This is a genomic window from Vibrio pomeroyi, assembly GCF_024347595.1.
Taxonomy (GTDB): domain Bacteria; phylum Pseudomonadota; class Gammaproteobacteria; order Enterobacterales; family Vibrionaceae; genus Vibrio; species Vibrio pomeroyi.
This window is the reverse complement of sequence record NZ_AP025506.1, coordinates 230,687-346,029: the sequence shown is the minus strand read 5'-3', so window position 1 is coordinate 346,029 and position 115,343 is coordinate 230,687. Positions and strand designations below refer to the sequence as shown.

Sequence of the window (115,343 nt, the reverse complement as noted above, 5' to 3'; positions counted from 1 at the left end):
CCTGTAGGAGTAACACCCATTAGACGAGCATTCAGCTTGTCTTGCATGTAACCTTTTAGGATGCCGTTTTCGATTAACGTATTGTACTGACCGTTGACACCTTCATCATCCACGTTCAATGAGCCACGAAGATCAGTCAATGTACCGTCATCAACAATCGTACATAGGCTTGACGTAACTTGCTCGCCAACTTTACCCGAGAATACTGAAGACTCTTTACGGTTGAAGTCGCCTTCTAATCCGTGGCCTACCGCTTCGTGTAGAAGAACGCCCGGCCAACCAGAACCCAGAACGACAGGCATTGCACCAGCAGGAGCGGCAACCGCTTCAAGGTTAACTAATGCTTGGCGAATCGCTTCATCAGCAAATTGGTAAGCAACTTGAGTGCCTTTGTCATCGCTTAGGAAGAAATCGTAACCAAAACGGCCACCACCACCAGCACTACCACGCTCACGGCGATCGCCTTTCTGCGCAAGTACGCTGATTGATAGACGAACAAGCGGACGAATATCGCCAGCGTAAGTTCCATCAGTCGCAGCAACCAGCATCTGCTCATGCACACCGCTTAGGCTTACCGACACTTCAGTCACCATAGGCTCTTTAGTACGAATGTAAGCATCTAATGATTTTAGTAATTCTGTTTTCTGTTGTTTTTCCCAGCTTGCTAGCGGGTTAACTGCATCATAGTAAGTTTGGTTAGAGTTGCGTTTGAACGCTTGAACCTTGCCGTTTTGACCTTGCTTCGCGATACCACGAGCTGCAATTGCGCTCTGTTTAAGTCCATCCAATTGGATTTGGTCAGAGTAAGCAAAACCCGTCTTTTCGCCAGATACCGCGCGAACACCAACACCGCAATCGATATTGAAAGAGCCGTCTTTAATAATGCTGTCTTCTAGCACCAAAGATTCGTGCCAGCTTGACTGAAAGTAGATATCAGCATAATCAATTTGGCGGGTAGCAATGCTCGCCAATGTATCTGCGATATTTTGCTCCGTAAGCCCTGTTGGGTTCAGTAGCGCTTCTTCAATTTGATTAATGCTCATAGATGGCTCTTGTTTGTAATTAAAATTGATTGGTAAATCGAGAATGTTGCGCGATGGGCATATTTTGCCTGATTGATTCGCAACTGGACGTGTCTATCTCAACCACCATACTTTTAGGATCTTGGTCTAACTGTGCGACCACTCTTCCCCAGGGATCAACCACCATAGAGTGTCCCCATGTTTCTCTTTGACAAGGGTGTTTGCCCCCTTGCCCTACCGCGACGATCCACGATTGTGTTTCGATCGCTCGGCATCTTAATAGTGCTTCCCAATGCGCCTGTCCGGTGACTGCGGTAAACGCTGCCGGAACCACTATGATTTGCGCACCTTGCTTACGTAACTCGGAATACAAGTGCGGAAAGCGCACATCATAACAAATACTCAAACCTAAGCGACCAAAAGGCGTTTCCGCTGTCACAACTTGTTCACCCGGCGTGAAAATATCAGACTCTCGATAGCATTTATGGGCATCAGCGACATCTACATCAAACATGTGTAGCTTGTCGTAATGAGCAACCAAATAACCAAAGTCATCAATCACCAAGGTAGTAGTAGTCACACCTTTAGTTGACCTTATCGGCATACTACCAACAACAATCCAAACACGATGAAGCTTGGCTAAGTCAGACAATTTCTTTTGCAATGGGCCGTCATTTAAAGGCTCTGCATATTGGTGATAGTCTGCCTTACTGCCAAAAACCAATGCATTTTCAGGGCAAACTACCCACTTAGCCCCTAACTCTTTGCACTTAACAATCTCTTGAGCGAGATAATCGAGATTGCTCTCAGGGTTAGGGCCTGAAGTCATTTGAATCAATCCAACACAGTCCATGTGTACCGCTTCTCCATTCATTATGATTCAGAAATCTGTATTTAGCCGCATATTAGCTCACTAACATCTAACGGTTATTCGGCTAATTTCCTCAGTTTCTCTGGTAGTTGGAACTCACCAGAGCTACGAGAAAGCTCGCTCACCGTTGGTGAATCCAATGGTCCTTTCACCGAATAATTAACTTGGGTAAAGACTTCAACAACCGGCGAAATAACCGTGGTCACCGCCAATACGTACAGCGCCGTTTGAGGGGTTACCGCAAACGCCGTTAATACCGGAATTCCAGAAGTGATATCTGGAGTAAAGTTCACTTCTGCATCAACCTGACGCGTATTTAGGTTGGCGATGCCTTTGATCTTCATTTCACCGGCCACCGCATCCATGTTCAGGTCATTAGTTAGGAAGATACCGTTTTGGATCTCGCCCGTACCCGTAATGCTGTTGAATGCCATGCCTTTGTCAAACACATCAGAGAAATCGAGCTGCATCTTACGGATGATCGAATCTAGGCTAAACAAACCAAGTAGACGAGCCGCGCCGCTCACATCTGAGATAATGCCTTTACCAAACTTGGTTTTCACGTTGCCATCAAGCGTATCCATCTTAATGCCCCAAGGCGAGCCATCCCAATTCAGTTGACCTTCCAATGCAAATGGCGCTTTTTGAATACCGGAAGTAATACCGAAGCGTTCCATTAGTTCACTGTTATTTTCACCTTCAACATCAACAGATAGCGCGGAATGACTCTTGTCACCGTCCAGCTCCCACCAGCCACTGACATCCGCTTTATTGCCACCGCTTCGAACCTGAATCTTCTTCCAATCAATGCGATTATCTTGTCTAGCCATTTCAACATCGACTTTACCGACCTTGTAGCCTTGCAACCAAAAATCGTTAAGAGTCAGCGTCAAATTTGGCATCGCATCATGGATCTTTCTATCTAGTTCAGAGATCAGTGGTGCTTCTTGCGGTTTGCGTTGCAGTAATTGCTCTTGCTTGTCTCTGTCGCTCCATTCAGGAACAAACAGATGCAGACGATCCAGTGAAACCGTTAAATCGTAAGGAGGTAGATAATTAATGTCGCCTTCTAGCTCTTGGCTCGACACTTCCATCTGCCACGCTTGCTTGTTCTTACGAGCGCTAAAATCAACATCATTCCAAGAGATACCACCTAAGATCAGCTCTTTACTCTCAAAGGTAATACGGCTTGGTGCAGGAATGGTTGGCGTGTTCATTTGGCTCAGTACAGCGGTTGACGGCTGTACGGGCTCCATCACAACCGATAACCAATCATCCGCATTAAATTTGTCAGTACGAATCAGTGCATGATGGCCAACAACTGGGCTAATTTTATAGCCACCACGGCCGAGAACTAAGTTAGTCGCCGTTAACTCAGGTACATCGCCTGTAATATCGATTTCTGCTTGGTACTTGGTGTTCGGCAATTGCAGACGCGCAGTAATCGCTTCTTGGTTGCCCGACGCTTGTAGCCTTGCTGATCCACTTTCCAATGACTTTTTCGCCAGTGGATAAGGGTAATCACTTGCCAGATACTTAAGGTCAGACTGTAAATCCAGTTGGTATGTAAAACCGATATCATTGAGCTGGATATCGATCTGGCTCTGCCATTGTGCATGACCAGACAGACGACTTAGCCATTGTTCACCAATGTAAGGCTCGAGAGGTTTAACATCCCAATCGCCCAACACATCGATATCAACTGCGTAGCCAGGGCCATCATTCAGACCTTTAAAATCAATCGAGATGCCTTGCTTCAGCAAATCAGCAGCAAGGCCGTTTGCCGTCACTACATCATTATCAAATTCGATACGACCCGTGGTGTTCTCCAGCACCATCGGTGGCGCTTCAATCTCAACATGGTTTTCGTTTAGGTCAGCGTAGCCCCACGCTCTTGCTTCTTTATCCGAATCAAACGGGATATTAAGCTGGAACTCCGAAGAGACATCACCACTTACCTGAAGTGCGGTTAACGCGGCGCCGACCGACCCCACCAGCGGTGAAGACGTCATATAATCACGTACCGCATTGCCAGACGCCGTTGCCTTGGCTTCGATCTCAATATGACCGCCTTCCCCTAAGTAAGGAATGCGCCCTGTGATTCGGTCTGCCGTGACATCCATCAGCTGCGCTGAGCGAGAATCTAGATGCATCGCATCATTTTCAAATAACAGATCAAGTTGAAGATCAGTAATCAATGGCCACGCGGTATCGAAGCTGAATTTAGCGTCTTCTAATCCAACCCATACTTGGAAAATACCATCATGATTGGTGTATGGATATTGCGCCAGCTCACCATGCCACAACAGTTTTACGGTATCCGCTTTACCTGCTTGAATCGCAGTAGAAAGATAATCAGTAAGGTCTTGTCCAAGTGCTAACGTTGGTAGGTAACGCCATGTTTCGCCGACATTGTAAGCGTCCGCTTCACCGTAGAACGATAAGAATGGGCTAGCATCTTTTGGAAAATCTAAGCGAAATGCGCCTAGTACTTGTAAGTCTGGCGTGGCTGCCGTGACTTTGTCAGACCAAAGCTTCCAACCGTTTTCATCTTGCTGCCAAACAATATCAACCTGACCTTGTTTGATATTCAACGGCGCTTGGAAAACATCACCATAAGGGAATACATCGTCGATAACATGTAAGCTGGCTTTCGCTTCTGATGCAGAGCCAAACACGCTACCGGACACTTGGCTAAAGCCTGGGACGAGTTCCCATTGCTCGATAGCAAGATCAGAAAAGCTCGCTGAATAACGCAGACTCTCGATGTCTAACCCCATTGATACGCGAATATCAGAAACAGAACCGCCCGGAGCCAATACGTTAATCATTTTGGTGGATTGCTCTGAATCAGGCAGAAGCTTAATCAACGGGGTAATTGTCTCAATATTGAGTTCAGAGACATTCAGCTCCCAAGGCCCTTTGTTCCACTTAAACGCCACATCCAGTTCTGGCCAAGGCGTATCGTCCGTTCTCAAATTAAGTGAGTGACCATTAACTTGCCAACCATCATCAATCGGAGACAACTTAAATACGCCGGATTCAAGCATCAAGTCATGCTTGCCATCTTCGTTCCAAGTCAATTCCGAAGGCAAAACCTCAACATAAGCACTTACTGGCTTGCTATTGCGCAGTGTTAACCAGCTATTTAAGCTCACAGTGCCCGTTTCAATGCCGGATTCCGCCTGCATATAACGCGTGAGCCAAGGCTTTACTGAGATACTGTCTGCGCTGACATAAAACTCGCCCGTCACATCAGTCAGCGATCCGCCATCAATAAAGTTAGCGCTCACTGACAAAGAGTTAAGGTTGGCGTCTTTGATGCTCACCACACCTTCCGCAAGGTGGTGTTTGCCCGAGTTCTGCCATTTCAGGGTTTCGATATCTAACTGACGTTCTTCATCAGAAACAGCTCGATATAAAATCGTGGAATCTTTGGCGGTGACATCCACTAAAGTCTTAAGTAATAGATTATCTAGCTCTTGCATCACGCGCTTGGAGGAGCCCGAATCTTTGGGTTTCTCGGTGCCGTTTTGCGCAGCAAACAGATCAATAGTGCGAATATCGAGGTACATTTGATTCATGACCAGATCGGCCACGACAGGACGCATCTGAACAACCGATTGAATCAAGTCAAACTCGACTTCAACACGCTCAACAGAGAAAGTCACATCTTCTGCATTAGGAAGGCTGGCTTTTACACCTTGCAGAGCAATAGAGGGGTGAGTGTTACGCCAAAAACCGCCCACGTCTTGAATTGAAAAATCAAAACCGGAATGTTGGTTTACCCAAAGCTCAATTTCAGATTGATACTTGTTTAAATTGGGTAAGGCTACACGAAGTGTAGTAACGGCAATGGCTAGCGTTACTAAGAGAGTAACCACTAACCATAAACATGCACGTAGAATCAGAGTAACGCTTGAGCTCACAAAATTTCCATTACATCATAACAACGTCAAACTGCTCTTGTATGTACAGAGGTTCAGCCTGGATTTTAACTTGTTTACCAATAAACACTTCAAGCTCAGCAAGCGCATGTGATTCATCACCTTCTAACGCCTCGGCAACAGCTGCTGCCGCATAGACAACAAACTTATCGGCGTCGTAGGCACGGTTCACACGCGTGATCTCTCGAAGTATTTCATAACAAACGGTTTCGACTGTCTTCACACTGCCGCGACCTTCACAGGCAGGGCAACTAGAACACAGAATATGCTCAATGCTTTCACGAGTACGCTTACGCGTCATCTCAACCAAACCAAGCTGCGTGAAGCCATTAATATTGGTTTTCACGCGATCTTTGTCGAGCGCAGCCTCTAAAGAAGTTAGTACTCGCTTACGATGCTCCTCAGACAACATGTCGATAAAGTCGATAATGATGATGCCACCTAAGTTACGCAAACGCAGCTGACGAGCAATTGCTTGAGTCGCTTCAACGTTGGTGTTGAAAATCGTCTCTTCTAGATTACGACGACCGACGAACGCGCCAGTGTTGATATCAACTGTGGTCATCGCTTCAGTTTGGTCGATAATCAGATACCCACCAGACTTTAATTCGACTTTACGATCCAATGAACGTTGAATTTCATTCTCGGTATCGTACATATCAAAGATCGGCTTATCTCCTTCATACAGCTCAAGCTTGTCAGTCAGCTCAGGCACGTATTCAGAAGTAAACTCTTTAAGGTTTTCATATTCTAGACGAGAGTCGACCTGAATCTTACTCAGCTCAGTACCAACAAAATCACGCAAGATACGTTGGCTTAGGCAAAGCTCACCGTATAAACGAGTGCGCGCTTTGTGCTTACCACGACGCTCAAGAACCTTTAGCCAAAGTCGCTTCAAGAATGCCGCATCTTGTGCAAGCTCATTAGAATCTGCACCTTCGGCCGCAGTTCGAATGATAAAGCCACCGTGTTCATCACAGTAACGCGACACAACTTTCTTAAGGCGATTACGTTCAGACTCACTATCGATACGCTGAGAAACACCAACATGGCTAGCGCCCGGCATAAAGACGAGGTAACGAGATGGTAGAGTGATATCTGTAGTTAAGCGGGCACCTTTAGTGCCAAGCGGGTCTTTGACTACTTGAACCACAATGTCTTGTCCTTGGCGAACAAGCTCCGAAATGTCGCGAACTTGAAACTGCTTCTTTTCGTTTTCAGCCACACATTCAGTGTGCGGAACAATATCAGAGGCATGTAAAAAAGCTGCTTTCTCTAGGCCTATATCCACAAAAGCCGCCTGCATTCCTGGAAGAACACGGCTTACACGTCCTTTATAGATATTTCCTACGATACCGCGTCGAGCATCTCGTTCGACATGGATCTCTTGAAGAGCTCCCCCTTCAATCATGGCCACGCGAGTTTCACTCGGGGTCACGTTCAGCAACAATTCAGCACTCATGGTGCACCTCAGATTAGTAATTATAAGAATTCTTGCAGTAGCTGGTCCGTTTCAAATAAAGGTAAGCCGACAACGGCGTAATAACTACCTTCGATTCGGGTAACAAAGCGTCCACCCAAACCTTGGATCCCATAGCTACCGGCTTTATCGCATGGCTCCCCTGTTTGCCAGTATTGTTCTATTTCTTTTTCACTGAGGGGTTTAAACCATACGTCGGTAATAACGATTTCTGTTTTTTGTTTTTCTTCCGAAACCACAGAGACTGCCGTCATAACTTGATGACGTCCGTCCGCTAACTGAGTAAGCATACGCTTAGAGTCAGAAAAATCGGCTGGTTTCTCGAGTACTTGCCCTTGGCTTACCACTACAGTGTCAGAGCCAAGAACCACTGTTTCAGAATCAAGAGAAATAGCATCAGAACTAACAACTACAGTGTCAGAGCTAACAACTACAGTATCAGAACCACAAGCGACATGCTGCTTTTCAGAAGGATTCGTTGTTAATAAAGACAGCGCCGCTAAAGCTTTATCTAAAGATAGTCGCTTAACGTACTCTTCGGCGGTTTCTTGGGCGTGTTTACACTCTTCAACGTCGGTTACGAGAACAGAAAACTCATAACCAAGTTGAGATAGCAATTCTTTGCGGCGTGGTGAACCGGATGCCAAAACTAAATGTTTCTTTTCCATCGTCACATTACCTCACATGCCAATGGCGACGCACGCGTCTCATTAATAAAAACATCCAAGGCCAAAGTATACAGTTTATCAATGCGCTCCATAGCGATAATGGATTGAAAACGACATCTTGGATCAAATATTCACCAAAGAATATCAATACCTCAAACAACACCGTCAACGCAGCAATGATCATGGCTTGTTGCCATAAGGCCATGTTGCGGATCACAAGGAAGTTCAGCGCAATAATGTACATCACTATTGCCATCATCATGCCTCGAATACCTAACGTCGAGCCGATCAAAAGGTCCCACAACAAGCCCAGAATCAGAGCACTACCTACGTTAACACGGTGAGGCAATGCTAGAACCCAATAACAGGTAACCAGTAGTAACCAAGAAGGTCTGAATAGATCTAAACTACCAGGCCAAGGGATCGTCTGCAGAATAAGCGCGATCAAAAATGAGCAGCCAATTACGACCTTGCTTCTTAAAACGCTATTGGCCATTTTCGCCCTCTAACATTGCTTGTTCTATGCTGGATTGATCCGCTTGTTTTTGCTTATTTTCGTCTGGCCATACAAGTAACAGGTATCTGAGCTTATCAAACTCAACCACAGGCTCTGCTTTAATAACGGCGAACTCACGTTTAGGATCAGATTCAACCGCAGACACATAAGCGACTGGGTATCCCTCTGGATATACCCCGCCCAATCCTGAAGTCACCAACAGATCTTCTTCTTGAATATCAGTGCTGGTTGGAATGTGCTCTAGTTGAATTTCATCAATCATGCCATTACCAGATGCAATCACACGGATGTCATTACGAATAACTTGAACAGGAATCGCATTGTTTGCATCAGTCAGCAGCAAGACGCGGCTATTATGAGCGGCAACAAAGGTGACTTGACCGACAATACCTTTCTCGTTAATCACCGGCTGACCTTCATACACCCCATCAATCAAGCCTTTATCGATAACCACTTGATGACGGTATGGAGAAGTATCAACGGCCATAACCTCTGTAACGACTTTCTTTTCGTCACGGATAAACGGAGAGCCCAATAACTTACGTAGACGTTTGTTTTCTTCTTGATATTGCTCAAGCAGAATCAACTCGCTCTTCAGTCGCAACACTTCACGTTTAATATTATGGTTGGATTCGATCAGCCCTTTACGAGTGCTAAAGCGGTCGTAAACACCGTCGAACATAGTGCGAGGTAAGTTAGCTGCATATTGAATAGGTGCAACCATGCTGTTCAATAGATAGCGGACATTTGAGAAAGCATCTAAACGACTATCAGCCAGCATAAGGCTGGCTGATAAAATTACAGCAAAAAACAGGCGCAATTGTAGAGAGGGACCTCTACCAAAAATTGGCTTCATTCTATATTTGGTCCTAGAGCTACATTTGATCCTATAGACAAGGTCCTAGGCTCTTTACATAAAACTAGATAAGAAAAGAGCCTAACACTAGATATTATTCTTCGCTGAACAGATCGCCACCGTGCATGTCGATCATCTCTAGGGCTTTACCGCCACCTAGAGCAACACACGTTAATGGCTCTTCTGCAACAACAACAGGGATACCTGTTTCTTCTGTTAGCAGACGATCAAGGTCTTTAAGCAGTGCACCACCACCTGTTAGTACCATACCGTTTTCTGAGATATCAGAAGCTAGCTCTGGTGGACACTGTTCTAGCGCAACCATCACTGCAGATACGATGCCAGATAGAGGCTCTTGGAGTGCTTCAAGGATTTCGTTTGAGTTTAGGCTAAAGCTACGAGGCACACCTTCTGCAAGGTTACGACCACGTACTTCGATCTCTTCTACTTCATCGCCAGGGTAAGCTGAGCCGATTTCGTGTTTGATCTTCTCTGCTGTCGCTTCACCGATCAAGCTGCCGTAGTTACGACGAACGTAGTTGATGATCGCTTCATCAAAACGGTCACCACCGATGCGAACAGAAGACGAGTAAACCACACCATTCAGTGAGATAACCGCAACTTCAGTAGTACCACCACCGATATCAACAACCATTGAACCTGTTGGTTCAGATACACGTAGGCCAGCACCGATCGCTGCAGCCATTGGCTCATCGATTAGGTAAACCTCACGAGCACCAGCACCTAGCGCTGATTCACGGATAGCACGACGCTCAACTTGCGTTGAACCACAAGGTACACAAACCAAAACACGAGGGCTTGGTTTAAGCACACTGTTGTCATGCACTTGTTTGATGAAGTGCTGAAGCATTTTTTCCGTTACATAAAAGTCGGCAATTACACCGTCTTTCATTGGACGGATCGCTGAGATGTTACCAGGCGTACGACCAAGCATTTGCTTAGCAGCGTGACCAACAGCAGCGACACTCTTTGCAGAACCCGCACGATCTTGGCGAATAGCTACAACTGAAGGCTCATCAAGAACAATGCCTTGGCCTTTTACATAAATAAGGGTATTGGCTGTACCTAAATCAATCGATAGGTCGTTTGAAAACATGCCACGAAGTTTTTTAAACATATTCTTCGCTCATCCTGCAAGAATTAGAAGACAAAAATTGCACTAAATGTACCAATGCCTTGCTGTCACGGCAAGGCATTGAAGTATAAACATGGACTGAAACCCGCAATTTCTTACAGATTCCTAACTTAAGGGGCAAAAATTATATTTTTACTGACCTGTTAAACCGCTTTCACCTCGGTAAATCACACGATCGTTACCGCGATAGATACCAAATGTGACGACGGTGGAGGGATCTTGCTCTCCATTTGCCTCATCCGAAACTTTATCGCTGTCCCAATCGTATCTGAGCCATGGAATATCATCCATATTTTGCCACAACTGTACTTGTTCACGGATGCTTACACCTGTACCTTGAGAGGCCGTCAGGTTACGAGATTCTCCATCAGAGACCAGTCCGCCATTAGCGAGTGTTACTGTCGTGGTGACACTGCCGTCTTCTGACCAAATGACATCGCTGGCACTCGTAGAAGCTTCAACGTTTGTAGCATTATCATCTTCATTAAGAACAAAGCGGCTGCCATTCCAATACTCCGCTCTTAGAGGAATAGTAATTGTTGCTACTGAATTACCACCAACATCGTCTAAGACCATTCGACCAAAGCGAATATCAGGCTGCACAGTTAAGAGTTGGGGATCTCTACTCCCCTCCTTATTCAGATAAGCAACCGGGTCATCACTTACAGAACCAGTGTGAGTAATTGATATATCCGTTGGATTGCCATTAGTACCGTTGTAAGGACCATCCTCATAATTATTGGCCGTTGATAATTTTTCGAGGCATAGTTCTGAATCACAGTCAGTTGAAGGAGAAGTTTCACTTAATGTAAAAGTACCAATACTTCTATTATCAGTAGCAGTCCACACTTTATTGGGCACAGGAGAATTAAAGCGATCACCAAAGTTTGACTCAAATAATGAGAAGCCCGCCGTTAACGTGGCATCAAATGATGCATAATTTTCAACCGCGTGTCCTAGAGCATTTAGTGCCTCAACTTCAAATTCGACACCATCGAATGGTTGATTCATATAAGTAAAGTTTTGCTCACTTACTCCACTTCCTGGATAGTCCCAAATTGGAGTACCTATCGAGGTGAAATATTTTGGATAAAAGCGACCAACTAGTTCCGTATCTTCATTTAGATCCATAGTAAGGTACGTAGCACTTGTCTTAAATTGTACAGAGCCGACTTCATCCCATAAATAATTTGAAATCACAAGTTCGGAAGAGTTATCAAACGGTCCTACCACCGCTGGCATTATATTTAAATTGTCATCAACAATGTTGGGATATGCTAATTTAAAAGACACATTGATAGGGCCGGAATCCCGTGCATAGTTAGTAGTTACATCTGAGTTACACTCATCTCCACTACCAAATACAATTGGTCTATATTTGACAGAAAAGTTCTCGCCCGAAGCCATAAACCCGGGGCTTCCAGTCGTCGTTGCTGGATTTGAATTTGTTGTTACAGACGTCTCTTTTATATCACAAATCGCAATTTTCCACGGACGAACAAAGACATTAACGATACCCTCTAGTGCATCTAAATCCCCACCTTCGTTATCCTCACAATCATAGCCTGTAGGGCATTCAAAGTCGGGGTCCGATAACATAAAACTAATAGAGCCAGACTCATCATAATTGACTTTCCCATTGGGGTTCGCTTGTGCGTTTGTAAAATCAAATGTTGTTGATGAGCTGCTCCAGGTAATTCCACCATCACCAGAAACTAGTAGCCCTCCATCTTGAGCCCCCTCGTCAAGCGATGGCTTCAGTAATGTAAACTGGGAAATATTGAGATTTTTACTGCCGCTATAGCCAGAAACAGGCGTCACTGAATCGTTTTTACATGCAAGAACTTTAAGTGTGAATTCAGCGTCCTTTCCTGCAATGGCATAGACATCACTTGCTTCAAATTTGTAAAGCGATACTAAAAAATCACCGGAGTCATTTTGACTTGAGTCAGAAGCTAATTCAGCCTCAATTTTATAAGTACCAATTGAGGCCGCATCCAAGCCAAGCATTAATATTCCCGATGAATTTGTCGAATAAGAATTACCACCGTTATGGCGCCCTTCAACAACACTATCAACGGTTATGCCAGCAGGTGTCGTAATATAAACTTCAACTTGCTCCGTTGCTGGATTCCCTTGAGAATCAGTCACAGTTACCGTCACTTGTGGGGTTTCACACAATAAAGAGAAGTCTTTGTTGGGAACCAAATTCAATTGATAATCTGATGGCTGTACAGGACATAACTGAGCATCATCAATAATTTTACCATCAGGTCTTAATTCTATATTTTTAGCGGTTACACGCCCACTGATTAGCCCATTACCACCAGAAACAAGCACCTTTCCTCGACTAAAAATTAGCGCATTTAAGTTCCTTTCCACCTGAACTAACGCATTGCTACCTTTATAATTCTCAGCCCATATAGACAGTTTGAAGCTATTATTAATAACTTGCCCCCCGCCTGACAGCTCAAAACTATTCACAAAAATTTTGGCATCTTGAGACAACACTAATTTACCGCTAGCACTAATAATTAAACGCTCGATGTAATAGGTACCACCTGTCAAGTTAAGTGTGCCAGAACCTCCGGCGGATACTGTATTGTACTTACCACTAGGAAGATCAACCTCTTGCCAACCTGCATCGACGTCTCGTCCGGAGGGTAAATCTAAATCAACGATATTAGGCTCCGCTACATATAGCGATGAGTTTTCTATACACTCCTTTCCATCACATTGTGCCTTTGGGTTAACAGTTGGATTTGTAGGATCAACCCAAATCCCCACCTGACCGCTAGACTGATAAGTACCTTCAATTTGGATAGTAGCCGTATTGGACGTCCACTTTAAACGACTATTACTTCCCCAAGATTGAACCACATGTGGGGTAACGTCACAAATATCAATTGAAATATCGTCAATTTCAAAAGCAAAGTAACCAACCTCTTCAGGTATATGTGTGCGGTCTCTAAAGTCTTCATCAACAGCAAAACTAACTTGATCGTTATTGATATTACATCGACGTAACCAGCCTCCGTGCCCACCGGCTCTCTCTTGTTTATTGGCGATGATCCCATCAATATTCGTTAGAGAGGTCGTGGCGTATTTATCCTCACAACCATCGAGCATTGGGTCATTACCATTTTGACTTGGTGTATCATACCCTCTTGCAAATTGAACCTTGTAGCCATCGACTTCAAGCGTTGAACCACTGGTGGAATTTGTTGCAATAAAGCCCACCCGTTCTTCTTGGTAATTATTACCAACTCTTGACGCCGATAACTCTAAAAATAGCCTCGCTTCATTATTGTCATTGCCCCCAATAAGTTTACCGGATGTCACCCATCTACTACCATTGTTCCTTGTTTGAAGTTGATGAAGAACAACTGGAGAATTAAAGGCTTGTTGGGCTCCAAATGTAGAATATGCGACGGACTCGGCATTACCATTTGTGCCATTTTTTGATTTGTATCTATTCGTATCCAAGTAACCAGCAATAACTTCATGACCATTAAAATCAGCCACACCAGGCTCAATAGCAAGATAGCTCACCTCAGTCATTGGTTGACTAGTTAAATCTGAGCCACCTCCATTCTTCGGAGCTTTAATTTGCTCAATCGTTGCTTCCGTTTTCGTAATATTAGTCACAACTAACGTTGCAGGAGCATCTGAGTCAGGATTAGTTGGATCGATAGTCGGCATTACAAACACAAGTGGTGTATTCGTAAAAGGTCTATTCAACGGAATCTTACATTCTGAACCATTACATTGTATGACACCAAACTGGTAAAGCGCTTGCGGTGAATAACTTGGAGGGGGTTCGGTTATATCATCATCACACTTGATTTCGCTCGCCCCATCGCCAGAAACCGCAATCGCTGCAGAAAGCCCTGAAAGGTCAGCATATTGACGAGTTCCAACTTGTCGCCAAGAACTTCCTTCCCACAAATTGTAAGTTAACCATCCTGATTTATTCGTGACGCTTTCATATTCAAGCCAAACCTCATAAAACTCACCATTCGACGTTTCGTTATCATCAATTACGGGGCTTTGAACGCTACTATCATTACTCCAAATGGGGGTCGGACTACCGCCATTTCTTTTAGTCGCATATATAGTATCTTCCCCAGACGATGGAGCTAATTTAAACCATACGGAAAAATCGTCTCCAGCATGAAGTGAGCTGCATTGGGACGATGAAAAATCGGCAAAAGAAGGAAAAGAAATAAATAGTAGTATCAATATTATACTTAGATGCTTCATTCAGCCTCCTTCACCCAAAGTTCTTGATTACGCTGCACTTGGCTCACACCAGAACCACAAATAACTGACGACTCTAAAACATAGAAAACAAAGCCATCAAGCTCTCCCCGATTAGAACACTGCACTCGGTCAAGAGAACAATTTACCGAAGCTGCATCAACCATAGAGCTTGCTACCGTAAAGATCCTACCACCAGGCTGAAGATCGTTACTACTACAAACACTATCAACAGCAGAAGAAGCTTGGGGATCAGGATCCGGATAAAACTGAGTCATAACATACTCATTAACCGAATGGCTGAGTAACCAAGCTTGTGTGCCAAGTACAACTCGAGTGTTTGAATCATTATCAGACCAACTCGTTCGACTCAAACTTGTCGCTAAGAAACCAAGCACCACGATAACAAAGATGACCATGACTAGCGCACTACCTCTTTGGCTTGCTTTACGGGACATTAATCACCTGTATATCTTGCTCAAACACTGTGGACTCATTATTTTCTGCAAATTCGAGAATCAACTCAACAACACCATTACTCTGAACATCTGCAGGTTGATAACTCAGAGTGCTATTCTCACTCATAACTCGATCGCTTATTGTGACACCATTACGAGTTAGTAAATTACTATTCGCAAGGCAATACTCCACAAGGTTATTTGAGTCAAAAATGTAGTGCCTTTTACCTACAGATTCACTGACAAGAGTGTTAGCTCCGTTTGGAATAGAAAAGTATGCAGCAGATACGCTTGGAGGAACCACACTATCAAGAAGGTATACATTGTTTAGGTTGCTGATATCCGTATGTGGCCTAGTCGGATTTATAACCAATGACATAGATTGCAATGAGCTGCTTGTCGCTCCTGTATCACTAACTAGAAAGTTAATGTCTGCCCCCGATATAGCGTAAAAACCTGAATCAACAATTGGATAAAATGATACGCAACCGCTACTTACAGAAGCAGGAAACAGATTAGGTACAGCATGCCTCACTTCACGCGAAAGTTTTTCTAAGACAAATCTGGCTTCAGTTTGTAGTCGAAAGCGTTCTACAGAACCAAAATAGCCTCTCATACCGAGTTCAGTAAAATTCGCGACACCAAGCAAGACGATACTTGAGATGACAATAGATAAAATCATCTCTATAAGCGTAAACCCTTTCCCTTTCATTAATACTCCCCTTTATAAGCAACTAAAGTGATAGGAGGATTATTGCTTGCGGTAATTGTTAACGTAAATTCCTGCATCGAAGCAGTTGGGGTATCGTTGGCAACAACCAAATCCACATCTAAATTAGTATAAGTGCTGCCGAGTTCAATTGGAGTACCAGAGCTCACCGAGCCGTAATCTCGAGCTAAAAGGTCTGTCATAATGCTTTGGCCTAATGCTGAAGCTCGGTTGGAATAATTCACTTGTCCTGAAAGCGCGGATTGTGGTGCAAGAAAAGTAGAAAATGCGAGCATTGCAAAACCAAGTAGTACAATAACAATGATCGACTCGATAAGCGTAAAGCCACTATTGACGTACTTCATGGGCATACCTGATTACTTGGATAAACAAAACCTTGAGAATTGATACAAACCCAAGCTCTGTCGGAACTATTATTAGATGAGATAGTAATTTGAACACCAGATGAGGCAGTATTTTCAGGGTTACCTAAAAGGTTGAATTCGATTGGAGAAGAATGGCTAGAGGTAGGCACAGACGCGAAACTATAATCATCACTAGCGATAACATCACTTCTTGTTTCAGATAAGTTGTCACAAGCAGATTGTGAACCGATGCAATTGTTCGCAGCGACTAAACGTAAGCTTTCAGCACCTGACACAGACATATCCATGTTAGATTGCATTCTATTGAGCTGAATTTGTCGAATGACAGAAGAGGCTTGCTCTTGTAGGGCATACAACTCATAGCTTTGGCGTCCACTAAAACGGCTAATGGCTGTTACAGCAATAATAGCAAGTAAAAGAATCACCACAATCAGCTCCACTAAAGTGAAACCTTTGTTTGGCTTTATATTCATATACACCCTAAGTAACTCAATCGTAGCTCTACATTACAAGATAGAATAAAAACAATGAATATATTTGCTATGAATATTAGAGATTTATTAGTTTATTCCTAAAATAAAAAAGGCCGGCAAATGCCGACCTCTAGCTTACCGTAGCAAGCTATTTAGTTACCATTACAACCAGCACCAAGAGTTACTGTTGTAGAGGCAGCTGAGGCCGCTGTTGTGCCTGTAGCTTGTGTATAAGTAACAATACATCCAGTTGCAGTCGCTGCACTAGTGCCGGAAAAGGTCAGTGTCATAACACCATTACTAGCAGATCGACTCCAATCTGTTGTTAGGCCAACAACAGCCGCACCTATACCTGTATCATCAGCGGTAGGGTAACCAAAAGCAATATCAATACCTTCTACGTTTTGTCCTGAAGATACAGCCTCTAACCCTTCAACAGCAGCTTTACCATAAGTAATACCAGCAGCACCGTCAATTGCCCCTTTCAAGCCTTGTAGTGAAGATTCACGAGCATCATCTTGTAGATTTAGGAAACGTGGTGCCGCAGTTACAGCAAGAATACCTAGAATAACAATTACAACCACTAGTTCGATTAGGGTGAAACCGCCTTGTCTTTTCATAGTTAAGCTCTCTCTATGTTTAATTTTACGCAGACTTACTGCAAAGTTACGGTCACACGACCAGTTTTAATTTCGTAAACAAATTCATGCTCAGTACTACCTTCTAATTGAACGTAAGTACACGTTGCATCGCCAGAATTCGCTTGCGCTGAATATTTGTAATTTGAGTCACTAGCAACAACTGAAACCTCACCCACTTTAGGTGGATTTTGCAGCAAGTTTTCCATCAGTTCAGAACATGTTTTATCTGAAATATCTTGTGGCGCGGTGCCAGAATTGTTGTTCAGAGTCCAAGGGTAGCCATCTCGAAAGTCGGTATCGACGTTGCTACTGTTCTTTGATCTTGTTAACCAAAAATCAACACCATCATAATTTACAGTATTGTATGTTTCAACACCTATCTTCTCTGATGGTCTAGCTTCTGCTTCCCACTGTGCTCTAGCCGACAAAACTGCGGTCGCAAAGCCACCAGCAACGCCCTCAATGCTTGATTTTTTGGCTTCATCTGTCACATCGAGAAAGCGAGGTAAAGCAGCTACCGCCAATAAACCAACGACCACGATCACTATGACTAATTCGACAAGGGAGAAACCCTTTTGATTCTTAAGCATTTTCTACCTACTCATCTAATTATTAACGCGCATTATACATTCGCACTCGTATAAAACCATAAAAAAACTGTCAATATTTTCACAAAGCCAAAATATTGGCTTTTACACTAAACCTTTCTCTTTCGAGTAATATATCTATCTGATATTTATCACCATAATGATAACTACAATGAAACTGTATGTTATCACTTTTATCTTCAACACTTGGAGAGCTTAGCCCTAAAACACTCCCTTGGGGATATAATTGATCCAGCCAATAATTGCAGTCTCGCTCTGAGCCCTGAATCGGCATTATCCACCCTGTTCTACTGTAAACTTTTGGTGATTCTGAATCATTTTCTCGTTTAGTACCCTTTAACAAATACTGTTGTTTGAACAGATTTGCTTGCTCAAGAATTCGTTTGCTCGCTACGATAAATGCCGTATTAGTCGCTTCTTCTTCTACCGTTTCCCATGCAGAAAGTAATCCAATCACAAGAAAAAGAATAACCACAGTCCAAATAACAAAACGTGAGCGCTGTAGGTTATTTAGCATTCCTTAACCTTTGATTGCATCGAGCATTCCCCACATCGGTAAGAAAATACCCAGAGCTAAAATCAAAACCATACCCGCAACTATCGTCAACAAGATTGGTTCAATTCTGGCGGTCAAAGTCTTTAAATCGTAATCGACCTCTCGATCATAAAAATCAGCCACTTCAAGCAACAACTCATCAATTCGACCCGTCTCTTCACCCACTGAAATCATTTGTATCACCAACGGTGTGAAAATTTCGCTGTTGATCGCGGTCGATGAAACCGTACTACCGGCTTCAATGGCCGACTTCATAGCTTGAACTCGCAACTCTAGAAAGCGGTTATCTAAGGCTTCCGCCGATAATGCTAGCGACTGGTTTAGTGGCACGCCTGCTTTTAGCATCAGTGCAAAGGTACGTGAGAAACGTGACAACAGCGCTCGATTCACTACACCACCGATCACTGGCATCTTCAAACGTAATCGGTCCCACTTCTCTAATCCTTTGTCTGTCTTAACCCATGCTTTAAAAGCAAAGATAAGACCAAAGATCACTCCGAGCATTAAGCCCCAGTAATTAACAAAGAACTCCGACATACCAATCAAAATTCGAGTAGGCAGAGGCAGGTCGACACCGAAACGTGCGAACATGCTCGAGAACTGTGGAATAACCTTGATGTTAAGAATGAACATCGCAATCAAAATAAAGCTGATCACGAAGGTTGGGTAACGCATCGCGGTCTTGATTCGCTTACGAGTCTCAACTTCCTGCTCATAGTACCCAGCCAACTGCAGCAGAGCCTGATCTAAACGACCCGTGTTTTCACCAACACCAATCATCGATACAAACAATGGACTGAATACTTTGGGGTGCATCTGCATCGATGCTGCTAACCCACGACCATTGGTGAGCTCAGCGACCACTTCTTCAAGTGCTGCTTTCAGCTGTTTATTTTCGCAATTTTGAGTGAGGCCTTTCATCGACCTTAATAGTGGCACGCCCGCTTTAGTTAGACTGTATAACTGTCTACAAAACAGAACCAACACCTCAAGAGGGACATTGGGCGTAAACAGGCTAGAAACGTCCATATCCAATACAGAGCCGCCACTTTTACCCGGCTTAATGGAGGTTGGAATGATCCCCTTGCTCATCAAGCTTTCAGCAGCGAGATCTTCGTTATTCGCATCCAACTGGCCAGTAACTTGACTGCCATCAGAGCTGCGACCTACATAACGATAAGTTGGCATATCACTCTACCCCTACAGATAAATTGGGTCGATTGTACCGGACGCATCGCCTTCACCAAGGTGCATTATCTCGTCGAGACTCACAACACCTTGTAAAGCCAGTTCCATCGCAGAAGCCAAGAGCGGTTTGTAGTTTTCAGACTGTCTCGCCGTTTGAGCAAAACCAACGGCATCATTGGCTCTAAGCGCATCCATCATGTTTTGTTCTAGCTCCAACATCTCGAAAACACCAATACGGCCACGATAACCCGTTAGGTTACAGTTCTGGCAGCCACGCCCTTTCATAAATGGCACGCCTACCTGATTTGGGAAGCGAACGCTCAACCATTGCTTGCGAGGTTCATCTAGCTCATCTTCAACCTTACAGTCATTGCACACTTTACGAACCAATCGCTGAGCGACTACAGCTCGAACGGCACTGGCGACCAGATAGCCCGGAGCGCCCATATCCATCATACGTAGAGCACTGTCTACCGCATCATTGGTATGCAACGTACTTAACACTAAGTGACCCGTCAGTGCCGCTCTGAGGCCTATTTCTACGGTTTCGTGGTCACGCATCTCACCAATAAGAATGATATCGGGATCCTGACGTAGGAAGGTTCTTAAGATCGTAGAGAAATCGAGATTAATCTTAGGGTTCACCTGAACTTGGTTCACACGAGGAAGGCGGTATTCCACCGGGTCTTCTGCGGTAATGATCTTTTTACCCGGTTCGTTCAATTCACTTAACGCACCGTACAAGGTGGTTGTTTTACCCGAACCAGTAGGGCCAGTAACCAAGATCATTCCGTGCGGACGACGTAACTGCTGGCGAAGACGAACCAGAAGATCACTAGGGATACCCGACGACTCCAATTTACGTAAACCAGCAGATTGATTAAGCAGACGCATCACCACAGACTCGCCGTGCTGTACTGGCATCGTCGACATACGGATATCGACAGATTGGCCTTTCGCTCGGATATTGAAGCGGCCATCTTGAGGAAGACGCTTCTCTGAGATATCTAGGTTTGCCATCAGCTTTAAGCGCAGAACTAGAGCCGATGCGATATTGACCTCGTTTAACAAGGTTTCATGCAACACACCATCAATACGTTGACGAAGGCGCAGTACATTTGAGTCTGGCTCGATATGAATATCGGAAGCGCCAACTTGAATCGCATCTTCAAACAGTGAGTTAATCAGCTTAACAACCGTAACTTCGTCGCTGTCTTCTTCGGCAATATCAAAATCGAAAGCTTCATTAACTTGGTGTTCGGCGTGAAGCTGCTCTGCAAATGAGGCGATCTCTTTGGTTCTTCGGTAGTAACGGTCAAAACCATCAACTAACTGCCTTTCTTGAGCAACAACGAATTCGAGTGCGTAGTCGCCTAGTTGACCAAGTAAAGATTCTTGTGCAAATAAGTCCGCAGGATCACTCATAGCAACACGCAAAGTATCGCCTTGGCGTCCGATAACCAAAGCACGAAGACGACGAGCGTGTACTTCGGGTAAAAGCTGAACCGCTTCAACATCTACAACAGCGCGACTTAAATCGATAAGTGGAATAGCTAACTGCTGCGACAAGAAGCTCAGCATCTGTTGTTCTGACAGGAAGCCAAGTTCAATCAGTGCATCACCTAGCTTACGGCCTGTGCTTTTTTGAGAGGCAAGCGCTTGTTCAACTTGAGCCTCGGTAATAATGCCCTCTTCAACGAGCAAATCACCAAGCCTTTTTCTTAATCTAATTTGCATCGCTGCTCTCCTCTAAAGCATTGATTATTTTTAATCGATCTCGCACAAAGCTTTGCGATTGAGATGAGATGCCAACTCGGACTAGTGCACCTTGGTAAGATTGTTTTGCCGCGGCAAAATCGAGTTGTCGCTCTTGTTGGATAGCCAAACCTAGCCACCAGCGAGCGTTATCCGAATCAATCTCAACCAGTTTTTGATAACTCTCTAATGCAATCTCTTCTTGCTGAGATTTTTGGCTCAGCGCGGCACGCATCGCTAAATAGTCCTGAGTTGGATTAGGCGGTAAATGTATCAATGGACTCAAAGCCGCTTCAGATTGGTCTGCTTTAACCAGCAGTTTTGATAAACCTAAGCGCAGCTTTTCGCTGTTGTTGTTAAGTTTGATACCAGACTGATAAAGTTCGTAGGCTTTACGCGTATCCCCCTTACCAAAATAGAGAATTGCGAGCTTCTGACGAACATCTTCATTTCTTGGGGCATAGCGAAGCGCTTCGTTATAACCTTTCAACGCACCATCAAGATCGTTCGCATCAAGCGCTTTCTGAGCTCGACCTTGGGCATTAATAGAGAGTTGCTCAGACGTTAACTCGACCTGCTCAATCATTATTCCGCTATTTTCTGAATCACCAGACGCTTTGGAATCATTAGGGAGTGATTTGGCATCTTTATTAGCTGCACTAGCAACATAGATTGGTTTTGCAACTTCCGCTTTAGGCACGTTTTGAGACTTAGAAGTTGCTTGCGGCTTTGCCACTACCTGAATCGATGCAGCAACTGAATCGGACTTAGCAGACTGAGTTTGAGTGCTTTTAACAATCGTCGTGTTGTCAGCAGAAAGGTTCGTAGAATCTAGCGTCACTAGCTTCCTAGTTGGTGACGATACAAGTGGAGTAACTACCGTTTTCGGCTCACCTTCAGCACTATCAACAACAGAAACTTGAACGTCCCGAGTTGATATTGAACTATCAACAGCAGGACCTTGTGAAATCGCCCAACCGCCCATAGCTAAGCTGAGTGTAAAGCCCGCAGCAACCCAAACGAAAGGTGAGCGTGTTTTTACTTTCGGCACGACTGCGGCTTCAATTGAAGTCTCTGATTTTTTCTTTGCCAATTCAGACAAGGCGTTATTAATGACGCTCATAATTAATTCCAACCCCACAGTATTGGCGTTTTAAATTTAGGCTTACACACATCGTAAGTTTCGTGCATGGCGAAGAACAGGTGCTGATTATCGATACTTTTCTTATCTTCACTGAACGAGAGCAACAGAGCCTTATGACACAACTGGTTTATCAACCTTGGAATACCCAATGAAGAACGGCAAATCGCCTTTTTTTGATTCAAACTGAACAGTTCAGGATTGCCACCAGATTTAGTAATTCGATTATCAATGTAAGCTACCGTCTCATCGAGCGTCAGCGGCCTCAGTGTTGAACTGAATGTGATTCTTTGACGAAATTGTCTTAGGTGGTAAGCCTCTAATCGAGCGTCCAATTCAGGCTGCCCGAGCAACACTATTTGAAGCAATTTCTTATCTTCTGTTTCAAGGTTGCCGAACAGCCTTAAGGTTTCAAGAGCCTCATCGGATAGAGCTTGCGCCTCATCCAGTATAGCGACCACTCTCAAACCCGAGTTGTGTAAATCAATCAACTTATGTTGAATGTTATCGACTAAAGTGGCTTCATTATCGATGGTCAAATCAAGTTCTTTAGCGACAGCGTGACGTAAATCAGCGCCAGACAACACAGGATTTGGCAAATAGATTAACGCCGTACAATCCTTTAAATGATTAACCAGTATCCGACAGACCATGGTTTTCCCCGTGCCCACCTCACCGGTAACTTTAATCACGCCCTCTCCCATTTCCAACGCCGAGATGACCGTTTGAATCGCCTCAAAATGAGGCGCCAAACCATAAAAGAAATCGGTATTCGGCGTTAACGTAAATGGCAGTTGTTCAAAACCAAAGTGAGCTTGATACATACGACGACCTAGCTTAGTGAGACACTGCCACTCTATATTGAGAAAGTAAGCATTTACTCTTCATCAGGGAACCACTCTTGAAGAAGATCACGAGAGCGCTCCAACTCATTTTGCCAAGTATTCACACCCACGATCGTTGGTTTAAGCAAGATCACGAGCTCAGTTTTTTGAGTCAACTTATTGGTATTACGGAATAAATGACCTAATGCTGGGATATCACCGAGGAATGGAACTTTAGACGTCACATCACTGGTGTTAGATTTCATCAAACCACCAATCACAACCACGTCACCGTCTCGAGCTCGAATCACTGAGTCAGATTCACGAATAGAGCTTTTAGCTAAAGGTAGTTGTACCACACCCGTTGTTGAACCTAGGTTGAGCTCTTTCACTTCTTCTTCTACTTCAATAACAGCAGGGTGAACATGTAGGAACACGCTACCTTTATCATCTATCTGAGGAGTCACATCTAAAGAGATACCAGAGAAGAACGGCGTTAACTCAACCTCAGGCGCAACATTAGCATTGTCACCACTACCCACCGCACTTGATAAGTCCGTCACGTAGTATTCGTCTGTACCAACCTTGATCACCGCTTTCTGGTTGTTTGCAGCCGTTACGCGTGGGCTAGAGAGAACATTGAGATCACCTTGAGTATCCATAAAGCTCAATACCGCTTCAAAGCTACCGTCTGAAATCGTTACGTTGGTTTGTCCGCCTAACAAGGAGCTGATTGCATCCAATGGTGGCAATGTTCCACCTGGTCGGTCAATAACCACACCACCACTACCAATCGACTTAGATAAGTTCGACCAGCTAATACCTTGCTGGTAACCATCACTCAGGGTGACTTCCATGATTTTAGCTTCCAAGATAACTTGGCGTTGCAGACGTTTTTGAGAAATACCTAGGAACTCACGAACCTCACGAATTTCATCCGGGTAAGCACGTACGGTAATCACACTTGCTTGTGGGGTAACCACGACACTTTGCCCATCACCAGAACCAATCAAGTGAGCAACCGCCGCTTCAAGCTGTGGCCAAAAATCACTTTCAGATGTGGTTTCAATCTCTGTGCCACCATTCGATGTCGAGTTTGATGTATTAGAAGAGTTTGATGAATTCGACGAGTTAGAGTCAGAGCTTGAAGAGCTCGACGAACTGTTGTCCGAATTGGAGATCGTACCCGTTGTTATCGTCGTCAATGAGCGACCAGAACGCTTAACTTGTAAGTAGTCGACAGGGATCGTCACTGTGCGAAGGCCTGCAGGGTAAACCTGAATCACCTTGCCACGCTTTTCGATATCGTAGCCATACATGTCTTGAGCAACAGCCAACACTTCATCTAACGTTACGTCGGTTAGATTAAGCGTAAGGTTTCCCGACACACTTGGGTGAATAGCGGCACTGTACTCAGTGCCTTTCACTAAGCTTGCAAAGAAGGTTCTCGCTTCAACGCCTTTAGCCTGAATGCGAAAACGCTTTACCGTTTCCATTCCTGGCGATACAGAGTCCGAATCGAGTTGAGGCATAAGATCATCTTGTACTGATGAAGGAAGCTCATGAAGCGCTTTACTGTTAGCTTCATTAATTGATTCATTCAAAGACTCTTTTATTTCAACAGGATCGCGATGCCCCATCGAACAGCCGACTAAAGATGACACTAGGATTGCTACTACAAGTTTACGCATGTCTTCACTCTAACCTTAATTATTCTTAACATCTAAAGAGAACATCTCTAATTTCCACTGCTTAGAGCTTCTCTGCAGAGTGACGTATTCTGGATCTATGTTCTTAACTCGGTACCCTCTGATCGTTTCCCCTTGACCGAGAATTTGACCATTCATAATCGCATAACAAGGTGTATCCCCCTTGCAAACAATGCTCTCTAGAGACGGTAAGCGATATTGAACTGGCGCCTTTTTAGCTGGCGCTGTTTTTTGTTGAGGTGAAAGCCAACCTAATGGCGCCGTTGGATCTTGCTCAGCCCAAACTAAGGAGCTACTAAACAGCAAGGACAACAATAGAGTTCTAACCACCGATAAACTCCTGTCTGGTACCAAGTGTGTAAACCTCGAACACAAGTCGAGCTTTAGGATATTCTTCTACTGAATACTCAAACGTACGCCAGTAATAACTCACTGGAAGAGACTCAAGGGCTTGAAGGTAAGCTGAAATATCAAAGTAGCTGCCTGTTAGTTCCATTCTCACAGGGTGAAGAAAGTAGCCTGAGTACTCGCTAGTCTCTTTATTATTTGAAATCGCTTCTGGTTTTAGTGACTCCAAGGATTCCAGCTTAAGTCCATGGCCAGCATTGAGAACACTTTCCAATAACTGTGACATTTGAGAAGGCGTGATCAGTCCATCAACAATCTCTGACAGTTGAAGAGAAAGGTCTTGGCTCTCTACTAGTAGCTTCTTGTACTCAATATTAATTTCTTTGTCTGGGTCTTTGTTCAACTTTGCTTGAAGAACGAGTAGCTCACCTTGTTGCCTTTGGTTTGACTGCGTCAGACTCATCGATTTAGCGTTTTTTGCTTGTAAGTCGAGGTATGCAGGCTCAACCAATAAGGTGAATACAAGCATTGATAAACCGACAAAGCCACATACGAAAAGTAGCCATTTTTCTCTTTGGCTTAATGCAAGAAACTTATCGCTCTGCTGGTTCCACTGCTGCATTATTTACTCTCCCTGCGAGTACTTAACTCGAACGTCACCACATCTTGATCATTACGACCTATTTTGAGTTTTTCAAAAGAGCGACCAACAAGATTAAGCTCATTTTTGAATTGACCAATCCAGTTAGGGACAACATTGGCATTGCGAGCTAACCCACTCATATCTAACGTGTCATGGGTCATATAGATGTGCGAAAGAGAGATGTCATTTCGGCCTAATTGAGCTAGGGAATTCATGACGCCAGAATACCCGACTTGCTGGGATTCGTCGTATTGCCCAACGGCCTTCAACGCCTCTTTTTTTGCTTGAGTCTCACGTTTGAGACGGGCAACAGCGGCGACTTTCTCCGGAGACGGTTTATGCTCAGTTAACTTACTCTTCAACTGGTTAACTTGCTTGTTAACTTGATTGGAGTCATGTTGCAAAGCTGTTAGTTCTTTGTCCAAATTCGATATTTGGTATTGCATCACAAAGTAACCGCCAAGAAGCAGGGCACAGACAAGTCCCCAACTCGCGACAACATTCGTTAATGTGAAATATTCTTTTTTCGGCTTGAGGTGTTCAGGATAAAGATTGACGTTAAACGCATCTTTTTCAGCAGCGAGCTTAACTAACAAGCTTTCAGAGTTTTCGCGCTCACCTTCAACGAGCAAAGAAACCGTTGAGCTCAGTGTATTATTTAACGCACTTTGTAGTTCTGCCTCATCCTCTTCATCACAACAGATTTTTAGCTGATGAAGTTGAGTGCCTTTGATTTGAGAAGAAAGGTAGTCAATCGAACGCTGGAGTTCTAAAGCAAGGCCATCTAACTGCAGTGCGCTGGATGCAACACCCGTTAAAGGTGGAACCACACTGCGAATCGTTCTTTGGAAGCAGACGGTATTCTCAACAAAAGCACCCAACTTAAAGTGTGAATTTGAGCTGCGTTGTAGAAGTATAAAATTAGAGAGTTCGCCGGCACTATAGCCCCAGATTTCATCTTCAGGAGCAACACCTTTAAGCTCTACTTGCGCTGAGTTAGTAATGTTTAAAAGCTTATCTAACAGCTTTTTAGGTAAAACATACACTTGCAGTTTGTTTGATGTCGGCAGTGCGACCGCACTTGCTGTAATCTCAGTCACTCTTTCAGCGACAAGATCTTTCAATAAAAAAGGCAAGGCAACCGACCACTCACTCTCTGGAATGTCCGGTTTATCAATTTGGTAAGTTTGGTAATAGTTAGCGCAGACTATTAATTGGAGGCTACTGCTGGTAAAAGCCTCACTGTTAAGCGATTTTTTTAGTGCACTTTCCCAGTCCCCGTTTACTACAGGGATGTGAGTGACTTGAGATTCTTGCTCTGTCGATGAAATATAAACAGCATCATTGCCCAACATGACAACTTGCGAGCTGCCTTTATTATTCGTTGGCTTTATCTTGTCTAAAATCGCTTTAAAATTCATGCTTAACTACTACTCTTACGCCATCGATTTCTTCGACCAACTTTAACAACAGATTCAGCTTTCACTGTCTTTTCACCTTGGTGAGGTAAAGGAATAATTTGTTGCTCTTCGTCGAAATATCTCCCTTGATAGCCGTTAATGCCTAACTCTATCAAGGTATTCTTTTCTTGTTTTGTCTCGACCCCAACCGCGATAACTTGAGTTGGAGAGTCACCACATGCCCCAATTAAACTTCGGACAAACAGCTGGTTCTCATGTCTTTGATCGATTTTCTTAATTAAGCTCCGGTGAAGCTTAATATAATTAACCTTCAAATCCTTTATGTAGTGCGTGCTAACTATGGTTCGCCCAGCTTGACCAACAATGACTTTACACCCTAATCCTCGCAGCATCTTTGCCACCGGTCTCATATAATCAAGATGAGCAATAAGGTGACCTTCTGGAAATTCAAAAGCCAGCTGAGAGCGATGCTGAGCTGAGAGCTGTAATAACTCACTCCTAAACCACTTAAAATGCTGTTTACTCGCAAACGGAGTGACATTCAGGTTCACCGAGTAGTTAATCGATTGAGTTGATTCTTTCAAAGATTTCAACAAAACCTTCAACACGGATTGGTCCATTTGAGCTTGATAACCCACTTGCTCTACCGCAGGCATAAATCGAGACGATTTCAATAAACCCTTGTCAGGGTCCTGAATCCTAGTGAATATTTCTCTATGTAATTCATTAGCTTGACCAGATTCCGGCATAAGGTAACACCGCTGAGCAAAGATTACCAAATTTTCAGGAAGCAGGGCTTTATCGAGTAATGTTCTCCAACGGACGCTGCCTCTATCAAGCTCATTTTTATTCTGTTTAGGGTAACGGCTCCAGTTATTAATGCGTTCCAACTGAGCACTTTTTAATGCGGTTTCCGTCTCATCCATAATCTGGCTATGACGCTCACCCTCGGTATACATGGTCACGCCGATATGACACCAATTATCCGACTCTAATGGCTCCGGAGGAGTTAGCTTATCTAACTGCCTTAAACATTGAGCTGCCAAGGTCGCAATATCTTTTGCTCCTTGGTGTGGAATAAATACCGCAAAGTCGGCCTCATAATAACGAGAGAAAATAACATCAGGGTAGCGCTGAACAATATTCGATAAGACTTCACCAACCTCAATAATAAAGCCGTCGGTCACTTGCTTATCATTGGTATCACGAACTTGTTCCCACTCATCGATACGTATTAACAACACACCACCACGAGCACCACTTTCATGCAATGCCGATTCAAGCTTGTTATCAAATAGCACTCGGTTGGCTGTGCCAGTAAGTTTATCTAAAAAAGTATGAGTGCGTATAAAGGTATCGAAACGGCTACGCTCTTGGCGTGCATCTTTCAGCTCTTCAATCAACACATCGAGTGCTTCACTTGCCGTAAAGGGCCACTCTCGCTCATCGCCTTTGGCATGCGCTTCAACTTGTCCTGCAAGGATCATCCTTCCGCGCTCTTCCAACATTTCAGAGCCCATTAACTGCTCTTTCAACCATCGAACACCACGAGCCAAACAGAAAATGATCAAAGCAACCGCTAAAGTAATCGACCACATCGCTTCTATTGAGTAGTTGTAACCAATATAAGGAGGCAATGCTTTGAATTCGATTTGGTAACCTTCATTGCGCTCTAACGTGAAGCTTTTCTCATAGAGGCGATTCGGATCAATTTGTGGAGAAGTATCTTTGAAGCGGTAAACAATACCCGTCTTATTTGAGAGTTTCATCTCAACGATATTGCTGGCCTGCAACATCTTAGGCATCCAACGCTGCATTGAGTACGCAGCATCTGGATCTTCCATCTCTTTATCTACGACGTCGACTATTCCCACCAAATAATGGTCTAAATATTCCTGCCCGATGCGCTTGAACGAAAGGGTGCCACCGATAAAAAGAATGAACATCGCACTGATAACTATCACTGTGACAAATGCGACCAATCGGGTGCTCAATTTTAGCGTGGGGGTATATCTCATGAATAACGAAATCCTTTTCAACTCACATTATACCGTATTGCTACTTATACTATAAATTGACGTTGTAAATAAAGCGTTAAGAATTCTAGGTAACAAAAAGCCGCGATAAACGCGGCTTTTTCCAATTTAATACTGTCTTTATAATATATTAAAAACAGGGCTTAAAATGGGATGTCATCATCAAAATCCATCGGTGGCTCATTATATTGAGGTTGAGCCTGCTGAGGAGCTTGTTGTTGAGGTGCTTTCTGCTGTTGAGCAGGAGCACTGTATTGTTGCTGTTGTTGTGGCTGTTGTGGTTGACCCCAACCGCCTTGCTGTTGGTTGTTACCCATACCACCTTGAGCAGGAGCACCGCCTTGAGCACGGCCGCCAAGCATTTGCATTACACCGTTGAAGCCTTGAACAACCACTTCAGTTGTGTAGCGATCTTGACCGCTTTGATCTTGCCATTTACGAGTTTGAAGTTGACCTTCAATGTAAACTTGAGAACCTTTACGTAGGTACTCACCAGCAACTTCAGCTAACTTGCCAAACAGAGCAACACGGTGCCATTCTGTTTTTTCACGCTGTTCGCCAGTTGCTTTATCACGCCATGACTCTGACGTTGCAATGGTAATGTTCGCTACCGCGCCGCCATTAGGCATGTAACGAATTTCTGGGTCATTACCTAGGTTACCCACTAATATAACTTTGTTAACTCCACGGCTAGCCATGATTTGCTCCGTCTAAATTCATAGTCTCAGAAAATTTTAGCGCACAAGAATAGCATGCTTTTCTACAGTGATAAATCGCATTCCTATTCTCTCCTCACTACAAAGAATAAAAACGTAACAAATCATGATATTCAGAGCGATGTTGCTTTTTTCTCCACTTACAAACCACTCATTTACTTTGGGAATTGATATTCAACGCAAGTCACTACTATTGCACTAGAGAAGCCAAAGCGTGCATGACAACGTGAAATCTCACCCAACTTAAACACGGAGCTTCAATGAGAAAATCTCGATACGCTCGCACTTTACACTTTCTGTGCATAGACCCGAGTGACACTTACCTACATGTAAAAGGGATAGAAAAGCACTTATCCATCATTCTCTACAAAATGACTCCGGACGACTTAATGTTAGTCGACAGAAAGCAGAGTAACCGCATCCTACTTGTCGACTATAAGGAGGTACCACAACTACTTATTATCTGTCCCAACCTGACCGTGATGTGGAAAAACCATGAGATCATCTTATTCAATGTTCCACAGCAACTGCCGACTTCGGAGCTTCTAACTTATGGAGTGCTGAAAGGTCTCTTTTATAACACCGATAAAAAGGACAAGATTGCCCATGGTCTTCAAGAAGTGATTGATGGTGATAACTGGCTACCAAGAAAAGTGACCAATCAACTGCTGTTTTACTACCGTAATATGGTCAATACCAACACAACACCAACCAATGTCGACTTAACCATTCGAGAGATTCAGGTTATTCGTTGCCTTCAATCCGGCTCATCCAACACACAAATCGCCGATGACTTGTTTATTAGTGAGTTCACGGTTAAGTCCCACCTCTATCAAATATTCCGTAAGTTAGCGGTTAAAAATAGAGTCCAAGCCATCGCCTGGGCTAACCAGAACCTACTTGCATAATTGATCCGCTTCTTAAACTGACGATAATTTTGAGGGAAGCTCTAATAAACCATAGGTATTGTTGCTGAATTTTCGACATAACTTATGCTAGAGTTGCCCTCAGAAATATCAACCACTCAGGTTGAATCAATAATTATTATAGATAAAGGGTCTTATCATGATCAAAAAGTGCCTTTTCCCGGCAGCTGGCTACGGTACACGTTTTTTACCAGCAACTAAGTCAATGCCAAAAGAAATGATGCCTGTTGTAAACAAACCTCTTATTGAATATGGCGTAGAAGAAGCAATCGAAGCTGGCATGGACGGCATGTGTATTGTTACTGGCCGCGGTAAGCACTCAATCATGGATCACTTCGATAAGAACTACGAGCTTGAGCACCAGATCAGCGGCACCAATAAAGAAGACCTTCTAGTAAATATCCGTGAAACGATTGAAGCAGCAAACTTCACTTACATCCGCCAACGCGAGATGAAAGGTCTAGGTCACGCTATCCTAACGGGTCGTGAACTAGTTGGTGATGAGCCGTTCGCAGTTGTGCTTGCCGATGACCTTTGTGTGAACGAGCAACAAGGCGTGCTGGCTCAAATGGTTGCACTGTACAAGCAGTTCCGCTGTTCTATCGTTGCAGTTCAAGAAGTACCAGAAGAAGAGACACATAAATACGGTGTTATCTCTGGCGAGATGATCAAAGACGATCTTTTCCGTGTCGATGACATGGTCGAGAAACCTGAACAAGGTACAGCGCCAAGCAACCTAGCAATCATTGGTCGTTATATTCTGACTCCAGATATCTTCGAGCTGATCGAACAGACTGAACCAGGTAAAGGCGGCGAGATCCAAATTACTGATGCATTGCTTAAACAAGCGAAAGCGGGCTGTGTATTGGCTTACAAATTTAAAGGCCAACGTTTTGATTGCGGTAGTGTTGAAGGCTACATCGAAGCAACAAACTACTGCTTTGAAAACCTATACAAGAAAGACCAAAAGCAAGTTGAGCTAGGCAAACATTCAACGCAAAAAGAAGCATAACGGCTCTATAAGAAGTAACGTTTCGAATTTTAAAAGGGTGGCTCTTTGAGTCGCCCTTTTTTGTTTACTGTTTTTTTATCCAGTAAAACTTTGCACAAATCTCACTCTATGTAATACTTTAGCCACTTAAAATTACATGGTCTGTTGAGATGGATAAAATAGAAATTAGAGGCGCTCGTACGCATAACCTCAAAGACGTTAACCTTACAATTCCCCGCGATAAACTCACGGTTATCACAGGGTTATCCGGTTCAGGAAAGTCGTCACTTGCGTTTGATACTCTCTACGCAGAAGGGCAACGTCGCTATGTTGAGTCTTTGTCTGCCTACGCTCGCCAATTTCTATCTCTTATGGAAAAACCCGATGTAGACCACATCGAAGGTTTATCTCCGGCTATCTCGATAGAGCAAAAATCGACGTCTCATAACCCTCGCTCAACCGTAGGTACCATTACCGAAGTCTATGATTACCTGAGACTACTTTACGCTCGAGCGGGTGAACCTCGCTGTCCGGATCACAACATCCCCCTAGCTGCGCAAACCATCAGTCAAATGGTGGACAAGGTACTTGAGTTACCTGCAGGCTCAAAGATGATGTTACTTGCGCCGATCGTTAAAGAGCGTAAGGGCGAACACGTAAAGACACTAGAAAACTTAGCGGCTCAAGGCTTTATTCGTGCACGTATTGATGGTGAGACCTGTGACCTATCCGATCCTCCAGCACTTGAACTGCACAAGAAACACACCATTGAAGTAGTAGTTGATCGATTTAAGGTGCGCCCTAATCTACAGCAACGACTCGCTGAATCGTTTGAAACAACACTGGAGCTATCTGGCGGTATTGCAGTCGTCGGTTGGATGGACGAAACAGACCAAGAAGAGATCGTGTTCTCAGCAAACTTCGCTTGTCCAAAGTGTGGTTACAGCATGCAAGAACTTGAGCCTCGCTTGTTCTCATTCAACAACCCAGCAGGCGCATGTGGTACGTGTGATGGACTTGGTGTTCAACAATATTTTGACCCGAGCCGAGTGATTTTGGATGAAAACCTAAGCATCGCCGAAGGTGCGATTAAAGGCTGGGATCAAAAGAACTACTACTATTTTCAGATGCTAACATCACTGTCAGAGCATTATGGTTTCGATCTGTTTGCGCCGTTTAACTCTCTACCAAAGAAGACTCAAGAGATCATTCTCAAAGGTTCTGGCCGCACTGAGGTTGAATTCAAATACATCAATGACCGTGGCGATATCCGCGTTAAGCGTCACCCGTTTGAAGGTATTTTAAATACACTAGAGCGTCGCTACCGTGATACGGAATCAAGCTCAGTTCGAGAGGATCTTGCTAAATACATCTCTACGAAGTCATGCTCTAACTGTGATGGTACTCGTCTGAGACTAGAAGCTCGAAATGTATTTATCGGCGATACAACACTGCCTGAAATCGTTGAGCTTAGTATTGCTGATGCACTACAATTTTTCCAAGAGTTGAAGTTAGACGGCCAACGTGGGCAGATCGCTGATAAAGTGATGAAAGAGATCAATGACCGCCTACATTTCTTGGTTAACGTTGGTTTGAACTACCTTAACCTATCACGCAGTGCTGAAACTCTATCAGGTGGTGAGGCACAACGAATTCGTTTGGCGAGTCAGATCGGTGCGGGCTTAGTGGGTGTCATGTACGTACTAGATGAGCCATCAATTGGCCTCCACCAGCGTGATAATGAGCGTCTACTGCAAACCTTGGTACACTTGAGAGACCTAGGCAATACGGTACTTGTTGTAGAACATGATGAAGATGCTATTCGCTGTGCAGACCATGTCATCGATATTGGCCCTGGCGCTGGTGTTCACGGTGGTCACGTAGTCGCAGAAGGCACCATGCAAGACATCATCGACAACCCGAACTCTTTAACCGGCCAATATCTGAGTGGTGTGAAAGAAATTGAAGTACCAAAACAACGAACACCAATCGACAAGAAGAAAGTCGTAGAGATCGTTGGAGCGACAGGTAACAACCTAAAGAATGTCACGGCAACTATTCCAGTTGGATTATTTAGCTGTATTACGGGTGTATCGGGTTCAGGTAAATCGACATTAATTAACGACACCTTCTTCAAAGTTGCTCACACTCAACTTAATGGCGCAACCACAGCAGTACCGGCAAAACATAAAAAGATTAAAGGGTTAGAGCATTTCGATAAGGTAATCGATATTGATCAAAGCCCAATAGGACGCACACCAAGATCAAACCCTGCGACCTATACTGGTATCTTCACTCCTATTCGTGAACTTTTTGCTGGCACACAAGAGTCACGTTCACGTGGTTACAAAGCAGGAAGATTCAGCTTTAACGTACGTGGCGGGCGCTGTGAAGCGTGTCAGGGCGATGGCGTTATCAAGGTAGAAATGCACTTCTTACCTGATGTGTATGTTCCGTGTGATGTGTGTAAAGGAAAGCGCTACAACCGTGAAACACTAGAAGTTCGCTACAAGGGTAAAACCATCGACGAAGTTCTTGAGATGACTGTTGAAGATGCTCGTGAGTTCTTTAATCCAGTTCCAGTGATTGCACGTAAACTGCAAACGCTTATGGATGTGGGTCTTTCGTACATTCGCTTAGGCCAAGCGGCAACCACCTTATCTGGCGGTGAAGCACAACGTGTTAAATTGGCTCGCGAGCTGTCTAAACGAGATACAGGCAAAACCTTATACATTCTCGATGAGCCCACAACAGGTCTTCATTTCCACGATATCCAGCAGCTATTAACGGTACTGCATCGACTGCGTGATCACGGTAATACGGTTGTAGTAATTGAGCACAATCTAGATGTCGTAAAAACAGCTGACTGGATCTTAGATTTAGGCCCAGAAGGCGGACAAGGCGGTGGTGAGATTGTTGCAGAGGGTACACCTGAAGATGTGGCGTTAGTCGAAGGTTCGTACACCGCTCGCTTCCTTAAGCCTATGTTAAATTTGAACTAGGTGTAAAATAGCGCCCTGCGAGCAGACAGAAAAATGTTAAAGTAACAGAGCTTGTTTCAAAAGGAACAAGCTCTGTTTTTATAAGGTTAGGGATTTATGGCAACAATACATACTAGCGGTACCCAGCTAGAAAATCAGGTCACTCAGTTACCACTCAACAAAGCATTCCTCGCTTCATTAGCTGTTGTGTTCTTGCTCGCCATGCATTTCTTCATGCCTAATCCAGGGGGCTCAGGCCTTGCTCTATCCTTTAACCCTACCACTTGGTTAGCACTGAGCTTCACCTTAGCCATCGGCTTTTATCAACTCGCGACCAATCGAGTACTCAAGTATTCCAAGTTAACCATAGGCTTGCTGATAAGCTGCGTGATACTCACATTGCCGATTCTATACAGCAATGCTTCGCCGGAAGGAGCTTCAGGTCGATTACTTGGGTTATGGGCTGGCTTTGCCTTATTCGTGGTTCTTCAACAATTCAAATTCAGTAATAAACATAAACAGCGCATGCTGTGGTTCATCGTACTTGCTGTCGTCATACAAGCATTGTTTGGCTATGTGCAATATTTTTTGCTGGAGCCTGGTAACCTATTTGGTTACAACACTGAAGCTAATCGTCCTTATGGAATCTTCCAACAACCAAATGTGATGGCTAGTTTTTTAGCGACGGGTTTTGTCCTTTCTGCTTACCTATTAGCGAGGCAGCCAGCCAAGTACAACCATAAAATTAGCGAATCATTTTTACTCTACCTGACACCAACGTTAACGGTACCACTGCTGATCATCATCGCATCACGCACAGGTTGGTTAGCAGCACTCATTGGGTTCGTGTGTATTCTGCCTTACCTTTACAAGTTCTCGACCAAAAAACGCTTCTACGGATGGTGTGCATCCGTTGCTGTCGGTATCGTGGTTGCGTTTACGGTAATCAACCTCAGCGCTACAGATAGTATCGCTAGCAAGAAAGCGAACTTAGAAAGCCCGCGCGCTTACACCTTTCCACAAGCATTAGACATGATGATCGAAAAGCCATTTACCGGTTATGGCTACGGAAAGTTCGAATCTGAATACACACTATATACGGCTCGCCAGCATCAACTGAACTCAAATTATCATCCGGGGCTTCCCTCTATGGATCACCCGCACAATGAGTTTCTTTTTTGGGGTGTTGAAGGTGGCATAATACCAATCATAGGAATCTTGATTGCCGCGGTGTTAGTAATGTCTCGTATAGCAAGTTCAGCAAAAGGCACACGCCTGGCATTACTTGCGCTGTTTATACCGATACTCTTGCACTCTCAACTGGAGTATCCGTTTTATCATTCGGCGATTCATTGGATAACCTTCATCATTCTGATTTACTGGGTGGATCAGCGTGCCTCACGTCACTATCAGCAGCCGTTCAGTATCATCAGCAAAACACTATTCAGAGTGAACAGTTTGGTATTACCAATCCTAGTGAGCTTCTATATGTTGAGCGCGCTACACACTAACTATGTACTGACTAAATTCGAGCGATCTACACCTAAAAACCCAGATATTCTCAAACAAGTAACTAACCCAGTAGTTTGGAAAGATCGCTACGACTGGGACATCTACAGCACTTACCTTAATATTGGTCTGTATAAAGCCGACCCGAGCCTTATACAGCCTTACATCGATTGGTCACTGGAGATCATAAAGAGCAAACCAAGACCAGCTTTCTACAGCAATCTGATTCTGGCGTATCAAGGCCTAGGTGAAGAAAGTAAGGCAGAGCAAATTCGTAGCGAAGCGAACTTTTTATTCCCTAACAGAGACTTTTCAAAGGTTCAGTATAAGAAAGTATCACAGGTAGAAGATAACGTTTCGTCTGCAGAATAATGTTAAGAATTCGCAACGCAAGCTTCACTTAGTAGGCAGTAGGAGCTTGGGGTAGATACAAAAAAGCGCACGATCTCTCGTGCGCTTTTATTTTTAATTTCAGTTTATTGCAGCTATTTCAAAACATCTTTTAGCGCTTTTAAGCACAGCGCGACATTCTCTTTACGAGCACCGTAGCCCATTAGGCCGATACGCCACGCTTTGCCCGCTAGAGAACCAAGTCCGGCACCAATCTCAAGGTTATACTCTTCTAAAAGCTGAGTTCTGATTTTTGCTTCATCAATCCCTTCAGGGAAATAAAGTGCGTTAAGTTGTGGTAAGCGGCTATCTTCATCAACCACAAACTTCAGCCCTAAAGCTTCGACGCCCTCTTTCAACTCTTGATGCATTGAGTGATGGCGAGACCAGGCATTATCTAGGCCTTCATTTTTTAGTAGCACAAGAGACTCATGCAGCGCATAAAGACTGTTTACAGGTGCAGTATGATGATAGCTACGCTTACCTTCGCCACTCCAATAACCTAATACCAAGCTCTGGTCTAGGAACCAACTTTGCACTGGTGATTGACGCGCCTTCATTTTCTCAACCGCACGCTGAGAGAAAGTCACTGGAGATAAACCTGGCACACAAGATAGACATTTCTGGCTACCAGAATAAACCGCATCAAGCTGCCATTCATCAACCAGCAATGGCACACCACCTAATGATGTCACCGCATCGACAATCGTTAACGCATCAAGCTGACGAGCAATAGCCGAGATAGCTTGAGCATCCGATAGTGCTCCAGTTGATGTCTCTGCATGCACAAATGCAACGGCAACAGCATCAGGGTTTTCAGATAATGCTTTTTCTACTTTGTCGACAGAAACAGGCTTGCCCCACTCGTCATCAACAAGGATGGCTTCACCACCGCAGCGAACAACATTCTCGCGCATACGCTCACCGAAAACACCGTTACGACAAACAATGACCTTTTCACCAGGCTCAATCAGATTAACAAAACAAGTTTCCATACCTGCGCTACCCGGCGCAGAAACGGCAATCGTAAATTCATTCTCCGTTTGGAAAGCATATTTAAGAAGCTGTTTAAGCTCATCCATCATCGCAATAAACAGCGGATCTAGATGACCAATTGTCGGACGGCTTAGAGCCTGCAGTACTTGAGGTGAGATATCAGAAGGACCAGGTCCCATTAACGTTCGGTGTGGTGGATAAAAGCTATCGATAGCAGTCGTGAGTGTTAAATTAGACATGTACATCCCTTACGTTAATGTTGTGAACAATCCACCCTAAAGCAAATTGATTACCTCAGCAATTAGCCATAAGTATTGAGGTCAAACCACTGTCACATAATTGTTAAAATTATTTTTCAATTATCTCAAGTTACGGATTGACATTGCTACCACAAAAACGTTCAATGAAACGGCTATCTAGCAGAAGAGGAGCACTGCCCAGGCAGATGTTTTGTGGAACCGCATTTCCAATACAAAACATTTATGGGGAGCAGTGCCGAGATAATAAAAGGATGCAGGACCTTTATTATCGGTTGAGCGGGCTGAATCCCTTCAACTGTCGCCATTTCTATATGGTGAAGAGCTTCTGAGGTTACTATTCTAATAATTCCTCTCTTTTTGCTCTAAAACTCTCTTCGAAAAACATCGGACGTTGGATTACCCAACCGTAATTTTATTTTAGGAAGTCGTGGGAGATATATCGTGAGTGCATCTAATGTAGCTGGTTCTTTTAATGTCGCTAAGTTTGGTGGAACAAGTGTTGCCAACTTTGAAGCAATGAGCCGTTGTGCTGCCATTATTGAAAACAACTCAAATACGAAACTTGTCGTAAGCAGTGCATGTTCTGGCGTGACCAACTTGCTAGTGGAACTCGCAAATGGAGTTCAAGATAAAGCTCGCCGCCAAGAATTGATGACGCAGTTAACTGACATCCACAATGCTATTCTTGACCAACTTGCTGACCCAATCAGCATCGAAAAAGAAGTTCACAGCATTCTTGATGACATTGCGAGCGCAGCTGAAGCCGCATCATTTCAAGCAAGTACTAAGCTGACTGATCACCTTGTAGCATGTGGCGAGTTGATGTCGACACACATCCTTGCTCAAATCCTTCGCGAGCGCGGAACACCTGCGGTTCGTTTCGATATCAGAGAAGTGATGCGCACCAATGATGATTTCGGAAAAGCAGAACCACAGCTAGAAGAGATTGCTGCTTTGGCAAAAGAGAAATTGATTCCACTGTGCCAGCAACAAGTTGTCGTTACCCAAGGCTTTATCGGTGCTGATATCGAAGGTAACACCACGACTTTAGGCCGCGGTGGCAGCGATTACTCAGCAGCGCTTATTGCAGAATCTGTACAAGCGATTGGCTTAGAGATCTGGACTGATGTTCCGGGTATCTATACTACCGATCCACGTATTGCACCTAAAGCTTCTCCTATCCCAGAGATCAGCTTCAGTGAAGCATCGGAAATGGCAAACTTTGGCGCGAAGATCTTACACCCATCGACTCTCGTTCCTGCACTGCGCCATCAAATTCCAGTATTTGTCGGTTCTTCAAAAGCACCAGAATTAGGTGGAACTTGGATTCGCCAGCAAGTAGAAAGCTCTCCTCTATTCAGAGCACTTGCCCTACGCTGCAATCAAACCATGGTTACATTGCGAAGCGCTAATATGTTCCATGCTTACGGTTTCCTTGCGAAAGTGTTTGAGATCCTTGCTAAACATAAGATCTCCGTCGATCTTATCACCACATCAGAGATCAGCGTTTCACTGACACTGGATCAAACAGACACATCAGGTGGTGCTCCCGAATTACCAGAAGCAGCGCGTATTGAGCTTGAAGAACTGTGTTCTGTCGATATTGAGCATGACCTGTGCCTGGTTGCTCTTATTGGTAACAACATGAGCGAAAGCAAAGGCTATGCAAAGCAGGTGTTCGGCACTCTAGAAGACTTCAACCTGCGAATGATTTGTTACGGAGCAAGCCCTCATAACCTGTGCTTCCTGCTGAATGAGTCTGTGTCTAAGCTAGCGATTCAGAAACTTCACCAAGAATTATTTGAGTAGAAAGCCCTTTTATCATCGACAGATAGATAACTAAACCACAAATACAAAAGGGTTGCTATTAAGCAACCCTTTCTCTTTTTTACTTTACGAATCAAAGGTCGTCATAGATTCAAACTAGTTAATGTTTGGACCTAACCACTTCTCAGCTTCCAACATATCCCAGCCTTTACGATCGGCATAGCTATCCACTTGATCCTGTTGAATCTGTGCAATAGCAAAGTATCGAGCATCTGGGTGTGAAAAGTACATACCAGACACAGAAGCACCAGGCCACATCGCATAGCTCGACGTTAATGACATATCAATCGCTTTCTCGACATCCATTAACTCCCACAACGTACCTTTCTCGGTATGCTCTGGGCAAGCAGGGTAACCTGGAGCAGGACGAATGCCTTGGTATTTCTCACGAATCAAATCATCGTTCGATAAGTCTTCATCTGGCGAGTAACCCCAAATATCCTTTCTCACTTCTTTATGCAGGTACTCCGCGAACGCTTCAGCCAATCGATCAGCGACCGCTTGGATCATGATGGCATTGTAATCATCGCCATTCGCTTTGTATTCATCAGCCAATTCACGTTCACCAATACCGCCAGTTACCGCAAAACCACCAATCCAGTCCGCTTTACCGCTTTCTTTTGGAGCGATGTAATCAGACAAACAGTAGTTAAAGCCTTTTGGTTTCTCTGTCTGTTGGCGAAGGTTATGCAGAACCTTTAACACCTCAGTACGAGATTCATCGGTATACACTTCAATGTCATCACCGACACTGTTGGCAGGGAACATGGCACACATACCTCGAGCTTCAAGTAGTTTCTCTTTCTCCACACGATCTAACAGATCGTTCGCGTCTTTGAATAAACGTTTCGCTTCTTCGCCCACTTCTTCATGCTCAAGAATAGCTGGGTACTTACCAACCAATGACCACGTCATAAAGAACGGTGTCCAGTCGATGTAGTGACGTAACGTAGCCACATCGAAGTCATTGAAAATGTGCACTCCCGGCTTAGCTGGTGCTGGTGGTGTATAAGCATCCCAATCGATCGCCACTTTATTAGCCCGAGCTTTTTCAAGTGTCACAGGCTTAGTGCGAGGCTTCTTACGATTATGTTGATCACGAACGCGATCATAATCGATATCCAACTTCTCAACGAAAGCGGGTTTCAATTCATCAGAAAGTAGAGAAGTACAAACACCTACAGCACGTGAGGCATTATTTACGTAAACTACTGGCTCAGAATAGTTTTGTTCAATCTTCACCGCGGTGTGCGCTTTAGAGGTGGTCGCGCCACCAATCAATAGAGGAAGCTTAAAGCCTTGTCTTTCCATCTCTTTAGCAACGTGTACCATTTCATCAAGAGATGGCGTGATCAAACCAGATAAGCCAATAATATCGACGTTCTCTTCTTTAGCGACCTTAAGAATCTTTTCACAAGAAACCATCACACCTAAGTCGATAATTTCGTAGTTGTTACACTGCAGAACCACGCCAACGATATTTTTGCCGATATCGTGAACATCGCCTTTAACGGTCGCTAACAGAATCTTACCGTTAGTCGCACCCACTTCTTTAGACGCATTGATGAATGGCTCTAAATGGGCAACAGCCTGCTTCATTACACGTGCAGACTTAACTACCTGTGGTAAGAACATCTTACCTTCACCAAATAGGTCACCTACAACGTTCATGCCGTCCATTAGAGGACCTTCAATCACTTCAATAGGACGAGAGGCATTGACGCGAGCTTCTTCGGTATCTTCAATAATAAAGTCGGTAATACCTTTTACCAAAGAGTGCTCTAAGCGCTTCTCGACAGGCCAAGTTCGCCATTCTAAAGCTGATTTATCTTCAACCTTACCAACTGCTCGCTCTAGGTACTCGGTTGCCATATCAAGCAAGCGTTCCGTCGAATCATCACGACGGTTCAATACAACATCTTCAACAGCATCACGCAGATCTTCTGGAACGTTATCATAAATTTCTAACTGACCAGCGTTTACGATGCCCATATCCATACCATTCTTAAAACAGTGATATAGGAATACTGCATGGATTGCTTCACGAACATAATTATTGCCACGGAATGAGAACGACACGTTCGACACGCCACCAGAGATCATCGCATGAGGGAGATCGCGTTTGATATCTCCCACAGCTTCGATGAAATCGACCGCATAGTTGTTATGCTCATCGATGCCAGTCGCAACCGCGAAAATGTTCGGGTCAAAGATAATGTCTTCAGGTGGGAAGCCAACTTCATCAACAAGAATGTTATAGGCATTAGTACAGATCTCTACTTTGCGTTCTCGAGTATCAGCCTGACCAACTTCGTCAAAAGCCATCACGATGACGGCTGCACCATAACGACGAACTAACTTGGCTTGCTCTACGAACTTCTCTTTGCCTTCTTTCAGAGAGATCGAGTTAACGATACCTTTACCCTGAATACACTTAAGGCCAGCTTCGATAACTTCCCATTTTGAAGAGTCGACCATTACTGGTACTTTTGAAATCTCTGGTTCAGAAGCACATAGATTAAGGAATTTAACCATGCACGCTTCAGCGTCCAGCATCCCTTCATCCATGTTGATATCGATGATCTGAGCGCCATTTTCAACTTGTTCGCGAGCGACACTCAAGGCTTCATCGTAAAGCTCTTCTTTGATCAAGCGCTTGAAACGGGCAGAGCCAGTAACATTGGTACGTTCACCAACGTTTACAAACAGAGATTCTTTCGCGATGGTCAGAGGTTCTAAACCAGATAGACGACACGATACTGGTAGGTCGGGCAACTGACGAGGGGGAACACCTTCAACCGCTTCCGCCATTTGGCGAATATGCTCTGGCGTGGTACCACAACAGCCACCAATCAAATTCAAGAAACCACTTTCAGCCCACTCTTTAACATGTTCAGCCATATCTTCGGGTGAAAGATCATACTCACCAAATGCGTTAGGCAAACCTGCATTAGGGTGAGCAGAAACATAGCTCTCAGAGATACGAGACATCTCACCGACATACTCACGCAATTCGTCAGGGCCTAATGCACAGTTCAAACCAAACGAGATAGGTTTAACATGACGAAGGGCGTTGTAGAAAGCTTCTGTTGTTTGACCTGAAAGTGTACGACCTGATGCATCAGTAATGGTACCTGAGATCATTACAGGTAAAGTGATACCCACTTCTTCGAAAACAGATTCCACAGCAAAAGCACACGCTTTGGCGTTTAGTGTATCGAAGATAGTTTCAATAAGAATTAGATCTGAACCGCCTTTAATAAGAGCACGAGTCGATTCGGAGTATGCTTCGACCAACTCATCAAAGCTAACATTACGATAACCCGGATCATTAACATCTGGAGAGATAGAACAAGTACGGTTAGTCGGACCTAATACACCCGCTACAAAGCGAGGTTTTTCTGGGGTCTTTGCTGTCCACTCATCAGCAGCTTCACGGGCAAGCTTGGCGGCAGCAAAGTTGATTTCTTCACTAAGACTTTCCATATCATAGTCGGCCATAGCAATGGTTGTAGCGTTAAAGGTATTGGTTTCGAGGATGTCAGCCCCAGCTTCCAAATATTGTGAATGGATATCTTTGATAAGCTGAGGTTGTGTCAGCACTAAAAGGTCATTGTTACCTTTTAGGTCACTATGCCAATCAGCAAAGCGTTCACCACGATAGTCTTGCTCTTCCAATTTATAGTCCTGAATCATGGTGCCCATGCCACCATCAATCAGTAAAATTCGTTGCTTCAACAGAGCGTCAATCTTTTGCCTTACATTACTTCCCACGGTACAACCTCATTCCTTTAATTATCCTTCCATCCTATCACACATTAAAAAGGAGTCTAGACGTCTAAAAAGGAAATTGATTACCGACTCATGACAAAAAAATGTTTGCTATTTGAGCATGAGACAACGAAAATTCACACTCATACTTTGTTACATGTTGGAATCCCAATGTCGGTCTATTACACCTTATGTTTCTTATCCGCAGCGGCAATGCTCATTGCTTTCGTGAATACCAAAATTGGTAAAATGCAGACAACCATCGCCATCACTGCTGGCTCAATGATGCTGTCTCTATTGATTATCATTGCAGGACAAAACAATTGGTTCCAACTGGCTGACATCGCCTCAGAAACCGTTGCCAGTATCAACTTTGAAGACTTCCTACTCAAAGGAATACTTGGCTTCCTGCTTTTTGCTGGCGGGTTGGGGATTAAATTACCGAATCTAAAAGACCAGAAGTGGGAAATAACGGTACTCGCACTTGGCGCTACGCTGTTTTCAACATTCTTTATCGGCTTTGTGCTCTATGGATTCTGTCAGTTCATCGGTATTCAATTTGATCTGATTTATTGCTTACTCTTTGGTTCTCTAATCTCTCCTACCGATCCAATAGCAGTGTTAGCGATAGTGAAGAAACTTGACGCTCCAAGACGAATCTCAACTCAAATCGAAGGAGAGTCTCTATTTAATGATGGCTTTGGTTTAGTTATCTTCGTAACTTTGTTCACCATTGCGTTTGGTACAGAGGCGCCGACAGTAGGCAGTGTGACAATGTTATTCGTCCAAGAGGCTATTGGCGGTATCGTCTACGGATTTGCTTTAGGTTTGATATTCCATTATCTGATCAGTAACACCGATGACCACTCGATGGAATTACTGCTAACCATCGGCATCCCGACGGCCGGTTATGCCTTCGCAGAAGTTCTACATGTGTCAGGTCCATTAGCGATGGTGGTATCAGGTATTATGATTGGTAACTGGACGCGCTTTATCGGATTCTCTAAAGAAAGTGAGGATCACCTAGACCACTTCTGGGAGTTGATAGATGAGTTCTTAAATGGCGTACTATTCTTATTGATCGGTATGTCGATGCTGCTGTTCAAATTCCACCAAGAAGACTGGATTTTAATGGCATTCGCAGTTCCTCTAGTATTGAGTGCGCGCTACCTAAGTGTTTTCTTGTCCTATATCGGATTCAAACGCTTTAGAACGTACAACCCATGGTCGATTAAGATTCTAACTTGGGGCGGCTTACGCGGTGGCTTAGCACTAGCCATGGCACTCTCAATACCATCAGGTATCTGGGTGATTGAAGATAAGCTCATCGATGTAAAAGAGATCATCCTTGTCATGACCTATGCCGTCGTGGTGTTCTCGATTCTGGTTCAAGGCTCAACAATTACTCCTATGATAGAGAAAGCGAAACAAGCCGAGAAAGAGTTAGATTAACACTCCGAATTTGTGAACATAGGCCGCTTACTTAAGCGGCCTTTTTTATATCCATTTATCACCCTTCTCTCAAGTCACCATACCCGTCTTATTTTGCTTCAAAATTCTCACAGTCTTCTATTTTCTTTTGGCCAAGAAGAGCTAACTCAATTCAATCATGACTTCTCTGTATTCCCAAATCATAAACTGCGCGAGAGTACTAACTAAACAAGCTTTAAAGCAGCTAAGCTCGTTGCCTATAATTCGCTTTGATAGAACCCAAAACTAAAAAAATATAGATATTAGGGCTAATAGACTAAATGACTGTCAGCAACCTAAACCAGTAATTTCAAATTAAGTAAAAGTGGTGATAAACGAGTGAGGAGCAAATCATTTTAGAGTTAGGGGGGAGAGTAACGACAATTTAAGCTAGCTAAAGCAGGTGATACATCAAAAAAGAAGAGGTCAGCCTAATTATCCGGCTATCGACTACTCAAAGGATTAGAGTTGCATGGTGTTAATTAGATTTACTCCATTAGATCAACGCCAAGAAGCTAAGATATTCGCTTTCGAGTTTTGCTAGCTATACCGCTGTAGCTTCTGCGGTATAGCTCTAAAAAGGTTAAGGGTAATCCCAAACCATTTTGAAAAAAATACCAGATACAAAAAAGCCTCAATATTTCTGCTGAGGTTTTAGATACGGCAGGGGTGGAAGTTTAGACTCCCAATACGCGCTATTTGGGTAAGTCGGGGAATTCGCTGCTCTGAAAATGTATTAGATTCAAAAAGCAAAAAGGCTCTAGCATAAATGCTAGAGCCTTAAATATGGCAGGGGTGGAGAGATTCGAACTCCCAACACGCGGATTTGGAATCCGCTGCTCTGCCAATTGGAGCTACACCCCTAAAACTTTATCTTACTTCAGATTCGAAAAAACCTCGCACTAGGCGAGGTTATCGAATAAGTGGCGGAGTGGACGGGACTCGAACCCGCGACCCCCGGCGTGACAGGCCGGTATTCTAACCAACTGAACTACCACTCCGCAGTGGACTACTTGTCGTCGCTGACAAGTCGTTCATAATTTAAAGCCTGGCGATGTCCTACTCTCACATGGGGAAGCCCCACACTACCATCGGCGCTATTGTGTTTCACTTCTGAGTTCGGCATGGAATCAGGTGGGTCCACAATGCTATGGTCGCCAAGCAAATTTTAAAATTCGGAAAACTGTATTTAAAAGTAACTCTTCAAACTCATTCAAGGTCTGTCTTTGAGTCCACAAAACCCCTTGGGTGTTGTATGGTTAAGCCTCACGGGCAATTAGTACAGGTTAGCTCAATGCCTCGCAGCACTTACACACCCTGCCTATCAACGTTCTAGTCTTGAACAACCCTTAAGGACGCTTATAGCGTCAGGGAAAACTCATCTCAGGGCTCGCTTCCCGCTTAGATGCTTTCAGCGGTTATCGATTCCGAACTTAGCTACCGGGCAATGCCATTGGCATGACAACCCGAACACCAGAGGTTCGTCCACTCCGGTCCTCTCGTACTAGGAGCAGCCCCCTTCAATTTTCCAACGCCCACGGCAGATAGGGACCGAACTGTCTCACGACGTTCTAAACCCAGCTCGCGTACCACTTTAAATGGCGAACAGCCATACCCTTGGGACCGACTTCAGCCCCAGGATGTGATGAGCCGACATCGAGGTGCCAAACACCGCCGTCGATATGAACTCTTGGGCGGTATCAGCCTGTTATCCCCGGAGTACCTTTTATCCGTTGAGCGATGGCCCTTCCATTCAGAACCACCGGATCACTATGACCTGCTTTCGCACCTGCTCGAATTGTCATTCTCGCAGTCAAGCGGGCTTATGCCATTGCACTAACCACACGATGTCCAACCGTGTTTAGCCCACCTTCGTGCTCCTCCGTTACTCTTTGGGAGGAGACCGCCCCAGTCAAACTACCCACCAGGCACTGTCCGTAATCCCGATTCAGGGACCAACGTTAGAACATCAAAACTACAAGGGTGGTATTTCAAGGACGACTCCACCACATCTAGCGACGCGGTTTCAAAGTCTCCCACCTATCCTACACATGTAGGTTCAATGTTCAGTGCCAAGCTGTAGTAAAGGTTCACGGGGTCTTTCCGTCTAGCCGCGGGTACACTGCATCTTCACAGCGATTTCAATTTCACTGAGTCTCGGGTGGAGACAGCGTGGCCATCATTACGCCATTCGTGCAGGTCGGAACTTACCCGACAAGGAATTTCGCTACCTTAGGACCGTTATAGTTACGGCCGCCGTTTACCGGGGCTTCGATCAAGAGCTTCGACCGAAGTCTAACCCCATCAATTAACCTTCCGGCACCGGGCAGGCGTCACACCGTATACGTCATCTTACGATTTTGCACAGTGCTGTGTTTTTAATAAACAGTTGCAGCCACCTGGTATCTGCGACTCTCGTCTGCTCCATCCGCAAGGGACTTCACTGATAAGAGCGTACCTTCTCCCGAAGTTACGGTACCATTTTGCCTAGTTCCTTCACCCGAGTTCTCTCAAGCGCCTTGGTATTCTCTACCCGACCACCTGTGTCGGTTTGGGGTACGATTCCTTACAATCTGAAGCTTAGAGGCTTTTCCTGGAAGCATGGCATCAATGACTTCACTACCGTAGTAGCTCGACATCGTATCTCAGCGTTAAGAAAGTCCGGATTTACCTAAACTTTCCGCCTACGTACTTGAACCTGGACAACCGTCGCCAGGCCCACCTAGCCTTCTCCGTCCCCCCATCGCAATTGTAAGAAGTACGGGAATATTAACCCGTTTCCCATCGACTACGCCTTTCGGCCTCGCCTTAGGAGTCGACTTACCCTGCCCCGATTAACGTTGGACAGGAACCCTTGGTCTTCCGGCGAGGGAGTTTTTCACTCCCTTTATCGTTACTCATGTCAGCATTCGCACTTCTGATACCTCCAGCAGCCCTTACAGACCACCTTCAACGGCTTACAGAACGCTCCCCTACCCCACATACCCTAAGGTACGTAGCCGCAGCTTCGGTGTATAGCTTAGCCCCGTTACATCTTCCGCGCAGGCCGACTCGACCAGTGAGCTATTACGCTTTCTTTAAATGATGGCTGCTTCTAAGCCAACATCCTGGCTGTCTGAGCCTTCCCACATCGTTTCCCACTTAGCTATACTTTGGGACCTTAGCTGGCGGTCTGGGTTGTTTCCCTCTCCACGACGGACGTTAGCACCCGCCGTGTGTCTCCCGGATAGTACTTACTGGTATTCGGAGTTTGCAAAGGGTTGGTAAGTCGGGATGACCCCCTAGCCTTAACAGTGCTCTACCCCCAGTAGTATTCGTCCGAGGCGCTACCTAAATAGCTTTCGGGGAGAACCAGCTATCTCCAGGTTTGATTGGCCTTTCACCCCTAGCCACAAGTCATCCGCTAATTTTTCAACATTAGTCGGTTCGGTCCTCCAGTTGATGTTACTCAACCTTCAACCTGCCCATGGCTAGATCACCTGGTTTCGGGTCTAATCCTAGCAACTGTACGCCCAGTTAAGACTCGGTTTCCCTACGGCTCCCCTAAACGGTTAACCTTGCTACTAAAATTAAGTCGCTGACCCATTATACAAAAGGTACGCAGTCACACCACGAAGGTGCTCCTACTGCTTGTACGTACACGGTTTCAGGTTCTATTTCACTCCCCTCACAGGGGTTCTTTTCGCCTTTCCCTCACGGTACTGGTTCACTATCGGTCAGTCAGTAGTATTTAGCCTTGGAGGATGGTCCCCCCATATTCAGACAGGATATCACGTGTCCCGCCCTACTCGTTTTCACTGATGATGAGATGTCGATTACGGGGCTATCACCCTCTATTGCGGCACTTTCCAGAGCCTTCATCTGTCTCATTAAAAGCTTAAGGGCTAATCCAATTTCGCTCGCCGCTACTTTCGGAATCTCGGTTGATTTCTCTTCCTCGGGGTACTTAGATGTTTCAGTTCCCCCGGTTTGCCTCCTGTTGCTATGTATTCACAACAGGATACTTACTTATGTAAGTGGGTTTCCCCATTCAGGAATCCCAGACTTAAAGGTTATTACTACCTAATCTGGGCTTATCGCAAGTTATTACGCCTTTCATCGCCTCTGACTGCCAAGGCATCCACCGTGTACGCTTAGTCACTTAACCATACAACCCGAAAGGGTCTTAGTGTATGGCAACTAACCAAGGTTTTTGGTTGTCATTAAGAAGGGTTAATTCTCAATGACTGTTTGCCGGACTCAATGTGATTCAAACGAATTTGAATCGAATACAAGACACTTGAATGTGTTTGTTGTGTTTATCAAAAGATAAACATTGAGAACTTTTAAATTTGATTGAATTACTCGTAAGTAATCAATCAGTCAGCTTTCCAAATTGTTAAAGAGCTTGATTTCTTTCGAAACCATTTTTAAAGACTCTCTTAAGAGAATACTTAAAGATGGTGGAGCTATGCGGGATCGAACCGCAGACCTCCTGCGTGCAAGGCAGGCGCTCTCCCAGCTGAGCTATAGCCCCATCTAGGTCGATATTGGTGGGTCTGAGTGGACTTGAACCACCGACCTCCCGCTTATCAGGCGAGCGCTCTAACCAGCTGAGCTACAGACCCAATATCGTCTCTTAACTTTTCTAAACCTAATCAATCTGTGTGGACACTTATCGTGAGTATCTTCGTATAAGGAGGTGATCCAGCCCCAGGTTCCCCTAGGGCTACCTTGTTACGACTTCACCCCAGTCATGAACCACAAAGTGGTGAGCGTCCTCCCCGAAAGGTTAAACTACCCACTTCTTTTGCAGCCCACTCCCATGGTGTGACGGGCGGTGTGTACAAGGCCCGGGAACGTATTCACCGTAGCATTCTGATCTACGATTACTAGCGATTCCGACTTCATGGAGTCGAGTTGCAGACTCCAATCCGGACTACGACGCACTTTTTGGGATTCGCTTACCATCGCTGGCTTGCTGCCCTCTGTATGCGCCATTGTAGCACGTGTGTAGCCCTACTCGTAAGGGCCATGATGACTTGACGTCGTCCCCACCTTCCTCCGGTTTATCACCGGCAGTCTCCCTGGAGTTCCCGACATTACTCGCTGGCAAACAAGGATAAGGGTTGCGCTCGTTGCGGGACTTAACCCAACATTTCACAACACGAGCTGACGACAGCCATGCAGCACCTGTCTCAGAGCTCCCGAAGGCACACCTGCGTCTCCGCTGGCTTCTCTGGATGTCAAGAGTAGGTAAGGTTCTTCGCGTTGCATCGAATTAAACCACATGCTCCACCGCTTGTGCGGGCCCCCGTCAATTCATTTGAGTTTTAATCTTGCGACCGTACTCCCCAGGCGGTCTACTTAACGCGTTAGCTCCGAAAGCCACGGCTCAAGGCCACAACCTCCAAGTAGACATCGTTTACGGCGTGGACTACCAGGGTATCTAATCCTGTTTGCTCCCCACGCTTTCGCATCTGAGTGTCAGTATCTGTCCAGGGGGCCGCCTTCGCCACTGGTATTCCTTCAGATCTCTACGCATTTCACCGCTACACCTGAAATTCTACCCCCCTCTACAGTACTCTAGTTCACCAGTTTCAAATGCAGTTCCGAGGTTGAGCCCCGGGCTTTCACATCTGACTTAATGAACCACCTGCATGCGCTTTACGCCCAGTAATTCCGATTAACGCTCGCACCCTCCGTATTACCGCGGCTGCTGGCACGGAGTTAGCCGGTGCTTCTTCTGTTGCTAACGTCAAGAGATAGCGCTATTAACGCTACCCCCTTCCTCACAACTGAAAGTACTTTACAACCCGAAGGCCTTCTTCATACACGCGGCATGGCTGCATCAGGCTTTCGCCCATTGTGCAATATTCCCCACTGCTGCCTCCCGTAGGAGTCTGGACCGTGTCTCAGTTCCAGTGTGGCTGATCATCCTCTCAGACCAGCTAGGGATCGTCGCCTTGGTGAGCCATTACCTCACCAACTAGCTAATCCCACCTAGGCATATCTTGACGCGAGAGGCCCGAAGGTCCCCCTCTTTGGCCCGTAGGCATTATGCGGTATTAGCCATCGTTTCCAATGGTTATCCCCCACATCAAGGCAATTTCCTAGGCATTACTCACCCGTCCGCCGCTCGACGCCCATTAACGCACCCGAAGGATTGTTAGTGTCGTTTCCGCTCGACTTGCATGTGTTAGGCCTGCCGCCAGCGTTCAATCTGAGCCATGATCAAACTCTTCAATTTAAGATTTTGTGACTCAACGAATACTGACTTCAAAACTAATATTTACCGAAGTAAACATGTAATTCTAAAGCTATTACCATTCCAACAGAATGATAATGAATTGACTGTGCCAAATAACCGAAGTTATTTGTATTGGTCACTCAGTTCATTGAAATCATTTTGATTCCGAAGAATCTGTTTTATCTAACGATAAAACGTTTTGATATTCATCAACGAGTGCCCACACAGATTGATAGGTTTAAATTGTTAAAGAGCTTTGCTTTCAGTGCCTTAGCACTTAAGCAGGACGCGTATAATACGCTTTCTACTTTGAAAGTCAACATAAAATACTAAGAAAACTTAGAACTCTATGGTGACTTGTCTACTTTGTAGACAAAGTCGAAATTAAAGCCTGGCGATGTCCTACTCTCACATGGGGAAGCCCCACACTACCATCGGCGCTATTGTGTTTCACTTCTGAGTTCGGCATGGAATCAGGTGGGTCCACAATGCTATGGTCGCCAAGCAAATTTTAAAATTCGGAAAACTGTATTTAAAAGTAACTCTTCAAACTCATTCAAGGTCTGTCTTTGAGTCCACAAAACCCCTTGGGTGTTGTATGGTTAAGCCTCACGGGCAATTAGTACAGGTTAGCTCAATGCCTCGCAGCACTTACACACCCTGCCTATCAACGTTCTAGTCTTGAACAACCCTTAAGGACGCTTATAGCGTCAGGGAAAACTCATCTCAGGGCTCGCTTCCCGCTTAGATGCTTTCAGCGGTTATCGATTCCGAACTTAGCTACCGGGCAATGCCATTGGCATGACAACCCGAACACCAGAGGTTCGTCCACTCCGGTCCTCTCGTACTAGGAGCAGCCCCCTTCAATTTTCCAACGCCCACGGCAGATAGGGACCGAACTGTCTCACGACGTTCTAAACCCAGCTCGCGTACCACTTTAAATGGCGAACAGCCATACCCTTGGGACCGACTTCAGCCCCAGGATGTGATGAGCCGACATCGAGGTGCCAAACACCGCCGTCGATATGAACTCTTGGGCGGTATCAGCCTGTTATCCCCGGAGTACCTTTTATCCGTTGAGCGATGGCCCTTCCATTCAGAACCACCGGATCACTATGACCTGCTTTCGCACCTGCTCGAATTGTCATTCTCGCAGTCAAGCGGGCTTATGCCATTGCACTAACCACACGATGTCCAACCGTGTTTAGCCCACCTTCGTGCTCCTCCGTTACTCTTTGGGAGGAGACCGCCCCAGTCAAACTACCCACCAGGCACTGTCCGTAATCCCGATTCAGGGACCAACGTTAGAACATCAAAACTACAAGGGTGGTATTTCAAGGACGACTCCACCACATCTAGCGACGCGGTTTCAAAGTCTCCCACCTATCCTACACATGTAGGTTCAATGTTCAGTGCCAAGCTGTAGTAAAGGTTCACGGGGTCTTTCCGTCTAGCCGCGGGTACACTGCATCTTCACAGCGATTTCAATTTCACTGAGTCTCGGGTGGAGACAGCGTGGCCATCATTACGCCATTCGTGCAGGTCGGAACTTACCCGACAAGGAATTTCGCTACCTTAGGACCGTTATAGTTACGGCCGCCGTTTACCGGGGCTTCGATCAAGAGCTTCGACCGAAGTCTAACCCCATCAATTAACCTTCCGGCACCGGGCAGGCGTCACACCGTATACGTCATCTTACGATTTTGCACAGTGCTGTGTTTTTAATAAACAGTTGCAGCCACCTGGTATCTGCGACTCTCGTCTGCTCCATCCGCAAGGGACTTCACTGATAAGAGCGTACCTTCTCCCGAAGTTACGGTACCATTTTGCCTAGTTCCTTCACCCGAGTTCTCTCAAGCGCCTTGGTATTCTCTACCCGACCACCTGTGTCGGTTTGGGGTACGATTCCTTACAATCTGAAGCTTAGAGGCTTTTCCTGGAAGCATGGCATCAATGACTTCACTACCGTAGTAGCTCGACATCGTATCTCAGCGTTAAGAAAGTCCGGATTTACCTAAACTTTCCGCCTACGTACTTGAACCTGGACAACCGTCGCCAGGCCCACCTAGCCTTCTCCGTCCCCCCATCGCAATTGTAAGAAGTACGGGAATATTAACCCGTTTCCCATCGACTACGCCTTTCGGCCTCGCCTTAGGAGTCGACTTACCCTGCCCCGATTAACGTTGGACAGGAACCCTTGGTCTTCCGGCGAGGGAGTTTTTCACTCCCTTTATCGTTACTCATGTCAGCATTCGCACTTCTGATACCTCCAGCAGCCCTTACAGACCACCTTCAACGGCTTACAGAACGCTCCCCTACCCCACATACCCTAAGGTACGTAGCCGCAGCTTCGGTGTATAGCTTAGCCCCGTTACATCTTCCGCGCAGGCCGACTCGACCAGTGAGCTATTACGCTTTCTTTAAATGATGGCTGCTTCTAAGCCAACATCCTGGCTGTCTGAGCCTTCCCACATCGTTTCCCACTTAGCTATACTTTGGGACCTTAGCTGGCGGTCTGGGTTGTTTCCCTCTCCACGACGGACGTTAGCACCCGCCGTGTGTCTCCCGGATAGTACTTACTGGTATTCGGAGTTTGCAAAGGGTTGGTAAGTCGGGATGACCCCCTAGCCTTAACAGTGCTCTACCCCCAGTAGTATTCGTCCGAGGCGCTACCTAAATAGCTTTCGGGGAGAACCAGCTATCTCCAGGTTTGATTGGCCTTTCACCCCTAGCCACAAGTCATCCGCTAATTTTTCAACATTAGTCGGTTCGGTCCTCCAGTTGATGTTACTCAACCTTCAACCTGCCCATGGCTAGATCACCTGGTTTCGGGTCTAATCCTAGCAACTGTACGCCCAGTTAAGACTCGGTTTCCCTACGGCTCCCCTAAACGGTTAACCTTGCTACTAAAATTAAGTCGCTGACCCATTATACAAAAGGTACGCAGTCACACCACGAAGGTGCTCCTACTGCTTGTACGTACACGGTTTCAGGTTCTATTTCACTCCCCTCACAGGGGTTCTTTTCGCCTTTCCCTCACGGTACTGGTTCACTATCGGTCAGTCAGTAGTATTTAGCCTTGGAGGATGGTCCCCCCATATTCAGACAGGATATCACGTGTCCCGCCCTACTCGTTTTCACTGATGATGAGATGTCGATTACGGGGCTATCACCCTCTATTGCGGCACTTTCCAGAGCCTTCATCTGTCTCATTAAAAGCTTAAGGGCTAATCCAATTTCGCTCGCCGCTACTTTCGGAATCTCGGTTGATTTCTCTTCCTCGGGGTACTTAGATGTTTCAGTTCCCCCGGTTTGCCTCCTGTTGCTATGTATTCACAACAGGATACTTACTTATGTAAGTGGGTTTCCCCATTCAGGAATCCCAGACTCAAAGGTTATTACTACCTAATCTGGGCTTATCGCAAGTTATTACGCCTTTCATCGCCTCTGACTGCCAAGGCATCCACCGTGTACGCTTAGTCACTTAACCATACAACCCGAAAGGGTCTTAGTGTATGGCAACTAACCAAGGTTTTTGGTTGTCATTAAGAAGGGTTAATTCTCAATGACTGTTTGCCGGACTCAATGTGATTCAAACGAATTTGAATCGAATACAAGACACTTGAATGTGTTTGTTGTGTTTATCAAAAGATAAACATTGAGAACTTTTAAATTTGATTGAATTACTCGTAAGTAATCAATCAGTCAGCTTTCCAAATTGTTAAAGAGCTTGATTCAATAAATGAACCATTTTTAAAGACACTTAAATAAATGCGCTTAAAGATGGTATCCCGTAGGGGAGTCGAACCCCTGTTACCGCCGTGAAAGGGCGGTGTCCTAGGCCTCTAGACGAACGGGACATAGGTTACTCTTAACTGTTTAAACATATCAATCTGTGTGGACACTTATCGTGAGTATCTTCGTATAAGGAGGTGATCCAGCCCCAGGTTCCCCTAGGGCTACCTTGTTACGACTTCACCCCAGTCATGAACCACAAAGTGGTGAGCGTCCTCCCCGAAAGGTTAAACTACCCACTTCTTTTGCAGCCCACTCCCATGGTGTGACGGGCGGTGTGTACAAGGCCCGGGAACGTATTCACCGTAGCATTCTGATCTACGATTACTAGCGATTCCGACTTCATGGAGTCGAGTTGCAGACTCCAATCCGGACTACGACGCACTTTTTGGGATTCGCTTACCATCGCTGGCTTGCTGCCCTCTGTATGCGCCATTGTAGCACGTGTGTAGCCCTACTCGTAAGGGCCATGATGACTTGACGTCGTCCCCACCTTCCTCCGGTTTATCACCGGCAGTCTCCCTGGAGTTCCCGACATTACTCGCTGGCAAACAAGGATAAGGGTTGCGCTCGTTGCGGGACTTAACCCAACATTTCACAACACGAGCTGACGACAGCCATGCAGCACCTGTCTCAGAGCTCCCGAAGGCACACCTGCGTCTCCGCTGGCTTCTCTGGATGTCAAGAGTAGGTAAGGTTCTTCGCGTTGCATCGAATTAAACCACATGCTCCACCGCTTGTGCGGGCCCCCGTCAATTCATTTGAGTTTTAATCTTGCGACCGTACTCCCCAGGCGGTCTACTTAACGCGTTAGCTCCGAAAGCCACGGCTCAAGGCCACAACCTCCAAGTAGACATCGTTTACGGCGTGGACTACCAGGGTATCTAATCCTGTTTGCTCCCCACGCTTTCGCATCTGAGTGTCAGTATCTGTCCAGGGGGCCGCCTTCGCCACTGGTATTCCTTCAGATCTCTACGCATTTCACCGCTACACCTGAAATTCTACCCCCCTCTACAGTACTCTAGTTCACCAGTTTCAAATGCAGTTCCGAGGTTGAGCCCCGGGCTTTCACATCTGACTTAATGAACCACCTGCATGCGCTTTACGCCCAGTAATTCCGATTAACGCTCGCACCCTCCGTATTACCGCGGCTGCTGGCACGGAGTTAGCCGGTGCTTCTTCTGTTGCTAACGTCAAGAGATAGCGCTATTAACGCTACCCCCTTCCTCACAACTGAAAGTACTTTACAACCCGAAGGCCTTCTTCATACACGCGGCATGGCTGCATCAGGCTTTCGCCCATTGTGCAATATTCCCCACTGCTGCCTCCCGTAGGAGTCTGGACCGTGTCTCAGTTCCAGTGTGGCTGATCATCCTCTCAGACCAGCTAGGGATCGTCGCCTTGGTGAGCCATTACCTCACCAACTAGCTAATCCCACCTAGGCATATCTTGACGCGAGAGGCCCGAAGGTCCCCCTCTTTGGCCCGTAGGCATTATGCGGTATTAGCCATCGTTTCCAATGGTTATCCCCCACATCAAGGCAATTTCCTAGGCATTACTCACCCGTCCGCCGCTCGACGCCCATTAACGCACCCGAAGGATTGTTAGTGTCGTTTCCGCTCGACTTGCATGTGTTAGGCCTGCCGCCAGCGTTCAATCTGAGCCATGATCAAACTCTTCAATTTAAGATTTTGTGACTCAACGAATACTGACTTCAAAACTAATATTTACCGAAGTAAACATGTAATTCTAAAGCTATTACCATTCCAACAGAATGGTAATGAATTGACTGTGCCAAATAACCCCTCTCTATAAAGAAAGTAATTATTCGTATTGGTCACTCAGTTCATTGAAATCATTTTGATTCCGAAGAATCTGTTTTATCTAACGATAAAACGTTTTGATATTCATCAACGAGTGCCCACACAGATTGATAGGTTTAAATTGTTAAAGAGCTTTGCTTTCAGTGCCTTAGCACTTAAGCAGGACGCGTACATTACGCTTTCTACTTTGAAAGTCAACATAAAATACTAAGAAAACTTAGAACCCTATGGTGACTTGTCTACTTTGTAGACAAAGTCGAAATTAAAGCCTGGCGATGTCCTACTCTCACATGGGGAAGCCCCACACTACCATCGGCGCTATTGTGTTTCACTTCTGAGTTCGGCATGGAATCAGGTGGGTCCACAATGCTATGGTCGCCAAGCAAATTTTAAAATTCGGAAAACTGTATTTAAAAGTAACTCTTCAAACTCATTCAAGGTCTGTCTTTGAGTCCACAAAACCCCTTGGGTGTTGTATGGTTAAGCCTCACGGGCAATTAGTACAGGTTAGCTCAATGCCTCGCAGCACTTACACACCCTGCCTATCAACGTTCTAGTCTTGAACAACCCTTAAGGACGCTTATAGCGTCAGGGAAAACTCATCTCAGGGCTCGCTTCCCGCTTAGATGCTTTCAGCGGTTATCGATTCCGAACTTAGCTACCGGGCAATGCCATTGGCATGACAACCCGAACACCAGAGGTTCGTCCACTCCGGTCCTCTCGTACTAGGAGCAGCCCCCTTCAATTTTCCAACGCCCACGGCAGATAGGGACCGAACTGTCTCACGACGTTCTAAACCCAGCTCGCGTACCACTTTAAATGGCGAACAGCCATACCCTTGGGACCGACTTCAGCCCCAGGATGTGATGAGCCGACATCGAGGTGCCAAACACCGCCGTCGATATGAACTCTTGGGCGGTATCAGCCTGTTATCCCCGGAGTACCTTTTATCCGTTGAGCGATGGCCCTTCCATTCAGAACCACCGGATCACTATGACCTGCTTTCGCACCTGCTCGAATTGTCATTCTCGCAGTCAAGCGGGCTTATGCCATTGCACTAACCACACGATGTCCAACCGTGTTTAGCCCACCTTCGTGCTCCTCCGTTACTCTTTGGGAGGAGACCGCCCCAGTCAAACTACCCACCAGGCACTGTCCGTAATCCCGATTCAGGGACCAACGTTAGAACATCAAAACTACAAGGGTGGTATTTCAAGGACGACTCCACCACATCTAGCGACGCGGTTTCAAAGTCTCCCACCTATCCTACACATGTAGGTTCAATGTTCAGTGCCAAGCTGTAGTAAAGGTTCACGGGGTCTTTCCGTCTAGCCGCGGGTACACTGCATCTTCACAGCGATTTCAATTTCACTGAGTCTCGGGTGGAGACAGCGTGGCCATCATTACGCCATTCGTGCAGGTCGGAACTTACCCGACAAGGAATTTCGCTACCTTAGGACCGTTATAGTTACGGCCGCCGTTTACCGGGGCTTCGATCAAGAGCTTCGACCGAAGTCTAACCCCATCAATTAACCTTCCGGCACCGGGCAGGCGTCACACCGTATACGTCATCTTACGATTTTGCACAGTGCTGTGTTTTTAATAAACAGTTGCAGCCACCTGGTATCTGCGACTCTCGTCTGCTCCATCCGCAAGGGACTTCACTGATAAGAGCGTACCTTCTCCCGAAGTTACGGTACCATTTTGCCTAGTTCCTTCACCCGAGTTCTCTCAAGCGCCTTGGTATTCTCTACCCGACCACCTGTGTCGGTTTGGGGTACGATTCCTTACAATCTGAAGCTTAGAGGCTTTTCCTGGAAGCATGGCATCAATGACTTCACTACCGTAGTAGCTCGACATCGTATCTCAGCGTTAAGAAAGTCCGGATTTACCTAAACTTTCCGCCTACGTACTTGAACCTGGACAACCGTCGCCAGGCCCACCTAGCCTTCTCCGTCCCCCCATCGCAATTGTAAGAAGTACGGGAATATTAACCCGTTTCCCATCGACTACGCCTTTCGGCCTCGCCTTAGGAGTCGACTTACCCTGCCCCGATTAACGTTGGACAGGAACCCTTGGTCTTCCGGCGAGGGAGTTTTTCACTCCCTTTATCGTTACTCATGTCAGCATTCGCACTTCTGATACCTCCAGCAGCCCTTACAGACCACCTTCAACGGCTTACAGAACGCTCCCCTACCCCACATACCCTAAGGTACGTAGCCGCAGCTTCGGTGTATAGCTTAGCCCCGTTACATCTTCCGCGCAGGCCGACTCGACCAGTGAGCTATTACGCTTTCTTTAAATGATGGCTGCTTCTAAGCCAACATCCTGGCTGTCTGAGCCTTCCCACATCGTTTCCCACTTAGCTATACTTTGGGACCTTAGCTGGCGGTCTGGGTTGTTTCCCTCTCCACGACGGACGTTAGCACCCGCCGTGTGTCTCCCGGATAGTACTTACTGGTATTCGGAGTTTGCAAAGGGTTGGTAAGTCGGGATGACCCCCTAGCCTTAACAGTGCTCTACCCCCAGTAGTATTCGTCCGAGGCGCTACCTAAATAGCTTTCGGGGAGAACCAGCTATCTCCAGGTTTGATTGGCCTTTCACCCCTAGCCACAAGTCATCCGCTAATTTTTCAACATTAGTCGGTTCGGTCCTCCAGTTGATGTTACTCAACCTTCAACCTGCCCATGGCTAGATCACCTGGTTTCGGGTCTAATCCTAGCAACTGTACGCCCAGTTAAGACTCGGTTTCCCTACGGCTCCCCTAAACGGTTAACCTTGCTACTAAAATTAAGTCGCTGACCCATTATACAAAAGGTACGCAGTCACACCACGAAGGTGCTCCTACTGCTTGTACGTACACGGTTTCAGGTTCTATTTCACTCCCCTCACAGGGGTTCTTTTCGCCTTTCCCTCACGGTACTGGTTCACTATCGGTCAGTCAGTAGTATTTAGCCTTGGAGGATGGTCCCCCCATATTCAGACAGGATATCACGTGTCCCGCCCTACTCGTTTTCACTGATGATGAGATGTCGATTACGGGGCTATCACCCTCTATTGCGGCACTTTCCAGAGCCTTCATCTGTCTCATTAAAAGCTTAAGGGCTAATCCAATTTCGCTCGCCGCTACTTTCGGAATCTCGGTTGATTTCTCTTCCTCGGGGTACTTAGATGTTTCAGTTCCCCCGGTTTGCCTCCTGTTGCTATGTATTCACAACAGGATACTTACTTATGTAAGTGGGTTTCCCCATTCAGGAATCCCAGACTCAAAGGTTATTACTACCTAATCTGGGCTTATCGCAAGTTATTACGCCTTTCATCGCCTCTGACTGCCAAGGCATCCACCGTGTACGCTTAGTCACTTAACCATACAACCCGAAAGGGTCTTAGTGTATGGCAACTAACCAAGGTTTTTGGTTGTCATTAAGAAGGGTTAATTCTCAATGACTGTTTGCCGGACTCAATGTGATTCAAACGAATTTGAATCGAATACAAGACACTTGAATGTGTTTGTTGTGTTTATCAAAAGATAAACATTGAGAACTTTTAAATTTGATTGAATTACTCGTAAGTAATCAATCAGTCAGCTTTCCAAATTGTTAAAGAGCATAAAGCAAAAAGCTTTAATCAATAACTTGCGTTATTAATTAAAGCTCTGGCTTTAACTAAATCTAAACCATCAATCTGTGTGGACACTTATCGTGAATATCTTCGTATAAGGAGGTGATCCAGCCCCAGGTTCCCCTAGGGCTACCTTGTTACGACTTCACCCCAGTCATGAACCACAAAGTGGTGAGCGTCCTCCCCGAAAGGTTAAACTACCCACTTCTTTTGCAGCCCACTCCCATGGTGTGACGGGCGGTGTGTACAAGGCCCGGGAACGTATTCACCGTAGCATTCTGATCTACGATTACTAGCGATTCCGACTTCATGGAGTCGAGTTGCAGACTCCAATCCGGACTACGACGCACTTTTTGGGATTCGCTTACCATCGCTGGCTTGCTGCCCTCTGTATGCGCCATTGTAGCACGTGTGTAGCCCTACTCGTAAGGGCCATGATGACTTGACGTCGTCCCCACCTTCCTCCGGTTTATCACCGGCAGTCTCCCTGGAGTTCCCGACATTACTCGCTGGCAAACAAGGATAAGGGTTGCGCTCGTTGCGGGACTTAACCCAACATTTCACAACACGAGCTGACGACAGCCATGCAGCACCTGTCTCAGAGCTCCCGAAGGCACACCTGCGTCTCCGCTGGCTTCTCTGGATGTCAAGAGTAGGTAAGGTTCTTCGCGTTGCATCGAATTAAACCACATGCTCCACCGCTTGTGCGGGCCCCCGTCAATTCATTTGAGTTTTAATCTTGCGACCGTACTCCCCAGGCGGTCTACTTAACGCGTTAGCTCCGAAAGCCACGGCTCAAGGCCACAACCTCCAAGTAGACATCGTTTACGGCGTGGACTACCAGGGTATCTAATCCTGTTTGCTCCCCACGCTTTCGCATCTGAGTGTCAGTATCTGTCCAGGGGGCCGCCTTCGCCACTGGTATTCCTTCAGATCTCTACGCATTTCACCGCTACACCTGAAATTCTACCCCCCTCTACAGTACTCTAGTTCACCAGTTTCAAATGCAGTTCCGAGGTTGAGCCCCGGGCTTTCACATCTGACTTAATGAACCACCTGCATGCGCTTTACGCCCAGTAATTCCGATTAACGCTCGCACCCTCCGTATTACCGCGGCTGCTGGCACGGAGTTAGCCGGTGCTTCTTCTGTTGCTAACGTCAAGAGATAGCGCTATTAACGCTACCCCCTTCCTCACAACTGAAAGTACTTTACAACCCGAAGGCCTTCTTCATACACGCGGCATGGCTGCATCAGGCTTTCGCCCATTGTGCAATATTCCCCACTGCTGCCTCCCGTAGGAGTCTGGACCGTGTCTCAGTTCCAGTGTGGCTGATCATCCTCTCAGACCAGCTAGGGATCGTCGCCTTGGTGAGCCATTACCTCACCAACTAGCTAATCCCACCTAGGCATATCTTGACGCGAGAGGCCCGAAGGTCCCCCTCTTTGGCCCGTAGGCATTATGCGGTATTAGCCATCGTTTCCAATGGTTATCCCCCACATCAAGGCAATTTCCTAGGCATTACTCACCCGTCCGCCGCTCGACGCCCATTAACGCACCCGAAGGATTGTTAGTGTCGTTTCCGCTCGACTTGCATGTGTTAGGCCTGCCGCCAGCGTTCAATCTGAGCCATGATCAAACTCTTCAATTTAAGATTTTGTGACTCAACGAATACTGACTTCAAAACTAATATTTACCGAAGTAAACATGTAATTCTAAAGCTATTACCATTCCAACAGAATGATAATGAATTGACTGTGCCAAATAACCGAAGTTATTTGTATTGGTCACTCAGTTCATTGAAATCATTTTGATTCCGAAGAATCTGTTTTATCTAACGATAAAACGTTTTGATATTCATCAACGAGTGCCCACACAGATTGATAGGTTTAAATTGTTAAAGAGCTTCTCTTCGTTGTGACTTACATCACTTCGGAAGAGGCGGCCATTCTAGCGATTTAATTCTCAGTGTCAAACACTTTTGAAAATTAATTTCTACTTTCTAAAAGTAGAAGCGAATAATCGCTTAAAGCTAGTTGCCTCACTAACATTCTTCGCTGAAGCCTTGTGGCGTCTGCCGTGTCAGTGAGGCGGCATTATAGAGATGTTCATCACATTGGCAAGTGTTTATTAAAGAAAAACACAAAAATAACGACTACATGCCGAATAAACACCCAAAGCCTTATTTATGCAACTTTAACTACAAAGTACCTACAAAATAACCACAGACTTATCCACAATCTCTTTAATCTTACCCCCTAAAAACAAAAAAGCTGCCTTATGGCAGCCTTTTAAATAGAAAGGAATCTAAATCCCAGAGCCATATTGCTCTCCATCATCCTCATGAAGTCCACATTCTCGCTTTAACCCATTAAAGCGGGTTTCTTCTTCCGTCATACCTGGTTCCCATTTCTTAGTCGTATGTGTATCTCCAACAGAAAGGTAACCCTGCTCTCGAAGCGGGTGATAACTCAGGTCATGTTCTTCCAGGTAGTAGTGAACATCTTTATTCGTCCAATCGATTACCGGTAAGAATTTAAACACACCATTTTGGATAGATAAGATTGGCAGATTTGCACGCGATTGAGATTGCTCCCTTCTTAAACCGGAAAACCATGTCCCAGCCTCAAGCTCATCTAGCGCCCGCCTCATCGGTTCTACTTTATTAAGCTTGTTGTACTTCTCTATCCCTTCTATACCTTGATCCCAAAGTTTGCCATATTGTGCTTCTTGCCAATTAGGGCTCTGTTGTGCGCGAAAGACTTGAAGGTTTAGAGTCAACTTCTGACTTAACTCATCTATAAAGCGATACGTTTCAGGGAATAGATAGCCTGTATCTGTCAAGATAACAGGAATATCCGGTTTTGCTTGTGTGACCAAGTGAAGCATTAACGCGGCTTGAATGCCGAAACTTGAAGACACTACATGTGTTCCTTCCAAGTTTTCTAATGCCCACTTAACTCTTTCTAATGCTGTTAGCTGTTCTAACTCAGCATTAATTTGTCCAAGACGAAGTATTTGCTCCGTCTTAGTCAATGCGAGTAGTTCTGCTAGCTTCAGCTTTGAAGCGACAGAATTATGCATGCAGATCCCTCTTTGAAATGATCACCTCTTCGATGATGCCGGCTCGGATGGTGAAATCACCAAAGCCTTCATTGTCTTGTCGTTCTGTAGCCCAGCGTCCCACCAGCGAATCAATCTCTTCTAAGATCTGAGCTGATGTGATGTTCTCTTTATACATCTTAGGGATACGAGTACCGGCTTTGTTCCCACCTAAGTGCATATTGTAACGACCTGGTGCTTTACCCACTAAACCAAGTTCAGCCAACATCGCGCGACCACAGCCATTTGGACAACCAGTGATTCGAAGGATGATGTTATCTTCTTCTGGTAATCCATGTTTCTTGAGAATACCTTCAACATCGGTAACAAACTCTGGAAGAAAACGTTCGGCTTCTGCCATTGCTAAAGGACATGTTGGGAATGCCACACACGCCATTGAATTTTTGCGCTGTTCACTTACCGCGTCATCCATCAAACCATATTGACGTGCCAATTTCTCAATCTTGGCCTTTTGGCTTTTAGGGACACCTGCAACAATTAAGTTTTGGTTTGCAGTCATGCGGAAATCGCCTTTGTGGATCTTCGCAATTTCAGCCACACCGGTTTTCAAAGCCTTACCTGGGAAATCAAGTAAACGACCATTTTCAATAAACAGTGCTAAGTGGTGTTTTCCGTCGATACCTTCCGCCCAACCGATACGGTCACCACGGCCAGTAAACTCATAAGGACGACTTTCAGAGAACTCGACACCGGCACGCTTTTCAACTTCCGCTTTGAATACATCAATGCCAACACGGTCTAATGTATATTTGGTTTTTGCGTTCTTACGGTTTGAACGGTTACCCCAATCACGCTGTGTAGTCACCACTGCAGCGGCTACATCTAATGTCTTCTCTAATGGTACAAAACCAAAGTCGTCAGCTTTACGTGCATAGGTAGAAGTATCGCCGTGCGTCATTGCTAAGCCGCCACCCACTAACACGTTAAAGCCCACCAGCTTTCCGTCTTTTGCGATCGCAACAAAGTTAAGGTCATTGGCATGAACGTCGACGTCATTCTGTGGAGGAATCACAACCGTCGTCTTGAACTTACGCGGTAGATAGTTGCTACCTAGGATAGGTTCTTCGTCTGTTGTTTCTAATTTCTCACCATCCAACCAGATTTCTGCATAAGCACGAGTCTTTGGTAATAGGTGTTCACTGATCTTTTTCGCCCACTCATACGCTTCTTGATGAAGCTCAGATTCAACCGGGTTTGTTGTACACAGAACATTTCGGTTTACGTCACCTGCTGTCGCAATTGAATCAATACCAATACTGTTTAGCGTTTGGTGCATCAATTTAATGTTCGGCTTCAACACACCATGGAACTGGAAAGTTTGACGTGTTGTTAGACGGATAGAACCATAAGAGGTACTTTCATCGGCGAACTTATCAATCGCTAGCCATTGTTTAGGTGTAATGATGCCACCAGGCATACGCGCACGAAGCATGACATTATGTAAAGGTTCTAGCTTTTGTTTTGCACGTTCGTTGCGAATGTCTCGGTCATCTTGTTGATACATCCCGTGGAATCGGATCAGCTGAAAGTTGTCTGCGGTAAAACCACCAGTGATACGGTCTTGAAGGTCTTGTTCAATCGTACCGCGTAGATTCTTACTTTCACGCTTCAAACGCTCATTGTCAGCCAAAGGTCCAAGTACTTGACCTAGCACTTCTTGCTCTATTACTTGCTTGCTCATTAGTACACATCCCTTTGGTAACGTTTCGCTTTACGTAAATCATTAATATATTGTTCAGCTTGGTCACGGCTTTGGTTGCCATGTTTTTCCGCAATAGTAACTAATGCTTCATGAACATCTTTCGCCATTCGAGTCGCATCACCACAAACATAAAGGTACGCGCCCTCTTGCAGCCATTGCCATACCTGCTCAGCTTGTCCTATTAAACGGTCTTGAACATAAACTTTTTCTTCTTGGTCACGACTAAAGGCAACATCCAATTTGGTTAGCGCACCAGATTTGAGGTATTTCTGCCATTCAACTTGGTATAAGAAATCTTGAGTAAAGGTACGATCGCCGAAGAATAACCAGCTCTTACCTTGAGCATCATTGTTTTCACGCTCTTGAACAAAACTACGGAAAGGTGCGATACCTGTGCCTGGGCCGACCATAATGATTGGCGTGTTGTCGTCGTGTGGTAGCTTGAAGTTATTGTTGTTCTCTACAAACACCTTAACTTCGCCACCTTCTTCAAGGCGCTGAGCCAAGAAGCTTGATGCTCCTCCTAAACGAGACTCTTCACCTTTTTGGTATTCAACTAAGCCAACCGTTAAATGAACTTCTTCATCCACTTCTGCTTGGCTCGATGCAATAGAGTAGAGACGTGGAGTCAGCTTACGTAATAAGCCCAATAACTCATCAGCTGATAATTTGGTTTTCTTCTCTGCTAATACGTCAACGATCTGAGTATTGCCTGCGTATTCACGAAGCTTGTCTTTATCTTCCACCAGCTTGATTAACTTCTTGCTGCCAGATAACTCTGCAAACTTAGTTACAAGCTGAGGGTTTGACGTGGTGATCTCGAACTTGCTCACTAGAGCGCTATGGATAGATAAGCTTTCACCATCTACATCGACACTCTCGATACCAGACAGCCCAACCTTAGCTAGAATCTGATTCGCCAATTCTGAACTGTTTTCGTACCACACGCCCAACGCGTCACCCGGTTGATAAGTGATACCAGACTCATCAAGATCAATCTCGATATGACGAACATCTTTACCTGAATCACGACCAGTGATCTTCTGGCTTGTTAGCAATGTCGCTGTGTATGGATTTTGTTTGGTGTATTGCGAATGACCAGCCGCCGCTTGGCCTACTGGCAGCTGAACCACTTCAGCTTCAGCGCCCGTCGACAATGCTTCTTGAACTTGTGACAGTGCTTTCGCTCGCCACTCTGTTGCCGATGCTTCGTAATCAACATCGCAATCAAGACGATCGACAAACGATTTAGCACCAAGCTTAGAAAGGAAGTTATCGAAGTCTTTAGCAGTTTGGCAGAAGAACTCGTAGCTTGAATCACCTAAACCGATCACGCCATATTGTAGGTTTGCTAGCTTTGGCGCCTTCTTAGATTGAAGGAATTCGTGCAACTCAATAGCGTTATCAGGTGCTTCACCTTCACCATTGGTTGATGCTACAAAAATGACATGTGTCTCTTTAGCTAGATTCTTACCTTTATAGTCACTTGCATCGAAAAGCTCGACGGCAATCCCTAAGGCTTTGGCTTCTGCTTCAAGCGATTCAGCAACACCTTTCGCGTTACCCGTTTGAGAAGCAAAGATAATACTTAACTTACCCGCAGGTTTAGCGGCTACAGCAGCGGCAGCTTGAGCGATTGGCGCAGCTGCACCTACAGGCTGAGCTTGGCTCACACCCCAAAGATAGCCACTGACCCATGCCAGTTGCTGAGAAGATAGCTCAGAAACAGTTTGCTGAAGATGACCTAATTGTTGGTCATTAAGTGGTGCTGCTAGCCCAGGTAACTCATTAGTCCCAGACTGTGCATTATTATTTTGTGAAGACTCTTTCTTATTTAAAGACATGGTCACGACATCCCTAATCATTGCGTGACGATAGATTAACCACTCCTTTTAATAACAAGAAAGAATAGAAAAGTATGTTTTATAACTTTTTGGAAGTAAAAACCGATTGAAACGCAATTTGACTTACTGGTTTTCAATCCGTACTTGCTGAAAGCCAACCGCCATTGCCGACTTAGATGCTAAGTCTAGATCCGCATAATGGCACTCCTCACCATGAACATCAGTGAGCAGAACAAAGCCGCCTCCCATATGGCGAAACTCTACAACCCAAGACCCTTCTTGTATTGAGGGCTCTATGACTGCTTCCACTAGCAGGTTTTCTCGATATAAATTTCGTAATTCATTGAGTGTCATATTCCATCCCTTGCTTTGACCTCACAACATAGACTCTATAAGAATAGACGCTAATCAGCTCTCTGTATAAGGATGGTCGAAAGTGATGAATGTGCTAACTAATTCCAGAAAGATATATACCCAAGTAACCTCAAGATGCTTAGGTATAACCAACAGATATAAAAAAACGCCACTTAATAAAGTGGCGTTCTTAAAATTTGTTCTAAATGCTTTTTAAAATAAGCGTTAATCGCTTAGAAACGTACTTCCGCACCAGCAAACCAGCCATCGACCATGACAAAGCTTTTACCTAGATCAGACTTAAAGAACTCATCTGAGTCTAGGTCGATAACACGGTAGCCACCACGCAGAGCAATTTCAGATTCTGACACAGGAATTCGGTACTGAACCCCTGCCATTAAGTCCGTACTCTTAATACCGCTGCTATCACCGAACTCCATCGTACCAATGATATCGAAATTGGTATCAGGAACGTTGATCTCTGCGTTACCGTAGAAACTCCACGTAAACTCATCAAAGCTTGTTTGAGTAATCGTTTGAGGCTCAATGTAGTTCGAATTCGAGTATTGAGTAAACGTCACACCCGCATCAAAGTTCATCAGCTTGTGTTCTAACAGAGTGTAGTAAAACGTGTAGTCGTACTTATCAAAGGCCAACGCATCTGTATCAATAGACGTATAACGGAAGCTAGCATTTGGCAGCATTGGGGCATTATGCTCAAATGCGAAATACACAGAAGGAGAGTTAGAGTCTTCGTCTTGTCTCACTTCGTTTAGCTTGGTACTTCCCCACCACATATCGGCACCGACTTTAGCCGTGTAAGAAAACTCTTCTTCAGCAGCGACTGCCGAACTTAAAGATAGCATTCCTACTAAAGCAATTAATGGCATTTTATTCATTTGAGATAGCTCCAATTCCATATCGTTGTGCTAAGTGTATGCACATTCATAGATTATTGGGGAAAATTCTATCACACATCTTAAAGACTAGAACGATAAACCGCTGGTGAATAAAGATTTGACGGCACCATGACGTTAGTAACGTCTTTGGTTAGAACTGTGTACATAGTTTTTGAAAAACCACACACCGATTGCAATCACAATCAACCAAGGCAACAGCTTAAAGACGACACTCATCATACCCAAGACCAGCATGACTAACAGTGCTACGCCAGTTGCGGCCAATACCGTCATAAACGTAATACCAGTGACAAGCAGAGTTGCTACAAAAATAAGAACAAAGATTAATTCAAACATAATGGTCTCCCTAATGAGTTCATGACCTATCTTTCCTACTTTCTAATATTGCAGCTTCTGTACCAAGTTACAAAAACCAACAAAACCCTGATTTATCAAGCAAATAAAAAGCCACGCATTTTCATACGTGGCTTTCCAATAAATCAAAGTGGTAAATTTAGCCTCTAATGGCGAATTTAACCTTAACGCAGGCTCTTCACCTTGAGAGAGGCTATACGTTCAGCTCTTTAGGAATCTTAGCCAATGCCGTCTGCATTACTTCGATACCCGCGCCTTTCTTATGTGCATTTTCGCTGATGTAGCGACGCCATTGTCTCGCACCCGGCATGCTTTGGAAAAGACCAAGCATATGACGAGAGATATGTCCTAGGCTCGCACCATTTGAAAGCTCACGCTCAATGTACGGGTACATCTCTTCCACAACTTGTGAGCGTTTCTTAATTGGCGTATCTAAGCCAAAGATCTGTTGGTCAACTTCCGCAAGAATAAATGGACTATGGTAAGCCTCACGACCAATCATCACACCATCAAGGTGCTGAAGGTGTTCTTTAGTCTGTTCTAACGTAGTGATACCGCCGTTTACTGCAATCACTAGATCAGAGAAGTCTTTCTTGATTTGGTATGCACGACCGTAGTCTAGAGGTGGGATCTCTCGGTTCTCTTTCGGGCTAAGACCACTCAACCACGCTTTACGTGCATGAATAGTAAATTGCTCACAGCCGCCTTTTTCTGAAACCGTCGAAACAAACTTAGTTAGAAACTCATAAGAGTCTTGGTCATCAATGCCAATTCGCGTTTTCACAGTGATTGGAATATCGGTCACTTCTTTCATTGCCGATACACAATCCGCCACCAGCTCAGGCTCAGCCATTAGGCAAGCACCAAAGCGACCATTTTGAACTCGGTCTGAAGGGCAACCTACGTTTAGGTTCACTTCATCATAGCCGCGCTCACCAGCAAGTTTCGCACAAGCAGCTAAATCAACTGGGTTAGAGCCACCAAGTTGAAGTGCAAGAGGGTGTTCTTGCTCGTTATATTCTAGGAAGTCGCCCTTACCATGTAAGATCGCGCCCGTTGTTACCATTTCCGTGTACAGAAGAGTCTGCTGAGAAAGCAAACGGTGAAAGTAACGACAGTGGCGGTCAGTCCAATCGAGCATTGGAGCGACGGACAACCTACATGAATGTGTCATGGCAAAGTACCCTAGTAGCGAGTCAAAAAAATATGCTGGAATACCCAGCAAAAGCAAGGTCGGCTATTGTAAATGCTATGCCCTGTTTGTGCTATATGAACTTTGCCTCACACTTTTTTTATAAACCTATTCACCAGATCTCTAATTCAACCTCACTAATCAGTTATGCCTTGAGTCACACTGTCATTTTGAGTTACCTTGTCTTATTCAAAGTCGTGGGTCACAATACGCTCTGTACCTGACTTTAATAGAAATCATTGGCTCCCAAAACGTAGTAACCTAGAAATAGAGTTAGAATAGGGATGGCCGATTGAATGGTGAAAAATTTGGACCACACATTAATAGAGCAAGTTGAAGGGATATGCGCATCGCGAGGCGTTCGATTAACGCCTCAGAGAAAGCGAGTGTTTGAGCTCATTCTCTCTAATAAAAAAGCCTCCAGTGCTTATGAATTATTAGAGCAGTTGAAAGTCAGTGAACCACAAGCCAAACCACCTACGGTTTATCGCGCTTTAGATTTCTTGTTAGAACAAGGTTTCATTCACCGAGTTGAGTCAACCAATAGCTTTATATGCTGCTGTTCTTGCAATGCCGACAAACATTTCTCTCAACTACTGATCTGCGATAAATGTGGCACTGTGATAGAACTGCAAGACGATGCGCTTGTCACTCTACTCGCGAGTAACGCTGAGAAGCATGGCTTTCAATTGACCAATCATGTCATTGAATCACATGGCATTTGCCAAAGCTGCTCCTCTGAGATGAAAGAATAAGATTATAGAAGAACATTATGCGCGCTGAATTTGTAAACCCGTTTTTAGCTTCTTTGATGAACGTATTAAAAACGATGGCTTCTCTAGAATTGAAGCCACAAAAACCAAGAGTGAAGAAAGATGAAATCGCTCGTGGTGATGTATCTGGCCTGATTGGTATGGTGGGTACACAGTCTCGTGGTTCGATGTCGATCACCTTCGATGAAGGTCTCGCTCTCGAAATCATGGAAAACATGCTAGGTGAACGACCAAACGGCCTAAATGAAGAGGTGACCGATATGGTGGGTGAAATCACTAACATGGTAACAGGCGGTGCAAAACGTATTCTTGCAGAAAGCGGCTTTGACTTCGACATGGCAACGCCAATCGTGGTTTCAGGTAAAGGCCACACGATTCGTCACAAATGTGATGGGGCGATCATCATCATGCCTTTCTCATCTCAATGGGGTAATGCCTTCATCGAGATCTGTTTCGAATAGAAGTCGCCACTGCGAATATTCAAAGGCTGACGCTGTATTTAAGAGGCTGACGGATACGTCAGCCTTTTTTATTACCTGCGATTTAAACCATTGCATACTCTACAGATACAAAAACGCCAACCCGAAGGTTGGCGTTTCTTTTAGGTTATCAACTCAATTAAGCTTTAAGTGCTTTAAATGCGTTGATCAGACCGTTAGTTGAGCTGTCGTGAGACGTTACTTGTGCATCGTCAGCAAGCTCTGGAAGAATTTGGTTTGCTAGTTGCTTACCAAGTTCTACACCCCATTGGTCAAAGCTGAAGATGTTCCAGATAACGCCTTGAACAAAGATCTTGTGCTCGTACATCGCGATTAGGTTACCTAAAGAGCGAGGGTTGATTTGCTTAACAAGAATTGAGTTTGTTGGGCGGTTACCTTCAAATACTTTGAAAGGTACTAGCTCAGCTACTTCTTCAGCTGTTTTGCCAGCTGCTAGGAATTCAGCTTCTACTGTCTCTTTTGTCTTACCGAAAGCTAGAGCTTCAGTTTGAGCAAAGAAGTTAGACATCAGCTTCTGATGGTGATCAGATGCAGGGTTGTGGCTGATAGCAGGCGCAATGAAGTCTGATGGGATCAGCTTAGTGCCTTGGTGAATCAGCTGGTAGAAAGCGTGCTGACCGTTTGTACCTGGTTCACCCCAGATGATAGGACCTGTTTGGTACTCTACTGGGTTGCCTTCACGGTCTACAAACTTACCATTCGATTCCATGTTACCTTGCTGGAAGTACGCAGCGAAACGGTGCATGTATTGGTCGTAAGGTAGGATAGCTTCCGACTCAGCACCGTGGAAGTTGTTGTACCAAATACCGATAAGAGCAAGGATTACTGGAATATTGCTTTCAAACTCAGTTGAAGCAAAGTGGTTATCCATCTCGTGAGCACCTTCTAGTAGCTCAACGAAGTTATCGAAGCCTACAGAAAGAGAAATAGAAAGACCTATCGCAGACCATAGTGAGTAACGACCACCAACCCAGTCCCAGAATTCGAACATGTTGTCAGTATCGATACCAAACTCAGCTACTGCTGTTGCGTTTGTTGATAGTGCTGCGAAGTGTTTAGCAACGTGTGCGTTGTCACCCGCTTCAGCCAAGAACCAATCACGCGCAGAGTGCGCGTTCGTCATTGTTTCTTGAGTCGTGAATGTTTTAGATGCAACTAGGAATAACGTTGTTTCTGGGTTTAGAGGCTTAAGAGTCTCAACGATGTGAGTACCGTCTACGTTAGAAACGAAGTGCATGTTTAGGCGAGTTTTGTATGGTGTTAGCGCTTCAGTCACCATGTATGGACCAAGGTCCGAACCGCCGATACCGATGTTTACTACATCAGTGATCTCTTTACCTGTGTAACCTTTCCACTCACCAGAAACGATGCGGTGCGTGAACAGTTCCATTTTTGCTAATACAGCGTTAACAGCAGGCATTACGTCTTTGCCATCAACCATTACTGGGTTGTCGCTACGGTTACGTAGAGCTGTGTGAAGTACTGAACGACCTTCAGTCTTGTTGATTGCATCACCGCCAAACATCGCTTCAATTGCAGACTTAACTTCAGTCTCGTTTGCAAGAGCAAATAGGTGCTGCATCGTCTCAGCGTCGATTAAGTTCTTAGAGTAATCCACTAAGATGTCTGAACCGAAACGAGTAGAAAAGCTCTCGAAACGCTTTGCATCTTGAGCAAATAGCTCTTTCATATCCATATCTTGAGCAGACTCAAAATGTGCAGTTAGAGCTTTCCACGCTTGTGTTTGCGTTGGGTTGATATTTTTCAACATGGTATCTATCCCGATGTTACTGTAGGTTTTATTCTAAACGTCACCTGGGTGATGAATAGAACCCCCGATTAGGCGAAAGTTTATATTTTTCTGTGATGACCAAACCGCATCACCACTGAAAGATTCTTTGTAATTTTTTTTCACGACGTATTATGCCGTATATGAAGAGCTGCACCTTGAGATAAATCAGGATTCGAATTCCTGACAGAAAGATCGGAGCAGACTCTAGCTCTAACATAATTAAATGTGAGCGAGACCTGATAAATTCAAGTTCAAAAGATAGCGTTAAACCACTTTTTTTCCAAATACATTATAGAGGATGGCGTATGTGGATTCAGAAGACTATACACCTAAATGCACGAAAGCGTGGATTCCATCTCATTACTGATGAAATTGAACAACAGATACACGATATCAATTCTCTATCTGTTGGTTTATTACATCTCTTTATTCAGCATACCTCTGCCAGCCTAACACTGAATGAGAACGCCGATCCGACTGTCCGTAGCGATATGGAATCGCACTTCAACAAGTTTGTCCCAGAGCGAGCGCCCTACTACAGACACACCTATGAGGGCGATGATGATATGCCTGCTCACATTAAAGCATCGACACTTGGCAACAGTGTGACAATCCCTATCACCAATGGTCGTTTAGCTTTGGGAACATGGCAGGGTATTTACTTAGGTGAACATCGAGATTGTGGTGGAAGCCGAACAGTAATTGCGACGATTCAAGGTGAGTAGACTGCTTGAAAGCTAGGTATTTTTAATAGAAACAATATCTTATTAATAAAAAAGAGTGGTGTGTTTCCACTACCACTCTTATGAAAATAGTATTTGGCCTACTGTAGGCCGAAAGCTTTAGAAGGGCTGGTTTATCATAACCCTAAAGGTGCCCTCATCGCCGCCTCGCGCTAATTCCGCTCGAACAACAATACCTTCCACTTGAAAACGAACTGCGCCACCAAGGCTCCATTTCATATCCGTGTGCAGAGTTTTGATATCGTACTCATCTGCAACGCGCCCTACTTCGGCAAACGCCACCCATTGCCACCAAGGCAAATCGTAGTAGTTAATCAGTGGGATATCACCCAGCGGCTGCCAATCAGGAAGTACACGGTATTCTGCAGAGTAATGCACCGCCGAGCGTCCATGATAACGACCTCCAGTGTAGCCTCGTAAGCGATACAAACCACCTAATCGGGCTTGCTCCGTTTCCGGTGGACGAGCACAGTCTTGACCTGAACAGTTATCCCACGTTGGTGTATCAGCCGTATAGAAATCAAATGCCACGACTTGTTGGTCGAATAAGTCCCCTAGCGGACCCAAAGCGAAGTACTGACTATTTTGGAATGTCCACTTCAACCACAAGTCATCGTCAGACCAACTATCGGCACCGGTGGTGAATTCAAGGTTGGTATGAGAACCTTTGGTTGGGTTACGTGTGCTGTCACGGTTATCCCAATCAAACGCTAAACTAAAACCTGTCGCTTCTTCACTGTTATTTAAACCTTCTAACTCACGAGCGGTATAAAAAGGCGTGAAGATAATCGAGCTGACACCCGACTCAACTGGTGAAGCAAAATTCACATCTTTGATTGGCTGAAAAGCACCAAGCAAACCATGCTCTGCCACATTGCCCCAAGGCAGCAAATACTTAAATTCGAACTGATAGTTTTGTTCTAGACCATCGGCAATGGTTTTGTCATCGATGGATGAATCGTTATCGCCTTGAGAGCCAATGTAATACGGGTTATCGTTGAAGCGCGCTTGATACATCTGAGTGCTGAACAACACGTTTTCAGACAAGGCATAGTTAAACGCAGAGAGAAAACCAACATAGCTGTCTTTGTCAGAATAAAGCGCCATACCAAACAGAGCTGCTTGAGGCTGCCAAACACCCTTTGCGACACCCGCAACACCAAAGGTATTGCCCATGGTTTCAGTGCTGAAATAGAAAGGGACAAAGGCGGTATCTTTTTCTTCACTTAAGGCTGAAGAAGAAAAGCTAACACCGAGTAATGCCATTGCTGACATTAACCAGTGTCGAGTCGTTCGCTTGAACATAATTTACCTTACAAGACTCATAGCTACTTCACATATTCCATCGCAACACGAGAAGTCAGCTTAGTGACCAACTCATAAGCGATAGTGCCGATATGCTCTGCGACTTCCTCTGAGGGTAATTCTTTGCCCCAAAGTGTTGCTTCATCACCGACTTTATCTTGAGCATTGGGGCCAAGGTCGACCGTTAACATATCCATAGATACTCTGCCTGCGATTGGCACCTTTCTACCGTTGACAAACACAGGCGTGCCGTTAGGCGCAGTTCGAGGGTAACCATCACCGTAACCAATCGCGATAACGCCAACTTTGGTGTCACGTTCACTGGTCCAGTTACCGCCATAACCCACGCTTTCACCCGCTTTAACATCACGAACTGCAATCAGGTGAGAGGTCAGAGTCATCACAGGCATAAAGCCAAGCTCTTGTGCTGATTTATCAACAAACGGCGATACACCATAAGAGATGATACCAGGACGCACCCAATCAAGGTGGCTATCAGGCCAAGCCAACAAACCAGCAGAAGCGGCCAGTGAGCGCTCACCCTCACAGCCTTCTGTCAGAGATAGGAATAATTCAGTCTGTTGCTCTGTGGTTGCTTTGTCTAACTCATCAGCACAGCCAAAGTGGCTCATGTAGCGCAAAGGCTTAGCCACGTTAGGACATTGGTGCAGGCGCTCAACGAAATCTTGATATTGTTCAGAACGAACACCCAAGCGATGCATGCCGCTATCAACTTTCAGCCACACCACAACGGGTGATTCAAGAACTGAATTTTCTAGAGCGCTCAGTTGCTCTTCACAATGCACCACAGTTTGGATGTTATTGGTCACCAATATTGGTAAATCACCTGACGAGTAAAAACCCTCAAGCAATAAAACAGGTTGAACAATGCCACCAGCACGTAGCTGTAAGGCTTCTTCAATACGAGCAACACCAAACGCATCTGAGTTTTTCGAGTGCTTAGCAATATGCAGTAAGCCGTGTCCGTAGCCATTCGCTTTCACAACCGACATAACTTTACATTGCGGAGCCTTCGACTTTATTTGGCGAAGGTTATGTTCCAACGCACTAAGATCAATACTTGCCGTCGCTGCTTTCATATACGTCATTAACGATTACTCATCATCAAATGCAGGACCTGCATAGTTATCAAATCGGGAGTGTTGACCTTGGAATGTCAGACGAACCGAGCCGATAGGACCGTTACGCTGCTTACCAAGGATGATCTCAGCAATGCCTTTTAGTGAGCTGTCTGGGTTATAAACCTCATCACGATAGATAAACATGATCAAATCGGCATCTTGCTCGATCGAACCTGATTCACGCAAATCCGAGTTTACTGGGCGCTTATCAGCACGTTGCTCTAGGGAACGGTTAAGCTGAGAAAGTGCCACAACCGGAACGTTCAGTTCTTTTGCCAACGCTTTCAATGAACGAGAGATCTCGGCGATTTCAAGAGTACGGTTATCGGATAATGAAGGAACACGCATTAATTGAAGGTAATCTATCATGATCATAGAGATACCATCGTGTTCACGAGCAATACGTCGAGCACGAGAACGTACTTCGGTTGGCGTTAGACCTGAGCTGTCATCGATATACATATTCTTCTTATCCATCAGAATACCCATACTCGACGAGATACGAGCCCAATCTTCGTCGTCTAACTGGCCGGTACGAATCTTGGTTTGGTCTACGCGAGAAAGTGACGCAAGCATACGCATCATCAGCTGTTCAGCTGGCATCTCCAGCGAGAAGATTAATACTGGCTTATCTTGCTTCATCGCCGCGTTTTCACATAAGTTCATCGCGAAGGTCGTTTTACCCATCGATGGACGCGCAGCGACAATGATTAAGTCAGAACCTTGTAGACCAGCGGTTTTCTTATTGAGGTCGTTGAAACCCGTATCGACACCTGTCACACCATCTTGTGGCGTTTTGTATAGGATTTCGATACGTTCTAGCGTCTTCTCTAGAATGCTATCAACGTTTTGCGGACCTTCGTTTTCACTTGCACGACCTTCAGCAATCGCGAAGACTTTACTCTCAGCAAGATCAACCAGCTCTTCCGATGTACGACCTTGTGGGTCATAACCAGAGTCTGCAATCTCATTCGCCACCCCGATCAGGCTACGAACAAGTGCACGCTGTGCCACGATATCAGCATACGCATTGATATTTGCTGCACTTGGTGTGTTTTTAGCTAAGTCAGCTAGGTAAGCAAAGCCACCCACTTCTTCAAGTTGCTCGCGTAGCTCTAAGTGTTCAGAGAGTGTAATAAGATCCAGAGGAGAGCTCTCTTCAAGGATATCTTTTACCGCTTCAAAGATCAGACGGTGAGGACGACTATAAAAGTCTTTGGCCACAACCTTTTCGGCAACCGTATCCCAGCGCTCGTTATCCAATAACAAACCGCCAATCACAGATTGCTCAGCTTCTAATGAATGTGGCGGGACCTTGATGGCGTCCACCTGATCGTTGGCTGATTTCTGACTTTTGGTATCCACTATGACTACACTCAATAACTAATAATGATCGTTCATTATACCCAAGAACACTCATTTGTAATCCGATCCTATGAGTTTGTTTTATTCTTCAGGAAGAATTTACTTATTGCTGACGGAATTAACCAAGGGTAGCATTACGATCCTTCCATTCATTCACTGTATAACTGAGGTATGCGTGTCCAAATTATTGGCTCTGAGCACTGGTCTTCTAAGCACTGGTCTCCTGAGCACTCCGATGGCCTTCGCTGATGATGCTAAAGGCTCTGTTGATGCAATCCTCGACTCTATAGTAGTACCAGAACCTACTACTGAGCCGATCGTCGCTGCACCGACACCTGAAGAAAAAGATATGGATATCGCACCAAGTGATACGAGTGACACAGAACTGCCAAGCCCACTAAAAACTGAAGTCGAATTTGGATATCAGTCGCATACTGGTAATTCTGATTCACGTTCGTTGAATGCACGCCTAAACGGTGAGTATACGGCTGGCCGTCACAGAACCAGTGGCGAATGGAAATACTACAACCTCTACAAAGACGGTGAAGAAGATAAAAGGCAGTCGACTTACTCAGCTCAGAGTGACTACAAGTTAAGCCCTAAAACCTATCTTTACGGCAGCTTTAAAGGTGTCGACTCTCGATACAGCGCCTACTTTAAGGACTACACAGTATCTAGTGGTTTGGGTTACCAGTTTTCGAATACCGAAGAGTTTGTGTTGGAAGTCGAAGTAGGCCCAGGTTTTCGTTACCAAGAACCTAATCTCGATGAATTAGACGATGATGACATCATCTTCCCCGAGATTGTTGAAGAAGCGATTTTTCGTGGCAACGTGAATACGTCGTGGCAGGTGTTGAAGAATTTGCAGCTGAAAGCCGATGTGACGCTGGTGTCTGGTCACAGTAACTTGAAGTTCGATACCGAACTCGAGGCTATCAACGATATTACTGACAATATCGCGCTTAAGATCGCTCACTCTCGCCAGTACCACGATAAGGTACCTGAAGGGTTAAGCAAAGAAGACTCTGTGCTATCGATTAACCTGCTCTTCCAATTCTAACGTTAAGACTAATTCTAACCTTAAGAGCAAGTCCATTCTTAACTGCACTGCCTGTTCAGCAATAAGAGCTTATGGATCACCATAGGCTTTTTGCTTACTTTAACCTTCCCTGATGTTTCCTATATTCCAGACATAAAAAAACACCAACCGAAGCTGGTGTTTAAAACTTTCATAAAGAAAGAATTCGTCTTGGTACTGAAATTACTCAGCTGCAACGATAGCGATTTTCGCAGTAGCAAAAACTTCAGAGTGAAGTTGGATGCTTACTTCGAATTCGCCGATGTTACGTAGAGCGCCTTCAGGTAGGCGTACTTCGCTCTTAGCTACTGCAACACCTGCCGCTGTAATGGCGTCAGCGATGTCACGAGTACCGATAGAACCGAATAGTTTACCTTCGTCACCAGCTTTAGAAGCGATTGAAACGCCTTCTAGAGTGTTAACGCTCTCTGCACGAGCTTCAGCAGCAGCTAGTTGCTCAGCAACTTTAGCTTCTAGTTCAGCACGACGAGTTTCGAACATAGCAACGTTGTCTTTAGTTGCCATAACTGCTTTACCCTGTGGGATAAGGAAGTTACGAGCGTAACCAGATTTAACGTTTACTTGGTCGCCAAGGCCACCTAGGTTACCGATCTTATCAAGTAGAATAACTTGCATTATCTTAGTCCTCTTAAACTATTATTAACTATTACCGATTACTGATGCTTGTCAGTGTACGGTAGTAGAGCTAGGTAACGAGAACGCTTGATAGCGCGAGCTAGTTGACGCTGGTACTTAGCGCTTGTACCAGTGATACGGCTAGGTACGATTTTACCAGCTTCAGTGATGTAGTTTTTAAGAGTTGCTACGTCTTTGTAGTCAATCTCTTGTACGCCTTCTGCAGTGAAACGGCAGAATTTACGACGACGGAAGAAACGAGCCATGGGCTATCTCCTGATCTTAAATTTAGTAAAGCGGTCTTTCACAATTATCGAAATAACTATCAACGACCTAAAACAAGTTGAGAATTTTTTAAGGCATTAAGCCAAAAAAGAATTACTCAGCAGCTGCTTCTGGTTTAGCTTCTGTACGCTCTTCACGACGAGGAGCACGCTCTGCACGCTCTTCTTTTTGCTTAAGCATAATAGATTGCTCAGTCACAGCGCCTTTAGTGCGCATGATCATGTTACGTAGAACTGCATCGTTGAAACGGAAAGCAGTTTCTAGCTCGTCAATCACTTCTTGACCAGCTTCAACGTTCATAAGAACGTAGTGAGCTTTGTGAAGCTTGTTGATTGGGTAAGCCATTTGACGACGACCCCAGTCTTCTAGACGGTGGATAGTACCGCCAGCTTCAGTGATAGAACCAGTGTAACGCTCGATCATGCCAGCAACTTGCTCGCTTTGATCAGGGTGAACCATGAATACGATTTCGTAATGACGCATTTGGTTGCTCCTTACGGATTATTAGCTTCCACGAGTGGCCCGGTCGTCCAGAGGAAGCAAGGAACTAAAGATAAATGACCGAGTTTTAAGGACGGCAAATATTATAGAAAGAACCCTGTATTGGCAAGCGGTATTTGGTGAATAATGAAACAGTTTTTCTTTCGCCATTTAGCCATCTGACAAACCAATCCGTTCTTTCATAACAGCCTAAAAAGAAACGCCCACCAGCAAATGGTGAGCGCTAATAAATTCAGACACTTAAGTCGCTATACTTGTGTTCCGTCGAAGGTTATTGAGCTAGGCGCTGACGTACCGCTTCAAACAAACAAATACCAGAAGCTACGGAAACGTTCAGGCTTGATACGCTACCAGCCATCGGGATCTTGATCAGGTCATCACAGGTTTCACGCGTTAGACGACGCATACCGTCACCTTCTGCACCCATCACAACCGCAAGTGGGCCTGTTAGTTTCGCTTGGTAGATGTCATGCGTTGCTTCACCTGCTGTGCCAACAAACCATACGCCTTGTTCTTGCAGAGCACGCATTGTGCGAGCCAGGTTAGTTACACGTACTAGAGGAACGGTTTCAGCTGCACCACACGCGACCTTGCTTACCGTTGCCGTTAACGGCGAAGAACGGTCTTTCGGTACGATAACCGCAGCAACACCAGCTGCATCCGCGTTACGCAGGCAAGCACCTAGGTTGTGAGGGTCTGTTACGCCATCTAGAACTAACAACAGCGGTTGTTCGTGTTGCGCTAGGATGTCGTCTAGGTGAGTTTCGTTAAGCTGCTTAGCAGGCTTCACCTTAGCGATAATACCTTGGTGATTTGCACCTTGTGCTTTTTCATCAAGCGGCTTACGGCCCATCTGTTGGATCGACACGCCGAACTGTTGCAGTTGGTTCAGTAATGGAAGAAGACGCTCGTCTTGGCGACCTTTCAGTACATACGCTTCGATAAAACGTGCAGGATCTTTTTCTAGTACGGCTTTCACCGCGTGAATACCGTAAATAAATTCGTTACTCATTGTCTCAAATTACTCTTATTGCCCAGAGAAGAGTGACGTCAAACCGACGTATTCATCTCTGTATTGTTTATTTCGAGAATATGCATCTTCCACCTGATACTCTCGCATTTAGATACGCCCATATTAGCTGAGTGAGGCGCTATAGCTAATTTAGCACAGCGCCTTATGACCTTAAGATTTATCAGTCTTAAGACTTATCAGCCTTTGGCTTACGGGTTGCAGCACGCTTTTTCTTAGCACGCGCTTTAGCAGCACCGGTTTTGTTCGATGACTTTTTCTTCTTAGCTGGGCCTTCGCTGCTTCCATCTGGTCGCTTAATTGGCTCGACTAAAGGCTTCGCTGAAACGCCCGGCTTATTGCTCTTCACCGCAGAGCGCTTCTTGCTTTTCGCCTTTTTCATCGCTTCTGCTGCACGCTTCTTGGCTGTTTTGCCTTTACCACGCGGCTGACGATCAGTGTCTTCCAAATCAAAGTCGATTTGGCGAGTTTCTAAGTTAACCGCAGAAACCTTCACTTTAACCGAATCACCCAAGCGGTAGATGTTACCTGAGCTTTCACCAACCAGACGCTGACCAACAGCATCAAACTGGTAGTAATCGTTCGCAAGCGCAGAGATGTGTACCAAACCATCGATGTGCAGTTCCGTTAGACGTACAAAGAAACCGAAGCCAGTCACGTTGGCAATCACGCCATCCATCACTTCACCGACATGGTCTTGCATGTATTCACATTTCAGCCAGTCGTTCACTTCACGCGTTGCGTCATCTGCACGACGCTCAGTCATAGAACACTGCTCGCCGTAGAAGTCCATATCATCGAAAGTGTAGTGGTAACCACCGGTTGGCGTCCAACGTTCGCTGTTACGACCACCCTCTTTCGCAATTAGGTACTTAATCGCACGGTGCAATAGCAAGTCAGGGTAACGACGAATCGGCGAGGTAAAGTGAGCATAACGCTTAAGAGCTAAACCAAAGTGACCTGCGTTATCCGCGTTGTAGACAGCTTGCTTCATTGAACGCAATAGCATAGTTTGAATTAACTCACGATCTTCACGCTCGTTAATCTGTTGCATCAGTTGTGCGTAGTCTACTGGAGATGGCGACAGGCCACCTTCCAGTGTTAAACCTAATTCACTTAAGAAGCTCTTGAAGCCCATTAAGCGCTCTTCACCTGGAGTTTCGTGAACACGGTACAGCGCTGGCTCTTTCGCTTTTTCTACGTAAGACGCCGATGCGATGTTCGCAAGAATCATACACTCTTCGATGATTTTGTGTGCATCGTTACGAACAACAGGTTCAATACGGTCAATCTTACGATCCGCATTGAAGATAAATTTGGTTTCTACCGTTTCAAACTCAATCGCACCACGCTCATCACGAGTCTTCTTCAGCACTTTGTACATCTTGTGCAGCTCTTCTAGATGCGGCACTTCTTGAACGTAACGCTCACGAAGCTCTTCGTTGCCATCTAGAATCGCGCCTACTTTGTTGTAAGTAAGACGAGCATGAGAGTTCATTACCGCTTCGTAGTGCTTGTAGCCCGATAGCTTACCTTTGTCTGAGATAGTCATCTCACACACCATACACAGACGGTCTACTTGCGGGTTCAATGAACATAGGCCATTAGAAAGTACTTCTGGCAGCATAGGCACAACTTGCGATGGGAAGTATACCGAGTTACCACGGTTAATCGCTTCCTTGTCTAGCGCAGTGTCTGGGCGAACGTAGTAACTTACGTCAGCAATTGCCACCCAAAGGCGCCAGCCTCCGCCTTTCTTCGCTTCACAGAAAACCGCATCATCGAAGTCACGCGCGTCTTCGCCATCAATGGTGACCAGTGGCAGCTTACGCAGATCAACACGGCCTTCTTTTGCTTCTTCAGGAACATGTTCACCGAGATTTTCGATTTGCTTATCAACCGCTTCAGGCCACTCTTGTGGGATCTGGTGAGTACGGATCGCGATCTGCGTTTCCATACCCGGCGCCATGTTCTCACCAAGAACTTCAGTCACCTTGCCCATCATGTTACGAGAACGACCGCCACGATCCGTAATTTCAATCACAACCACATTACCCATTCGAGCTCCGCCTTTATGCTCGGTTGGAATTAGGATGTCATGACTGATACGTGAATCATCAGCAACTACGTAAGAATGACCGTACTCAAGGAAAAAACGACCCACTAACGGAGTGGTACGCTCTTCAAGTACGCGAACCAAACGACCTTCACGACGACCACGCTTACTGTTGTCAGTAGGCTGAGCCAATACATAGTCACCATGCATGATGGTTTTCATCTGGTGGTGTGGCAGCAAGATATCGTTATCTTTACCCACGCTGCCATCTGGGCGAACCCAGCCATGACCGTCTTTATGACCAATCACATAGCCTTTAATCAGCTCTAACTTTTCAGGTAGTGCGTAGCATTGGCGACGAGTAAAGACCAGTTGTCCATCACGCTCCATAGCACGTAAACGACGACGCAGCCCTTCGTATTGCTCCTCGCCAGCAAGGCCAAGAGCTTCGAATAGATCGTTGCGGTTCATTGGGATATTAGCTTCTGTTAGAAACGATAGAATGAACTCTCGGCTTGGTACTGGGTTGTCGTAATTTTTCGACTCTCGGTCGGCAAAAGGGTCAACATTGGTTGTAGCTGTCGTGTTTTCTGACATCGGTGTGTTTTTTGACATAGGCGGGCCTGCTTAAGCAAGGAAGGTATATACCCCTAGTATATCTGATGCTAGAGGTAAGCTACAGATATGCTTTAGAAAACCCTCAAATAACCTCAGATTGATACATATCTTCATTTTGTGAAACATCACTTCATAGCTGCGGACTATCATCAGATTTTTAAGCAAACGATAAAACAAACGTTTGCGCCATGAATGAAATACACTATTATCCACGCACTTTACCAACTCCTGTTCTGAGTATTGATATGAAATTAAAACGCACCCTATTGGCTTCAGCTATGGCGAGCCTGGCGCTGTTCCCATTCGCAAGTTCTGCAATGGAAAAAGCTGACCTAATGATTACCGATGCGATGGTTCTCACCATGAACCAAGACAAAACGGTTTATGAGAGCGGTACGGTTGTCGTCAAAGACAACAAAATTATTGCCGTTGGTGATGCTTCATTGGAAAAGCAGTACCAAGCGAAGCAAGTGTTAGACGTTGATGGCGATATCGTGATGCCGGGTCTTATCAATACTCATACTCACGTATCGATGACGGTTTTCCGTTCACTGGCCGATGATGTGCCAGATCGACTACACCGCTACATCTTCCCACTAGAGAAGAAGCTAGTATCGCGCGATATGGTGCGTATTGGTGCCAACCTAGGTAACGTTGAAATGGTAAAAGGCGGCGTGACCACTTACGCCGATATGTACTACTTCGAGGATGAAGTGGCAAAAACCGTCGATAAAATCGGTATGCGTGCCATTCTTGGTGAAACCGTAATTAAATTCCCTGTAGCCGATGCTGCCAATGCGGAAGAAGGCATCAAATACGCGTTGAACTTCATTGAAGAATACAAAGATCACCCACGTATCACGCCAGCATTTGCGCCACACGCTCCGTATACCAACACTACAGAGATCCTGCAGAAGATTTCTAAGCTGTCACTAGAGCTTGATGTACCAGTAATGATTCACCTTGCCGAGTCGCACCGTGAAGAAGAGAAAATAGCAGAACGCTCAGATGGTTTGTCTCCGGTTCAATACATGGACAGCATCGGCGCGCTAAACAAGAACCTAGTTGGTGCGCACATGATCCTTGTTGATGACCATGACATCGAACTTGTGAAGAAATCGGATATGGGTGTGGCTCATAACATGAGTGCCAACATCAAATCGGCAAAAGGCGTATCGCCAGCACTTAAGATGTATGACGAGAACGTGCGTATCGGTTTAGGTACTGATGGCCCAATGTCGGGTAACACACTGAGCACGATTGATGAGTTCAACCAAGTGGCTAAGGTTCACAAGCTAGTAAACAAAGATCGTGCAGCGATGCCGCCGATCAAAGTGATCGACATGGCGACGATGGGTGCAGCAAAAGCACTACACATGGAAGATAAGATCGGTTCTCTTGAAACAGGTAAGCTAGCGGACATCATAGTGATCGATACTAAGGCTCCGAACATGGTGCCAGTGTACAACCCATATTCAGCGTTAGTGTATTCAGCGAACTCAGGTAATGTTCGTCACACGATCGTTGATGGCAAGATCATCATGCAAGATCGCGACATGCTAACGGTAGACGAGGATAAGATCCGCCAAGAAGCGCTCGATTTCACTAAAGTCGTTCGTGATACCGTAATTGAGTCAGGTGAAGTGGTTCAATAGCGGCAATAGTTAATAAACGGCTTTCCGTAGAAATCAAAAAGGCCTCGCTGGTATTCACCAGCGAGGCCTTTCTATTTCTAACTATCTTAATATTGATGATTAACGAGTGCAGGAGTTAATCATCAACCTTCAATAGCCTTCTCAATTACCAGAACACATCTCGACGTTTCGCTCGAGCAATAATATTGTCTGGCATTCTTTGTTCTAAACCACTTCTAAGCACAGTAATACGCTTGTGCTGTCTTTGGTCTGCGGTTACCGAGTTATATAACCAGCGGTAAGCATCTTCATAATCCAACGGGCTGCCATAATCACGTAACAGCAGTTCAGCTAAGTGGATACTCGCACTTAGATTCCCCATCGAAGCCGCTTCACGTAGGTACGGAATCGCACGCTCTTTGTCTTGTTGCACCAAGGTGCCACGAGAATAATAACGCCCTAACTGCTCAAGTGCCGCTGGCAAGCCTTGATGCGCTGCGTTTTCCATATAGTAAAGACCAAGCTCTACATCTTGTGGAACACACACGCCCCAAGCCAGCATATCACCGTATAAAAACTCATAAGAAGGCAAGCTAATACGCGTTGCACGAGCAACGATATCTTCGACTAACTGGCACTTATCAGCTTTCACTCGCTCTAGGTGTTGATTATTTTCGATTAATTTTATCAGTTCAGCTTCTGTATAGATTGGAACAGGCTCTCCCACATCAGCCAAGTTAGCATGACTCAAGGGTGAGCTCAGCGCCATTATCAATGAAGCTGCTACAATTCGTAGCTTCATACCTGCACTCTATTATCTGTCGTTAAAGTTATCTATTGAGGGCTATAGACAATGTCTACACACACCAAAACAGGGTGAACTTCACTTTCCATGATATCTGTATCGGCAATAACCTTGACGGCTTTAGACAAAACTTGCCGCTAGTGGGCAATATTTTGCCAGATGGCGTTCAAAAGATCATCACCTAACGTTTAAACGCTAAATTACAGGTATTAAAAAGCCGACTTAATAAAGTCGGCTTTTAGAAACGATTTAATTATCAAGCACTTTATGTGCAGTGGTAATCACTCAGCAGGCATTATGCGCCGTATGGGTGAACCTTGATGATAGTTTCGTTACGATCTGGGCCAGTTGATACGATATCAATCGGAACGCCAGTTAGGTCTTCGATACGCTTGATGTAATCTAGAGCAGCTTGTGGAAGCGCGTCGATAGATTTAGCACCAAATGTGTTTTCAGACCAACCAGGCATTGTTTCATAGATTGGCGTCGCTTCTTCGAATGACTCAGCAGCCATTGGAGAAACTTCTAGGATAGAACCGTCTTTCATCTTGTAACCAGTACAGATTTTTAGTTCTTCTAGGCCATCTAGAACGTCTAGTTTAGTTAGACACATACCAGATAGAGAGTTGATTTGGATTGCACGACGCATAGCAACAGCATCGAACCAACCAGTACGACGTAGACGACCAGTTGTTGCGCCAAACTCGTGACCAACATCGCCTAGGTGCTTACCAACTGGATCTTGCTTCTCAAGGCCATCGTATAGCTCAGTTGGGAATGGACCTGAACCAACACGAGTACAGTAAGCCTTAGTAATACCAAGGATGTAACCGATGTGACGAGGACCGAAACCAGAACCTGCAGCAACACCACCAGCAGTCGTGTTAGAAGACGTTACGTATGGGTAAGTACCGTGGTCGATATCTAGTAGCGTACCTTGAGCACCTTCGAACATGATCTTGTCGCCGCGCTTACGTGCTGCGTCTAGTTCGTCAGTTACGTCGATAACCATCGCAGTTAACATGTCTGCGTAGCTCATCGCTTGCTCAAGAACTTCTTCGTAGCTTACTGTTTCAGCTTTGTAGAAGTGCTCTAGTTGGAAGTTGTGGAATTCCATAACTTCTTTTAGCTTCTCAGCGAATGCTTCTTTATCGAAAAGGTCGCCAACGCGTAGACCGCGACGAGCAACTTTATCTTCGTAAGCTGGACCGATACCACGACCCGTTGTACCGATAGCTTTAGCGCCACGAGCGATTTCACGCGCGTTGTCGATAGCAATGTGGTACGGGAGAATTAGAGGACAAGCTTCAGAGATGAAAAGACGTTCACGTACTGGAATACCGCGATCTTCAAGAGGCTTCATTTCTTTAAGAAGTGCGTCAGGCGATAATACTACACCATTACCAATAACACATTTAACGTTATTACGTAGGATGCCTGATGGAATTAAGTGAAGAACGGTTTTTTCACCGTCAATTACAAGTGTGTGACCTGCATTGTGACCGCCTTGGTAGCGAACCACGTATTTTGCATCTTCAGTTAAAAGGTCAACGATTTTACCTTTACCTTCATCACCCCATTGGGTGCCTAGAACGACTACGTTATTTCCCATCTTTCCAATTTCTGTTGCTAATTAAAAATGGATTCTAGCACTGAATCACACTTCTTGCAGTCACTTTTTGTTCATAAACGTTAACGCTGTACAAAAATAAACCAGCGATATTCGAACGAAGATGTGTAAAGATACTGATATCATTGTGTTTTTACAGACAAAAGGCAGAAGCATGTCTCAATCAATTTGGCTCGCTATTGGGCTTGTTCTTATCGTCGAAGGGCTTGGTCCCTTAATTGCGCCCAATGGTTGGAGAAACATGGTCGCTCAACTCAGTGAGCAGCCAGACACTCAATTGCGCCGTATCGGTGGCTGCCTTGTTGTTGCGGGAGTGGTTATCGCATTCATGACTTATCGTTAGGCTTTCTCAAAGCACAACCCTGTTGAGCGACTCGCCTGAGATTCCAAAACCGTGAATTATCAGCTGCCAGAAAACAAAAAGGCTCCCATGATGGGAGCCTTTTTAATTTTTAGTGTGTTTAGCTATTTAAACTTAGCATTCGCTTTTCAACCAACGAATCAGCTTATTTTGCTTGAACACCGCTTGCTTGATTCATGTATTGGAAGAAGTCTGTCTTCGGATCCAGTACTAGAATGTCGCTCTTATCGCTAAATGATGTCTCATAAGCTTGTAGTGAACGCATGAAGCCAAAAAACTCAGGGTCTTTGTTGTACGCGTCAGAGTAGATCTTCGCAGCTTCTGCATCAGCATCACCACGAGTCACTCGAGCAGTACGGTCAGCTTCAGCAAGAACAGTCGCTACTTCTAGCTCAGCTTGAGCACGGATAACTTCTGCTTTCTCACGACCTTGAGAACGGTGTCTACGAGCAACCGATTCACGTTCTGCACGCATACGGCGGTAGATAGATTCACTGATTTCGTCAGGAAGGTTAATCTTCTTCATTCGGAAATCAACAACTTCAACACCTAAATCAGCCATCGCACTTTCTGACGTTCCAGATAGAACGTTTTCCATGATCTTATCGCGTTCGCCATCAACTTCTAGAGCTTCTGCAGCCGCTACCGTTGTAACAACTTCGCTATCAGCAGAGTCTGGTAAGATGTCCTTATTACGAGGGCCTGATACGATCTGCTTAATTTCACGAGAACCGATTTCAGAACGAAGAACATCTGTCACTTTACGCTCAAGAAGTGCTTCTGCCGTCATGATATTACCGCCACCGGTACTCAGATAAAAACGTCCAAAATCAGCAATACGCCATTTTGCGTAGGTATCAATTAGAACGTCTTTTTTCTCTGATGTTACGAAACGGTCAGAGCGACCATCCATCGTTTGAATACGAGCATCAAGTACTTTTACGCGATCAAACATTGGCAGTTTAAAGTGCAGGCCTGGTTCATAGATTCGTGATACGCCGTTGTCATCGAGAACTCGACCAAAACGAATTACCATGCCACGCTCACCTTCTTGAATCACAAACAGTGACATCAACAGAAGGGCAATCGTCACAACTAATACAGGGATCATTAATTTACGCATTATTAGTATCTCCCTTGGCGTGAACTGTCTGAACGAGTTTGAGTGCTAGGCTTAGGATCCGCTTGAGTTTCTAACTCAATTTGATCGTAAGTTGATGATGCTTTTGCAGGGCGAGTGCCCGACTGAGAACCACCTTGTGCGCCTAGCTTATCAATTGGTAGGTATAGCAAGTTACCGCTTGATTCAGAATCAATCAGGACTTTCGATGTGCTTGAGTACACTTTTTCCATTGTATCAAGGTACATACGGTTACGTGTTACTTCAGGAGCTGCTTGGTATTCAGGTAGCAGTTTCTCGAATTGAGCAACTTGACCTAGAGCACCATTAACTGTGCGCTCTGAGTAACCCACCGCTTCTTTCTTCAAACGCTCAGCACGACCTGTTGCTTTTGGAAGAATGTCATTTCGGTATGCTTCAGCTTCACGTTCGAAACGCTCTTCATCCTCACGAGCCGCGATTGCATCATCAAATGCATCTTTAACTTGCTCAGGTGGACGTGCTGACTGGAAGTTCACGTCAACAATAAGAATACCCATATCGTAGCTATCGATAATACGGTTTAGTGTTTCTTGAGTGCTTTGACGAATCTGTTGACGACCACTTGTCAGGATACTATCCATTAGTGAGTCACCAATTACTGCACGAAGCGCAGAATCTGTCGCTTGGCGTAAACTGTCGTCCGCATTCGTTACACGATACAAGTACTTGTATGGGTCAGAAACACGGTATTGAACACCCATTTCAACGGTCACAACGTTTTCGTCTTTAGTCAGCATGGTGCCTGACGCACGTAGAGAACGAATCGCTTGAACGTTTACTAGCTGCTCATCACTGATTTCATCGATGAAGCGTGGATGCCAGTTAAGACCAGGTTCTTCGATACGGTCGAACTGACCCAGTCGAAGTACTACTGCTCTTTCTGCTTCGCCAACGGTGTAGAAACCCGCGAAGAACCAGATAGCAATAGCGATAACGGCTATGACACCAAAGCCAATTGCACCGCCACCACCGATAGATGGTCCGTTACCGTTGCCACCTTTTTTACCAAACTTGCCACCTAACTTTTGACTTAGTTTACTAAACACTTCGTCTAGATCTGGCGGTCCTTGATCTCGGCCGCCGCGATTATTTTTATTACCCCAAGGGTCATTATCGCGGCCGTTATTATCGCCGTTGTTGTTATTTCCAGGCTCATTCCACGCCATTAGAAAGCTCCATCATTTGATATGACGTTATACTGTAGCAGTCTCTTTGGTAACGATAAAGTCACCTAAGAGCGCCCCTTCTCTTTTTTCAAGTTTAGACCAATCTATTTGTTGCATTCGGATATCTATCAACAAGTTACCAGTTTCATCATACTCTTCCTGTTGAATACATTTCATCTCGAAGAATAAGCTGCGAATACGGCCCTGATGTTGATGTGGAATACACAACCGGAATTGAACCATCTGACTAGCTAAACGCTCAGTTAAAGCTTCGAACAGCAGTTCAATACCTTCTCCTTCCATTGCAGAAACCCAAACAGCGCGAGGTGCGCCCTCTTCGTCTCTTTCAATTCGAGGTTTTTGGTCTTCCATGCAGTCAATCTTATTCATGACTACAAGGGTTGGCACTTCATGAGCATCGATTTCTTCTAATACTTCATGAACCGCCTGAATGTTCTCACGAAAGCGGTCGTCACTGGCATCAACAACATGTAACAAAATGTCAGCTTCCTGCGTCTCTTGTAACGTAGCCTTGAACGCAGCGACCAAGTCGTGTGGTAGATGACGGATAAAACCTACGGTGTCTGCGAGAATTGCAGGCCCGACATCTGCCAAATCAATCTTACGTAGTGTTGGGTCTAGGGTTGCAAACAGTTGGTCTGCAGCATAAACACCCGCACTAGTGATTCGATTGAAAAGTGTTGATTTCCCAGCGTTGGTATAACCAACCAAAGAAATTGTTGGGATTTCAGCTCGATTACGAGCACGTCGTCCTTGTTCACGCTGTTTAGCCACTTTCGCTAAACGACGTAATATTGCCTTTATACGGTCACGCAACAAACGTCGATCGGTTTCCAGTTGAGTTTCACCTGGACCACGAAGACCAATACCACCTTTCTGCCTTTCAAGGTGAGTCCAACCACGAATCAGTCGAGTAGAGATATGACGAAGCTGAGCGAGCTCAACTTGTAGCTTACCTTCGTGAGTTCGTGCACGTTGTGCAAAGATATCTAAGATCAGACCCGTGCGATCAATCACACGACATTTACACAATTGCTCGAGGTTTCGCTCTTGGGCAGGAGAGAGGGAGTGGTTAAAAATCACAATTTCAGCACCGGTTAGCTGAACAGCTTGTGCGATTTCTAGGGCTTTACCTTCTCCAACGTAGTATTTAGGGAGTGGGGATTGTCGGCTACCAGTAATCACTTGTAGCGTTTCTACCCCCGCTGAGGAGACCAGCATTTCACATTCGCTCAGGTCTTCCCATTCTCCCTCTTGCGTGAAGTTGATATGAACAAGTACGGCTCGCTCGCCGGATTCATAACGGTCAAACAAGCAACCAACTCCTTATTACAGCGCAAGCTGTATCAATTGAACGATTAATCTTCAGTCTTCTCTGGACGATCAGATGGCGTGCGTTGCTCGCCGCTGTGGTGACTTACTGCACGTGCAGGTACCACAGTAGAAATCGCATGCTTGTAAACCATTTGGTTTACAGTGTTCTTCAATAAGATCACGAATTGATCGAAAGACTCGATCTGACCTTGCAGCTTAATGCCGTTAACAAGATAGATAGAGACTGGAATGCGCTCACGACGGAGTGCATTTAGGAATGGGTCTTGTAGCGATTGCCCCTTAGCCATTTTATTTTCCTTATTTGTATTTTGTTGTAATTATTTAGCTAGTGGTGCACAAAAAGGTGCGGCCTTTGCATCTGAGCTAAATGAATAAAAAAACTCCGTTGTTATTGAAAGGCTGTGATTTTTTAAAAGCCTCAATAACGGATCCTTTCCAGAGTATATTCACGCAAAAGCGATCACATTATACACAGCAATACTAATCAGATGCTATTGCATCTGAAAGAGTTTCTAACGCTTGTTCAATGTTTTCGCTATCTAACCAAGTTAAATCATCCCAGCTGCGCAACCAGGTGATCTGTCGCTTGGCCAACTGACGGGTTGCACAGACACCACGAAAAACCGCTTCGTCTAAATCACAATTACCGTCTAAATAATCCCACATCTGCCTATAACCAACGCATCGAATCGATGGCAGCTCAGGGTGAAGATCTTCTCTGGCGTACAACGCCTTCATTTCCTCTTCAAAACCCGCTTCTATCATCTTCTCGAAACGCAGCTCAATGCGGCGATGGAGTTCAGTCCTTTCCTTGGGAGCTATAGCAAATTGTTTTACACGAAATGGCAGGCTATCGCCTTTCGTTTGAGTTAGCTCAGTTAATGTTTTACCCGAAATTCGATAAACTTCCAATGCCCTTGAAAGCCTTTGTGGATCATTTGGGTGTATTCTTTCAGCGGATACGGGATCTATCTCTCTTAATTGATCATGCAGAGCCTGCCAACCTTGTTCGATAGATTCCGCTTCAATCTGCTTACGAATCTCTTGATCCGCTGCGGGTAATGGCGATAAACCTTCCAACAATGCCTTGTAGTAAAGCATGGTTCCGCCAACAAGCAGCGGAATTTTGCCTTCCGCTACAATTGCATTCATTTCATTGATTGCATCACGACGAAAATCTGCCGCAGAGTACGCTTCGCTTGGATCCAGGATATCAATCAAGCGATGAGGCGCGAGCGCAAGCTCTTCCGCATCCGGTTTAGCGGTGCCGATATCCATGTCTTTGTAGATCAATGCCGAGTCGACACTGATGATCTCTACTGGGTATTTCTGACGTAAGCGGATAGCTAAATCTGTTTTTCCTGATGCCGTTGGGCCCATTAAAAACAACGCTAAAGGTAATTTTTCAGTCATGATATTTAGTATTTGTTTCTCTGTTATAGCGCTTTTTAGCAAAGGGCTTTATATCGCGATACATTCCGCTAAAAAGGGATGTCATCGCCAAAAGTTAAATCATAAACAGCCTAAGCCATAAATAAGCTTAATTTATCTAAAACTCAGCGGTGAAAATTCACCTACAAACTAAGCCATAAATGCCGTAATAGTCGCTGAAAAGTCGATAGGATTAACAAACTCTGGATCATCTAATGGAAGTAGACCATGCCAAAGTTGTTCAAGTTCCCCAACTAATTGAACCGCTTCAGATAAAGTGTAGTCGCTTTTTACTTGTGCGGTTTGAATCCCGATCCAGTTAACCAAGGATGGCAACAGGTCGTTAGGCTGCTTCACTGCACTTTGGGCATTTATTGAAGCCGCGTACGATAACAGATCTGGGATCAGAATTTGTAAGTTTTGCTGCCTCAAAGGAGACGGCACACCCATCACCATCACAGCTTCACTGTTTCGAGCTCTAAGCTCAATACCCAGCAATGCCAATGTTGGGCTCAGCGCCTTCGCCACCTCAACCAACTCGCTACCAAGCTTGATAGATAACGGAACCAATAACGGTTGGCTTTTTAACGCGCCACCCCGAGTATCAAGCTGACCAACAACACGCAGTAATTCAGCCTTGGCCAAGGAAACTAAAACACAGCCATTCTTGTTGCCCATCACGAGATATTGACGCTCAACAATCGAGACCGCTTTCCCTAGGTCCGTCACTGGTGTTCTTGGCTTCGAGCTAACTGGTTTCTGTTGAACCACCTCTGCTTCTGTTGGCGCCATTTGTTCTTGAGGAAGGGTGAGAGCTACAGTGTGCTCACCAAAATCTGGCGTTTTTAAAAGCTCTTTATAGGCTTTAACTTCGCGCTTTGAGGGCGCTGGCTCAGCATGATGTTGGTGTGGTTCTTTTTCTTTCTTCGGTGCAGGTCGAGACTCTATCCACTCTTGGCGAGGCGATCCTGTAAAACTGTTTTCACTAGCAGACGAGCTTCGGCCAGTTGATGAACTTGGGCTAGCTGATGAAGCATAGTGTCGCCCGCCATCATTAACGCGGTGTTGAGGCTTATCATGAGCCTGCTCAGATTCGGCTTTTCTCGGGTAGGCTGGCGTTTGCTCAATGGCGTGTCGCACCCTATCAGAGACCTGTAAATCATCCGAGTTAGTCGGTGTTCTATTTACTGGCTCAGAGAAGCCCGCACTCTCTCCTAAGTCAGACATCGAACCATCTTGTTGATAATTCGACGCTTCCGATTGGTGGAAAGCAGACTGATTGATAGGTGCAGCATCGATCTGCTTGCTCTGTGCTAAGCCATCACTCAATGCTTGGTAAATAAAGTCATGCACAAGGCGCGCTTGATGGAAACGCACTTCATGTTTAGCAGGGTGAACATTTACATCGACTTGATGTGGGTCCAACTCAATGAACAACACATACGTTGCGAATTGGTCAGGACGCAGACTGGTTTCGTAACTTTGACGAATCGCGTGATTGATCAGTTTGTCACGCATCATACGACCGTTCACATAACAGTATTGCAGATCGCTTTGCTGCCTTGCCCCTTCAGGTGTGGTGATCCAACCATGAAGTTTTAACCCTTGATGTTCAAGTTCAATCTTGAGCATGTGACGAACAAACGCATTACCACACACTGCAGCAATGCGCTTCTCAGCCTGAACATCGGTTTTTGCCGCACGATACTGACGAATCATTTTACCGTTATGACGAAGATTGATCGTCACATCAAAACGACTCAATGCGATGCGTTTCAACAGCTCATCAATATGGGTAAATTCGGTTTTCTCAGTGCGTAAGAACTTGCGACGAGCAGGAGTGTTGAAGAACAAGTCCAACACCTCAACAGAGGTACCAATTGGATGCGCTGCAGGCTGCAGTTTCACCTGCATATCTCGGCCTTCACTGTGTGCAGCCCAAGCTTGATCTTGAGTCGCAGGGCGTGAAGTCATGGTTAAGCGTGCAACAGAGCTGATACTCGCTAACGCTTCACCACGGAAGCCTAGGCTGACGATCGCCTCTAGGTCATCAAGAGTGTGGATTTTGGAGGTAGCATGACGACTCAGTGCCAACGCAAGCTCATCTTTAACGATGCCCTTACCGTTGTCACGAACGCGGATCATCTTGGCGCCGCCTTTCTCGATATCAATATCGATACGTGTCGCCCCAGAATCCAAACTGTTCTCAACCAGCTCTTTTACAACAGAGGCTGGCCTTTCTACCACTTCACCCGCTGCGATTTGGTTCGCTAAGCGAGCTGGCAGTATTTTGATCGTCATATTAATTGCTACCTTACTGCCATTGATGAAAACGCTTTTCCGCTTATGTTCGCACTTCTAAGTTAGTATTCTCAAGCTTGACTTCATTGAGTTGTTGCCAAATTATTTATGCGGAATAATCAGAACTTGGCCTATCGCCAGTTCATCAGAGCGTAGCTTGTTCGCTTGGCGAATACTGTTAACGCTCACGCCATATTTTGACGCAATCTTGCCAAGGTAATCGCCTCTTGCGACTTTATGTTTGCGCAGAGGGACATCCTTCACTTCAACCGTAATACGTAACTTTTGGCCCACTCTCACCGTCTCTGATTTCAAGCGGTTCTCACGTTTAATATCTGCTACCGATACTTTGTAGCGGCTGGCTATCTTGCCTAGGTACTCTCCAGACTTAACTGTGTGAGTGATGGTCTTAGTTTTAACAGCACTGCTTGATGATGAGCTTGAAGCGCCGCCTGGAATCTTAAGTACTTGACCGATCGCTAGGCTGCTTGATTTCAGATTGTTCAGTTTCATCAAGGCCTGTGTTGATGTGCCATATTTGCTCGCAATCACCGATAAAGATTCGCCACGAGACACTTTATGCTGACTCACACTACCCGTTGATGACGTTGCATTCGACAAGATAATCCCTTCAGGTGGGTTAGCTTTCAAATACTTAACCACGGCTTTGGTTACAGCACGCGCTAGTTTGTCTTGGTGCGAACGTTGGAAAAGCAGTTTCTCTTCCGTCGGGTTCGAAATAAAGCCTGTTTCAACTAACACAGATGGTATCTGTGGTGAACGTAATACTGCCAAACTGGTGTTAATCGGCTTGCTGTTGTGAAGCTTAGCAACCTTACCCATTTCAGAAAGAATTGCCGTTGCCAGCTTATAACCTTCTTTTTGCGAGTGGCTGAACTGTAAATCCAATAAAGTTTGGTTCACGTTCTTATCATCAATATTGCCTGTGAAAGCCGCACCGCTACCACCAAGTAGTTCAGACTGCTTCTCTTTGTTCTCAATCCAGCGAGAGATCTCTGTATTTGCACGTCGAGTGTTCAATACAAACACTGAACCACCTCTTGGTTGAGGCGTCGTAAAGGCATCGGCGTGAATAGAGATCATTAGGTGTGCTTCATTCTCACGAGCAATCGCAACACGTCGGTTCAGGTTGACAAAGTAATCGGCATTGCGCGTTAAGCGTGTCTTTATTCCCGGCACTGCATTGAGGTGTGCCGCAAGCTTTTTAGAAATGCTGAGAGTCGCATCTTTTTCATACTTACGAGATGGACCGATTGAGCCAGGGTCTTCACCACCGTGGCCAGGATCAATTACAATGAGAATGTCTTTCTGGCGCTTAACCTGATTGATGTCCTTGCTTACTGTTGGCTTACTCGGCGTCGACGTTGTTGTCCCTTTGCTTGCCGCACCATGAGGTAAATCGATCACCAAACGGTGCCCATACTGACCACCCGGAGTCGGGCTCAGTTTAAACAACTCCGCTTTAGACGACTTCTTTAACTCAAAAACTAAGCGATACGTCCCTTTCTGCGGTGGAGAGCTCTTACGAACTTTCGATAACACAGGGCTATCTTTCACCACGACAGGTAGCTTGGTTGCTAACTCCGTATTTTTTAGATCGACGACTAAACGACTTGGGCTACTCAGGGTGAAATAGCTAAAGTCGACTTCTGATTTGAGATCGATAACCACACGAGTTTCTTCAGGTGAAGGCCAAACCCTCAAACCTTTCAGTGAATTCGCAGAAACAAGTGATGAAAACAATAAAGAGAAAACAGCAGCCATCATGGCTACTGTTGAAAAAAGGCGTTTAGAAATCAACATAACTCCAACTGACTAAGTAAGCGCTGTCCGTATTCACTATTAGCGGTTAAATAAACAATACGGTGATCGTCTTGGTAACGAATATCAATATCCATGTCCGCTTCTGGTAGCATGCCATAGCCTTTTTCAGGCCATTCAACCAAACAGATCGCGTCCGGAGTAAAGTAATCACGAATCCCCATAAACTCGAGTTCTTCAGGATCGGCTAGGCGATATAGATCGAAGTGATACACCTGCCAATCTGCAAGTTGATAAGGTTCAACTAGAGTATACGTTGGGCTCTTTACATTTCCTTGATGGCCAAGTGCTTTTACAAAGCCACGACTGAATGTCGTTTTACCTGCGCCAAGATCACCATGCAGATAAATAGTCGTCTGCTGTGAGCAAAGATTAGAAAGCTCCGTTCCTAGTTGAATCGTTGCTTGTTCATCTTTCAAAGTAAATTGTTTAGTGCTCATGAATACGTTCTCTAAAAATCGATCGTTGACTATATAAAAATCAAAAGAACAAGAATAGTAAACCGTGATGCTTTTGGGAGACAAGCACTCAAGTGTAAGTTCTATGAAAAATACTGATCAAAACACGTCTGTTCTGGTCAATACCACTAAGATCCGTTAAGATCCGCCCCCATTTTTGCCGAACCTAATTTTAATCGATAAGAATCAAGCCATGAACCTAGACCATCTTGCTGAAAAAATTAAAATTTGGGGAAAAGAATTAGGCTTTCAAAAAGTTGGCATCTGCGATGTTGATTTAAGTGAACACGAAGCTCCTCTTCAAGCATGGCTAGATGCGGGTAATCACGGCGAAATGGATTGGATGGCTCGACATGGAATGATGCGAGCACGTCCTGATGAGCTTCACCCTGGCACCATTCGAGTGATCAGCGCCCGAATGAACTATCTACCACCAGAAGCTCAATTTGCCTCTAACCTAAGCGATACCACTCAAGGCTATATCAGCCGTTACTCTTTAGGCCGCGATTATCACAAATTGTTCCGTAACCAGTTGAAAAAGCTGGGACAAAGAATAGAGAAAGAGGTCGAAGGTTTAGATTCACGCCCTTTCGTGGATTCAGCGCCTATCTTGGAAAGACCACTTGCTCAAAAAGCAGGACTTGGTTGGACAGGTAAACACTCGCTTATTCTCGATAAAGACGCTGGGTCTTGGTTCTTCTTAGGAGAGCTACTGGTTAATATCCCTCTTCCGGTCGATCTGCCTAGTATTGACCAGTGTGGTAAATGCACCGCATGTATCACTTCTTGTCCTACTGGGGCCATTATTGCAGATGGCATTGTAGATGCGCGCAAATGTATCTCGTACTTAACCATCGAATATGATGGCGTGATCCCTGAAGAATTTAGAGACGCAATAGGAAACCGTATCTACGGTTGCGATGATTGCCAATTAGTTTGCCCGTGGAACCGTGAAGCTGATATTACAGAGCAAACTGACTTTCATCGCAGAGAAGATTTCCAAGAGGCTGATCTCGTCTCCCTTGCAAGTTGGGACGAAGCAACCTTTCTGAAGAAAATGGAAGGTTCAGCAATAAGACGCATTGGCCATACTCAATGGTTACGCAATATTTTCGTCGCGATGGGCAATGCACCGTTTCAACAACGTATTGTTGAAACGCTTGAGTCTCATCGAGGGGAAAGTGACTTATTGGATGTGCACATTGAGTGGGCTTTGCAAAAACAACTACAGCAGTTACCGAACTCAAATAGCGTGCAAGAAGGCAGCAGCAAAATCGCCACTAGAAAGCACAGATTGATACGTATTGTTGAGAAAGGCCTTCCAAGAGATGCCTAGCCCTTTAAGTATCAAGGATTGTCTCGTTACACCACATCAGCAGTCCAATATTTAAGACAACCCGTTGCACATAATTTTAGAACAATGTTTGACCTTGTTCTCAATTTTAACAATGTGGAAAAAATTCAGATCTCTCGTAAACTTCCGACACCCGCACAAAGTTAAACACAGTACTGATAAATGATTAAGATCAAAAAACAACAAGTTAACGATCTTTTATCAAATTGAAGATACACAGCTAACCTTATAAAAAACAGCAAGTTACCGACACTACAATTCAGCTAATATATTGAAAACAAGAAAGATCTTTTTGAGATATATAAAGAATTAAGCCTGAAATAACTTTATCAACCAAGTTATCCACATCGAACTATTTGTGGATAAGTCTGTTTATAGATGTGAAAAACCTCAAGTATCTGCTTCAGAGACCTGATGTTTACTAGCATTCCAGTTGCTAAGAAAAATTTAAGACAAAAAAATATCCACCATGATGGAGGATTATTTGCTTTTTTGGGGGATTATGCTTCGCAGCATTAAAGAAAGAGCGTGACCTTTAAGGTCCCCTTTAAACTCTGTGATCTAAAGAAAAACACGGTGGTTTAAAGTATCTTATTAGCTTTTTTAGAAGAAAGCTGGAGCGATACATCGGGTTCGAACCGATGACCTCAACCTTGGCAAGGTTGCGCTCTACCAACTGAGCTAGTATCGCATAAGTTAACCGCTGTCGCGTTTAACTGTAATGTGGTTGCGGGAGCCGGATTTGAACCGACGACCTTCGGGTTATGAGCCCGACGAGCTACCAAGCTGCTCCATCCCGCGTCCGGATGCATTGTTTAAGTCAATGAGTCTTGTCTCTAGGAGACTAATTTGGAGCGATACATCGGGTTCGAACCGATGACCTCAACCTTGGCAAGGTTGCGCTCTACCAACTGAGCTAGTATCGCATGAGTTAATCGCTATCGCGCTTAACTGTAATGTGGTTGCGGGAGCCGGATTTGAACCGACGACCTTCGGGTTATGAGCCCGACGAGCTACCAAGCTGCTCCATCCCGCGTCCGGATGCATTGTTTAAGTCAATGAATCTTGTCTCTAGGAGACGAATTTGGAGCGATACATCGGGTTCGAACCGATGACCTCAACCTTGGCAAGGTTGCGCTCTACCAACTGAGCTAGTATCGCATAAGTTAATCGCTGTCGCGCTTAACTGTAATGTGGTTGCGGGAGCCGGATTTGAACCGACGACCTTCGGGTTATGAGCCCGACGAGCTACCAAGCTGCTCCATCCCGCGTCCGGATGCATTGTTTAAGTCAATGAATCTTGTCTCTAGGAGACGAATTTGGAGCGATACATCGGGTTCGAACCGATGACCTCAACCTTGGCAAGGTTGCGCTCTACCAACTGAGCTAGTATCGCATAAGTTAACCGCTATCGCGTTTAACTGTAATGTGGTTGCGGGAGCCGGATTTGAACCGACGACCTTCGGGTTATGAGCCCGACGAGCTACCAAGCTGCTCCATCCCGCGTCCGGATGCATTGTTTAAGACAATGAGACTAAACCATTTTCATTCTGAGTACTTTCTCTAGGAGATGACTTCTAAGAATTGAATTTGGAGCGATACATCGGGTTCGAACCGATGACCTCAACCTTGGCAAGGTTGCGCTCTACCAACTGAGCTAGTATCGCATAAGTTAACCGCTGTCGCGTTTAACTGTAATGTGGTTGCGGGAGCCGGATTTGAACCGACGACCTTCGGGTTATGAGCCCGACGAGCTACCAAGCTGCTCCATCCCGCGTCCGGATGCATTGTTTAAGTCAATGAATCTTGTCTCTAGGAGACGAATTTGGAGCGATACATCGGGTTCGAACCGATGACCTCAACCTTGGCAAGGTTGCGCTCTACCAACTGAGCTAGTATCGCATAAGTTAACCGCTATCGCGTTTAACTGTAATGTGGTTGCGGGAGCCGGATTTGAACCGACGACCTTCGGGTTATGAGCCCGACGAGCTACCAAGCTGCTCCATCCCGCGTCCGGATGCATTGTTTAAGACAATGAGACTAAACCATTTTCATTCTGAGTACTTTCTCTAGGAGATGACTTCTAAGAATTGAATTTGGAGCGATACATCGGGTTCGAACCGATGACCTCAACCTTGGCAAGGTTGCGCTCTACCAACTGAGCTAGTATCGCATAAGTTAACCGCTGTCGCGTTTAACTGTAATGTGGTTGCGGGAGCCGGATTTGAACCGACGACCTTCGGGTTATGAGCCCGACGAGCTACCAAGCTGCTCCATCCCGCGTCCGGATGCATTGTTTAAGTCAATGAGTCTTGTCTCTAGGAGACTAATTTGGAGCGATACATCGGGTTCGAACCGATGACCTCAACCTTGGCAAGGTTGCGCTCTACCAACTGAGCTAGTATCGCATTATAAAAGGTCTTTCACCTTTCGATTACCGCTTTCGCCATAACCTACAAATTGGAGCGATACATCGGGTTCGAACCGATGACCTCAACCTTGGCAAGGTTGCGCTCTACCAACTGAGCTAGTATCGCAATCTGAAAACGTCTTTCGCCGTTCAGGGCTGCGAATTATAAGAGCATTTTTTTGTGATGCAAGTCCTTAATGCAAAATTACGAAACTTTTTACTCAACTGCTGTAAAAGCACACAGATTTGCAAAAAAATTAGCTCTTATGTCCCTGAAAAGTTAGATAAACGTGATCATTTTATCCGACTAGATGTTAATAATCGTTTTTCGGTAGTACTGCAGCTCTGCGATCGACTCTCGAATATCATCAAGTGCTAGGTGACTTCCAGACTTTGAAAAACCGTCTAACACTTCAGGCTTCCAACGACGAGTCAGCTCTTTCAGCGTGCTTACATCGACATAACGGTAGTGGAAGTACTCTTCCAATTCTGGCATGTGCTTGTATAGGAAGCGGCGATCTTGACCGATGCTATTGCCACAGATTGGAGACTTACCTTTTGGTACCCACTTCTCAAGAAACTCAATCGTTTGTTGGATGGCATCTTGCTCTGAAACCGTGCTTTCTTGGATTCGCTTCACTAGGCCACTGCCGGTGTGAGTCGTTGTGCACCACTCGTCCATCTTGTCTAATTCACTCTGAGGTTGGTGAATAGCCAAAACAGGTCCTTCAGCAAGGATGTTAAGCTCACTATCGGTAACGATAGTCGCAATTTCAATGATTTTATGAGTTTCAGGATCAAGTCCTGTCATCTCTAGATCAACCCAAATTAGGTTCTGATCGCTAAAGGACATAAGGCGTCGCCTATTTGTTTAAGTGTAAAAGAGGTACTATACCCAAATAACTATACTCAAACTAGCTTTAGGGCCATCGAAATCACGTGGCACCAGCAACACCCAGTTTGAGTTCCCAATCATCAAGTTAGATGTGTTAAGTGAAAAATTGTGGCTAAAAAAAAGAAGTTAACCAAAGGTCAGGTACGTCGAGTACGTAGCAACCAGAACAAGCGACTCAAGAAAGAAGATTCTATCCAATGGGATGAGAACATGCTGGGCGGAACCAAAAGCGGACTCGTGATTACGCGCTTTGGCCAACATGCTGATATCGAAGATCTTGAAACAAACGAAGTTCATCGTTGTAACTTACGCCGTAGTATCGAGACTTTGGTTTCTGGTGACCGAGTGACTTGGCGTGCAGGCTTAGAATCCATGGCTGGTATTTCTGGCGTTGTAGAAGCCGTTGAACCAAGAACTTCAATGCTGACTCGCCCTGATTACTACGACGGCCTAAAACCGGTTGCGGCTAACGTTGACCAAATGGTTATCGTGTCAGCTGTGCTACCAGAGCTATCACTTAATATTATCGACCGCTACTTGATCGCTTCTGAAACGGTCAACATCGCGCCTCTTGTTGTTCTGAACAAGGTAGACTTGCTGACCGAAGAACAGATTGCGGAATACCGTGAGACGCTTAAAGAGTACGAGAAGATCGGCTACAAAGTGATGTTCGTGAGTAAAGAATCTGGCTACGGCATCAAAGAGCTGGAAGCTGAGCTCAAAGATCGCATCAACATCTTCGTTGGTCAGTCTGGTGTGGGTAAATCAAGCCTAGTGAATGCGTTAATGCCAACGCTAGACATTGAAGAGGGTGAAGTCTCTGAAAACTCAGGTCTTGGCCAACATACAACTACGGCAGCTCGTTTATACCATTTCCCTTCTGGTGGCGACCTTATCGATTCTCCAGGGGTTCGTGAGTTCGGCCTATGGCACCTTGAAGCTGACGAAATCACTGAAGCCTTCATCGAATTCAAGCCTTACCTTGGCGGCTGTAAGTTCCGCGACTGTAAGCACAATGATGACCCGGGTTGTATCCTGCGCGAGGCTGTTGAAGATGGAAAGATCAGTCGACTGCGTTTCGACAACTACCATCGCATCATTGAAAGCATGGCAAACAACAAAGATAACCGTCAGTATTCACGCAACAAAAAAGCCGATCTCTAATCGCGTTTTTGTGAACAAATGTGTGCATTTACTGACAATTGGCGCGAACTTAAGTAACATCTCGCGCCCTAAAGCGTCATCGACAGATTTAATTGAACAACAAATAGCATTGGAAAATTAATACAATGGATAAGATTAAAGTTGGATTGCAGTACTGGATTCCACAACATGGACTGACTCGTCTAGTCGGCAAACTTGCGTCTGCTAAAGCGGGCGGCTTAACGACAGCGATCATCAACTGGTTCATAAAGCAATACAAAGTGAACATGGATGAAGCGCTGCATAGCGATCCAAAGCACTTTAAAACATTCAATGAATTCTTCGTACGTGAATTGAAAGAAGGCATGCGCCCTATCGCTGAAGGCGAGTCTGTTATCGTTCACCCTGCCGATGCTCGCGTAAGCCAATTTGGTCCAATTACTGACGGCCAACTTATTCAGGCTAAAGGTCACGATTACTCAGCTCGCGAGCTATTAGGTGGTGATGCTGCATTAGCGGATGAGTTTAAAGACGGTGAGTTCGCAACGCTTTACTTGTCTCCAAGTGATTACCACCGCGTGCACATGCCATGCGATGGCACACTACGCCAGATGATCTACGTTCCAGGTGACCTTTTCTCTGTTAACCCATTAACAGCTGAGAACGTTCCAAACCTATTCGCACGTAACGAGCGCGTAGTGTGTATCTTCGATACGGAATTTGGCCCAATGGCACAAGTGCTGGTTGGTGCAACTATCGTAGGCAGCATCGAGCAAGTATGGGCAGGCACCATCACTCCACCACGCGGTAACTCTGTGTACAAATGGGATTACCCAGCACAAGGTGATAAAGCTATCATCTTGAAGAAAGGCGAAGAGATGGGTCGCTTTAAGCTTGGTTCAACGGTTATCAACCTGTTTGCGAAAGATGCAATCAAGTTTGACGACACGATGCAAAATGGCGAGAAGACCGTTCTAGGTACACCTTTCGCGCACATTGCTGGCAAAGAAGTTGAGACTGAAGCTGTTGATTCAGCAGAGAACACAGACCAAGCTTAACGATTGAGTTAACTCATTCGGTTTTAAAGGCGCGTTATTTTTCTATGTTTAGAAAAGAACGCGCCTTTTTCTTATCTAGTTCGAGACACTTTCCCCTCAAGATTTCAATCAATCTAACTACCGACAACCTTGCTCTCAACGATCCGTACGTTGAATTACCAAGAAAAAATATTGACCAAAAACAAAACAGTTGCCGAAACCTTAAACAACTTTTTGATTTTCCAACCCGTCTCCAAGTACCAAAAACCCATATAACTTACTCTATTTGAAGATATTTTATTCATAGGGTCTTTGTACATGCCTAAACTCAATGTTGGCATTCTGGTCAAGCTGTTGATTTGTTTTGCGATTCCCTTAGGCGTGTTATTCATGCCAATAGATTCAATACCTATCGATGACCTGACGTTGATTCAGCATCGCCTATTGGCGATATTCCTGCTTGCAGCTCTACTTTGGGTGCTTGAGCCCGTTCCGGTTTTCGCTACCTCGATACTGATCATTGCACTTGAACTGGTGATGATTTCCGACAAAGGCCTGCACCTATTTCGAACCCCACCAGCGGGACACGATCTCGGTGAGTTAATAAAATATACCGACATATTCGGTGCATTTTCATCGCCAATCATCATTCTGTTCATGGGTGGTTTCGCACTCGCGATCTCGGCATCTAAGTACGAACTCGATAACAACCTCGCTCGAGTGCTGCTGAAACCATTTGGTACCGAGCCGCGCTTCATCATGCTCGGCTTAATGTTGATCACTGCTGTGTTCTCGATGTTTATGTCGAATACCGCTACCACAGTTATGATGCTGGCACTGCTCGGTCCGATTGTGGCATCTGCACCAAAAGGCGATATGGGTATCAAAGCGCTCGTGTTGTGTATTCCAATCGCGGCGAATACTGGCGGTATCGCGACACCGATCGGTACTCCACCCAATGCTATCGCGCTGCAATATCTAACCGGTGAAAACACCATCGACTTTCTGAGCTGGATGATGATGGGCTTACCCTTTGTGATCATTCAACTCACCATTGCTTGGTTCCTTCTTCAGAAAATCTTTCCTTCCAAGCAGAAGAACATGGTGCTCAAACTCGATGGGCAATTTAGAAAGAGTTGGCGTGCGATCGTGGTTTACATCACCTTCGCGGCGACCATCTTGTTGTGGATGACCACCAAGCTGCACGGCATGAACACCTACGTGGTCTCTATCATTCCACTGGCTGTGTTCACTCTGACTGGCATCATGGGCAAAGAAGAACTCAAGCTGATTAACTGGGATGTGTTGTGGTTGGTTGCAGGTGGTATTGCGATTGGTATCGGCCTGGATAAAACAGGATTAGCTGCGGCGTTAGCACACGCGATTGACTATGAGTCGCTCTCACCTGCTGCTGTAGTTCTCACGCTATCTATCGTGTGTTGGTTAATGGCAAACTTCATGTCGAACACCGCGACTGCCAACTTACTGATGCCAATAGCCGCTGCGATTGGTGCATCGATGGAAAGCCTAGTTGCGATTGGTGGCTTACAAGGCTTGTTGGTTGTGGTTGCCTTCTCAGCATCACTCGGCATGATTCTTCCAGTATCGACACCACCAAACTCACTGGCCTACTCGACTGGACTTATCGAAAGCAAAGACATGGCTAAGATGGGTATCATCTTGGGGATTGTCGGTTTGTTGATGGTTTACCTCGCGTTGTTCATCATCACTTAAAAGACGTTCAACGATCACCCTTACTCCAGACTAAGGCGCTAAATGTAAATTTAGCGCCTATTCGTGCTGCACCACGGACAATAACCAGAACAAGTAATTGATTTTCAAATCAATTAATAACTGTGATTTTACTTCACTGTTTTACAAAAAGCAGAGTAAATATATTTAGAATTTATGATTTTAAACACATTCATTCTGCCTAAGACAGCGGCACTATACGCTTATCAGAGACACATTAATTCACCATCAAGTACGTCACTGTAGTTAGGTTTTTGTCTAATAAAAGAGGAATGGACCTTGAGACATACTATTAAATTTAAAATTCAGATCGCCATTGCGATCATTATCGCCGTCGTGAGTGGTACTCAAGCTTGGATATCGGTTACCCAACTCACTCAAGAGACTGAAGTCGCGATCAACCAAGAAATGAAGAATGTCAGTGTAGGCACAACTAATTACATTGCTGATTGGCTCTCGACTCGCAGTGATATGATGCTGGCCAATGAGCCGACCATTTCAAGCAGTAGTAACTCTGACCGAGAGTTATTGATCACCAAACAAGCCGGGCAATTCTTATCGGTTTATGCGGGTTTTAGCGATGGCACGATCGCTTATGGTGATAAAACAGAAAGCTGGCCAGCAGACTACGACCCTCGCACTCGCCCATGGTACAAAGATGCCAACGCCGCATCAGACCTTATCATTACTGAACCGTATCAAGATTTCGATGGCAGCATCGTTATCAGCTTTGCTAAAACCTTCAGTGGCCAAAAACAGGGCGTGCTTGCTGCAGACTTAACCGTCACCAGCATTATCGATACGGTTCTCAACGTAAAACTGGATAACGATGGTTTCGCCTTCTTAGTCGATGGCAACAACAACATAGTTGCGTACAGTGATGAAGCGTTAAGTCAAAAGCCACTTACGAGCTTAAACCCAGAGCTAACCTCAAACCGAGTGTCACAGCTGATTCAAAACCAAAGCATCACCACACTAACTTGGCCAAGTCAGGGCGATAAGTTGGTTTACATTGCCAACGTGCCAAACACAGATTGGTCTCTGGGCATTGTCATCGATAAAGAGTTGGCGTTCTCTGCGGTATCTGACGCGATTCAGTTCATCGCGCTTACCTCTCTGATTCTGTACATCGTGATTTCAATCGCCAGTACCATGGTCATCAACCGCTTGCTTTACCCATTGCAAACCTTATCAGAAGCGTTGACTCAGCTTGCTCAAGGTCGAGGTGACCTCACTCAACGCATTGATATCACACGCATGGATGAGATTGGTAAGCTTGCCGAGCTCGTAAACCAATTCTTGAGTCAGATGCAAAGCATGCTGAAAGGCGTTATCGAGCACAGCCATGATTTAAATAATCACGCAGAAAAAGCCAACCAATTGGCCACTCAATCCTCCATTCGAGTCGAGAATCAACAAAACGATATCAACCAAATTGCCACCGCGATTCATGAGATGTCAGCGACTGCTGCCGAAGTAGCAAGCCATGCAGAATTAACCGCATCCGCTTCTCAAGCTTCGGCGACTGCTTGTAACGATGGCCAAGAGGTAATCCAACAAAACCGCGATGCTATTACTAGCCTTGCAAGCCAAGTGGAAGACGCTGCCAATGTGATCCGAGAGTTGGAAAACAACGCGCAAAGCATCAACCAGATCCTGTCCACCATTCAAGGCATTGCCGAGCAAACCAACCTGCTGGCATTAAATGCGGCGATTGAAGCGGCGCGTGCGGGTGAGCAAGGTCGTGGATTTGCAGTTGTGGCCGATGAAGTGCGAGTGCTCAGCCAAAGAACGCATGGTTCAACGGAAGAGATCCGCGTGATGATTGATACCCTGCAAAAGAATACCGAACATGCCGTCGAAAGCATGACCACCAGCACTCAATTAGCAGAAAACAGTGTTGGCTTCGCAGAGCAAGCGCACGGCAGCCTGACTAAGATCACTCAAGCCATCACCGAAATCAACGATATGGCATTGCAGATAGCGAGTGCAGCCGAAGAACAACGAGCCGTAAGCGAAGACATCAGTCGCAATACACAAGGGATCAAAGATGCCTCTGATGATCTTGCACAACAAGCGGAAAGCAGCCGCAATAGCTCAAATGAAATGAGTAGCGCTGCTGAGTCGATGCGTCGAGATGTGGAGCGTTTTAAAGTGTAACGCGTAATTAATCACATCAAGCTAGGCCGAGCTGTAAACGTTCATGGTTCTTTTATTAAGAATCACTTTGTTCTCAGTTCGGTTTGATGCATATTGATGAGCTAATTTATCCCAGACACAAGGATGTTATTCAGATGGGATTCGAATGGTTAGCTCTTGCTGCCGCTTTTCTTTGGGCGATTGCGAGCTTAATGTCAGTAAAGCCTGCTCAACACTTAGGTTCTTTCGCCTATAGTCGTTGGCGCATGGGTTGTACCGCTATTATCTTATCGAGCATGGCTTGGTTTACTGGTGGCTGGTCAACTGTCGAAGCAGATTTAGTCACACCGATGATGCTGTCTGGCCTGATTGGTATCTTCATTGGTGATACTGCCCTATTTGCCTGTTTGAACCGCATGGGGCCGCGCCAAGCTGGTTTACTGTTCTCTTGTCACGCCGTGTTCTCGGCGATCCTCGGTTACTTCCTGTTTAGCGAAAGCATGACTTCTGGCGAGCTAATTGGCTCGGCGTTGGTGTTTAGTGGCGTATTAACCGCGATCTTCTTTGGCCGTCGCGGCCAAGCCAACAACCAACTTGAAACCATCAAAGGCACCGTTTGGATTGGTGTCGCTCTAGGAATCACGGCGGCTATCTGCCAAGCATTAGGTGGCATCATCGCCAAACCCGTGATGCAAACCAGCATAGACCCGGTTGCCGCTTCTGCTATCCGAATGATCACCGCCTTTGTCGCCCACTCCGCATTTCGTTTAACGGGTGCCAAGCTTTCACGCGCACTGAATCCGATGAATGGTCAAATATTCGCAATTACCGCAGTGAATGGCTTTCTTGCTATGGCAGTAGGAATGACGCTGATCTTGTATGCACTACAGGAAGGGAATGTCGGCATGGTTGCTCTGTTATCTTCAACCACACCTATCATGTTGCTACCAATTCTATGGCTGTACACCAAGCAGAGGCCAAATGCCTACGCTTGGATCGGTGCCATTGTTGCAGTGGTCGGCACTGGTATTCTGGTCAGCTAGTGAAGCGGATTGGAAGCTGAGAGTTAATAGCTATTAGCTCTCAGTAAAAACAGAAAACTAAGAACGTGGGAACGGGAAAGCGGTCACGTCATCGATGTGGTCGTAACCCAAAGCCAGCATGATCAGTCTATCGATACCTAAAGCAACACCCGCACAGTCTGGTAAGCCCGCTTTTAATGCCTCAATCAAATGATGGTCAATCGGTTGAGGTGATAAGCCCATCTCAATACGTTTAGCATTGTCATCTTCAAAGCGCTTAAGCTGCTCTTGAGGCTTATCCAGCTCATGGAAGCCGTTTGCCAGCTCAATGCCTTTGAAGTACACCTCAAAACGGTCAGCTACTCGCGAATCCTCAGGGTTAATCTTAGCTAATGCTGCCTGTGAAGCCGGGAAGTCATATACGAATGCAGGTACTGTTTGACCAATCTTTTCCTCAACACCCACGCTGAATAGCAGTTGCAGTAAGGTATCGCGGTCCTCTTCAGGTTCGGCAATATCACTCAACCCCAGTTTCGCTGCGGCTTGTTTTAGGGTATCCATCGAATCTTCAAGTGGACACACACCTAGCACATCGATGAAGGCTTGTTGATAAGTCATGCGCTCTGCTTCGCCCGACTTTAAGATTTGCTGTAGTAGCAAGTCCATCTCATCCATCAAATCATGATGATCAAAACCAACACGATACCACTCCAGCATGGTGAATTCAGGGTTGTGGTAACGGCCGTTCTCTTCGTTACGAAACGACTTACAAATTTGGTAAATACAGCCACTTCCTGCTGCCAACAAGCGCTTCATATGAAATTCAGGACTTGTCATAAAGAACAGTGGTTGGCCTTGCGCATAACCCGGACCGACGAATTCAGTTTTGAAGGTATGCAAATGCACATCAGTCACCGTAGCGTGACTCATGGCTGGCGTATCGACCTCCATCACGTCTCGCTCTGCAAAAAACTGGCGGATTTGATTAAGGATATCAGCACGTTGCTTTAACTGCTTAATGGTTGCGGCAGGTTGCCATGTTGAGTGCATTACTAAGTTCCATATCACTGAATTCTAGGCGACGAAAATTATCACTTTTCGCCGCTTTTGTAAGCTTCTATCTTTGTATTAATGAGGTCATCATACGGTTTTTATGAAGCCATAAAATCACGTTCTACAATACATTTATACATATTTGACCTCTCCCAGCATTGATAACAAAAATCATACTCAACAAGCCGTTAACACGAGCCTTGTGGGGGAATCGTTATCAACAATTGATTGCCGTGATTGCAGTCACATAACCTATAAATTCTATGCCTCCATATGCATTACCGAAGCAAAAACCTAAATACATCAATTTTTCAAACACCCTCCTCTCTTACACTGAACCTACCACTTAAGGCTTAGGGGTGATAATCGGTTGATGCCGTTTACTGCTCTCTAAATAGGCTTTTTATAATAACAAGCGGAATACTCCGCATCACACTGGAGAATAACTGTGAAGACAATTACCACAGATATCGCAGTCATCGGCGCAGGCGGCGCTGGTCTTCGTACAGCTATTGCTGCGGCTGAAGCTAATCCTGAACTGGAAGTAGCACTGATTTCTAAAGTTTACCCAATGCGTTCGCACACGGTAGCAGCAGAAGGCGGTTCAGCAGCGGTAATTAAAGACGAAGATAGCTTAGATAACCACTTCAACGATACTGTTGGCGGTGGCGACTGGCTATGTGAACAGGATGTTGTTGAATACTTTGTTGAAAACGCGACTCGCGAAATGATCCAAATGGAACAATGGGGCTGCCCATGGAGTCGTAAAGAAAACGGTGAAGTAAACGTACGCCGATTCGGCGGTATGAAGGTAGAGAGAACGTGGTTCGCAGCAGACAAGACTGGCTTCCACATGCTTCATACTCTGTTCCAGACTTCGATGAAGTACGACACAATCAAACGATTTGATGAGTACTTTGTGGTGGATTTGATCGTTGAAGAAGGCGAAGTACAAGGCCTTATCGCGATTCATATGTCTGAAGGTGAACTTGTTACCATCAAAGCAAAATCGGTTGTTCTAGCAACCGGTGGCGCAGGTCGTGTTTATCACTGCAATACTAACGGTGGCATCGTGACCGGCGACGGTATGGCAATGGCTTATCGCCACGGTGTGCCACTGCGTGACATGGAGTTTGTTCAATACCACCCAACAGGCCTACCGGGCACTGGCATCTTGATGACCGAAGGTTGTCGTGGTGAAGGCGGTATCATCGTCAATAAGAACGGCTACCGTTACCTACAAGATTACGGCATGGGCCCTGAAACACCAGTGGGCGAGCCGAAGAACAAATACATGGAACTAGGTCCTCGCGACAAAGTTTCTCAAGCATTCTGGCACGAGCAGCAAAAAGGCAACACCATCAAGCACCCTCTTGGTGATGTAGTACACCTTGACCTTCGCCACCTTGGTGAAGAGTACCTGCAAGAGCGTCTACCGTTCATCTGTGAGCTGGCAAAAGCCTACGTAAACGTCGATCCAGCAAAAGAGCCAATCCCAATTCGTCCGACTGTTCACTACACCATGGGTGGTATTGAAACTAACGGTACTTGTGAAACTCGCATCAAAGGCCTATTCGCGGTTGGTGAATGTGCTTCAGTTGGCCTACACGGTGCAAACCGCCTAGGTTCAAACTCTCTGGCTGAGTTCGTAGTATTTGGCCGCGTTGCCGGTGAACACGCTGTGAAACGCGCAGCAGAATTCAAAGGCTGGAATGAAGAATCTATCGCTAAGCAAGTAAAAGCGGTTGAAGATCGCATCGCAGCGCTGATGAACCAAGAAGGCGACGAAAACTGGGCTGATATCCGCACTGAAATGGGTCACACCATGGAAGCGGGTTGTGGAATCTACCGTCAAGAAGACTTGATGCAAGAGACCATCAACAAGATCACTGAACTGAAAGCACGCTACAAGAAGATCAGCATTAAAGACAAAGGTAAAGTATTCAACACTGACCTACTTTACGCTATCGAAGTCGGCTACGGCCTAGAAGTCGCAGAAGCGATGGTTCACTCAGCAATCCTTCGTAAAGAGTCTCGCGGTGCACACCAACGTCTAGACGACAACTGCACAGAACGTGATGACGTGAACTTCCTGAAACACTCTCTATCGTTCTACAACGAAGATGCAGCACCAACTATCGACTACAGCGGCGTGAAGATTACTAAATCTCAACCTAAAGCTCGTCTATACGGTGAAGCAGCAGAGAAAGCCGCTGCCGCTGAAAAAGCTGCAGAAGCGAATGCTAAGAAAGATGAGAAGAGCGAAGAGGAGCAAGCATAATGTCAGCGAACCGTATCCAAAAAGTAGACATTCTGCGCTACGACCCAGAGAAAGATGCAGAACCTTACATGCAGACTTTCGAAGTCCCATTCGATGAAACCATGTCGGTACTTGATGCGATTGGTTACATCAAAGACCACCAAGACAAAGACCTTTCATACCGTTGGTCTTGTCGTATGGCGATCTGTGGCTCTTGCGGCATCATGGTTGATGGCGTGCCTAAGTTAGCGTGTAAGAGCTTCTTACGTGACTACCCGAACGGCCTAACTATCGAGCCGCTTGCTAACTTCCCAATCGAAAAAGATTTGATTGTCGACATGACGCCGTTCATCGAGCGCCTTGAAGCGATTAAGCCTTACATCATTGGTAACGACCGTAAGCCTGAAGACGGCACGAACATTCAGACTCCAGAGCAAATGGCGAAGTACAAACAGTTCGCTGGCTGTATCAACTGTGGTCTTTGTTACGCAGCATGTCCTCAGTTTGGTCTAAACCCTGAGTTCATCGGCCCAGCGGCATTGACTCTTGCTCACCGTTACAACCTAGATAGCCGTGACAACGGTAAAGCTGAACGTATGAAGCTTATCAACGGTGAAAACGGCGCTTGGGGCTGTACGTTCGTTGGTTACTGTTCAGAAGTATGTCCGAAGAAAGTAGACCCAGCAGCGGCAGTGAACCAAGGTAAAGTTGAGTCTTCAATGGACTTCGTTATCTCGATGTTCAAGCCAGACGGGTCGCAAGTAAAAACAGCAGAGGAGGCATAATATGAGCAATCGTAAGCCTTATGTTCGTGAGATGAAGAGAACGTGGTGGAGCAACCATCCGTTTTACCGCTTCTACATGCTACGTGAAGCAACTGTACTGCCTTTGATTCTGTTCACTGTGTTCCTAACTTTTGGTTTAGGTGCGCTAGTGAAAGGCCCTGAAGCGTGGGCAGGTTGGTTGAGCTTTATGGCGAACCCTATCATTGTCGGTATTAATATCGTGGCACTGCTAGGTAGCTTAATGCACGCTCAAACCTTCTTCAGCATGATGCCTCAAGTAATGCCAATCCGCCTGAAAGGTAAATTGGTTGATAAGAGAATCATCGTACTGACTCAGTGGGCTGCGGTGGCTTTTATTTCTTTAATCGTTCTTGTTGTGGTGTAAGGAGCTTTCGTTATGAACACAAACTACAAAGTTAAGCCTGTTAACCACAATCCTCAACGCTCTGATGAGCCAATCTGGTGGGGTCTATTCGGCGCTGGCGGTACTTGGTTCGCGATGATCACACCAATCACAGTTCTAGTGTTAGGTATCTTAGTGCCAATGGGCATCATTGATGCGGACGCAATGAGCTACGAGCGTGTGTCTGAGTTCGCGACCAGCATTATCGGTGCGCTATTCATCATCGGTACGCTAGCACTGCCAATGTGGCACGCAATGCACCGTCTTCACCACGGCATGCACGACCTTAAGTTCCACGTCGGCGTTGCTGGTAAAGTGGGCTGCTACTTCTTTGCAGGCCTAATCAGCGTATTGTCTGTTATTTTCATCTTTATGATTTAACAGTTAAGAGCAGATTCGAGATTCGGGTAAACGAGTATCGAAAAGCTTAAGAGCGAAAAGACTAAAAGCAGAGCTAGGTTACCCAGCTCTGCTTTTTTGTTGCTTGTCGAATAGCACACATCCAGGTCACTCACTCTTGCTCTTCCCGCTCTTCGTATCTCGCATTTCGTTTACGCGCATCTGCCCTTCAAGCTCTTCGCATCCCGCATCTCGTTTACGCGTATCTTCCTCTTCCGCTCTTCCCCGTTCTCCAGATACAAAAAAAGGCCGCCT

The 115,343-nt window shown here is 45.4% G+C and carries 78 protein-coding genes, 21 tRNA genes, 9 rRNA genes and 1 riboswitch (1 of these 109 cut by a window edge); of the genes, 22 read left to right on the top strand and 86 right to left on the bottom strand.

The window, feature by feature from the left end; translation table 11 throughout:
- The 26 genes from tldD to OCV12_RS01460 all read right to left on the bottom strand — a co-directional run.
- On the bottom strand, positions 1–1,043 hold the 5' portion of the coding sequence (tldD, locus tag OCV12_RS01585) for a metalloprotease TldD (RefSeq protein WP_261885206.1). Its footprint begins 403 nt before the window's first position; the window shows 1,043 of its 1,446 coding nt (coding positions 1–1,043); it begins with the start codon at positions 1,041–1,043; the stop codon falls past the left edge of the window.
- 19 nt (positions 1,044–1,062) lie between these two features.
- Positions 1,063–1,875, bottom strand: coding sequence for a carbon-nitrogen hydrolase family protein (locus OCV12_RS01580; protein WP_261885917.1), 813 nt, complete (start codon positions 1,873–1,875; stop codon positions 1,063–1,065).
- A 74-nt stretch (positions 1,876–1,949) separates the two neighbouring features.
- Positions 1,950–5,822, bottom strand: a complete 3,873-nt coding sequence (locus tag OCV12_RS01575; RefSeq protein WP_261885205.1) for a YhdP family protein — start codon at positions 5,820–5,822, stop codon at positions 1,950–1,952.
- Positions 5,823–5,832: 10 nt separating this feature from the next.
- Entirely contained in the window at positions 5,833–7,302 is a 1,470-nt protein-coding gene (rng, locus tag OCV12_RS01570; RefSeq protein ID WP_017061363.1) for a ribonuclease G, read from the bottom strand.
- A 20-nt stretch (positions 7,303–7,322) separates the two neighbouring features.
- The gene (locus OCV12_RS01565) at positions 7,323–7,988 is read right to left on the bottom strand and encodes a Maf family protein (RefSeq protein ID WP_261885204.1); all 666 of its coding nucleotides are present in this window, start codon (positions 7,986–7,988) and stop codon (positions 7,323–7,325) included.
- A 7-nt stretch (positions 7,989–7,995) separates the two neighbouring features.
- On the bottom strand, positions 7,996–8,484 hold the full coding sequence (mreD, locus tag OCV12_RS01560) for a rod shape-determining protein MreD (protein ID WP_010434372.1): 489 nt from the start codon (positions 8,482–8,484) through the stop codon (positions 7,996–7,998).
- Entirely contained in the window at positions 8,474–9,361 is an 888-nt protein-coding gene (mreC, locus tag OCV12_RS01555; RefSeq protein WP_017630737.1) for a rod shape-determining protein MreC, read from the bottom strand. The genes mreD and mreC overlap by 11 nt, the downstream gene beginning before the upstream one ends.
- Positions 9,362–9,455: 94 nt before the next feature.
- Positions 9,456–10,499, bottom strand: coding sequence for a rod shape-determining protein (locus OCV12_RS01550; RefSeq protein ID WP_017062957.1), 1,044 nt, complete (start codon positions 10,497–10,499; stop codon positions 9,456–9,458).
- Between the two features lie 150 nt (positions 10,500–10,649).
- Positions 10,650–14,780: a DUF6701 domain-containing protein gene (locus OCV12_RS01545; RefSeq protein WP_261885203.1), complete on the bottom strand. Its 4,131-nt coding sequence runs from the start codon at positions 14,778–14,780 to the stop codon at positions 10,650–10,652.
- On the bottom strand, positions 14,777–15,235 hold the full coding sequence (locus OCV12_RS01540) for an MSHA biogenesis protein MshP (RefSeq protein WP_261885202.1): 459 nt from the start codon (positions 15,233–15,235) through the stop codon (positions 14,777–14,779). Before OCV12_RS01540 ends, OCV12_RS01545 begins: the two co-directional genes overlap by 4 nt.
- Positions 15,225–15,947 carry a PilW family protein gene (locus OCV12_RS01535; protein WP_261885201.1) on the bottom strand — a complete coding sequence of 241 codons (723 nt, stop codon included), beginning with the start codon at positions 15,945–15,947 and terminating at the stop codon, positions 15,225–15,227. The genes OCV12_RS01540 and OCV12_RS01535 overlap by 11 nt, the downstream gene beginning before the upstream one ends.
- Positions 15,947–16,309: a type IV pilus modification PilV family protein gene (locus tag OCV12_RS01530; protein ID WP_261885200.1), complete on the bottom strand. Its 363-nt coding sequence runs from the start codon at positions 16,307–16,309 to the stop codon at positions 15,947–15,949. The genes OCV12_RS01535 and OCV12_RS01530 overlap by 1 nt, the downstream gene beginning before the upstream one ends.
- Positions 16,306–16,803: a prepilin-type N-terminal cleavage/methylation domain-containing protein gene (locus OCV12_RS01525; RefSeq protein ID WP_261885199.1), complete on the bottom strand. Its 498-nt coding sequence runs from the start codon at positions 16,801–16,803 to the stop codon at positions 16,306–16,308. The genes OCV12_RS01530 and OCV12_RS01525 overlap by 4 nt, the downstream gene beginning before the upstream one ends.
- Positions 16,804–16,955: 152 nt before the next feature.
- Positions 16,956–17,423, bottom strand: coding sequence for a prepilin-type N-terminal cleavage/methylation domain-containing protein (locus tag OCV12_RS01520; RefSeq protein WP_102270427.1), 468 nt, complete (start codon positions 17,421–17,423; stop codon positions 16,956–16,958).
- 35 nt (positions 17,424–17,458) lie between these two features.
- The gene (locus tag OCV12_RS01515) at positions 17,459–18,034 is read right to left on the bottom strand and encodes a prepilin-type N-terminal cleavage/methylation domain-containing protein (RefSeq protein WP_081230434.1); all 576 of its coding nucleotides are present in this window, start codon (positions 18,032–18,034) and stop codon (positions 17,459–17,461) included.
- Positions 18,035–18,113: 79 nt separating this feature from the next.
- On the bottom strand, positions 18,114–18,569 hold the full coding sequence (locus OCV12_RS01510) for an MSHA biogenesis protein MshF (RefSeq protein WP_261885198.1): 456 nt from the start codon (positions 18,567–18,569) through the stop codon (positions 18,114–18,116).
- A 3-nt stretch (positions 18,570–18,572) separates the two neighbouring features.
- Complete coding sequence (locus tag OCV12_RS01505; protein WP_261885197.1) at positions 18,573–19,796, bottom strand: type II secretion system F family protein; 1,224 nt, start codon at positions 19,794–19,796, stop codon at positions 18,573–18,575.
- Positions 19,797–19,808: 12 nt separating this feature from the next.
- Positions 19,809–21,533: a GspE/PulE family protein gene (locus tag OCV12_RS01500; RefSeq protein ID WP_261885196.1), complete on the bottom strand. Its 1,725-nt coding sequence runs from the start codon at positions 21,531–21,533 to the stop codon at positions 19,809–19,811.
- Entirely contained in the window at positions 21,523–22,674 is a 1,152-nt protein-coding gene (locus OCV12_RS01495) for a tetratricopeptide repeat protein (RefSeq protein WP_261885195.1), read from the bottom strand. The genes OCV12_RS01500 and OCV12_RS01495 overlap by 11 nt, the downstream gene beginning before the upstream one ends.
- A 2-nt stretch (positions 22,675–22,676) precedes the next feature.
- Complete coding sequence (locus OCV12_RS01490) at positions 22,677–23,516, bottom strand: ExeA family protein (protein WP_261885194.1); 840 nt, start codon at positions 23,514–23,516, stop codon at positions 22,677–22,679.
- Between the two features lie 53 nt (positions 23,517–23,569).
- Positions 23,570–25,207, bottom strand: coding sequence for a pilus (MSHA type) biogenesis protein MshL (gene mshL / locus OCV12_RS01485; protein WP_261885193.1), 1,638 nt, complete (start codon positions 25,205–25,207; stop codon positions 23,570–23,572).
- 15 nt (positions 25,208–25,222) lie between these two features.
- Positions 25,223–25,555 carry an MSHA biogenesis protein MshK gene (locus OCV12_RS01480; RefSeq protein WP_239830012.1) on the bottom strand — a complete coding sequence of 111 codons (333 nt, stop codon included), beginning with the start codon at positions 25,553–25,555 and terminating at the stop codon, positions 25,223–25,225.
- A complete protein-coding gene (pilO, locus tag OCV12_RS01475; protein ID WP_261885192.1) occupies positions 25,548–26,195 on the bottom strand; it encodes a type 4a pilus biogenesis protein PilO in 648 nt (215 codons plus the stop codon). Before pilO ends, OCV12_RS01480 begins: the two co-directional genes overlap by 8 nt.
- Positions 26,195–27,637: an MSHA biogenesis protein MshI gene (locus tag OCV12_RS01470; RefSeq protein ID WP_261885191.1), complete on the bottom strand. Its 1,443-nt coding sequence runs from the start codon at positions 27,635–27,637 to the stop codon at positions 26,195–26,197. The genes pilO and OCV12_RS01470 overlap by 1 nt, the downstream gene beginning before the upstream one ends.
- A 2-nt stretch (positions 27,638–27,639) precedes the next feature.
- Positions 27,640–29,655, bottom strand: a complete 2,016-nt coding sequence (gene csrD, locus OCV12_RS01465; protein ID WP_261885190.1) for an RNase E specificity factor CsrD — start codon at positions 29,653–29,655, stop codon at positions 27,640–27,642.
- A 161-nt stretch (positions 29,656–29,816) separates the two neighbouring features.
- Positions 29,817–30,371, bottom strand: a complete 555-nt coding sequence (locus tag OCV12_RS01460) for a single-stranded DNA-binding protein (protein WP_017630755.1) — start codon at positions 30,369–30,371, stop codon at positions 29,817–29,819.
- 278 nt (positions 30,372–30,649) lie between these two features.
- Here OCV12_RS01460 and OCV12_RS01455 point away from each other — a divergent pair, with 278 nt between their 5' ends.
- The 4 genes from OCV12_RS01455 (at position 30,650) to OCV12_RS01440 (ending at position 37,168) form a co-directional block, all read left to right on the top strand.
- A complete protein-coding gene (locus OCV12_RS01455; protein ID WP_261885189.1) occupies positions 30,650–31,297 on the top strand; it encodes a LuxR C-terminal-related transcriptional regulator in 648 nt (215 codons plus the stop codon).
- Between the two features lie 157 nt (positions 31,298–31,454).
- Positions 31,455–32,327: a UTP--glucose-1-phosphate uridylyltransferase GalU gene (gene galU, locus OCV12_RS01450; RefSeq protein ID WP_017630757.1), complete on the top strand. Its 873-nt coding sequence runs from the start codon at positions 31,455–31,457 to the stop codon at positions 32,325–32,327.
- A gap of 149 nt (positions 32,328–32,476) precedes the next feature.
- Positions 32,477–35,308, top strand: a complete 2,832-nt coding sequence (uvrA, locus tag OCV12_RS01445) for an excinuclease ABC subunit UvrA (RefSeq protein ID WP_261885188.1) — start codon at positions 32,477–32,479, stop codon at positions 35,306–35,308.
- A gap of 96 nt (positions 35,309–35,404) precedes the next feature.
- Entirely contained in the window at positions 35,405–37,168 is a 1,764-nt protein-coding gene (locus OCV12_RS01440; RefSeq protein WP_261885187.1) for a PglL family O-oligosaccharyltransferase, read from the top strand.
- Positions 37,169–37,281: 113 nt separating this feature from the next.
- Here the strand turns inward: OCV12_RS01440 and OCV12_RS01435 are convergent, their stop codons facing one another.
- Positions 37,282–38,421: a pyridoxal-phosphate-dependent aminotransferase family protein gene (locus OCV12_RS01435; RefSeq protein WP_261885186.1), complete on the bottom strand. Its 1,140-nt coding sequence runs from the start codon at positions 38,419–38,421 to the stop codon at positions 37,282–37,284.
- Positions 38,422–38,597: 176 nt separating this feature from the next.
- Positions 38,598–38,775, top strand: a riboswitch (Lysine riboswitch).
- Positions 38,776–38,883: 108 nt separating this feature from the next.
- Here OCV12_RS01435 and lysC point away from each other — a divergent pair.
- Positions 38,884–40,251: a lysine-sensitive aspartokinase 3 gene (gene lysC, locus OCV12_RS01430; protein ID WP_261885185.1), complete on the top strand. Its 1,368-nt coding sequence runs from the start codon at positions 38,884–38,886 to the stop codon at positions 40,249–40,251.
- Positions 40,252–40,365: 114 nt separating this feature from the next.
- Here the strand turns inward: lysC and metH are convergent, their stop codons facing one another.
- Positions 40,366–44,043 (bottom strand): methionine synthase, encoded by a 3,678-nt coding sequence (gene metH, locus OCV12_RS01425; protein WP_261885184.1) that lies wholly within the window; start codon positions 44,041–44,043, stop codon positions 40,366–40,368.
- 168 nt (positions 44,044–44,211) lie between these two features.
- Here metH and OCV12_RS01420 point away from each other — a divergent pair, with 168 nt between their 5' ends.
- Positions 44,212–45,492, top strand: a complete 1,281-nt coding sequence (locus OCV12_RS01420) for a cation:proton antiporter (RefSeq protein ID WP_261885183.1) — start codon at positions 44,212–44,214, stop codon at positions 45,490–45,492.
- A gap of 805 nt (positions 45,493–46,297) precedes the next feature.
- Here the strand turns inward: OCV12_RS01420 and OCV12_RS01415 are convergent.
- The 21 genes from OCV12_RS01415 to dusA all read right to left on the bottom strand — a co-directional run bounded on the left by OCV12_RS01415 (position 46,298) and on the right by dusA (position 70,448).
- A tRNA-Trp gene (locus tag OCV12_RS01415) sits at positions 46,298–46,374 on the bottom strand.
- Positions 46,375–46,434: 60 nt separating this feature from the next.
- Positions 46,435–46,511 (bottom strand) — tRNA-Asp (locus OCV12_RS01410).
- A gap of 45 nt (positions 46,512–46,556) precedes the next feature.
- A 5S ribosomal RNA gene (gene rrf, locus OCV12_RS01405) occupies positions 46,557–46,672 on the bottom strand.
- A 93-nt stretch (positions 46,673–46,765) separates the two neighbouring features.
- A 23S ribosomal RNA gene (locus tag OCV12_RS01400) occupies positions 46,766–49,657 on the bottom strand.
- Between the two features lie 293 nt (positions 49,658–49,950).
- A tRNA-Ala gene (locus OCV12_RS01395) sits at positions 49,951–50,026 on the bottom strand.
- 14 nt (positions 50,027–50,040) lie between these two features.
- Positions 50,041–50,117, bottom strand: a tRNA-Ile gene (locus OCV12_RS01390).
- Positions 50,118–50,184: 67 nt separating this feature from the next.
- Positions 50,185–51,739 (bottom strand): 16S ribosomal RNA (locus OCV12_RS01385).
- Between the two features lie 389 nt (positions 51,740–52,128).
- Positions 52,129–52,244, bottom strand: a 5S ribosomal RNA gene (rrf, locus tag OCV12_RS01380).
- A gap of 93 nt (positions 52,245–52,337) precedes the next feature.
- Positions 52,338–55,229 (bottom strand): 23S ribosomal RNA (locus OCV12_RS01375).
- 294 nt (positions 55,230–55,523) lie between these two features.
- Positions 55,524–55,599, bottom strand: a tRNA-Glu gene (locus tag OCV12_RS01370).
- Positions 55,600–55,664: 65 nt separating this feature from the next.
- A 16S ribosomal RNA gene (locus OCV12_RS01365) occupies positions 55,665–57,219 on the bottom strand.
- A gap of 405 nt (positions 57,220–57,624) precedes the next feature.
- A 5S ribosomal RNA gene (gene rrf / locus OCV12_RS01360) occupies positions 57,625–57,740 on the bottom strand.
- A 93-nt stretch (positions 57,741–57,833) separates the two neighbouring features.
- Positions 57,834–60,725: ribosomal RNA gene (locus OCV12_RS01355) — 23S ribosomal RNA — on the bottom strand.
- A gap of 348 nt (positions 60,726–61,073) precedes the next feature.
- A 16S ribosomal RNA gene (locus OCV12_RS01350) occupies positions 61,074–62,628 on the bottom strand.
- Together the 16S, 23S and 5S rRNA genes with 5 tRNA genes alongside form the textbook arrangement of a ribosomal RNA operon.
- Positions 62,629–63,284: 656 nt before the next feature.
- On the bottom strand, positions 63,285–64,061 hold the full coding sequence (locus OCV12_RS01345; RefSeq protein WP_261885182.1) for a phosphoadenylyl-sulfate reductase: 777 nt from the start codon (positions 64,059–64,061) through the stop codon (positions 63,285–63,287).
- Entirely contained in the window at positions 64,054–65,781 is a 1,728-nt protein-coding gene (cysI, locus tag OCV12_RS01340) for an assimilatory sulfite reductase (NADPH) hemoprotein subunit (RefSeq protein ID WP_261885181.1), read from the bottom strand. Before cysI ends, OCV12_RS01345 begins: the two co-directional genes overlap by 8 nt.
- On the bottom strand, positions 65,781–67,646 hold the full coding sequence (locus OCV12_RS01335) for an assimilatory sulfite reductase (NADPH) flavoprotein subunit (protein WP_261885180.1): 1,866 nt from the start codon (positions 67,644–67,646) through the stop codon (positions 65,781–65,783). Before OCV12_RS01335 ends, cysI begins: the two co-directional genes overlap by 1 nt.
- Positions 67,647–67,769: 123 nt before the next feature.
- Positions 67,770–68,000, bottom strand: coding sequence for a hypothetical protein (locus OCV12_RS01330; RefSeq protein WP_017632684.1), 231 nt, complete (start codon positions 67,998–68,000; stop codon positions 67,770–67,772).
- A gap of 233 nt (positions 68,001–68,233) precedes the next feature.
- Positions 68,234–68,899 (bottom strand): TIGR04219 family outer membrane beta-barrel protein, encoded by a 666-nt coding sequence (locus OCV12_RS01325; protein ID WP_261885179.1) that lies wholly within the window; start codon positions 68,897–68,899, stop codon positions 68,234–68,236.
- A 135-nt stretch (positions 68,900–69,034) separates the two neighbouring features.
- Positions 69,035–69,256 (bottom strand): envelope stress response protein PspG, encoded by a 222-nt coding sequence (pspG, locus tag OCV12_RS01320; protein WP_017632687.1) that lies wholly within the window; start codon positions 69,254–69,256, stop codon positions 69,035–69,037.
- A 211-nt stretch (positions 69,257–69,467) separates the two neighbouring features.
- On the bottom strand, positions 69,468–70,448 hold the full coding sequence (gene dusA, locus OCV12_RS01315; RefSeq protein WP_261885178.1) for a tRNA dihydrouridine(20/20a) synthase DusA: 981 nt from the start codon (positions 70,446–70,448) through the stop codon (positions 69,468–69,470).
- A 314-nt stretch (positions 70,449–70,762) separates the two neighbouring features.
- On the opposite strand from dusA, the gene zur reads away from it, so the two are divergent.
- Positions 70,763–71,221: a zinc uptake transcriptional repressor Zur gene (gene zur, locus OCV12_RS01310; protein WP_026084434.1), complete on the top strand. Its 459-nt coding sequence runs from the start codon at positions 70,763–70,765 to the stop codon at positions 71,219–71,221.
- A 17-nt stretch (positions 71,222–71,238) separates the two neighbouring features.
- Entirely contained in the window at positions 71,239–71,700 is a 462-nt protein-coding gene (locus OCV12_RS01305) for a chemotaxis protein CheX (RefSeq protein ID WP_017059940.1), read from the top strand.
- A 157-nt stretch (positions 71,701–71,857) separates the two neighbouring features.
- On the opposite strand, the gene pgi is transcribed toward OCV12_RS01305, so the two are convergent.
- Positions 71,858–73,510 carry a glucose-6-phosphate isomerase gene (pgi, locus tag OCV12_RS01300; RefSeq protein WP_017632690.1) on the bottom strand — a complete coding sequence of 551 codons (1,653 nt, stop codon included), beginning with the start codon at positions 73,508–73,510 and terminating at the stop codon, positions 71,858–71,860.
- A 326-nt stretch (positions 73,511–73,836) separates the two neighbouring features.
- Between pgi and OCV12_RS01295 the strand changes: the two genes are divergently transcribed.
- Positions 73,837–74,256, top strand: coding sequence for a secondary thiamine-phosphate synthase enzyme YjbQ (locus tag OCV12_RS01295; protein WP_239717185.1), 420 nt, complete (start codon positions 73,837–73,839; stop codon positions 74,254–74,256).
- A gap of 117 nt (positions 74,257–74,373) precedes the next feature.
- Here the strand turns inward: OCV12_RS01295 and OCV12_RS01290 are convergent, their stop codons facing one another.
- The 3 genes from OCV12_RS01290 to OCV12_RS01280 are packed head-to-tail and all read right to left on the bottom strand — an operon-like array spanning position 74,374 to position 78,086.
- Positions 74,374–75,579, bottom strand: a complete 1,206-nt coding sequence (locus tag OCV12_RS01290; protein WP_261885177.1) for a BamA/TamA family outer membrane protein — start codon at positions 75,577–75,579, stop codon at positions 74,374–74,376.
- Between the two features lie 23 nt (positions 75,580–75,602).
- A complete protein-coding gene (gene alr / locus OCV12_RS01285; protein WP_261885176.1) occupies positions 75,603–76,688 on the bottom strand; it encodes an alanine racemase in 1,086 nt (361 codons plus the stop codon).
- A 6-nt stretch (positions 76,689–76,694) separates the two neighbouring features.
- Positions 76,695–78,086, bottom strand: a complete 1,392-nt coding sequence (locus tag OCV12_RS01280; protein ID WP_016767560.1) for a replicative DNA helicase — start codon at positions 78,084–78,086, stop codon at positions 76,695–76,697.
- A gap of 175 nt (positions 78,087–78,261) precedes the next feature.
- Between OCV12_RS01280 and OCV12_RS01275 the strand changes: the two genes are divergently transcribed.
- Entirely contained in the window at positions 78,262–79,146 is an 885-nt protein-coding gene (locus OCV12_RS01275; RefSeq protein ID WP_261885175.1) for a DUF481 domain-containing protein, read from the top strand.
- Positions 79,147–79,347: 201 nt separating this feature from the next.
- Here OCV12_RS01275 and rplI read toward each other — a convergent pair whose 3' ends face one another.
- The 5 genes from rplI to rnr form a co-directional block, all read right to left on the bottom strand.
- The gene (rplI, locus tag OCV12_RS01270; protein WP_017632695.1) at positions 79,348–79,800 is read right to left on the bottom strand and encodes a 50S ribosomal protein L9; all 453 of its coding nucleotides are present in this window, start codon (positions 79,798–79,800) and stop codon (positions 79,348–79,350) included.
- A gap of 38 nt (positions 79,801–79,838) precedes the next feature.
- Entirely contained in the window at positions 79,839–80,066 is a 228-nt protein-coding gene (rpsR, locus tag OCV12_RS01265; RefSeq protein ID WP_000090472.1) for a 30S ribosomal protein S18, read from the bottom strand.
- Positions 80,067–80,178: 112 nt separating this feature from the next.
- Positions 80,179–80,568 (bottom strand): 30S ribosomal protein S6, encoded by a 390-nt coding sequence (gene rpsF, locus OCV12_RS01260; RefSeq protein WP_004741278.1) that lies wholly within the window; start codon positions 80,566–80,568, stop codon positions 80,179–80,181.
- 289 nt (positions 80,569–80,857) lie between these two features.
- On the bottom strand, positions 80,858–81,598 hold the full coding sequence (gene rlmB, locus OCV12_RS01255; RefSeq protein WP_017632696.1) for a 23S rRNA (guanosine(2251)-2'-O)-methyltransferase RlmB: 741 nt from the start codon (positions 81,596–81,598) through the stop codon (positions 80,858–80,860).
- A 187-nt stretch (positions 81,599–81,785) separates the two neighbouring features.
- On the bottom strand, positions 81,786–84,287 hold the full coding sequence (gene rnr / locus OCV12_RS01250; RefSeq protein ID WP_261885174.1) for a ribonuclease R: 2,502 nt from the start codon (positions 84,285–84,287) through the stop codon (positions 81,786–81,788).
- A 248-nt stretch (positions 84,288–84,535) separates the two neighbouring features.
- Between rnr and OCV12_RS01245 the strand changes: the two genes are divergently transcribed.
- Positions 84,536–85,945 carry an amidohydrolase gene (locus tag OCV12_RS01245; protein WP_017632698.1) on the top strand — a complete coding sequence of 470 codons (1,410 nt, stop codon included), beginning with the start codon at positions 84,536–84,538 and terminating at the stop codon, positions 85,943–85,945.
- 145 nt (positions 85,946–86,090) lie between these two features.
- On the opposite strand, the gene motX is transcribed toward OCV12_RS01245, so the two are convergent.
- Positions 86,091–86,726 (bottom strand): flagellar protein MotX, encoded by a 636-nt coding sequence (gene motX / locus OCV12_RS01240; protein WP_017632699.1) that lies wholly within the window; start codon positions 86,724–86,726, stop codon positions 86,091–86,093.
- Between the two features lie 298 nt (positions 86,727–87,024).
- Positions 87,025–88,341 carry an adenylosuccinate synthase gene (locus OCV12_RS01235; protein ID WP_010434108.1) on the bottom strand — a complete coding sequence of 439 codons (1,317 nt, stop codon included), beginning with the start codon at positions 88,339–88,341 and terminating at the stop codon, positions 87,025–87,027.
- A gap of 172 nt (positions 88,342–88,513) precedes the next feature.
- On the opposite strand from OCV12_RS01235, the gene OCV12_RS01230 reads away from it, so the two are divergent.
- Entirely contained in the window at positions 88,514–88,702 is a 189-nt protein-coding gene (locus OCV12_RS01230) for a DUF2065 domain-containing protein (RefSeq protein ID WP_026084436.1), read from the top strand.
- Between the two features lie 163 nt (positions 88,703–88,865).
- On the opposite strand, the gene hflC is transcribed toward OCV12_RS01230, so the two are convergent.
- The 8 genes from hflC to tsaE all read right to left on the bottom strand — a co-directional run bounded on the left by hflC (position 88,866) and on the right by tsaE (position 98,418).
- A complete protein-coding gene (gene hflC, locus OCV12_RS01225; RefSeq protein WP_017632701.1) occupies positions 88,866–89,843 on the bottom strand; it encodes a protease modulator HflC in 978 nt (325 codons plus the stop codon).
- Positions 89,844–89,845: 2 nt separating this feature from the next.
- Complete coding sequence (gene hflK / locus OCV12_RS01220) at positions 89,846–91,048, bottom strand: FtsH protease activity modulator HflK (RefSeq protein WP_239848026.1); 1,203 nt, start codon at positions 91,046–91,048, stop codon at positions 89,846–89,848.
- A gap of 27 nt (positions 91,049–91,075) precedes the next feature.
- Entirely contained in the window at positions 91,076–92,383 is a 1,308-nt protein-coding gene (gene hflX / locus OCV12_RS01215; protein WP_261885173.1) for a ribosome rescue GTPase HflX, read from the bottom strand.
- Positions 92,384–92,427: 44 nt separating this feature from the next.
- A complete protein-coding gene (gene hfq / locus OCV12_RS01210; protein WP_017059927.1) occupies positions 92,428–92,691 on the bottom strand; it encodes an RNA chaperone Hfq in 264 nt (87 codons plus the stop codon).
- Positions 92,692–92,884: 193 nt separating this feature from the next.
- Positions 92,885–93,817 carry a tRNA (adenosine(37)-N6)-dimethylallyltransferase MiaA gene (miaA, locus tag OCV12_RS01205; protein WP_176680793.1) on the bottom strand — a complete coding sequence of 311 codons (933 nt, stop codon included), beginning with the start codon at positions 93,815–93,817 and terminating at the stop codon, positions 92,885–92,887.
- Positions 93,818–93,985: 168 nt separating this feature from the next.
- The gene (mutL, locus tag OCV12_RS01200) at positions 93,986–96,136 is read right to left on the bottom strand and encodes a DNA mismatch repair endonuclease MutL (protein ID WP_261885172.1); all 2,151 of its coding nucleotides are present in this window, start codon (positions 96,134–96,136) and stop codon (positions 93,986–93,988) included.
- Between the two features lie 102 nt (positions 96,137–96,238).
- Positions 96,239–97,960, bottom strand: a complete 1,722-nt coding sequence (locus OCV12_RS01195) for an N-acetylmuramoyl-L-alanine amidase (protein WP_261885171.1) — start codon at positions 97,958–97,960, stop codon at positions 96,239–96,241.
- Positions 97,954–98,418: a tRNA (adenosine(37)-N6)-threonylcarbamoyltransferase complex ATPase subunit type 1 TsaE gene (gene tsaE / locus OCV12_RS01190; RefSeq protein WP_261885170.1), complete on the bottom strand. Its 465-nt coding sequence runs from the start codon at positions 98,416–98,418 to the stop codon at positions 97,954–97,956. The genes OCV12_RS01195 and tsaE overlap by 7 nt, the downstream gene beginning before the upstream one ends.
- A gap of 211 nt (positions 98,419–98,629) precedes the next feature.
- On the opposite strand from tsaE, the gene queG reads away from it, so the two are divergent.
- Positions 98,630–99,772 carry a tRNA epoxyqueuosine(34) reductase QueG gene (gene queG, locus OCV12_RS01185; RefSeq protein ID WP_261885169.1) on the top strand — a complete coding sequence of 381 codons (1,143 nt, stop codon included), beginning with the start codon at positions 98,630–98,632 and terminating at the stop codon, positions 99,770–99,772.
- Between the two features lie 633 nt (positions 99,773–100,405).
- Here queG and OCV12_RS01180 read toward each other — a convergent pair.
- From OCV12_RS01180 to orn, 17 genes are all read right to left on the bottom strand, one after another.
- A tRNA-Gly gene (locus OCV12_RS01180) sits at positions 100,406–100,481 on the bottom strand.
- Between the two features lie 33 nt (positions 100,482–100,514).
- A tRNA-Met gene (locus OCV12_RS01175) sits at positions 100,515–100,591 on the bottom strand.
- A gap of 49 nt (positions 100,592–100,640) precedes the next feature.
- Positions 100,641–100,716 (bottom strand) — tRNA-Gly (locus OCV12_RS01170).
- A gap of 33 nt (positions 100,717–100,749) precedes the next feature.
- Positions 100,750–100,826, bottom strand: a tRNA-Met gene (locus OCV12_RS01165).
- A gap of 49 nt (positions 100,827–100,875) precedes the next feature.
- Positions 100,876–100,951: transfer RNA gene (locus OCV12_RS01160), tRNA-Gly, on the bottom strand.
- A 33-nt stretch (positions 100,952–100,984) separates the two neighbouring features.
- A tRNA-Met gene (locus OCV12_RS01155) sits at positions 100,985–101,061 on the bottom strand.
- Between the two features lie 49 nt (positions 101,062–101,110).
- A tRNA-Gly gene (locus tag OCV12_RS01150) sits at positions 101,111–101,186 on the bottom strand.
- A 33-nt stretch (positions 101,187–101,219) separates the two neighbouring features.
- Positions 101,220–101,296: transfer RNA gene (locus tag OCV12_RS01145), tRNA-Met, on the bottom strand.
- Positions 101,297–101,381: 85 nt separating this feature from the next.
- A tRNA-Gly gene (locus tag OCV12_RS01140) sits at positions 101,382–101,457 on the bottom strand.
- Between the two features lie 33 nt (positions 101,458–101,490).
- Positions 101,491–101,567, bottom strand: a tRNA-Met gene (locus OCV12_RS01135).
- 49 nt (positions 101,568–101,616) lie between these two features.
- Positions 101,617–101,692 (bottom strand) — tRNA-Gly (locus OCV12_RS01130).
- A 33-nt stretch (positions 101,693–101,725) separates the two neighbouring features.
- Positions 101,726–101,802: transfer RNA gene (locus OCV12_RS01125), tRNA-Met, on the bottom strand.
- Between the two features lie 85 nt (positions 101,803–101,887).
- Positions 101,888–101,963, bottom strand: a tRNA-Gly gene (locus tag OCV12_RS01120).
- Positions 101,964–101,996: 33 nt separating this feature from the next.
- Positions 101,997–102,073: transfer RNA gene (locus OCV12_RS01115), tRNA-Met, on the bottom strand.
- A gap of 49 nt (positions 102,074–102,122) precedes the next feature.
- A tRNA-Gly gene (locus OCV12_RS01110) sits at positions 102,123–102,198 on the bottom strand.
- Between the two features lie 53 nt (positions 102,199–102,251).
- Positions 102,252–102,327 (bottom strand) — tRNA-Gly (locus OCV12_RS01105).
- Positions 102,328–102,507: 180 nt separating this feature from the next.
- Positions 102,508–103,053, bottom strand: coding sequence for an oligoribonuclease (gene orn, locus OCV12_RS01100; protein ID WP_010434065.1), 546 nt, complete (start codon positions 103,051–103,053; stop codon positions 102,508–102,510).
- Positions 103,054–103,203: 150 nt separating this feature from the next.
- On the opposite strand from orn, the gene rsgA reads away from it, so the two are divergent.
- The 5 genes from rsgA (at position 103,204) to OCV12_RS01075 (ending at position 110,209) form a co-directional block, all read left to right on the top strand.
- On the top strand, positions 103,204–104,259 hold the full coding sequence (gene rsgA / locus OCV12_RS01095) for a small ribosomal subunit biogenesis GTPase RsgA (RefSeq protein ID WP_239848022.1): 1,056 nt from the start codon (positions 103,204–103,206) through the stop codon (positions 104,257–104,259).
- Positions 104,260–104,384: 125 nt separating this feature from the next.
- Positions 104,385–105,296: an archaetidylserine decarboxylase gene (gene asd / locus OCV12_RS01090; RefSeq protein ID WP_261885168.1), complete on the top strand. Its 912-nt coding sequence runs from the start codon at positions 104,385–104,387 to the stop codon at positions 105,294–105,296.
- A gap of 297 nt (positions 105,297–105,593) precedes the next feature.
- Positions 105,594–107,009 (top strand): SLC13 family permease, encoded by a 1,416-nt coding sequence (locus OCV12_RS01085; protein WP_261885167.1) that lies wholly within the window; start codon positions 105,594–105,596, stop codon positions 107,007–107,009.
- Between the two features lie 297 nt (positions 107,010–107,306).
- Complete coding sequence (locus tag OCV12_RS01080; protein ID WP_261885166.1) at positions 107,307–109,187, top strand: methyl-accepting chemotaxis protein; 1,881 nt, start codon at positions 107,307–107,309, stop codon at positions 109,185–109,187.
- Between the two features lie 134 nt (positions 109,188–109,321).
- Positions 109,322–110,209: a DMT family transporter gene (locus tag OCV12_RS01075; RefSeq protein WP_017631310.1), complete on the top strand. Its 888-nt coding sequence runs from the start codon at positions 109,322–109,324 to the stop codon at positions 110,207–110,209.
- A 57-nt stretch (positions 110,210–110,266) separates the two neighbouring features.
- On the opposite strand, the gene epmA is transcribed toward OCV12_RS01075, so the two are convergent.
- Positions 110,267–111,238, bottom strand: coding sequence for an elongation factor P--(R)-beta-lysine ligase (gene epmA / locus OCV12_RS01070; protein ID WP_261885165.1), 972 nt, complete (start codon positions 111,236–111,238; stop codon positions 110,267–110,269).
- 451 nt (positions 111,239–111,689) lie between these two features.
- On the opposite strand from epmA, the gene frdA reads away from it, so the two are divergent.
- The 4 genes from frdA to frdD are packed head-to-tail and all read left to right on the top strand — an operon-like array spanning position 111,690 to position 115,070.
- Positions 111,690–113,522, top strand: a complete 1,833-nt coding sequence (frdA, locus tag OCV12_RS01065) for a fumarate reductase (quinol) flavoprotein subunit (RefSeq protein WP_261885164.1) — start codon at positions 111,690–111,692, stop codon at positions 113,520–113,522.
- Positions 113,522–114,286 (top strand): succinate dehydrogenase/fumarate reductase iron-sulfur subunit, encoded by a 765-nt coding sequence (locus OCV12_RS01060; protein WP_017631312.1) that lies wholly within the window; start codon positions 113,522–113,524, stop codon positions 114,284–114,286. Before frdA ends, OCV12_RS01060 begins: the two co-directional genes overlap by 1 nt.
- A gap of 1 nt (position 114,287) precedes the next feature.
- Positions 114,288–114,671 carry a fumarate reductase subunit FrdC gene (frdC, locus tag OCV12_RS01055; protein ID WP_008219063.1) on the top strand — a complete coding sequence of 128 codons (384 nt, stop codon included), beginning with the start codon at positions 114,288–114,290 and terminating at the stop codon, positions 114,669–114,671.
- 12 nt (positions 114,672–114,683) lie between these two features.
- A complete protein-coding gene (gene frdD, locus OCV12_RS01050) occupies positions 114,684–115,070 on the top strand; it encodes a fumarate reductase subunit FrdD (protein WP_261885163.1) in 387 nt (128 codons plus the stop codon).
- Positions 115,071–115,343 lie beyond the last annotated feature (273 nt).

What these genes read in the sequence shown, in the direction of transcription:
- OCV12_RS01580 (WP_261885917.1), bottom strand. Translation starts at nt 1,875, where the DNA reads ATGGACTGTGTTGGATTGATTCAAATGACTTCAGGCCCTAACCCTGAG.
- rng (WP_017061363.1), bottom strand. Translation starts at nt 7,302, where the DNA reads ATGAGTGCTGAATTGTTGCTGAACGTGACCCCGAGTGAAACTCGCGTG.
- OCV12_RS01565 (WP_261885204.1), bottom strand. Translation starts at nt 7,988, where the DNA reads ATGGAAAAGAAACATTTAGTTTTGGCATCCGGTTCACCACGCCGCAAA.
- mreD (WP_010434372.1), bottom strand. Translation starts at nt 8,484, where the DNA reads ATGGCCAATAGCGTTTTAAGAAGCAAGGTCGTAATTGGCTGCTCATTT.
- mreC (WP_017630737.1), bottom strand. Translation starts at nt 9,361, where the DNA reads ATGAAGCCAATTTTTGGTAGAGGTCCCTCTCTACAATTGCGCCTGTTT.
- OCV12_RS01550 (WP_017062957.1), bottom strand. Translation starts at nt 10,499, where the DNA reads ATGTTTAAAAAACTTCGTGGCATGTTTTCAAACGACCTATCGATTGAT.
- OCV12_RS01545 (WP_261885203.1), bottom strand. Translation starts at nt 14,780, where the DNA reads ATGAAGCATCTAAGTATAATATTGATACTACTATTTATTTCTTTTCCT.
- OCV12_RS01540 (WP_261885202.1), bottom strand. Translation starts at nt 15,235, where the DNA reads ATGTCCCGTAAAGCAAGCCAAAGAGGTAGTGCGCTAGTCATGGTCATC.
- OCV12_RS01535 (WP_261885201.1), bottom strand. Translation starts at nt 15,947, where the DNA reads ATGAAAGGGAAAGGGTTTACGCTTATAGAGATGATTTTATCTATTGTC.
- OCV12_RS01530 (WP_261885200.1), bottom strand. Translation starts at nt 16,309, where the DNA reads ATGAAGTACGTCAATAGTGGCTTTACGCTTATCGAGTCGATCATTGTT.
- OCV12_RS01525 (WP_261885199.1), bottom strand. Translation starts at nt 16,803, where the DNA reads ATGAATATAAAGCCAAACAAAGGTTTCACTTTAGTGGAGCTGATTGTG.
- OCV12_RS01520 (WP_102270427.1), bottom strand. Translation starts at nt 17,423, where the DNA reads ATGAAAAGACAAGGCGGTTTCACCCTAATCGAACTAGTGGTTGTAATT.
- OCV12_RS01515 (WP_081230434.1), bottom strand. Translation starts at nt 18,034, where the DNA reads ATGCTTAAGAATCAAAAGGGTTTCTCCCTTGTCGAATTAGTCATAGTG.
- OCV12_RS01510 (WP_261885198.1), bottom strand. Translation starts at nt 18,569, where the DNA reads ATGCTAAATAACCTACAGCGCTCACGTTTTGTTATTTGGACTGTGGTT.
- OCV12_RS01505 (WP_261885197.1), bottom strand. Translation starts at nt 19,796, where the DNA reads ATGCCAACTTATCGTTATGTAGGTCGCAGCTCTGATGGCAGTCAAGTT.
- OCV12_RS01500 (WP_261885196.1), bottom strand. Translation starts at nt 21,533, where the DNA reads ATGCAAATTAGATTAAGAAAAAGGCTTGGTGATTTGCTCGTTGAAGAG.
- OCV12_RS01495 (WP_261885195.1), bottom strand. Translation starts at nt 22,674, where the DNA reads ATGAGCGTCATTAATAACGCCTTGTCTGAATTGGCAAAGAAAAAATCA.
- OCV12_RS01490 (WP_261885194.1), bottom strand. Translation starts at nt 23,516, where the DNA reads ATGTATCAAGCTCACTTTGGTTTTGAACAACTGCCATTTACGTTAACG.
- mshL (WP_261885193.1), bottom strand. Translation starts at nt 25,207, where the DNA reads ATGCGTAAACTTGTAGTAGCAATCCTAGTGTCATCTTTAGTCGGCTGT.
- pilO (WP_261885192.1), bottom strand. Translation starts at nt 26,195, where the DNA reads ATGCAGCAGTGGAACCAGCAGAGCGATAAGTTTCTTGCATTAAGCCAA.
- OCV12_RS01470 (WP_261885191.1), bottom strand. Translation starts at nt 27,637, where the DNA reads ATGAATTTTAAAGCGATTTTAGACAAGATAAAGCCAACGAATAATAAA.
- csrD (WP_261885190.1), bottom strand. Translation starts at nt 29,655, where the DNA reads ATGAGATATACCCCCACGCTAAAATTGAGCACCCGATTGGTCGCATTT.
- OCV12_RS01460 (WP_017630755.1), bottom strand. Translation starts at nt 30,371, where the DNA reads ATGGCTAGCCGTGGAGTTAACAAAGTTATATTAGTGGGTAACCTAGGT.
- OCV12_RS01455 (WP_261885189.1), top strand. Translation starts at nt 30,650, where the DNA reads ATGAGAAAATCTCGATACGCTCGCACTTTACACTTTCTGTGCATAGAC.
- galU (WP_017630757.1), top strand. Translation starts at nt 31,455, where the DNA reads ATGATCAAAAAGTGCCTTTTCCCGGCAGCTGGCTACGGTACACGTTTT.
- uvrA (WP_261885188.1), top strand. Translation starts at nt 32,477, where the DNA reads ATGGATAAAATAGAAATTAGAGGCGCTCGTACGCATAACCTCAAAGAC.
- OCV12_RS01440 (WP_261885187.1), top strand. Translation starts at nt 35,405, where the DNA reads ATGGCAACAATACATACTAGCGGTACCCAGCTAGAAAATCAGGTCACT.
- OCV12_RS01435 (WP_261885186.1), bottom strand. Translation starts at nt 38,421, where the DNA reads ATGTCTAATTTAACACTCACGACTGCTATCGATAGCTTTTATCCACCA.
- OCV12_RS01420 (WP_261885183.1), top strand. Translation starts at nt 44,212, where the DNA reads ATGTCGGTCTATTACACCTTATGTTTCTTATCCGCAGCGGCAATGCTC.
- OCV12_RS01345 (WP_261885182.1), bottom strand. Translation starts at nt 64,061, where the DNA reads ATGCATAATTCTGTCGCTTCAAAGCTGAAGCTAGCAGAACTACTCGCA.
- cysI (WP_261885181.1), bottom strand. Translation starts at nt 65,781, where the DNA reads ATGAGCAAGCAAGTAATAGAGCAAGAAGTGCTAGGTCAAGTACTTGGA.
- OCV12_RS01335 (WP_261885180.1), bottom strand. Translation starts at nt 67,646, where the DNA reads ATGTCTTTAAATAAGAAAGAGTCTTCACAAAATAATAATGCACAGTCT.
- OCV12_RS01330 (WP_017632684.1), bottom strand. Translation starts at nt 68,000, where the DNA reads ATGACACTCAATGAATTACGAAATTTATATCGAGAAAACCTGCTAGTG.
- OCV12_RS01325 (WP_261885179.1), bottom strand. Translation starts at nt 68,899, where the DNA reads ATGAATAAAATGCCATTAATTGCTTTAGTAGGAATGCTATCTTTAAGT.
- pspG (WP_017632687.1), bottom strand. Translation starts at nt 69,256, where the DNA reads ATGTTTGAATTAATCTTTGTTCTTATTTTTGTAGCAACTCTGCTTGTC.
- dusA (WP_261885178.1), bottom strand. Translation starts at nt 70,448, where the DNA reads ATGACACATTCATGTAGGTTGTCCGTCGCTCCAATGCTCGATTGGACT.
- zur (WP_026084434.1), top strand. Translation starts at nt 70,763, where the DNA reads ATGGTGAAAAATTTGGACCACACATTAATAGAGCAAGTTGAAGGGATA.
- OCV12_RS01305 (WP_017059940.1), top strand. Translation starts at nt 71,239, where the DNA reads ATGCGCGCTGAATTTGTAAACCCGTTTTTAGCTTCTTTGATGAACGTA.
- pgi (WP_017632690.1), bottom strand. Translation starts at nt 73,510, where the DNA reads ATGTTGAAAAATATCAACCCAACGCAAACACAAGCGTGGAAAGCTCTA.
- OCV12_RS01295 (WP_239717185.1), top strand. Translation starts at nt 73,837, where the DNA reads ATGTGGATTCAGAAGACTATACACCTAAATGCACGAAAGCGTGGATTC.
- OCV12_RS01290 (WP_261885177.1), bottom strand. Translation starts at nt 75,579, where the DNA reads ATGTTCAAGCGAACGACTCGACACTGGTTAATGTCAGCAATGGCATTA.
- alr (WP_261885176.1), bottom strand. Translation starts at nt 76,688, where the DNA reads ATGACGTATATGAAAGCAGCGACGGCAAGTATTGATCTTAGTGCGTTG.
- rplI (WP_017632695.1), bottom strand. Translation starts at nt 79,800, where the DNA reads ATGCAAGTTATTCTACTTGATAAGATCGGTAACCTAGGTGGCCTTGGC.
- rpsR (WP_000090472.1), bottom strand. Translation starts at nt 80,066, where the DNA reads ATGGCTCGTTTCTTCCGTCGTCGTAAATTCTGCCGTTTCACTGCAGAA.
- rpsF (WP_004741278.1), bottom strand. Translation starts at nt 80,568, where the DNA reads ATGCGTCATTACGAAATCGTATTCATGGTTCACCCTGATCAAAGCGAG.
- rlmB (WP_017632696.1), bottom strand. Translation starts at nt 81,598, where the DNA reads ATGAGTAACGAATTTATTTACGGTATTCACGCGGTGAAAGCCGTACTA.
- rnr (WP_261885174.1), bottom strand. Translation starts at nt 84,287, where the DNA reads ATGTCAAAAAACACACCGATGTCAGAAAACACGACAGCTACAACCAAT.
- OCV12_RS01245 (WP_017632698.1), top strand. Translation starts at nt 84,536, where the DNA reads ATGAAATTAAAACGCACCCTATTGGCTTCAGCTATGGCGAGCCTGGCG.
- motX (WP_017632699.1), bottom strand. Translation starts at nt 86,726, where the DNA reads ATGAAGCTACGAATTGTAGCAGCTTCATTGATAATGGCGCTGAGCTCA.
- OCV12_RS01235 (WP_010434108.1), bottom strand. Translation starts at nt 88,341, where the DNA reads ATGGGAAATAACGTAGTCGTTCTAGGCACCCAATGGGGTGATGAAGGT.
- OCV12_RS01230 (WP_026084436.1), top strand. Translation starts at nt 88,514, where the DNA reads ATGTCTCAATCAATTTGGCTCGCTATTGGGCTTGTTCTTATCGTCGAA.
- hflC (WP_017632701.1), bottom strand. Translation starts at nt 89,843, where the DNA reads ATGCGTAAATTAATGATCCCTGTATTAGTTGTGACGATTGCCCTTCTG.
- hflK (WP_239848026.1), bottom strand. Translation starts at nt 91,048, where the DNA reads ATGGCGTGGAATGAGCCTGGAAATAACAACAACGGCGATAATAACGGC.
- hfq (WP_017059927.1), bottom strand. Translation starts at nt 92,691, where the DNA reads ATGGCTAAGGGGCAATCGCTACAAGACCCATTCCTAAATGCACTCCGT.
- miaA (WP_176680793.1), bottom strand. Translation starts at nt 93,817, where the DNA reads ATGACTGAAAAATTACCTTTAGCGTTGTTTTTAATGGGCCCAACGGCA.
- mutL (WP_261885172.1), bottom strand. Translation starts at nt 96,136, where the DNA reads ATGACGATCAAAATACTGCCAGCTCGCTTAGCGAACCAAATCGCAGCG.
- OCV12_RS01195 (WP_261885171.1), bottom strand. Translation starts at nt 97,960, where the DNA reads ATGTTGATTTCTAAACGCCTTTTTTCAACAGTAGCCATGATGGCTGCT.
- tsaE (WP_261885170.1), bottom strand. Translation starts at nt 98,418, where the DNA reads ATGAGCACTAAACAATTTACTTTGAAAGATGAACAAGCAACGATTCAA.
- queG (WP_261885169.1), top strand. Translation starts at nt 98,630, where the DNA reads ATGAACCTAGACCATCTTGCTGAAAAAATTAAAATTTGGGGAAAAGAA.
- orn (WP_010434065.1), bottom strand. Translation starts at nt 103,053, where the DNA reads ATGTCCTTTAGCGATCAGAACCTAATTTGGGTTGATCTAGAGATGACA.
- asd (WP_261885168.1), top strand. Translation starts at nt 104,385, where the DNA reads ATGGATAAGATTAAAGTTGGATTGCAGTACTGGATTCCACAACATGGA.
- OCV12_RS01085 (WP_261885167.1), top strand. Translation starts at nt 105,594, where the DNA reads ATGCCTAAACTCAATGTTGGCATTCTGGTCAAGCTGTTGATTTGTTTT.
- OCV12_RS01075 (WP_017631310.1), top strand. Translation starts at nt 109,322, where the DNA reads ATGGGATTCGAATGGTTAGCTCTTGCTGCCGCTTTTCTTTGGGCGATT.
- epmA (WP_261885165.1), bottom strand. Translation starts at nt 111,238, where the DNA reads ATGCACTCAACATGGCAACCTGCCGCAACCATTAAGCAGTTAAAGCAA.
- OCV12_RS01060 (WP_017631312.1), top strand. Translation starts at nt 113,522, where the DNA reads ATGTCAGCGAACCGTATCCAAAAAGTAGACATTCTGCGCTACGACCCA.
- frdC (WP_008219063.1), top strand. Translation starts at nt 114,288, where the DNA reads ATGAGCAATCGTAAGCCTTATGTTCGTGAGATGAAGAGAACGTGGTGG.
- frdD (WP_261885163.1), top strand. Translation starts at nt 114,684, where the DNA reads ATGAACACAAACTACAAAGTTAAGCCTGTTAACCACAATCCTCAACGC.